The sequence below is a fragment of the Aeromonas sp. Y293-4 genome (assembly GCF_027705905.1).
Taxonomy (GTDB): domain Bacteria; phylum Pseudomonadota; class Gammaproteobacteria; order Enterobacterales; family Aeromonadaceae; genus Aeromonas; species Aeromonas veronii.
Map to the genome: position 1 here is coordinate 63,489 of NZ_JAPDCI010000002.1, position 115,343 is coordinate 178,831.

Consider the following 115,343-nt stretch of genomic DNA (forward strand, 5'->3'; position numbering starts at 1 on the left):
TAGGCCAGCTAGGCCGTTCAGAAGACGCAATCACGGTATATGACGAGCTAATCCAACGCTTTGGCACCAACAATGATCCCGCTCTGCAAAAGCTAGTTACTAAAGTAAAGGCACTACGCGACAAAGAGCCCAACTAATTAAAAACAATTAAGGCTGTAATCACGCATTACATGAGGTGCTCTAACACCTCATGTAAAAAATTTTGAGGGCAAATTGTAATAATCAACTATGTCAGGCAAACACTCACTGCCCCCCGCCAGCCCATCAACACCAGCATCAATACAGCCCCCGGCAGCCAGACCCAGTAGAGCTCGGAGAGGATCACCGCCTCACCTCGGGCGGTGAGATAGGCCTCCAGCTTGAAGGGGGCAACCCGGATCACCTGCCAGGGGGCGAAGAAACGCTCGTCACGCCACGGCCAGAGCCAGCCAACCCCCTTGCCGCCGGTAGTGAGGGAATCGAGCAGGCTGTGGGAGAGTAGCGAGGCCAGCAAAAACGACCAGACGGTGGCGGCACTGGCCCGAAATTGGCGGTGAAACAGCATGGCCAGTGTGGGCAACAGCAGTGAGTGGGTAAAGCCGCGGTGGCCAAAGACATGGCCGTAAGCGACCCCCAGTTTAAAGGCGAGCACATCGGCATCGGGCAGCATGGCGATGGCAACCCCTGCCAGCAGCAGGCGTGGCGGGATAATCCGGCTGCCAAGCCCCAGTCCAAGGCAGAGAGGTACGGCGGCGTGAGTGACTATGGTCGGCATAGAATAAAGCTCCAACTGAAAACGTGAGCCTACCCTACCCCCGCTCGGTGAAGTGAAGGTGAAGTGCGCCCTCTTATGTTGCTTGATTCCTCCCTCGAATCCTTATCCATCAGCCAGAAGAGGCGTCACACAGGAAGAAGTGAGACGGCTGTTGCACGCGCTCTGAAGCGGGGGCCGAAATCCTGTGGTTTGTCCCTCTGTATTGGCTCGTTCGTTGTGTGTCGAACGCAGGCCCAATCAGCGTTAGCGCATTAACTTGAAATGTTCATTTAACTGCGGCTGACATACAGAACGGGATCGTGATAAGTAGTCTCTTCGGTTCACATCACACGGACAGTGGCAGCGATGAATATATCAAAAGGCATCAGGCTGATTGCGAGCGTTATCAGCCTTTGGTTAGTGACTGGATGCATGGCAGAGGCCGCCTCTGCGCAGCCGCAGCAAGAGCCGTACGCGCTGATCTATAACGGGCCTGTTTCTGATGGGGATAGCACCAGAGCGATTGCGGATGTGGTCAGGCAGGTGGGGTTGCCGGTCAGGTATCTCTCCAATATCGAGGCGCTGCCTGCAGAGCTCGATAATGCCAGGGTGTTTATCGTTGGCGGCACTGAGGACGATGTTGAGCCGCTCCTCAACGCCTTCACCGCGGACGCTCGTTCGGCGTTAAAAACCTATTTGCAGAATGGTGGCCGCTACCTCGGGGTCTGTGGGGGGGCCTTTGTGGCATCCGCCGGCTGGTCTGAGGAGGAGGGCTTTGTGCCGGCGCTGGGCCTTGTCCCTGCCACATCCGATGATTATGACGGCGACTTTAGCGCCAGGATCTTCCCAATCACCTGGCTTGGCGAAGATCGCCAGATGTATTACCAGGCCGGCCCGCAATTTACGCCGGTGCCAAGCCCCGAGCAGGTCAAGGTCATCGCCCAGTTTCAAAACCATCAGATTGCCGCGCTGATCAGCTCATATGGCAAAGGCAAGGTGGCCGTTTCCGGGCCACACCCCGAAGCCCCCGAATCGTGGAAAGCGAACGCGGTGGACGGCGACAAGATGGAGTCGAATATTCATTTAGCAGTTGGATTCGTCAACGAGTTGCTCTCCGAAGAGCCCGTCACCCATTCGAAATAGTCGCGCCCCTACGCCCCTGGATGTGACCCCATTGCTCGGCCCGGAAGTCAGGCCATCCAATCGGCAGCAATCCATAAAAAAACCACCGACCTGCAAAAGGTCGGTGGTTTTTTTATCGGTGGTAGATAACGGGTAGCCGATACGAAATGTGCGCTACCTCAACTTTCGCCCGGGAGCGAGCACTACTCTTCCTGCTCCTCCGGTTGTCTCTCCTCACCCCGTATCTGTAGCAGCTCTTCGACCCTGGCTTGCCACTTGTCGTGGGCCTGTTTGCGCTCCTGCTGCATAAATGCTTCTCGCATGGTGTCGATTTTCTGGTCAAGTGTTTCCATCAGAGTGTCTCCTTGTGTGACCGCGTAAAGACTGGCTGACGGCGCGTTGGCCAACCTGCTCCCCTAATCTGACACCGCTAATGCCGTTACTGCCCAATCAAATAATCGATTGGAAGTACCAAAACCAATCTAAAAATTCTTTTTCATGCGAGCGCCACCACGCCAGCGCAAGGAAAACAGGCCGCTCAGAGCGGGATAATCCGGCACGCGGCCAACACGTTGTTGAGTGTGGTCGCCCCCTTTTCAGGGGAATGGGGCGCCATCACCCAATCAGCCCGGTAAGGGGTACCGGCAGATTTCCGGGGTGTTGCTGTGCCCATGATCACACAGTCACAACTCTCGCCCTCCTCTCACCGCGCCCCCGCTTTTTATCATCTAGAGTTAGCGGGCAGTCCAAAGCTGCTGATTTATATACATTCGCCGCCAAGAGGGATCTTTTTTCATGACCGAGCATATCGATCTGCTACCTATCAGCACGGATGATGAGCAGGACGCAGGCAACCGTTACCTCTACTACACCGAAGGGGATCTGGCCCGCATTCTCGCCAATCTGGAGCAGCTGCGCCACGCGGTGTTTCCGGCCGCCATCGGAGAGAGTGAAACGGGCGCCGCCGTGCCCCACAACTTTCCGTCCGTCTGTCTGGTGGGGCTGGGACGCTGCGGCTCCAACATCGCGCAGGATGTGGCCTCGCTGGTCTACAACGCCCGCAGCTTTTATCTCAATGAGTTCAACAGTGAAGAGCAACGCAAGCGGGAGAAGGAGTTTGGTCCGGTGAGCTGGATCCGGCGCAACCTGCGGCTGCCAAACAACGGGGCCCGGCCGGTCTTTCTGATCGAGCCCATGGTGATGCTGGGGGATCTGGACAAGGACATTGATGGCCGCATCCGTCACTCCAATCGCAGCGGCGAAGGTGGCTCCTTGCGTGATTACGCCAAGATGCGGGTGATGGACTTGTCGGAGATCCACGCGGGTGGCGCGGGTAACGCCCCCATCCTTGGCCAGTATCTGGCCAAGATCATCCTCAACAAGAGCCCCCACTACTTCGCCAACTCCGAGTGGCAGGCCATTCATACCTATCTGGTGGACTCCTGCGGTATCAAGGCCAACCAGTCCCGCCTCTATTTCTACATCTTCAGCGCCGGGGGCGGCACCGGCTCCGGCATGGCCTCCGAGTTCGGACTGGCCCAGCAGTACTCCTACATGAGCAAGACCTTTTCACCCCCGTCAGAAGAGGAGGAGCACCTCTCCCTCGGGGAGCACTTTATGTTCGATCCCATCTTCACCAGCGGCATCTGCATCCTGCCCAATATCTGTGATCGGGGTATCGAGATCTCGGAAGCGCTGCACATCAACGCGGGGCGCCTGCTGTGCAAGTATCTGGCCGAGGAGTGGGACTTCTCCTATCACTTCGACAACGAGCAGGCGTGCGATGCCAGCATGCTCAAGCGGATCAGACCCTGGAATGCCATGATGCTGATCTCCAACGACATCATGCGCTACGCCGAAGAGAGCGACGATGGCGAGATCCAGCATGTTGACGTCAACACCATGGAGAAGTACGCCAACCAGTACATCTCCCAGCAGATCTTCAACATTCTTACCGCCCAGGCCGTCACCACCGACTACGACGAGAACTACTTTCGCCGGGCGGGCATCGATATCAGCGAGACCATTCGACTCGATGCCAACGACCTCTTTATGAGTCTGGCGGGGCCGGTGGCGGTGGCGTATGCCGAGTCCATATCTCCCCCCGGCGGCCTGTTTGACAAGGAGGACGGGCTCAATGTGGATGATCTCTTCACCCGTTCCATCGAGCTGCCCCACTTCAACAAGATGACCCAGGCCATCGAGGGGATCAGTCTGCTGCCCATCGAGGCGGGCAACTATCGGGAGTATCTGGACGACTATGTGAAAAGTGGCCATGACCCGGCCCACCTCAACGAGCTGCACTTCTTCAAGAACTGCTCCTCTGTGGTGTCGATCATCTCCCTACCCAAGGAGTACAAGCTCTCCTATATGGATCTCAACCGGCTCAAGTCTCACCTCAACGGGCTCTTCCCCAATACCACCCTCAAGCGCTATGCGCTGGTCATAGGGGCGTCGGCCAACATCTCCCTCACCACCCTGATCGTCAAGAGCCCCTGCTTGAGCGATGACTTCCTGACCCTGATCGTGGCCTTTATCAAGCGCTGCTTTGCCAAGGATCACTATCGCTTCGATGAGCATCTGGACAAAGCGGTGATCGAGATGATCTGCAATGAGGAGTGGAACGATGCGCTGCTCGACAGCATGCTCAACGAGTTCGAGAACCCGGCCAAGATCCTCGATACCAACTGGTACGCCATCAAGCCCATGTATGAGAAGAAATATCGGGAGCTTATCCGCGAGAAAGAGAAGTTCGTCTCCATCAACGATATTCGCCTCAGCCGTGAATCGGTGAAAAAGGCGCTGCTCTATCTGCGAGAGATCTATCGCCACCGGGTCAGCAAGACCCGTATCCTCTCCCTCAACCCACGGCTGGGGGAAGCGAACGCTCGCTAGCCCCCTGCCCATAAAGCAAAGCGCCCGCCCCAGATGGGGCGGGCGCTTTTTTACTGGCGCAGCCTGGCTTTATCTCATCAGAGGGAGACAAAGATCCCGGCCAGGGTGGCGCTCATCAGGTTGGCCAGGGTCGCCGCCAGCACCGCCTTGAAGCCCATATTGGCCACATCGTGACGACGCTCCGGTGCCATGGTACCGATGGAGCCGAGCTGCACCGCAATGGAGCCCAGATTGGCGAAACCACAGAGGGCGAAGGTGATGATGATCTGGGTGTGGGCACTCAGGTCAGCCTTGATATTGGCAAAGTCCAGATAGGCGACAAACTCGTTCATGATCACCTTCTGACCGATCAGGGAGCCTGCCGCCATCATCTCGCTGGCGGGCACACCAATTAGCCAGGCCACCGGGGCAAACAGATAACCCAGCAGCTGCTGCAGGGAGAGATCGGCCCAGCCAAACCACTCGCCGACGGTGGTGAGACCGGCGTTGATCATGGTGATGACGCTGACAAAGGCGAGCAGGATGGTGCCGATGGCCACGGCGATCTTCATGCCGCCCATGGCGCCGCCCGCCAGCGCATCGATGGCATTGCTGTAGTCACTCTTGTCGAGGGTGATCTCGGTCTGATCGCTCACCTGCTGCTGCTCCGGCACCAGCAGTTTGGCCATCAGCAGGCCACCCGGCGCCGCCATAAAGGAGGCGGCAATGAGGTATTTCAGATCCACCCCCAGACCGGCGTAACCGCCCAGCACCGAGCCCGCCACCGAAGCCATGCCACAGGTCATCACCGCAAAGAGTTCGGAGCGGGTCATACCGGCGAGGAAGGGACGAATAAGCAGCGGCGACTCCCCTTGCGACAGGAAGATATTGCCGGTGGCCACCAGTGATTCGGCGCGGCTGGTGCCAAGCAGACGGTGAATGGCACCGCCCAGCACCCGGATCACCCACTGCATGATGCCGAAGTGGTAGAGCACGGCGATCAGCGCGCTGATAAAGATCACCAGCGGCAGCACCCGCACGGCGAAGATAAAGCCATTGCTGGCCAGATCGCCAAACACGAAACGGATGCCGCTGTCGGCGAAGCCGAGCAGGGCGGAGACGCCATTGCTCATGGCACCGAGCATGATTTGTCCGGGGGGGAAATAGAGCACCAGGGCAGCAAAACCGGTTTGCAGGGCGAGCGCACCCAGCACGGTTCGCCAGCGGATGGCTCGGCGGTTTTCACTCGCCAACCAGGCGATAAACATCAGGGCCAGCATACCGACCAGACTCAATAACAGTGTCATCTTGCACCTATGAAGAGAGGAGTTTCATATGGCAAGTCTGCAGACAGGTGTCGCGGGCGATCCGGCGGGAGAGGTGCCGACCCACGCGACACGCAGACCACAAACCTACAGGTTAGTGGCGGGTCCCATCCTGGGGTCATTCACGTTCCGGGTGACAGCATGTATCGGGTGACGCCAGCGCCGTCGCAGGGGGAGATGCGGCCGGGTGGCAGGTCGGGCGGCGATGGTACAGTGATCATCGTCACAGAAAAAGCGGTAAAACGATTGGCCGGAATAACTTTTTCAACTTGTTCACAGAACGAAACAGGACCAGCGTGAAGCTGGCCCTGTTTCAATCCGTACTTGAGCACTCAGATGATTACTTGAGGCGCTTGCCGCTCGCGTCCACCACCTGCTCGCCATCTTCCTTGGCGAAGGCCCCTTTTTGCTGATCGGGCAGAATATCGAGCACCACTTCCGACGGACGGCACAGTTTGGTACCGAGGGGGGTGACTACGATAGGCCGGTTGATGAGGATAGGGTGGGCCAGCATGGCATCGATCAGTTCATCATCGCTGAAACGATCTTCCGCCAGACCGAGCGCCTCGTAGGGGGGGACGTTCTTGCGCAGCAGATCGCGCACCGGCATGTCCATGGCGGCGATCAGCGCCACCAGCTGGTCGCGTGAGGGGGGCGTCTCCAGATAGTGGATGACAGTGGGCTCCACGCCGCTGTTGCGGATCAGCTCCAGGGTGTTGCGGGAGGTACCACATTCCGGGTTGTGATAGATGGTGATTGCACTCATTTGCGTGTCTCTCATTAATCAAGTGAATAGAAAATCGATAGCATCAGTTCGCGGCCAGCTGTTAGCGGCCATCAGTTAACGGCTCAGCCCCGCTTCGTACCAGGGTTTGCTGGCGTTAACCACCCGCACCACCAGCAGCATGACCGGCACCTCGATCAGCACCCCGACCACGGTGGCGAGCGCCGCGCCGGAGTGAAAGCCGAACAGGCTGATGGCGGCGGCCACCGCCAGTTCGAAGAAGTTGGAGGCGCCGATCAGGGCGGAAGGACAGGCAACCGAGTGCTTCTCCCCCACCTTGCGATTAAGCCAGTAAGCCAATCCCGAGTTGAACAGCACCTGGATCAGGATCGGCACCGCCAACAGGGCGATAACCAGCGGCTGCTCAATGATGGCGTTGCCTTGAAAGGCGAACAGCAGCACCAGAGTGAGCAGCAAGGCCGCCACCGACCAGGGCTGGATGCGGGCCATGACGCCGTCAAAATGGGCCTCTCCCTTTTTCAGCAAAGCCTTGCGCAACAGCTGGGCGATGATGACCGGGATGACGATATAGAGCACCACAGAGGTGAGCAGGGTATCCCACGGCACTATGATGCTGGAGACTCCGAGCAGCAGCGCCACCAGCGGGGCGAAGGCAAACACCATGATGAGGTCGTTCACCGCCACCTGCGACAGGGTGAAGTAGGGATCGCCGTTGGTGAGGCGGCTCCAGACAAACACCATGGCGGTGCAGGGGGCCGCAGCCAGCAGGATCAGCCCCGCTACGTAACTGTCGAGTTGATCCGCCGGCAGCCAGTCGGCAAACAGCACGCGGATAAAGAGCCAACCGAGGAAGGCCATGGAGAAGGGCTTGACCAGCCAGTTGATAAAGAGGGTGACCCCAATCCCCTTGAGATGCCCCTTCACCTGATGCAGGGCGCCAAAATCGATCTTGAGCAGCATGGGGATGATCATCACCCAGATCAGCAGCCCCACAGGCAGGTTGACCTTGGCTACCTCCATGGCACCGATCGCCTTGAAGAGATCCGGCAAACCCTGCCCGAGCCCAATCCCCACCAGAATGCAGAGGGCGACCCAGGCGGTCAGATAACGTTCAAAAAAGCCGATGGCAGGCACGGCCTTGGCATCACATGTTGCAGACATCACAGCTCCCGATGCGGCGCAATCCCGCATCTTCTATTGGTTCAACACACGGGTTTATAACAAGTAACGGCATATTCAAGCCGCCCCGGCAGCCGGCCGGGGTGGCGACTCAATGGTGCTGGCAGAGGCGGCGCAGGGCATCGGGCCCTACCGGCTCCTCGGCAAGCAGCGGCACCACGGCGTAGCGGCTGGCGTGTTGCTGCTCGACCGCTTCGATATGGGGCAACTGGCGCTCGGCCCGCAGTTGCAGCAGCGGCGAGCTGACCGCAGCTTGCTGCAAGCTGTGGTTGATGAGCCAGCCCCAAGGCTCGATGCCAGCCCGGCGCAGATCGGATTGCAGATTGGCAGCCTCCTGCACTGGCGTCGGCTCGGGCAGCGTCACAATCAGCACCTTGGTCTGCTTGGGGTCCTGCAACTGCATCATGGGGGTGGTGAAGTGCAGCCCCTTGTTTCCCATCTGGCGAGCGATCTCCCTGTGGTAGGCGCCGGTGGCGTCGAGCAGCAGCAGGGTGTGGCCGGTGGGGGCAGTATCCATCACCACAAAGTGCTTGCCCGCCTCGCGAATAATGCGCGAGAAGGCCTGAAACACGGCGATCTCCTCGGTACAGGGGGAGCGCAAGTCCTCCTCCAGCAGTGCCCGCCCCTGCTCGTCCAGGGCCGCCCCCTTGGTGGCCAGCACCTGGGCGCGGTAACGCTCGGTCTCGGCGTGGGGGTCGATGCGGCTCACCTCCAGATGGGGCAGACTAGCTGCCAGCGTCTCGCTCAGGTGCGCGGCGGGATCCGAGGTGGTGAGGTGCACCGGCAGGCCGCGGCTCGCCAGCTCCACCGCCACGGCGGCCGCCAGCGTGGTTTTGCCTACCCCGCCCTTGCCCATCAGCATGATGAGGCCGTGACCGTCGGCGGCCAGCTCGTCCACCAGCGAACTCAACTCGGGCTGGGCTGGCAGATGAGCTGACGTTGCCAGTGATACCTGCCCACCAGCATCCTGTGGTTGCAGCAGCTGGCGCAAACTGTCGAGCCCCACCAGATTGGTGGCCAGCAGCGGGATATGATCCTGCGCCAGCCCCTTTATCCCCTGCGGCATCTGTACAAGAGCCTGTTGCTCACGCTGCCAGAGCGCCATTGCCAGCGGATCTCCGGCAATGGCGCCTTCGGGGAAGAGGCCATTGATCACCAGTTGCTGATTCAACAAGCCGATGGCGGCCAGCTCCTCGTGGGTGCGGGCCACTTCCCGCAGAGTAGATTGCTGGGCGCGCGCCACCAGCACCAAGCGGGTGCGAGTGGCATCTGCCAGGGCGGCGACCGCCTCGCCATACTGGCTGCGTTGCTTCTCCAGCCCCGCCAACGGGCCAAGGCAGGAGGCATCCCCCTTGCCTTGCTCCAGAAATTCGCTCCAGGCGCCCGGCAGTTGCAGCAGCCGGATGGTGTGACCGGTTGGAGCCGTATCAAAGACGATATGGTCATACTCGGCCAGCAGTGTTTGGTCGGTCAGCAGCGCGGTGAATTCGTCAAAGGCGGCAATCTCGGTGGTGCAGGCGCCGGAGAGCTGCTCCTCGATGCTGCGCACCACGCTCTCGGGCAACTTGCCGCGCACCGGCCCGACGATCCGCTCCCGATAGGCTTTGGCCGCCGCGGGGGGATCTATCTCCAGCGCCGACAAACCGGGCACAGCGGCGATGGTGGTGACGCGATTGCCGATCTCGGTGGCAAACACCTGCCCCACGTTGGAGGCAGGATCTGTGCTCACCAGCAGCACCCGCTTGCCAATATCGCAGAGAGCCACCGCACTGGCGCAGGCCAGCGAGGTCTTGCCCACCCCGCCCTTGCCGGTGAAAAAGAGAAACGGCGGTGGATTGGTCAGAAAATGATACATAGCCTCTCCTGAATGGTGCGTCGCGACTCAGCAGCAACCGCTGCCAGAGCAGCAGCCACCCTTGACGATCCCCTTGATAGCCGCTTGCGGCGCAGGCAGCCCGGCATAACGGGCCAGCTCGCTGCGGTTCGGATAACGGCCGGTCAACACCACCTGCCCTTCCACCAGCACCAGTGGCAATCCCTCCTCCCCGGCGTGGGTCAGAAAAGCGCTGACGGCAGGTGTCTCGGCAAATTGCATCGGCTGCTGGGCCAAATTGAAACGCTCGATGGCAACGCCCTGCTCCTTGGCCCAGGCAAGGTCGGCTGCGAAGGTGACCAGAGCCTGATCAACCTCGGTACCGCAGACCCCGCTGGAGCAGCAGAGGGCGGGATCAAAAATCTGAATGGAGGACATGGCATTACTCCTTGTTGCAGCAGGGCTGCGCAGGCAGAACATGAGGGGAGCAGGCTGACTCGGCACGCATCACGCCGCACGCCTCGGGATGACCGGCACAGCACTCCTCGGTGAGGTAGGCGATCACATCCAGCATCAGGGGAATATTGGCGCGGTAGCGCAGAAAGCGCCCCTCCTGCTCCACCGACAGCAGACCGGTGTTGAGCATCGCCTTGAGGTGAAACGAGAGGGTATTGGGGGCAATATCGAGCTCGCTGGCCAGTTCACCGGCGACTCGCCCCTCCAGCCCGGCCTTCACCAGCAGCCGCCATACATCGAGCCGGATGCCGGATGCCAGCGATTCAAAGACCTTGGTGGCCATCTCTTTGTTCATCTTCACTCCCCTTGGTGTGACCTTTCATTTCAACTATACAAGAATCATTGAAATGATCAAGATACGTACCGAAGCGAAGATACGAGGTTCTGGTATCAAACCGGGCTGACTGGAGAATCGACGAGTGAACAACAGTAGCGGACGACCACGCAGGGTTCGTCGCAGATAAACAGACGCCCTCCAGAGGGAGGGCGTATCAGACAGTCAGAGCTGTCGGGGCAATCAGACGAACGCGTCCCTTATTTGGTAGCAGGCACTGCGTTAAAGGTGAGCAGGGCCGCCTTGTTGGCATCGCTCAGAGTCAGCTGGTTGCCGTTGATGGAGTAGGTTGCCACCTTCTCCAGCTTTTGCAGGAACTCGGTCTCTTTGTTCATGGCGTCGCCGATGCACATCATGCGAGTGGAGCCCATGGCGCCCAGCGTCAAGACACCGTCACCCTGCTTGGTGATACCGCCAAAATAGCGGTTGCAGCCGCCCTTGCCCGCCACCTTGCCGTCGACCACTTGCAGGGTGAAGGTATCGCCGGTGGCGCCTTGCAGCTGCCAGCTGGATGCTTGCAGTTGAGCCATGCTGGAACCTGTTGCCATTGCGCAGCCTCCCAGTGCCAGCGCGGCCAGCAGAGTCAGTTTCTTGTTCATGGATTCACCTCTTAATGATTAGAGCCATCAATACGGCAGCCTGTTTATCATGGCTGGCGCCCATGCCAAAGGATTTTATTGTGATCTCCCTTCACTTTACTACCAGCTGGCATGTGCCATGCTTAGGCTCAGTTCCGGACCCAGGGAGGGGAAACGAATGGTCAAATCTCTCATCATCACACTGCTTGCAACCTGCGCCAGCATGGCCGTACAGGCCGCCGACTGGGCAGTGGTTCAGCCGCAATCCAACCCGTCTCTCTATGTCAAAAGTTACTCGGGTGTGCTGCTCAATGGCCATAGCCATCACAGCGACAGTTTTGATCTCTGGCTGGTCAATAGCGGCTATCAATATCCGGTGGTGGATGATGTGACCCTCTTTATGGAAGCAGGCCCGGCGGTGGCGGATCAAAATCGCACATCCGGTTTCAATATGAGTTCGGGGGTACGCTACCAGCTCTCTCCGGCATTCAATATCGGCAGCCAGATCAAGCATCTTGATCTCAACAAGGCCAGCACCCTGCTGGAGCTCAACTCCAGCCTGCTGCTGACCCCCAGACTCTCCCTCACCGCCAACTACGGCGTCAGCGCCATCACTGCCGATCAGGCACTGAGCCTGGGGGTCGGTTTCAACTTCTGAATCAGATCAGCGGCGTGGCACTCACCACCACGCCGTTGCGATCCGCATAGACGTAATCCCCTTCGTGGATGGTCACACCGGCAAAGCTGACCACGGCCCCCAGCTCTCCCAATCCCCGCTTCTCGGTCTTGACCGGACAGGCCGCCAGCGCCTTGACCCCGAGCGCCAGTGTCGCCAGGGTGCCCACATCCCGCGCCGCGCCGTGGATCAGGATCCCCTCCCACCCCTGCTCCACCGCCTTGACCGCCAGTTGATCGCCAAGCAGCGCACGGCGCAGCGAGCCGCCACCGTCGATCACCATCACCTTGCCGTGACCGGGGCGGGTCACCAGATCCCGCACCAGACTGTTGTCTTCATAACAGGAGAGCGTTACGGCGCGACCATAAAAGAGGGCCTTGCCGCCAAAATCCTGAAACACCGGGTCGGCCACTTGCAGCAAGTCGCCATGTTGATCGCAGAGGTCGGGCAGGAGATCCAGCATGATTTGATTCCTTTCAGATACATGAAGGTGTTCATTCTTTCATCAGGCAAGGTTTCTGGCAATCCAGAAGGATTCAATATTGCCCAGATAAACTGCTGATTTATCCATCAATACTGGTGTCAGCCAAAGCTGGCCATCCTCCACCCAGTAGATGGCGTTCTGGCCAAAACGAACAGCCAGCTGACGGGCTTGTGGCAGGGATAGCGCCACCGCCAGCGATGACTCCTGCCAGCGTTCGTCCGGGTCAGATCCCCAAAACGGCCCCACCACGGGCACCTGCAAATCCACGATCAGATGGCGCCACAGCGCCCGTTCCCGCCGCATATTGCGTCGTTGTGTGACCCACTGGCTGGCCGGATTCCAGGCTGTGATGATGGCAAAGGCAGACCAGTCTGGTGGCTCAAATGGCGCGATAAAGCAGATTTTCTTGTAGTTTTCCCACAAATTCATGTCAATCACATGTTACATTCCATTACATTTTGTAGGGGCGAAAACCCGGTTCAGGCCAAGTATGATGCTGCTGTACCAGGGTTTGACCTATATCAAATCAGAGTTAAAAAGTTGCTATCTGACGGCAAAGAGTGTTGTTATGCTCCTGTTAACTGATAAAATGCGGCCACTTTCGTAATGGACGACCTTTCCAGGCTCTGCTCGACCAGACTTGTCGGGAACCTATAAGTGGCACAGGGATACTTGCCGGTACTGATGCCTAATTCGCGATATTCCGACCTGACTCTCATACCCAGGATGACGTAATAAATTTTCAGGATCAGTCAGGAAATCGGTTTGAAACGCCAAAGAGTGTTAAATTTAAGATAATTAACTGATAAGAATCTGGGAATACTCATGCAAACACCACACATTCTGATCGTCGAAGACGAGCTGGTCACACGCAATACCCTGAAAAGCATTTTTGAAGCCGAAGGCTACATCGTGCTCGAAGCCAACAACGGCGACGAAATGCACCAGGCCCTCACTTCCCACACCATCAATCTGGTGATCATGGACATCAACCTGCCGGGCAAGAACGGCCTGCTGCTGGCCCGTGAGCTGCGTGAGAACGACAACATCGCCCTGATGTTCCTGACCGGTCGTGACAACGAAGTGGACAAGATCCTGGGTCTGGAGATCGGCGCCGATGATTACATCACCAAGCCGTTCAACCCGCGCGAGCTGACTATCCGTGCCCGCAACCTGCTGAGCCGCACCATGAACGTGGCAGCCGGTGGCGAAGAGAAGAAGCTGGTTGAGCGCTACCTGTTCAACGGCTGGGCGCTGGATATCAACAGCCGCGCACTGGTCAGCCCGACTGGCGACATGTTCAAGCTGCCGCGCTCCGAGTTCCGCGCCATGCTGCACTTCTGCGAAAACCCGGGCCAGATCCAGACCCGTGCCGAGCTGCTGAAGAAGATGACCGGCCGTGAGCTCAAGCCCCACGACCGTACCGTCGATGTGACCATCCGTCGCATTCGCAAGCACTTCGAAAGCGTCAACGATACTCCGGAGATCATCGCCACCATCCACGGCGAAGGCTACCGTTTCTGTGGTGAGCTGGAGCAGGAATAAGCTCCCGCTACGCTGTTGATCTGAAAAGGCGCCTCGGGCGCCTTTTCTGTCTCTGCGGTTTGCCTTAAAGCTGAGAAACGGTGAGCGTGACGTCGAACGGCGCACAGGATAGATGAAAAACAAAAAGCCCACTCGCAGGAGTGGGCTTTTTGTTTTGAAGCTGGAGCGGGCAGCGGGAATCGAACCCGCATCATCAGCTTGGAAGGCTGAGGTAATAGCCATTATACGATGCCCGCTTGGCATCTGAAATTTGGAGCGGGTGATGGGAATCGAACCCACGTATGCAGCTTGGGAAGCTACCGTTCTACCATTGAACTACACCCGCGTCAGGGCTCCTACTATATGCATTTTGCCGCCGAGCGCAATGGCGCCTTTGCCACTTTTTTCAATAAATCAATCTGTTCGGACAAGGATTGAACAGACGGTTGCTTTTTCAATCAAACATTTTCAACACAGATAATTTACAAGGTTGCCAAGGCCAAACGGCAAGGATAGTCTTGCGCCACTCGACGCGAGGATGGTGGTAATGGATAAAAAAACGCAAAAACGTCTCTATGGCTGGTTGCGCAAGCAATCGAGTCACGGTCGCCGCTGGATCACGATATCCATCGCTTTTGGCCTTGGCCAGGGCATTCTGATGGTGGCGCAAGCCTGGCTGCTGGCGACCCTGTTGCACGGCTTTATCATCGAAGGCTCAACGCCTGAGCAATCCATCACGCTCTTTATTACCCTGCTGCTGGTGACGCTTGGCAAAGCGGCGCTGGCCTATGGCCGGGAAGTGGCCAGTTTCAAGGCGGGCAGCGCGGTGCGCCAGACCATCCGCCAGCTGGTGCTCACTCGCTTGAGTCGTCTCGGCCCTGCCTATATTCAGCGCCGTCCGGCCGGTAGCTGGGCCAGCCTGCTGCTGGAACAGATTGAAAACATGCAGGATTTCTTCTCCCGCTATCTGCCACAGATGGCCATCGCCGTCTTTATTCCGGTGGTCATTCTGGTGGCCGTGTTCCCGGTCAACTGGGCGGCAGGTCTGATCCTGCTGGGCACTGCCCCCCTCATCCCCATCTTTATGATCCTGGTCGGTGTGGGCGCCGCCGATGCCAACCGCCGCAATTTTCAGGCGCTGGCCCGTCTCTCCGGCCACTTCCTCGATCGCCTGAAGGGGCTGCGTACCCTGCAACTCTTTATGCGTACCCAGGCAGAAGGTGACGCTATTCGCGACGCCTCGGAAGATTTTCGCGAGCGCACCATGGAAGTGCTGCGCCTGGCGTTTTTGAGCACCGCCGTGCTGGAGTTCTTCGCCGCCATTTCAGTCGCGCTGGTCGCCGTCTACTTCGGCTTCTCTTATATCGACCATCTGAACTTTGGTAGCTATGGGGTCAAGGTCACCCTCTTTACCGGTCTGTTCGTGCTGTTTCTCGCCCCCGAGTTCTACGCCCCGCTGCGGGAACTGGGTGCCCACTACCACGCCAAGGCGCAGGCTATCGGCGCTGCCGAGCAGCTGCTTGAATTTCTAGAAGCCGAGGTGAGCGAACCGGCCGCAGGCACGGCGCCGTTCCATGCCGACAGCCCGGTCAAGATAGAAGCAAAAGGCCTTGAAGTGCTGAGCGCCGAGGGCAAGGTGCTGGTCGGCCCCATCGACTTCACCCTGGAAGCCGGTTCACGTACCGCCCTCATCGGCGTCAGCGGCGCAGGCAAGAGCTCGCTGGTCAATGCCCTGCTCGGCTTTGCCCCCTATCGCGGTGAGCTCAAGGTCAACGGGCAGGAGCTTGCCACCCTCGACATGAGCCAGTGGCGCCTGCAACTGGGCTGGCTCTCGCAAAACCCGCAGCTGTTCCACGCCTCCTTGCGCGACAACCTGCTGCTGGCCAAACCAACGGCCAGCGATGCCGAGCTGGAAGATGCCCTGAAACGGGCGCAGGCGTGGGAATTTGCCATGGAGAAGGGGCTCGACTATCCGGTCGGCGATCAGGCCGGCGGCCTCTCGGTCGGTCAGGCCCAGCGTCTCGCCCTGGCGCGCACCCTGCTCAAATCGACCCAGCTGATGGTGCTCGATGAGCCGACCGCCAGTCTGGATCGCCACTCCGAACGCGCCATCATGACCACCCTCGAGCAGGCGATGGCTGGCCAGACCCTGCTGATGATCACCCACCGCCTCGACCAGCTTACCAAGATGGACAAGATAATGGTGCTGGCCCGCGGCCAGCTGGTGGAGCAAGGCAGCTTCCAGCAACTTAGTTCTGGGCAGGGACCTTTTGCCCGCCTGCTCTCCCAACGTTCCGGAGGTTCTCTCGATGAGTGATCTGTTGCCGTTTCTGCGCCTCTATCGCCAACACTGGCTCAGCCTCACCATTGGTTTGCTGCTGGCGCTGGTGACCCTGGCCGCCGGCATGGGGCTGCTCTCCCTCTCCGGCTGGTTCCTCTCCGCCGCCGCCGTGGCGGGAATGACAGTTGCGACGACCCATGCCTTTAACTACATGACCCCCGCGGGCGGGGTGCGCTTCTTCTCCATCGTCCGCACAGCCGGTCGCTGGGGTGAGCGGGTAGTGAGCCACGACGCCACCTTCAGGGTACTGACCCGACTACGGGTCTGGTTCTGGCAGAAACTCTCGCCGCTCTCCACCGGTACTCTGGCCGGTTTCCGTCAGGCGGATCTGCTCAACCGGCTGGTGGCCGACATCGATGCGATGGACCACGTCTATCTGCGGCTGATCACCCCCATAGGCGCGGCCCTGCTCAGCACCGCCGGACTGGTCTTCTTCCTGTCGTTTTTCGACAGTCGCCTCGCCCTCACCCTGGGTGCCATTCTGCTGTTTGGCATGATTGCCCTGCCGCTGGTGTTCTACTTCCTCGGCCGTCGCCCCGGTCAGGCGCTGATTGCCGAAAAATCGACCTTGCGCACCCGGATGGTGGACTATCTGGATGGTCAGGCCGAACTGCAGATGTTTGCCGCCGCCCCCAAGGCGCTGGTTGAGCTGCAACAAGCCGAACAGGCGCTGGTCGTCGCGCAGGCCCGGATGGCCAAGGTGAGCGGGCTGGCCAACTTCTCGGTGCAACTACTGAGCGGCTGGACCCTGACCCTGATGCTCTGGCTGGCCGGTCATGGGGTAGCGGGTGCTGCGCCCGACCCCATCACAGCACTGATGGTCTTTGCCACCCTGGCAAGCTTCGAGGCACTGATGCCGCTGGCGGGGGCTTTCCAGCACCTCTCCACCAGCCTCACCTCGGCACGCCGCCTGAACGAGATCCTGCAAGAGGCAAAAGCCCCCGCGTGGGGCGACGAACAGACCCATGCCACCGTTGGTTCGCTGCAGATCAATGACCTCTATTTTGGCTACCCCGGCAACCCTCAGCCGGTGCTGCGTGGCTGCACCCTGCAGCTGCACGCCGGTGAGAAGCTGGCGCTGCTGGGCCAGACCGGCTGCGGCAAATCGACCCTGATGGGGCTGCTGACCCGGGAGTGGAGCCCGCAAGCAGGCAAGATCCTGCTGGGTGGCAAGCCGCTCACCGACTACAGCGAAGGGGCGCTGCGCGCCTCCATCTCAGTGGTGAGCCAGCGGGTGCATCTGTTTGCCGATACCCTGCGGGGCAACCTCAAACTGGCCGCCCCGACCGCCACTGACGAGCAGTTGATTGCGGTACTGACCCAGGTCGGACTGGCCAATCTGCTGGAAGATGAGGCGGGCCTCGACGCCTGGCTCGGTGACGGCGGCCGCCCCCTCTCCGGTGGTGAGCGTCGCCGTATCGGCATCGCCCGCGCCCTGCTGCACGATGCGCCGCTCTGGCTGCTGGACGAACCGACCGAAGGGCTCGACGGTCAGACCGAGCGGGAGATCATGGATCTGCTGTTCAAGCTTGGGGCAGATCGCACCTTGCTGCTCATCTCCCACCGCCTGCTGGGGATGGAGCAGATGGACCGGATTGCCCTGATGGAAGAGGGACAGATCCGCCTCTGCGCCCCTCACAACGAGCTGCTGGCGGATGATTACTACCGCAGCCTCTATCAGCGACTGGCTCCGGTTTGATATCAGCCTGATGGGGCTCACCCCCTGACAACCGGGCGCAAAACGGGGCTGGTCGCCGCAGGCGGCTGGCCCCTATAATGTCCCCCTCATTATTCAACAAGATGCCGACATGGAGCGCCTGCGCATTTCTACTGTCCTCATCACCGACACAAGATACGAGACGATGAAACGCCTGATCCTGATGATGCCCCTGATTGCCTCCGGCTGTGCCAACTACGCCTTCAACAGCAATCTGGATAAAGAGAACTTCGACGAATACTTCAAACCCGGTAGCGTGCGCATCTATGAACAGGATGAGCTGGCTGACCTCAACTACCTCTACCTCGGCACCATCGAGGGTGAATCCTGCCAGGCCGATGCCAACCAGCCGGTGCCCAACGCCGGTGAAGCGCGCACCCTGGCCCGCCGCCGCGCAGCCGACATGGGCGGCAACGGCGTCACCATCGACAAATGCGCCGAATTCAGCGACACCCCGGGCTGCCTGAAACAGGTGATCTGCTACGGGCAGGCGCTGAAAGTGGCCGAAGAGAAGTAACTCGCTGTCATGGCCCTCGCCATCGTTCGCCTTGGCAGCCCGCGCCTGCCCGATGAGGGGCTGCGGATCGGCACGGTGCGCCGCCCGCCCCGCGGCGTACCCAAGAGCGAATTTGCCAGCCAGAACTGGTATGACGTCTGGTTTCCCAACCTTGCTCCCAGCAGCGATACCATGAAGCTGGGGCAGGCAGCCGAGACACCCGCCCAGTGGGCGGCGTTTGGCAAACAGTACAAGGCCGAGATGGCGCAACCTGCCGCCAGGCACGATCTGGCGCTGCTGGCCGCCCTCTTCCACACCACCAATCTGTCGGTCGGTTGCTACTGCGAGCAGGAGTCCCGCTGCCATCGCACCATCTTGAAAGAGCTGCTGATAGCCGCGGGGGCCGCCATTCGCTAACTCGGTGAGCGACAGCGATGTGATGGGGAATCGCGTCAGCCTGTATTCGGCAACCATCAGACATGGATAGACAGATAGGGCATCCCGCGGGATGCCCTCTCTCGTTGTGTTCGCGCTATCGCAGCAATTTTCGGCAGCAGCGGCTCGATGCCCCCTCTCCTATTGCAGACTGGGCTCCAGCAACTGCTGCCGCAGCGAGGTCTCCTCGGCCTGAGTCATGGCATTCGCCGCTACCCCGGCGGCAGGCTCGATGGCCAGCCAATTGGCAAGGTCGGCGGCGGTCTCCTCCAGCGGCCGGAAGTTCAACCCGTGGACGATGGCCGCCTCGGCGCTTATAGAGCCGTAACCGGCAAACTCCGCCTGCGCGCAGGGCAGCAGGGTGGGATAGCTCTGCCAGGGCTCGATTCCGGCTGCCATCAGGGTGGACCAGGGCAACCACTCGGGCTGGATGGGGCGGGCGGGCTGCAACCGGGCGCTCAACCGCTCCAGCCAGTCGCAGAGGGTAATGCCGGGTTTGAGCAGGTTGAAGATGCCCGATAGCTGCTGCTCGGCCGCACGCAACACAAACTCGGCACAGTCGCGCACATCGAGATACTGCAAGCGATCCTCGCCACTGCCCGGCAGCAACCAGGGCCCGCCCTGCTGCACCCGCTTAATCCACCAGGCCATGCGCCCGGTAGGATCATGGGGGCCGCACAACACGCCCGGGCGCAGGATGCAAAGCCGCTCACCCCAGCGGGCGCGATACTCCTGCTCGCACAACACCTTGAGCGGGCCATAGTCAGTGGGCATTTCACCTTCGGGGATAGCATGCAGCGGCGCCGACTCATCCATCCCGGGCATTGAGAAATCGCGATAGACGCTGATGGTGGAGATAAAGATCAGCCGCGCGCAGCACCCGAGCAAAGCTGCCGAGAGGCTCGCAGCCTGCTCGGGGCGATAGCAGCAGGTATCGATGACGAGATCCCACTGCAACCCGGCCCCTTGCAGGGCGCTCAGGCTCTTGTCCCTGTCGCCGGTGAGCTGCACCAGATCGCGCCAGTCTGGATGCTGGTGCAGGCCGCGATTGAACAGAGTCACTTCATGGCCCCAATCCAGCGCCAGCGCGGTGAGGTGACGCCCCAAAAAGCCGGTGCCACCGATAATCAGCAGTTTCATCCCTCTCCCTCCCCCTTCGGCGCGAGTGCGCACATTTCATCCTGACACGCCTGTTGCCTCCACCCTACGCAACTTGGTGCGCGGGCACAGCCCCCGACTGGCCGGGATGGGACAGGGATCACGGCAGCGCCGCAGAAAAGGGCGTATCGAGGCCAAGCCTGCGTTTTGGGGCTGTCTGTGCTAAATTGCCGGGGTTTTCAGTCAGGATCCGCCATGAAGTTCGAAATCGACACCCTCGGGATCATCCGCTCTCCCTACAAGGAGAAGTTCGCCATCCCCCGCCAGCCCGGACTGGTCAAATCGGCCCGCGCCCGCCTCGAGCTGCTCCCCCCTTACGATCAGCCGGATGTGCTGCGCGGCATCGAGCAGTTCTCCCATCTGTGGCTCAGCTTCGTCTTTCACCAGACCATGGCGCAGGGCTGGCATCCGACGGTGCGTCCGCCGCGCCTTGGCGGCAACGAGCGGGTCGGCGTCTTTGCCACTCGCTCCACCTTCCGCCCCAATCCGCTAGGTCTCTCGGTGGTCGAGCTGTACGGGATCGGCCGTGAGCGTGGCAAGCTGTGGCTGGAGCTGGGGGCGGTGGATCTGCTCGATGGCACCCCCATCGTCGATATCAAACCCTATATTCCCTATGCCGACAGCCTGCCGGATGCCCGTGGTGGTTTTGCCCCCGACGCCCCCACCCCGCCGCTGGCGGTGAGCTTCACTGCCGAGGCCGAGCAGCAGTTGCAACCCTGGCTCAAGGCTCACCCCGAGCTGCGCCAGCTGGTGAGCGAAGTGCTGGCGCAAGATCCGCGCCCGGCCTACAAGAAGGGCAAGCCCGATGAGAAGGAGTACGGGGTGCGGCTGTTTGACTGCAACGTCCGTTTTCGCATCAGCGAGCCGGATTGCGTGGTGCTGGCCATCGAGCCCGCCTGAACCTTGGCAGGCCGACATCACGGATGCTATTTCACGCCTTCTTCACGTCACAAGGGGCTTAATGAGCCTGTAAATTGTGTGGCATTGATCAGACTATCCACCCGGTTGCCAGTGATACCATGCACACAGCAGAGGGCATCTCCTCTCTGACTGAGGTCAGCCGCAGGCTGCCGGTTGATGGCAAGCATGGCAGCCAGCCTGTTGCCGCCAAAGGATCTGGCCTCGCCCCGACACGCTTGAGTGCGGGGATGCCACACGGATGTGACAGCACTTCGAAGGAACAAACCTATGCTGATGAACAGTGAACAACGTTATGGCACCCTGAATATCGGGCTGCACTGGCTGACCCTGTGGGCCATGATCGCCGTCTACGCCCTGATCGAATTTCGCGATATTTTCCCCAAAGGGGACCCTGGCCGGGATCTGATGAAGGAGTGGCACTTTATGCTGGGGCTGCTTATCTTCGCCCTGGTCTTTGTCAGACTGGCCCTGCGCTGGATGAGCCCGACGCCGCGTATCGTGCCCGAGCTCTCCCCGCTCATGCACAAGCTGGCAAAACTGGCCCACCTCGCCCTCTACGGTTTTCTGATTCTCACCCCGCTGTTTGGCTGGCTGCTGCTGAGCGCCGCGGGCAAGCCCATCCCCTTCTTCGGGCTTGAGCTGCCTGCCCTGCTCTCCCCAAGTCCAGACCTCAAGGGGCTGATCAAGGAGGTACACGAGACGCTGGGTAATATCGGTTACGCCCTGATCGGCCTGCACACGGTGGCGGCCCTCTATCACCACCATATTCTCAAAGACAACACCCTCACCAATATGCTGCCGCCACGCCGCAGCTAACGGGTAACGGGGAAATGCAGAGGGGGCCATCGTGGCCCCCTCTCTGTTTTCCTGAACAACCGTCATCTGCACTACTGGCAAACGGCATCACGCCTGCTTGGCCAGCTCCTCGGTCGGCTTGCCTTTCGGCTCGTGCGGCAGCTTTTTCACATTGTTCTTGCTCTCCGGCTGCTTGCTCCCAGACGAACTGTTTTCAGACAAGGCTTGCAACACGGGATCGGCCTTGCCGGCCACGGTGGGCTGGGACTGGCCAACAAAGTTGCCGCCCTTGCAGATGGAGAGACTGCCCCCCTTGAAGATCCCCTGCATCTTGCCGCTCTCCAGGATCTCCACCTCGGCGGAGGTACAGGTGCCTTCCAGCAGACCATTGATGATCACGTGGGGAGCACTCACCTCCCCCTCAACGCTACCACCCTGCATGATGCGCAGCACACCACCGATGAGCTGGATGGTGCCATTGATCTGACCGCGCACCTCCAGATCCCCCTCAACCTGCAACTCGCCCTTGAAGCGGGCACCGGCTGCAATCACGGTGGCGCCGGCCGACCCAGTAGCCGCACCACCTTTGTTTCTTCCAAACATCCGTACTCTCTCCACCAACCACACAAGCAGAACCAGCGGCATCGGCGCCACTGGCCACAGAAAACAGGGCAACCCCAGCACGTAGAGCAGCAAGGCTGCCCCCCAGCAGAGCCAGACAATATAGAGGAGGTCGCTGCGCTCACGCTGTTGCAGTCGCGCCAGCAGCCTCCCGGCCATCTCTCTCATCACATCAAACCTTTCGCAGCATGGCTGCCGACCAGCATGCCATCGACAACCCGGACCATGGTTAAACGACCAGTTGACGCGAACTCTGAAGTCCCGCTGATTCAGTCCCGATACAGCCGGGATGCATTAGGATTCGAATTGACTCGAAGCGACATACACTTTCTAATTGACAGCCTGGATCCCTATGACCGCTCACATCATGAAAATTCTGTTGGTCGAAGACGACAAGCTGCTCAATCACCACCTCTCCTCTCTGCTGACCGAAGCCGACAATCAGGTCTACAGCACCGACCAGGCCGGGATTGCACTGCACTACGCCGCCGACTATCCCATTGATGTGGCCATCATCGACCTCGGTCTGCCCGATATGGACGGCCTGCAACTGATCCGGCAACTGCGCGAACGGCAGATCCCCTTCCCCATCATTGTGCTGACCGCCCGTGGCAACTGGCAGGACAAGGTCGAAGGACTGGAAGCAGGTGCTGATGACTATCTGGTCAAACCGTTCCAGAAAGATGAGCTGCTGGCCCGACTCAATGCGCTGGTGCGCCGCAGCGCCGGTTTTATCTCGCCCAAAGTGAAGGCCGGTGATTACGAGCTGGATCTCTCCCGCAAGGAGCTGACCATCGCCGGAGAAGTGGCGGTGCTCACCAGCTTTGAATACCTCATTCTGGAGTACCTGATGCGCAACGCCCGTCAGGTGGTCTCCAAGCAGCAACTGCTCGACCAGCTCTACGGCGATGGCGAAGGGGACCCCAACACCATCGAGGTAATGGTGAGCCGCCTGCGCAAGAAGCTGGATCCGGAAGGGAAGATTCAACCCATCTCCACCATCCGGCGTCAGGGTTACATCTTCAACCTCTCCTGTAACTGATGCAGTTTCATCTGCCGCGCCCCATCAAGATGATCCGCAGCTCACTGCACATCAAACTGCTGCTCAGCTCGCTGCTGGTCATCGCGCTGATCATGGGGTTTGCCGTCTACGCCCTCTATCTTGGCCATGTCGAGGAGCAGACCCAGAAGGCCAGCGCCCGGATGCAGGAGAACCTGGCCAAGTTGTTTTCCTCCACCGAACCGGATGACAAGGGATCGAACGTCGAGCTGGGGCGGATATCCCGTGGTGCGGGGGATCGCAACCTCGATACCCTGATCTGCCGCGCCGATGGCGATCTGGTCTGGTCGAGCCTCCATATGCCGGAGGTGATCAAGGCCAAACAGACCATTTGCGGCGACCTGATGAAGTATCTGGGGGGGATGGATCTCGACTACTTCTTCAAGAAGCACACCATCAAGAACGGCGAGAGCTACTTCGTCTACAGCCTGCGGTTTATCCGCAATCCCGGCAGCGGCACCACCGCCTACTACGTGGTGATGATCGACTCGGCCAAACGCTACCACGAAGAGTCCCGCACCTACCTCTACCAGACCGCCAAACAGGCGCTGCTCGCCTATATGCTGCTGGCCGGGCTGCTGCTGCTCACCACCTTCTGGAGCCTCAGCTCCCTGCGCACCATCGCCCGTCAGATCGACGATATTCGGGCCGGCAAGCGCGATGACCTCTCGAGCGATTTTGAGCGGGAGCTGGCCCCGCTGACCGACTCCATCAACCAGCTGCTGGAAAACGAACGCCAGCAGACACAGCGCTACCAGCACGCCCTCAACGATCTCGCCCACAGCCTTAAAACCCGGCTGGCGCTGATCCAGATCACCACCCGCGAAGTGAAGCTGGGGCGGGAGATCCACGACAACATCAACGAGCAGATCCTCACCATGGATCAGATGATCCAGTATCAGCTCAGACGGGCCGTGACCGGCCGCCAGCGCCTTGCCAGCAAGGGCACCGAGCCGGTGCCGCTGATTGAAAAACTGCTGGCCAGCCTGACCAAGGTCTATCGCCACAAGAAGCTGCAAACCCACTTCAAGTTCGATGATGACGCCCTCTTCCACGGCGAACAGGGCGACCTGATGGAGCTGATGGGCAACCTGCTCGACAACGCCTGCAAGTTTGCCATCAGCGAAGTGAAGGTGACGGTGCGCCGCCATCTCGAGCGGCTGCGCATCGAAGTGGAAGATGATGGCCCGGGAATCGATCCGGCCAAATCGGAGCAGATCTTCCAGCGCGGCGTGCGGGCAGACAGTTCACCCGGTCAGGGCATAGGTCTGGCGGTGGTGACCGAAATCGTCCACAGCTACGGCGGCCAGATCCGGGTCGATGAATCCCCCCTCGGCGGCGCCCGCTTTACCCTGGATCTGCCCTAATCGGCATTACCCTGCCCAGCCTCACCAGTGATGGCCCTACCACAAGGCCTCCGACCTCGGGTGCCTTGTCGTTTCTACCACCCAAGTTGTTTTAATTTATTGATCCGGCACTGATTATCGCCCCTCTGCCCTTCCACCACCGGCTTCAATCGGTATCATGGAAGCGCGGCACAAAGCCTCTTACGGATCTACGCCATGAGCATTCGCTGTCAGAAGGGAGTTATCCGCAGAACATGGGTTAAAAGCAGCAAGCCAGGGGCGGCGGCATTTTTTACAAAATATATTCATAACAGTATTTTTATTAATGGAGGTGGTTTTGGGAGATTATATTTTCATCGTCCCACTTATCGGTTTATGTGGAGTAATAATCGGTGCAATAATTCAAGCAGCTCTTGGCAGAAGAAATCAAAGATCAATGCATCTTTCTGAACTACAGAACAAATCTTATGCAGATTTTTTGAATTCAATTTCAAGAATCGCTGTTGCACAGAGAAAAAATGACTCAAAAGAAATCAGAGATGCACTATCTCAACTAGCAGATGCAAAATCTCGCATTTGTATTTATGGTGAGCCAACCGTAATTCATAATCTTGCTAAATTCTTACGCTTAGGTGGCACCCTGCAAACAGAACAAGAAATTTTAGCATTCACCAATCTGTGCTTAGAAATTAGACGTTCAAATGGGATATTAGATAAATCCATTTCGCCTCAAGACATATCACAGCTATTGTTTAACGTTGATATTAAAGATTGACAGCGATAAATCAATAACATGCGAAATCAGGAATAATTAATGAGCCACGCAATATTAAAAGGATTTATTATCGTTCCCCCCAACGATTTGGCTGCGGTCAAGGATGAGCTTGATAACCATATCCAGCTCACTCGTGCTGAAACAGGCTGCCTAATCTTTAAGGTGACTCAAGACCCTCTCAATCCCTGCCGATTCGATGTATACGAAGAGTTTGTTGATGAGGCTGTTTTTCAAGCCCATCAGGCCAGAGTCAAATCCTCCCGCTGGGGTGAAATTACCGTCAATGTCGAGCGACACTATACGGTAACAGGGATTGCATAAATCACAGCCTTGCCATTTTGGCCAAGGTGGCGAACCGGGAGTGGAGCAGAACTCTCCCCCCTCTCGCTACCGCGAATGCCCGATTACGCTGCGCTTATCGAGCCTGCGTTACTTCCACCCTTTGTTATTAAGGCAACTATGATCCGCCCATTATTAACAACCGATCTGGATGCCGCCGTCGAGCTCTGGTATCAGGCATCGGTACAAGCCCACGACTTTATTCCCGCCACCTTTTGGCGTGAGCAACAGGCAGCGATGCGCGATAGTTATCTGCCCGCCAGCCAGAGCTGGGTCTATGAGGAGGATGGCCAGCTGCTGGGCTTTATCTCCTGGTATCAGGGGTCTGTTGCCGCCCTGTTTATCTCCCCAGATCACCAAGCACACGGGTTGGGTCGCCAATTGCTCGAACACCTCAAAGCCCAATATGACCGGCTCGAGTTGACGGTCTATGCCGAAAATGAGCAGGCGCGGCGCTTCTATTCCCGCAACGGTTTCAAAGAGGGTGAGCAGCAGTTGTGCGAGCATAGCGGTCGCCCCGAGCTGGTGATGCATTGGCAACGAGGATAAGCGGGTCGCCCATAGCGATGGCGAGCACGCTTTGCCTGTTTTGTGGCCGCCTTGAATGCCATGGCGGCATTCTCTACAATGACCCACTTTTTATTCATTTCGGGTTATATCGATGAGCGATACCAGCACCAAACCGGCTCTGCCGGATCACCTCTCCTGCAATCCCCGCAGCCCTCACTATGTGGCCGCCTGCTTCGAGCACCCGATCGGTATTCGCCTGAACGGCAAAGAGCGCACCGATGTCGAGGAGTACTGCATCAGCGAAGGTTGGGTGAAGATCCCCTCCCCCAAGGCGCTGGATCGCCGTGGTCAGCCCATCCTGATCAAGCTCAAGGGCACCGTTGAAGCCTTCTACAGCTAATCAGCGCGCTGCTGCGTGATAAACAAGGCCACCCTCGCGGTGGCCTTGTTGTTTCCGGTATTGGTGCTGGCGTCAGCGTTATCTAAGCGGCAGCCACCAGCCCACATTTCTCGCAGAGCGGCTCTTATACCCCCAACCGATCGCGCAGGGTGTACCAGGCAGCGCCCGCGGCGGTAAAGGGGATGCGGAACAGGCGGCCACCCGGGAAGGGGTAGTGCGGCAGTTTGGCGAATGCATCGAAGCGCTCCGCCTGACCGCTCAGCACCTCGGAGAGCAGCTTGCCCGCCAGATGGGTACAGGTGACGCCGTGGCCGCTGTAGCCCTGCATGTAGTAGATGTTGGGGCCGATGCGACCAAACTGTGGCAGCCGCGACAGGGTGAGCAGGAAGTTGCCGGTCCAGGTGTACTCCACCTTGACGTCGGCCAGTTGCGGGAAGGTTTTCAGCATCTTGGGGATGATCAGCCGCTCGATATCCGCCGGATCCCGCGCGCCATAGACAACGCCGCCGCCATAGAGCAGCCGGTGATCGCCGGAGGTACGGTAGTAGTCGAGCAGGTAGTTGCAATCCTCCAGACAGTAGTTCTGCGGCAGCAGTGAACGGGCCCGCTCCTCTCCCAGCACCTCGGTGGCGATCACCTGGGTACCGCAGGGCATGCTCTTGCTGGCCAGTTCCGGCACCAGATTGCCGAGGTAGGCATTGCCCGCCACCACCACAAAGCGCGCCTTCACCGCCCCCTTGGCGGTCTTGACCAAGGCTGGCTGCCCCGGGGTGATGCTGGTGACGGCGGATTGTTCGAAGATCTGCCCGCCCTGGATGCGGATCGCCTCCGCCTCCCCCAACGCCAGATTGAGGGGGTGAATATGGCCGCCGCTCTTGTCGAGCAGGGCGCCGACGTAGCGATCGCTCGCGACCACCTCGCGCACCCCCTTGGCATCGAGCAGCTCCAGCTGCTCGTTGCCCCACTTCTGCCAGCGGGCGTATTGGGATTTGAGCTCGTGCAGCTGCTTCTCGGTCTCGGCGGCAAAGACCCCCCCCTCCTGCAGATCGCACTGGATGTTGTAGCGCTTGATCCGCTCGCGGATGATCTGTCCCCCCTCAAACAACATGGAACCGAGCAGCCTGGCCTGATCCGGCGGGCAGTTCGCTTCTATGGTGTCGATGTCGCGGCTGTAGGAGTTGACGATCTGGCCGCCGTTGCGGCCGCTGGCGCCAAAGCCGACTCGTGCTGCTTCCAGCACCACCACCTTGTAGCCCTTCTCTACCAGATGCAGGGCGCTGGAGAGGCCGGTATAGCCCGCCCCGATGACGCAGACATCGCACTCCAGCTGCTCGGTCAATGTCGGATAGGGCGCGTGTTTATTGGCGCTGGCTGCGTAGTAACTGTTTACATGTTCGGTCATGATCCCTGTTTCCTTACCGGTTCGGTTGCCAAACTACTGTCAGGATTAAAAGCTAGCCGGGGTGTGGGCGCTGACGATGCGACAGGTCTCCCCCGACGGATTGCTGAAGCTGTGGGGCTCGCCGGTGTCGATCACATAGCTGTCGCCCGCCTCCAGCTGATAACTCTGGCCCGCCACCGTCAGGATCACCGACCCCTCCAGCACGGTGCCGACCTCTTCCCCCTGATGGGTCACCTGACCGCCGGTGTCGGTGCCGGGGGGATAGGTCTCCAGCATAAAGCCAAGCTGGCGGCGGTTGTTGCCGTTGTGCACCAGCTTGAGGGAGACCCCCTGGCTGCCCAGCTCGATCAGCTGATCAGCCTTGATCACCACCTCCGGAGTGCGGCTCTCCTCCTCGGCGAAGAAGCGCGACAGCGGCAGGCCGTAGATGGTGAGCAGCTTTTGCAGGGAAGCGACCGAGGGGCTCACCTTGTCCTGCTCGATCATGCAGATGGCGCCGTGGGTCAGGCCGCTCAACTCGGCCGCCCGCCGCTGGGAGAGCCCCAGCTGATGGCGTACCGCCGCCAGCCGTTCCCCCATGGTGCTCGCCCCGGCGTCAGCCGCACTCAACGGTCGAGCCACGCCCTCCCGACTCTGTGGCCCGCTCATGAAAGGCCCCCTGCTGCGCTATGTCTGCATCCTTGCATCATCAGCCTCTCCTGCTTGCGCGTGATCGCATCGGATCAGGCGCAGCCTGTTTACCCTGCTGGCTAAAATAGCCGACCAGCGTTCCCTTGCCGTTCACTATGTTACACAGCACAGCCGTTCATTATTTTGCACACCTGATTTACCATCTGCCGGTCGTTTGCCCACTTACAGCCTGCAAGCGAACCGGAGAAAGCGCGCTACACAGCCCATTTTCTAGCATGGCGCCCCCCAGCAATTCAAATATATTTAACACTTGAAAAACATTTCAGCTCAAATTATGGTCTTCCTGTGCTTATTATTTTATACGGCAGCGGCGCAGGAAGGGTCGGCTCACTCCGGCAACCAGCTGCTCTGACCCACACTCGAGGCTTCTCATGTCAGGAACAACATCCCACTCCAGCTTGATCACATCCCGCGCCTATATAGATGGACAGTGGTGCGAGGCCGCCAGCGGCCGCACCTTCGAGGTCACCAACCCCGCCAGCGGGGCCGTGATTACCCAGGTACCCGACATGGATGCCGAGGATACCCGCCGCGCCATCGCGGCCGCCCACGCGGCGCAACCCGCCTGGGCGGCGCTGACCGCCAAGGAGCGCAGCAACAAGCTCTACGCCTGGTTTGCCGCCATCACCGCCCACAGCGATGAACTGGCCCGCATCATGACCTGCGAGCAGGGCAAACCGCTGGCGGAAGCAAAAGGCGAGGTGGCTTACGGCGCCAGCTTTATCCAGTGGTTCGCCGAGGAGGGCAAGCGCGCCTATGGCCGCACCATCCCGGGCTTTAGCGGCGATCGCCGGTTGGCCACCATCAAGCAGCCGGTGGGTGTGGTCGCCGCCATCACGCCGTGGAACTTCCCCATTGCCATGATCACCCGCAAAGCGGGCCCGGCGCTGGCAGCGGGTTGCACCATCGTCATCAAGCCCGCCGCCGAGACCCCGCTCTGCGCGCTGGCACTGGCGCTGCTTGCCGAGCAGGCGGGCATTCCCGCCGGTGTCATCAATATCGTCACCAGCCATCAGGCGAGCGCGGTGGGCAACGAGCTGTGCAGCAATCCGGTGGTGCGCAAGCTCTCCTTCACCGGCTCCACCCGCATCGGCAAACTGCTGATGCGCCAGTGCGCCGACACCATGAAGAAGCTGTCGCTGGAGCTGGGTGGCAACGCCCCCTTTATCGTCTTTGACGACGCCGACCTCGACGCCGCGGTGGCAGGGGCGCTCGCCTCCAAATACCGCAACGCCGGGCAGACCTGCGTCTGCGCCAACCGCATTCTGGTGCAGGCCAGCGTCTATGACGCCTTCGCCGAGAAGCTGACTGCCGCCGTTGCCGCCTTCAAGGTGGGGGATGGCATGAGTGAGGGCACCCAGATCGGCCCGCTCATCAACCCGGCCGCCGCCAGCAAGGTCGCCGAACTGGTGCAGCAATCGGTCGCCGCCGGTGCCGAAGCGCTACTGGGGGGCGAAGCTCACCCCGCTGGTCCCCTCTTCTACCGCCCCACCATTCTGGGCAAGGTGGATAAAACCAACCCCATCCTGCAGGAGGAGATCTTCGGCCCAGTCGCCCCGCTGGTGCGCTTCGAGACGGAAGCCGAGGCCATCGCCATTGCCAACGACACCCCTTATGGCCTGGCTGCCTACTTCTATGGCCGCGATATCGCCCGGGTGTGGCGCGTCGCCGAACAGCTGGAGTACGGCATGGTCGGCATCAACGAGGGGATCATCTCAACCGAGCTGGCCCCCTTTGGCGGCATCAAGGAGTCGGGGCTGGGCCGGGAAGGGGCAGCCGAGGGACTGGAGGAGTATCTGGAGACCAAATACCTCTGCTTTGGCGCCATTCGCTAGGGCAGCAACAGAGAAACAAGGCGCCGCCGATCTGGCCCGATGGGCTGATCGGCGGTGATGGGCGCCACAACGCCTGCCACATTTTCAGGGAATATCGGGGGCTGCGGCCCCTCAGGGAGGAAAGATGAGTCAGTCAGAATCAAACAAGGCGTGGCAAGCGCGCCGCGAAGCGGCCGTGGTCAACGGCGTTGGCACCCTGCTGCCGGTCTTCATCGACCGTGCGCAAAATGCCGAGTTGTGGGATGTGGAGGGCAACCGCTACATCGACTTTGCCTCCGGCATCGCCGTGCTCAACACCGGTCACAACCACCCCAAAGTGGTGATGGCGGTGCGCGATCAGCTGGAAAAATTCAGCCACACCTGCTTTCAGGTCACCCCCTACCCCGGCTATATCGAGCTTGCCGAGAAGCTCAACGCCCTGGTGCCCGGCCCGACGCCGAAACGCACCCTGTTTCTCTCCACCGGCGCCGAGGCGGTCGAGAACGCCATCAAGATTGCCCGCGCCCACACCGGTCGCAGCGGCACCATCGCCTTCAAGGGGGGCTTTCACGGTCGCACCATGATGGGAATGGCGCTCACCGGCAAGGTAGTGCCCTACAAGACCGGCTTTGGCCCCTTCCCGGGCGAGGTCTACCACATCCCCTTCCCCGCCGATTATCTCGGGGTAAGTGAAGAGGATGCCCTGCACGCCCTCGAGCTCTGTTTCAGTGCCGATATCGAGCCAAGCAGAGTGGCCGCCATCATTATCGAGCCGGTACAGGGGGAAGGTGGCTTCTATCCCGCCTCCCCAAGCTTTATGCAGAAGCTGCGCAGCGTCTGCGATCAGCACGGTATTTTGCTCATCTGCGACGAGATCCAGAGCGGTTTCTGCCGCACCGGCAAGACCTTCGCCACCGAGTATGCCGGCATCGAGCCGGACATCATGACCCTGGCCAAGAGTCTGGCGGGTGGCTTCCCCCTATCAGCCGTGGTGGGCAAGGCGGAGATCATGAACGCGGCCAAACCGGGTGGACTGGGTGGCACCTATGCGGGATCCCCCATTGCCTGCGCCGCCGCGCTGGCGGTATTGCAGGTGATCGACGAGGAGAAACTCAACCAGAAAGCGCTGGATCAGGGGGAGCAGATCAAGGCGGGGCTGGAACGCATAGCCGAGCGTTTTGACTGCATAGGTCAAATTCGCGGCCCCGGTGCCATGGTGGCCATGGAGCTGGTGAAACGCCGTGATGCCAGCCAGCCCGATCCCGACCTCACCAAACGTCTGGTGGCCGAGGCGGGCAAACGCGGTCTGGTCCTGCTCTCATGCGGGGTGCGTGCAAATGTCATCCGTTTTCTCGCCCCCCTGACAGCCCCTGCGGCAGTGATTGACGAGGGGCTGCAACTCCTTGAAAAATCACTGGAGGCCGTGCTGGCCTGACCAGCAGGAAAGTGACCACTTACCTGTGCAAATAAATGCAATTTTGCCCCCTTTTTTTCTTGTCAAGGGGGCCCTGCAAATGCACAATGCGCCGCCACTGAAAGAACCGATGTAAAACAATGGCATCGGTTCTTTTTTAGACAGTGAACAAACCCATAAACGAGGCCGGATCACCCCCGGAAAAGATAGCGAGATTGGCAGCAGTCTCCCGACACCAAGTCTAGTGAGGAACAACATGGGGCATCTCAATGCTTTCCAACCGGCCATGGCCGGTGTGCGCCGCCCTGGCGCCCTTGATTCCCGGGCCTCTCTCCCGGTTTCGTTGATGGACCGTGCCACTCTGGCACTGCATGAGGAACATGCATAATGGCGGCCCAGCAGGTTGGTCTGAAAAAGACCCTCAAACTGTGGCAGGTCGTGGTTATGGGACTGGCGTACCTCACCCCCATGGCAGTGTTCGACACCTTCGGCATCGTTACCGAGATCACCGAAGGCCATGTGCCGACCGCCTACCTGTTTGCCCTCATCGGCATGCTGTTCACTGCCCTGAGCTACGGCCATCTGGTGCGCAAGTTCCCGTCAGCCGGCTCTGCCTATACCTATGCCCAGAAGGTGTTTCACCCCTATGTCGGCTTTATGGTGGGCTGGACCTCCCTGCTCGACTACATGTTCATGCCGATGATCAACATGCTGCTGGCAAAGATCTATCTGGAAGCCCTCTTCCCGAACGTAGAGCCCTGGACCTATATCTTCGGTCTGGCGACGGTGATGACCGCCCTCAACCTGCGCGGCATCAAGCTAGTGGCCAACTTCAACAGCCTGATCGTGGTAATGCAGTTCAGCATCATCGCCATCTTCATCGGACTGATCGCCTGGGGCGTTCACAACGGTGAAGGGCTGGGTACCGTGGCCAGCAGCCGTCCATTCTTCTCCGAGCAGATCCAGGTGTCACCGCTGCTGATGGGGGCCTCCATCCTCTGTCTGTCGTTCCTCGGTTTTGACGCCATCAGTACCCTGTCGGAAGAGACCCCGGACGCGGATCGGGTGATCCCCCGCGCCATCGTGCTGACGGCATTGATCGGCGGCGTGCTGTTTGTCACCACCTCCTACTTCCTGCAACTCTACTTCCCGGACATCTCCCGCTTCCAGCATCCAGATGCGGTATTGCCGGAGATCGCCCTCTATGTCGGCGGCAAGCTGTTCCAGGCGGTGGTGCTGGTCTGCACTACTGTGGCGGTGCTGGCCTCCGGGCTCGCCTCCCACGCCGGTGTATCGCGCCTGCTCTACGTGATGGGTCGTGATCGCGCCCTGCCCGCCCGCTTCTTCGGCTACATCCATCCGAAGTGGCAGACCCCGGCGTTCAACGTGCTGCTGGTCGGCCTGCTGGCCCTCTCTGCGGTGTCGCTGGATCTGGAGATGGCGCTGGCGCTGATCAACTTCGGCGCCCTGGTGGCCTTCACCTTCGTCAACCTGGCGGTAATTGCCCACTTCTATGTGAAGCTGGGTCGCAACAAGTGTCTCAAGGACCACCTGATGTACCTGCTGCTGCCGCTCTGTGGCGCCGCCTGCATCGGGGTACTGTGGCTCAACCTCGAGCCCTCCTCCTTCGAGCTGGGGCTGATCTGGGCGGCGCTGGGGGCCATCTACCTGTTCCTGCGCCTCACCGTGTTCCGCATCCCGCTGCATACTGCCGACAAGGTGGAGATCGCCCAGTAACTACTGGCGCCCCTCTCCCCGATAGAGAACAAGGAGCCTGCGGGCTCCTTGTTGTTTTTGCGATGCTCTGGTTGCCAGCTGCACGGGTTGCCAGAAATGCGGTTTCTGCAGGAAGTGTGACTGATTTCAAATAACTACCCAGCCGGGCTGCTCGCCGGGCCATGGCTCAAGCCGCGTTGCCTTCTATCCTCAGTCATTAATGTGAATGGATATGCAACCTCTCTTTTTCCACTTCACCCCCTCCCATCCCCCGCCAGCCGATAAGCTCGCTGGACTTGATCCCAGGGGAACGCCGCCAAATATGATCAGGATCAATGTTGAGGCGCTATGCACCCTGCAGACCCGATTTGCCGATTTTTCATACGCCATGACAGTGTTCTCTTCCCCCCCGAAAAAGGGGGAGCGGCTCGGGGACGGCTGCAGGGGGCGAGTGACCACTTACCTGCCCCGTGCGTATGCAAAAAAAATGCGTTAATCCGCCCTTTTTTGCTTGTCAAGGGGGCTGACCGAATGCACAATACGCCGCCAATAAAGGACCGATGTTCACTGCGACATCGGTTTTTGTATTTTTGAAGTGCAGTACAAACCCACCACAAGAGGCCGGAACGTTTCCGGAAGTGATATTCGAGATTGCCAAACAATCTCCCGACGTTGAGAGGATAACAATGGGGCGTTTTAATGCTTTCCTGCCGGTACAGCCCGGTATGCGCCTCCCCGGCGCCCTTGATGTACAGGCTTGCGAATCCATCGTATCCCTGCGCTCGTTGCAAGCACGTGCTGCGGCACTGATTGAGGAGAAAGCGTAATGGCATCGCAAAACGCCAAGCTGCTCAAGACCCTTACCCTGACACAAGTGATTGTGATGGGTCTGGCCTATCTGACCCCCATGGCTGTCTTCGACACCTTCGCCATCGTCGGTGACATCACCGACGGCAGGGTCGCCACCGCCTATCTGCTGGCTCTGGGTGGCATCCTGCTCACCGCTCTCAGCTACGGACATCTGGTACGCAAGTTCCCCTCTGCGGGCTCTGCCTATACCTATGCCCAGAAGGTGTTCAACCCCTACGTCGGTTTCATGGTCGGCTGGTCATCCCTGCTCGACTACATGTTCATGCCGATGATCAACATCCTGCTGGCCAAGATCTACCTGACCGCCATGTTCCCGGGCGTCGAGCCCTGGGTGTTCATCTTCGGTCTGGTGACAGTGATGACCTTCCTGAACCTGCGTGGCATCAATCTGGTGGCCAACTTCAACGGTCTGATCGTGGTGATCCAGCTGGCCATCATCACCCTCTTTATCGGCCTGATGGCGTGGGGCATCTACCACGGTGAAGGGGCTGGCACCCTGATGAGCAGCCGTCCGTTCCACTTCGAGTCAGCACAGCTGGTACCGCTCTTTACCGGTGCGACCATTCTCTGCTTCTCGTTCCTGGGCTTTGACGGTCTGAGCTCCCTCTCCGAAGAGACTCCGAACGCTGGCAAGGTGATCCCCAAGGCGATCGTGCTGACTGCCCTTATCGGCGGCATCATCTTCGTGGTGGTCTCCTACTGCCTGCAGCTCTATTTCCCGAGCCTCGCCCGCTTCCAGCATCCGGATGCGGTACTGCCGGAGATCGCCCTCTACGTTGGCGGCACCTTCTTCCAGTCCGTGGTGCTGGTCTGCACCACGGTCGCGGTACTGGCCTCCGGCATGGCGGCTCACGCCGGTGTGTCGCGCATCCTCTACGTGATGGGGCGTGACCGCATGATCCCGGAGCGGGTGTTTGGCTACATCCACCCGAAATATCGTACTCCGGCTATCAACGTGCTGATGGTGGGCGGTCTGGCCCTCTCCGCCGTGTCGTTTGATCTGGATACCGCACTGGCGCTGGTCAACTTCGGCGCACTGGTGGCGTTCAGCTTCGTCAACCTGTCGGTGATCGGTCAGTTCTGGGTGCGCGAGAAGCGCAACAAGACCCTCAAGGATCACGTCATCTACCTGTTGATGCCGCTGCTCGGCGCCGCCACCATAGGTGCTCTCTGGATCAACCTGGAGCAGAGCTCGCTGGAGCTGGGCCTGATCTGGGCTGGCCTCGGCGCAACCTATCTGTTCCTGCGTCTGGCGGTGTTCCGCATCCCGTTCCGTCAGTACGAGGAAGCAGCTGACGCCTGATCCTTTGCGGATAACGGATAGACAGAAGGGGAGCCATGGCTCCCCTTTTTGCTGCCGGTCTGTGGCCGGTCACACGGGCTTGGGCCCGGTCTGCTTACTACTTATCCAGTACGGCGGTCGCCGCAGCCTTGAGCGGATCGCGAGCGATGGTCTTGGCATCCTGCTCCGCCTTGTGCAGCTGCTGGTTTGCCTTGTCCATCTTCTGCTGCATACCGTTGCCGCTCTCCTTGAGGTCGGCACGCTTCTCGCCCAGCAGGTCGTTGCGGCCTTTTTGCACCTCAGCTTTCACCTTCTCTTTCTCCTGCTTCACCAGCTTGCTGGTATCACAGTTGCCCTTGACCCCCAGAGTGGCATTCACCGCTTCGTTTTTGAGGGCCTTGTCGAGGTTGCAGTCGGTTTTCAACAGGCTGGCCTGTGCCCCTGCCGAGAGCAGCCCCAGCGACAGAGAGAGGATCCATGCACGCATCATCTTGTTTACTCCTGCTTGCCAATAAAGGGGCGCAGTGTAGCGATCACATTCCGGCTGACAAGGCGGCAGAGCTTTCGTCCCCCCTTTTGCCACCCCAGAGCCAACCGGCTCGGTCAGCGCCTGTCGCCGCAGTTCGTCGTCATAAAAACATCATCGAAATGTCACGTTGTCATATTTCTGTCATTAACCATTGATTAAATGCGCGGGTCATCAACAACCCAAGACGGAACGACCGTCTCAAGAGGCTTTATGCAACACCATCACTCCTTGTCACAGCCGCCCGCGACCCGCGCCCTGTTCAACTGGATGAGTGTCATCGTACTGGTCTACCTGATCCTGGTTGCCGTGGGCGCCATCTCCCACGGCTTCAAAGATTTCTCCGGCGGCGCCGAGGGCGCAGCCCAGATCTTCGCCTTTGCCAACAACCCCTTTGTCGCCCTGCTGCTGGGTATTCTCGCTACCGCGCTGGTGCAATCCTCCAGCACCGTCACCTCGGTGATCGTCGGTCTGGTGGCTGGCGGCCTGCCCATCAGCATGGCCATCCCCATGGTCATGGGTGCCAACCTCGGTACCACCATCACTAACACCATCGTCTCCATGGGCCATGTGCGGGATCGCGCCGAGTTCCGTCGCGCCTTCGCCGCCGCCACCGTGCACGACTTTTTCAACCTGCTGGCGGTGTTCATCTTCCTGCCGCTGGAACTGATGTTCGGTCTGCTGCAACACAGCGCCGAGTGGCTGGCCAACCTGCTGGTAGGCTCCGCCAACATGTCGATGAAGGGCATGGACTTCATGAAGCCGCTGACCGCACCGGCCCAGCAGCTGATTGACAGCGCCGTTGCCTTCCTGCCGGGCAAGGGTGCCGCCATCGCGACCATCATCATCGGTATCCTGCTGATCCTCGCCTGCGTCACTTATCTCGGCAAAGTGCTGCAACAGGTACTGGTTGGCCGCGCCAAAGAGGTGCTGCACAAGGCGCTGGGCCGTGGCCCGCTGACCGGCATTACCTCCGGTGCGCTGGTGACCATCATGGTGCAATCCTCCTCCTCCACCACCAGCCTGATGATCCCGCTGGCCGGCGGCGGCGTGTTCAGCACCCGTCAGCTCTACCCCTTCACCCTGGGGGCCAATATCGGTACCACCATTACCGCCCTGCTGGCTGCCACCGCCATCAGCGGAGCCGGTGCCCAGCTGGCCCTGACCATCGCGCTGGTCCACGTGCTGTTCAACCTCTTTGCCGTGGTCATCATCTATGGCATCCCCTTCCTGCGCGACCTGCCGGTACGCGCCGCCGAGGGGCTGGCCCGGGTAGGCAGCGAGAACAAGCTGCTGGCTCTGGGTTATGTGACAGGTCTCTTCTTCGCCCTGCCCGCCCTGATGATGGTGGCCGCCAAGTAAGCGCCGCCGCCATGACAAGGGGCGAGTCACCGACTCGCCCCTTTTTGCGTCCAGCTCGCCGGGCTTTGCCTGCCCGCTCACATCCTCCCGCCCTGTGGCTCGCCATCAGGGGCGGTGCGCGATAAGATGGCGTCCTCATTGCACTTTTTACATTTCATGGAACAGGAAAAACCGATGAAATTCATACTGATCGCGCTGCTCATCGCCGGTGTGGCCTACTACTTCTACTCCAGCAGCAACAACAAGAAGCTGGCGGCCGACAACGTGCGGATTGGCGCCGAGTTCCTCGCCAGCAACAAGGAGAAGCCGCTGGTGACCACCACCGCCTCCGGCCTGCAGTACGAAGTGCTGACCCCGGGCACCGGCACCGTTCACCCCACTGCCACCAGCAAGGTGAAGGTGCATTACGAGGGCAAGCTGCTGGACGGTACCGTCTTTGACAGCTCGGTCGCCCGTGGCGAGCCCATCGAATTTGGCCTCAATCAGGTGATCGCTGGCTGGACCGAAGGGGTACAGCTGATGGTGGAAGGTGAGAAGACCCGTTTCTACATCCCCGCCAACCTCGCCTACGGCGACCGTGCCGCTGGCAAAATCCCGCCGGGATCAGTCCTGATCTTCGACGTGGAGCTGTTGGGTATCCAGTAAGCGCTCCGTCACGCTCCATCAACAACAAGGCCAGCATCATGCTGGCCTTGTTGCTATGGGAACCTCACTCCCCCTTGGCGATCCCTTCCCGGCGCGGATCCGCGGCGCCAAACCAGCCACCGCCATTGCGCTCAACCCCCTGCAGGCCGGAGGTCTGCTCGTTCAGCACCACCTCATGTCCCCTCGCCTTCAGCCCCTCGACCACCGACATGGGGGTGCGTCCCACTTCCAGCTCGGTGGGACCGTTGCGGCTGCCAAAGTTGGGCAGATTGATGGCCTGTTGCAGGTTCAGGCCCCAATCCTGGGTGCCGAGCAGGGTCTTGCCCACGTAGTTGATGATGGCGGAGCCCCCCGGAGAGCCCAGCGTCATGGTCAGCTCGCCGCTTGGCTTGTCAAACACCAGCAGGGGTGACATGGAGGAGCGGGGCCGCTTGCCCGGCTCCACCCGGTTTGCCACCGGCAGACCGGCAGCATCTACCGAGGTGAAGGAGAAATCGGTGAGCTGGTTGTTGAGCAGGTAGCCGTTGACCATCTGACGCGATCCGAAACCATCCTCGATGGAGCTGGTCATGGAGATAGCCATCCCCGCCTTGTCGACGATCGAGACATGGCTGGTCGAGGGGAGTTCCGGGGTCGCATCCTTGCCGCGCGCCAGCGCCAGTGGCGGCGTACCGGGCTTGGCAATCCCCATGGAGTGCTGACCGACAAGCTTGCCGCGCTCGGCCAGATAGCCCTTGTCCAGCAGCCCCTTCACCGGCACGCTGACAAAATCGCTGTCGGCGACGTACTGGTTGCGATCGGCGAAGGCCAGACGCGCCGCTTCACTGTAGAGGTGGATGGCCTCGCTGGAGGCAGCCAGTCCCCCCTCCTTCGTAGTGATCGGCTTGAGGGATGCCATATCGCGGCTCTCCAGCATGCCGAAGATCTGGCCGAGCGCCAAGGTGCCGGACGAGGGAGTGGGGAAGCCACAGATCTTGCTCTGGCGATAGTCAAAGCAGAGGCCATCCCGCAGTTTGGCCTGATAGCTGGCCAGATCGGTGGCCGCCAGTACCCCGGGATTGGTGGGATGCTGGCGAACCTTGGCCACCATGGCATCCGCCAGCGGCCCCTGATAGAAGGCATCCACCCCCTCTGTGGCCAGAGTGCGCAACACCTTGGCCAGCGCCGGGTTGGTCAGCCGGGTGCCTGCCGTTTTAGGGCTGCCATCCGTCTGATAGAAATAGGCTCGCGCCTGCGGATCCCTTGCCAGATAGGGATCCTTGGCCAGTAATGTGGCCAGCCGTGGACTTATCACAAATCCTTGCTCTGCCAGCGTGATGGCGGGCTCGAACAGCGCAGCCCAGGGCAGCTTGCCATAACGCTGATGGGCCAGTGCCAGAGCGCGCAGGGTGCCGGGAACGCCGACCGAGCGGCCCCCGACCACCCCGTCATAAAACGCCAGCGGCTTGCCATCTTGCATAAACAGCTGGTCGGTGGCAGCGGCCGGCGCCGTCTCGCGGCCATCCACCGCACTCACCTTGCGGCCATCCCACACCAGCAGCAGCGTCCCGCCGCCAATCCCGGAGGATTGCGGCTCCACCAGCGTCAACACCAGCTGCACCGCAATGGCTGCATCGACGGCACTGCCACCGGCCTTGATGATTTGGTAGCCCGCATCCACCGCCAGCGGGTTGGCGGCCGCCACCATGAAGTCATGGCCCTGCCAACCCTGCTTGTCGGTCCAGCCACTGGCTGCTTCGGGTGCGATCAGGGTCTGGGCTGGCGGGGTGTAGTGAAAGCCGTTGTCACTGGCACAACCGGCCAGCAGGGCAAGGGCGACAACCAGCCCCAGAGGTTTGCGCAACATGACACTCTCCTTGTCTGTTTTATGACCATGAAGAGGGACTATGTCACGATTGGCGCTGACAGCTCAAGTTATTGAACAAGATCAATATCTTACTCATCTATCAATAATGGCTATCCGTAACAGATATAAAAAAACCGCCCGAAGGCGGTTTTTTTCGATCAGGTAGAGCCAGTTCGCTTAGATGGACTGCTCTTCGCCACCCAGGGCGGCAAACAGCGCCGGGATAAACTGGGCCAGCTCAGCGGTGACCAGCGCGAAGTCCGCATCCAGACGGGCAGCCGGATCTTCGCTGGTGACATCGTCGTTCTGCTCGCGCAGCTCTTCGCTGAATTTCAGACGCTTGATGGAGAGATCATCCCCCAGCACGAAGCTGACGGTCTCGCCCCAGTTGAGGGCCAGCTTGGTCACCAGCTTGTCATTGGCCAGGTGGTTCTTGATTTCATCCGTCATCAGATCCTGCTGCTTGCAGCGGATGATGCCGCCGTGCTCCATGGCGCTGCGCAGCTCGGCTTCATCTTCCAGAGTGAAGGAGGCGGGCAGGTTGCCCTCGTTCAACCACTCGGTCATGGTGATCTCCGGCGGGTTCTTGAGAGCCACCGGCACCACCGGCAGGGAGCCGATGGATTTGCGCAGCAGTGCCAGCAGATCATCCGCCTTCTTGGCAGAACCTGCATCCACCACCATCAAATTGTCGGCCGGATTGATCCAGGCGAAGGTCTGGCTGGTACGACTGAAGGCACGGGGCAGCAGGGTGTGGAGGATCTCCTCTTTCAGCGCTTCCTTCTCTTTCTTCTTGAGGGCGCGACCCTGTTCGAACTCGATCGCCTCTACCTTCTCGGCCAGCATCTCCTTGACCACGGTACCGGGCAGCATCTTCTCCTCTTTGCGGGCGCAGATGAGGATGTGGCCGGAAGCAGAGTGGGTCAGGGTTGAGCCGAATTTGCCAAGGGGCTTGACCCACCCGAAACGGGAGATGTCCTGACTGCCGCAAGGGGTGAAGGCACAGGCTTCCAGCTGGGTTTCCAGCTGATCCACGGTCAGGTCAAAGGGGCGGGTAAAGCGATAAATCTGCAGGTTTTTAAACCACATGGCGTCCTCGGTCTCTAGATTGTCCGGCGGGCATTGTACTAGAGAGGCGCTTTGTGATCAGCCAATCATTCTCGCTAAATAAAGGGCGATCGACCTCACAGGGTCTCATTTATATCACCTGAACGGCCGTCAAGTTCCCCTAGACTGCGAGTGTACAAGTTGTTACCAAGGATGGATTTATGTTGCGGCCCAGTCGCCCGGAAGATATGGAAGAGATCGTCGAAATCTGGTTGCTGGCCTCCCTGCAGGCCCACGATTTCGTCGATGCCTCCTGCTGGTGGCAGGCCCAGGAGGATCTGCGTACCCGCTATCTCGATCGCGCCGCCATCTGGGTGTTCGAGGAGCGTGGCGATCTGCTCGGTTTCATGGCGCTGGTGGACAACTATCTCGCCGCCCTCTTCGTACGCCCCGACCGTCAGGGCCGCGGCGTCGGCCACGCCCTGCTGCAGGAGGCCAAGCGTCAGGGGGCGTCACTCCACGCCCGGGTCTTTGTCGAGAATGATCAGGCGGTGCGTTTCTATCGTCGCCACGGCTTCGTCATCGAGGCCGAGGAGTCCGATCCCCTTACCGGCCACCCCCAATACCGGATGTGCTGCGAACCTGCCTGAATCGATGCCAGCCCCCTGTTTTACTTGAAAAAAGCACGGGGCATCCTCATCTTGTCCTCATCGGGTGCCACAGGCACCGTCCCTGCAACCGGGCTGCTTTCCAATGAAAATCCTCCATACCGCCGACTGGCACCTTGGCCATCAACTCCATGGTCATGACCGCCGTTTTGAACACGATGCCTTTCTCGACTGGCTGAGCGACACCCTCAAGGCGCGCGAGATCGACGCCCTGTTGGTAGCGGGCGATCTGTTTGATACCGCCAATCCCCCCGCCAGCGCCTGGCAACAGCTCTACCGTTTTCTGGCGCGGCTGCGCGCCGAGATGCCCCAACTCAACATGGTGCTGATCGGCGGCAACCACGACTCCCCCTCCAAGCTCGATGCCCCCCACGAGCTGCTGCGGGCCTTTGATCTGCATCTGGTGGGCAGCATCAGCCGCGACAGTGAGGGCAAGCTCGAGACCGACCGTCTGCTGGTACCGCTGCAAGACCGGGAGGGCAAGATCGCCGCCTGGTGCGCCGCCGTGCCGTTCCTGCGCAGCAGCGATCTGCGGGTGGAACAGTTGGCAGAGGGGCAGGACCGGCTGATCGAAGGAGTACGGCAAGTCTACGCCGAGGTGCTGGCCGAAGGGCGCGCCCGCTGCGGGGAGGATCTGCCGCTCATCGCCATGGGCCACGCCTATCTGGCGGCGGGCCAGCTCTCCGAGCTGTCGGAGCGGCGGGTGCTTGGCGGCAACCAGCACGCCCTGCCCGCCGAGCTCTTTGCCGGTGCAGACTACACGGCGCTCGGCCACCTCCATCTGGCCCAGAGCCCGGCCGAGGGGGTGCACTACAGCGGTTCGCCACTACCGCTCTCGCTTGCCGAAGCCAACTACAACCATCAGGTGCTGGAAGTGACCTTTGCAGAAGGCAAACTGACCGGATTGGAGCGGATCCCGGTGCCCCGCGCGGTGGAGATGATCCGCCTGCCCCAGAGCACCCTCGACGATGCGCTGAACGCCATCGCATCGCTCGAACTGCCTGATTGTCCACAAGAGGCACAACCTTTCCTCGAAGTGCGGCTGCTGCTGCCCAAGCCCGAGGCCCGCATCCGCGAACGGATTCTGGCGGCCATCGCAGACAAGCCGGTACGCCTGGCCCGCATCAGCACCCAGTATCAGGGCTCGGGAGAAGGACTGGCCGATGGTCGCGAGCGGCGCAGGCTCGATGAGCTCTCTCCCACCGAGGTGTTTCGCCTCTGCTATCAGCGCCAGTTTGAAGGGGAGCCCGAGGCTGGGCTGGTTGCCTCGTTTGAAGAGATCCTGGAGCAGGTGAAGGAGTCAAACCAATGAAAATCTTGTCTCTGTCAGGTGAGAATCTGGCCAGTCTGACCGGCCCCTTCACCATCGACTTTACCAGGGGTGCGCTTGGCGCCGCGGGTCTGTTTGCCATCACCGGCAATACCGGTGCGGGCAAGAGCACATTGCTCGACGCCATTTGTCTGGCCTTATACGACGAGATGCCTCGCTTTATCGCCAATCGCAAGAACGTGGCCGAAGTGGGCCGCATGGATGACGAGGAAAAGCTCAAGGCCAACGACGTGCGCGGCATCCTCAGCCGTGGCCACGCCAGCGGTTTTGCCGAGGTGCAGTTTCGTGGCTGCGATGGTCGCATCTGGCTGGCCCGCTGGGCGGTGCGCCGGGCGCGAAACCGCTCGGAGGGGCGCTTTCAGGCGCAGGAGCGCACCCTGACCGATGTGGAGTCAGGCCAGGTTTTCTCCGGCAGCAAGCGGGAGCTGCAGGATCGCATCGACGAGCTGGTGGGTCTCTCCTGGGAGCAGTTTCGCCGCGCGGTGATCCTGCCGCAGGGGGAGTTTGCCGCCTTTCTCAAATCGGACGCCAACGAGCGCTCCGCCCTGCTCGAACGGATGACCGGCACCGAGCTCTACTCCGCCATCTCCATCCAGACCTATGAACGGGCGCGGGAAGAGCAGCAGAAGCTGGCCACCATCGCCCAGCGCCTCGGCGACGTGGCGCTGATGGATGAAGCGACCCGCGAACAGTGGGTAAGCCAGCAGGTGAGCCTCTCCACCACCCTCAAGCACGAGCAGCAACAGCAGCTGCTGATGCAGGACTTGCGCGACCTCAACAGCCGCATTGCCGCCCAGCTGCAGGGCTGCGCCGAGGGACAGGCGGCGCTCGATGCCGCCCTGCAGGCCCACGGCGCCGCGGCCCCCGAGCGCGAGGAGTTTGCCCGTGCCGAACAGGCCCAGGTGGCCCGAGCCGATCACGACGAGCTGGCCCGCCTCACCCTTGAGGTACAGCAGCAGGAGAAGGTGATCGCCGAGCTGGGGCCGGAGCTTGCCAAACTCGAGGAGCAGACCCAGCAGAGCGCGCTGACCGAACAGCAGTTGCTGGCGGAGAAGATCGCCGCCGAGCGGGAATGGGGCGCCCTGCAACCCGAACTCAAGCGGGCACAAGAGCTCGATACCCGCATCAGGGAGAAAGTGCAGCAGTTGCAGAAGATCCAGCAGGAGGGGGCACAGGAGCGAGAAGTGCAACTCACGCTGGAGCAGGGCTGGCGCGAGCAGAGCCGACAGGTGGAGCTGCTCAAGCAGCAGCACCAGCAGTGGGGCCTTTGGCTCGAAGAGCACAAGGAGCTGGCACCGGTTGCCCGCCAGTGGCAGCCCCTGCTCACCGCCATGCAGGATTGGGCCGAGGATGCCGACAAGCTGCAGCAACTGCTCACCCTGCGCGATCACAAGCTGCGCGCCCTGCAACAGTTGCAGCGCCAACTGGAGCAAGGTCAGCAGGAGCGAGACTACTGGCAACATGAACAAGACCGACTGCAACAGCAACAGAACGAGCTGCAGGAGCAACAGTGGGAGAGCCGCCTCGCCAAGGCGCAAGAGCAGTGGCAACAGCAGACTGAACAACTGGGTCAGCTGCGCCAGCTGCTGGAGCTGGCCGATTATGGCCGCAACCACGGCGAGCAGCATGGCCGCTTGCAGCAGGAGATTGGCCAGCTGGAGCAGGCGCTGGGCAAGCTCGCCACCCTTGGCGAAGAGCTGGCGCCAGCCCGCGAGCGGCTCGCCCTGCAGCGGGATGAGGCGCGCCATGCGCTGGAGCAGTCCCGCGCCATCGCCAGCTTCGAGCAGTATCGCCACATTCTGAGCGATGACGAACCTTGCCCGCTGTGTGGCGCCAAGGAGCACCCCTACAGCCAGAGCCAGCCGCAGGTGGCGGGGATCCTGGGTCAGTTGGCTGAACGGGTCCGCAGTCTGGATCTCGAATGGGAGCGGCTCAACCATCAATACATTCAGTGCGAGAGCGAGCGTCAGGAGCTGGCCCGTCAGCTGGCGGTGCGCCAGCAACATCTGCCGGAGCTGGAGGCACGCGCCGAGCAGCTGACCCAGCGCTGGCAACAGCTGGGAGGCGATACCCTGCTCGGCCATCCGCTGCCGCTGCGCCAAAGCCCCATTGAGTGGAACGAGCTGATGAGCACACTGCTTGGCCGTGGCCAGGCGCTGGAGCAGGGGTTGGCCCAGAGCCAGCAGCAGCTGCGTCAGGCCCAGCTTGGCCAACAACAGCTGCAAGGGGTGCGTCAACAACTGAGCCAACTGGCTGCCCAGCACCAGCAGTTTGACCAGCAGTGGCAAGAGGCCGACCGCCAGCGCATCGCACTGGAAGGGGAAGTGAAGGGGATGGGCGAGCAGGAGGCGACCCTGCGCCAGCGCCTCGAACAGGGCGCCCACCGCCTCGACGAGCAGATGGGCGGCCAACCGTGGCGCCAGTGGCTCGGCAGCCAGCAGTGGCACGAGTGGCAGCGAGCCTGCGAAGCCTGGCTGCACGGCCAGAGCGAGTGGGAGCGGCTGGCCAGCGAGATCGCCAGCCTCACCCCGGCCCTGAGTGCGCAGGAGGCACGCCTGCAGACCCAGCGCGAGCTGCTGCACAAACTCGAGCGGGACTACAAGGAGCACGAGCAGCAACGGCAGGGGCTGCTCACCAGCCGCAGCGATTGTCTCGGTGGCGAGGAGATCCCGCTGGTCGAGAGCCGCTGGCAACAGCGTCTGCAACAGCTCGCCAGCGAACTGGAGCTGATGCAAAGCAGCGCCCGCGTTCTGCGGGAGCGGCAGACCGAACTCAAGACCCGTCTCACCCATGTGGAGCAGGAAAAGCAGACCAGCAGCCGCCGCAAGCGGGAGGTGCTAGGCCGCTGGGCCGCCCACGCCAGCACCCTTGGCATTGCCGAGTACGACCTGCGCCGCCTGCTGGCCATCAGCCCCGATGAGCTCAAGGCACGCCGCGCCGCCCTGCAAGGGCTGGAGGATGCTGTTGGCGAGGCGCGCACCCGCCTTGCCGAGCGGCAACGGGCGCTGGCACTGGAGGAGAGCAAGCGGGATCGCTATCGCGAGCACCACCCCGAGCTGGCCGCCCTGCCGGATGCAAAGCTGAGCGAGCAGCTGGCGGCACTCGATGCCCGCTGTCGCGCCCTTGAAGAGCAGCTGTTCGAGTGCAAGAGCAAGCTGGCACAGGCCGAAGCAGCCGCTCTCAAGGCAGGCAGCCTGCAACAGGAGCTGGCCGCCCAGCAGGCGGTGGCCGACCACTGGCAGCAGCTGTGCGATCTGATTGGGCAGGCCAACGGCGCCAAGTTCCGCACCTTCGCCCAGAGCCTCACCCTTGAGCGCCTGTTGCTGGAGGCCAACGCCCAGCTCGCCGAACTATCACCGCGCTACCGGCTGGAGCGAGTACCCGGCACCGATCTGGCGCTGCAAGTGGTGGATCTCGACATGGGGGACGAGGTGCGTTCGGTGGACTCCCTCTCCGGTGGCGAGAGTTTTCTGGTGTCGCTGGCGCTGGCGCTGGCCCTCTCCAGCCTCTCGTCACGGCAGACCCAGGTCGAGTCGCTGTTTATCGACGAAGGGTTTGGCACCCTGGATCCGGACAGTCTGGATCTGGCGCTCGCCAGCCTCGACTCCCTGCAGGCCGCCGGCCGCCAGATCGGGGTCATCTCCCACGTCCAGACGCTGGTGGAGCGGATTGGCGTGCAGATACGGGTCGAAGCCCTCGGCGGCGGCGAGAGCCGAGTGATCGTCCCGTAAGCGAGAGCCCAGACCATGACATGAAAAAGGCCCCATCATCAGATGGGGCCTTTTGCCAAGTTTTGTCCCGTCCTGAATATGGTTTACACCTTTCCTCCCAATAAATGGAGAACCCGATGGGACAAGGTGTGAAACGGACACAGCGCGATTACTCGCTGGCTTTTAAATTGGCACTGGTCGAGCAGATTGAAAAAGGCGAGCTCACCTACAAACAGGCTCAGGTGCGTTATGGCATTCAGGGCCGCTCCACCGTTCTGGTATGGTTGCGTAAACATGGTCGGCAAGATTGGAGCCAAGGGGCTTCTGTACGCGCCGGCAGGAGCATCACCATGCCTGACCCCGACAACCAGACGCCCGAACAGCGCATCAAGGAACTCGAGCAACAGCTGGCGCTGATGAGCCAGAAGGCCCAGTTCTTTGAGGCCGTCGTCGATGTACTGAAGAATGACTACGGCGTCTCCATCGTAAAAAAGCGACCCGGCAAGTCCTCTCGCAGCGGCAAGTCGAGAGGCTGACCATTGTCAGGGCTTGCCTGTTTCTGGGGATAAGCCGGCAGGCCTACTACAAGCGCAATCGGGTCGCCGACGAGCGCCATGCACAAGGGCTACAGGTGGTGCGCTTTGTGCGTCAGGTTCGACTGCGACAACCGCGGGTGGGCACTCGCAAGCTGCATTATCTGCTGCAGGGTCAGGGTGATGGCGGGCTCAAGGTCGGGCGTGACAGGCTGTTTCAGATATTGGCCGAGCACCGCCTGCTGGTGCTGCCCAGGCGGGCGTATCACAAGACCACCCACAGTTTTCACCGTTTCTACCGTCATCCCAACTTGCTCAAGGCGGGGCCAGAGCAGGTCACGCCGGTGGCCCCGGAGCAGGTCTGGGTCGCAGATATCACCTATCTGCCCGCCAGGAGCGGACCGCTGTACCTGAGCCTGGTGACGGATGCCTACTCACGCAAGATAGTAGGCCACCACGTACACGAAGGAATGCACGCGGAGTCGGTGGCGATGGCGATGGCGATGGCGTTCAAGAAAGCACTGAAGCAACGGCGTGGCAGCGGTGAACTCATCCACCACTCGGACCGCGGCGTGCAGTATTGCTCGGTGCTGTATCAGTCATTACATGAACGGTACGGGGTGAAATGCTCGATGACGGATGGGTATGACTGTTACCAGAATGCGTTGGCGGAGCGGGTGAACGGGATTTTGAAAGGAGAGTTATTGTTGCAAAGCCCGCAGGATTTGGCGCAAGCGCGGGAGATGGTGCGTGAAGCGGTGGATATTTACAACGCGGAGCGGCCGCATCATGCGTTGAAATACAGAACCCCCGATGCGGTACATAGGGGGTTCTGAGTGGAGCAACGCTAGCCGAAAATGTGTAAACCTATTTCAGGACTAGACATTTGCTATCAACCACTACGACAGTGATTAAAATGGCCACATATTATCTGGGGAGCGCCTCAAGCGGGCTCAACAGCTCATTTTGCAGACCCTTATTATTGGTTTGGGCCAACACATAGGCAATAACAGCCCTATCACCACGCCAGAAACTCTTCTCCTCTGCAGAAAGTGCCGGGTCTATCCGTCTTGCTGCAATCTTGGCACTCCATTCAGGTAGCCAGCCGGTTACCAGCGCCCAGTACTTCTGATCGATAGTGCTACCTATGCTGTCAAATGTCCGCCACGCAAGCTGCAGCTGACCATCGGTATAGGTTTTAGTGGTCCCATCCAGCTTAAACCCGGCACCACTGATAACCAGCGATTTAAGGGTTGCATGGTAAGGCTGACCCGCCGACCAGGCATCCTTCAAATAAGTCAACATGTCAGCGTTAATGGTATGAGCCACTTTCACCATATTCAGTCTGGTTTCAAGCGGGAAGGCATCACGAGTTTGAGTCGCCAAGATCATATCGCCATACACATCCCGCATACGTAAACCAAACTGGAAGGAATTGACCAGGTTAAAGGACTCCTCAATGCGCTTGGTATCACCAATTGGCGTGTTGTTAAAGTAGTACTTGATGGTATCGCTGGCCAGCACATTGCGTGGTGATACCTGATAACGCGCATCCTTGTACTCTATCTGGCGTCCAACCAATCCATCCGTCGTCACAGCAGGCAAACGGACATAATCAATCAATGTACGCGCCGTGTCGCTGAAGCGAATATCATCTGTCTTGCCCCATTTCTCAATTTGAGTCAGTAACGCCTTATCCAGACGTGTATTGGCGTCGAATGGCAGGCCGAAATAGCGGTTCAACAACATAAGGCTAGGACTGAGGCTCTCAAGTGTGCGCTTGGTCTCCCAGCGGTATGGGGAAAAGGGGTACACCTCTTTACCATCCTTGTCGATAAAAGAGACCCATTGTGGCAACTCCTCACCCAATACCATCGCCCGGATCTGCGCAATCAACCGCTCCTTCACCAACGGCAAATCAACCAAAGCCATTGCTTCGCCATTGTCTGTCCAGCGATCCGTACTTCTTTGTACCAGATACTTCATTGCCAGCAACTTGTCTGGCCAAGACCCCAATACATCCCGGTCATTGCTGTACTTATGATTGGGATCATTCGGGCTTACCGAATCCAGTGGTACACCATCGCGCGTTTCAGAGAGCACCTGATAACCTCTGGAGTCCTGTTCCAGTGCCACCGTGAAATCCACATCAAAACAGCTGGCGGGGAAAGACTTGCCTTTGGGAAGCGATGACTTCACGTCACTGTAAAGCTTGGTCAGTGGCAACTGCTCAATCGCACCATTCCCTGTTTTGACTTCACAGACTTTGTCGGGTCTGGCCACCACACCCAGCAGAAAATCTGCCGCATCAACAGCAGCTCTACTGTAATCACAGAACCAGTAATCACTTTCAGCGGAGCCCTGTGGGTTACAATAAGCAGGGTTGGCAGCCAATTGCTTGATACCGATACCGAATCGCTGGGTAAATACCCGGTCAATATTCTTGTAGTCTTCCAGTAGATCCCGAACTTCAGAGAATGTCCTCATCCGGCCAATGGTGTAATCAACCAGGTTGTCATCACGGAATGTCTGCTTGTCTTCGCGGGTATTGCGGCGCTCATAGCTGTCCAGATAGGACTGCCGTTTGAACTGCATCATCTCGACCAGATTGGTGCCTTCGTCAAATCGCTTACAATCGCTGTTGAGCGAAACATTACCATCGGTACAAAAGGCATAGCTTTTCAACGCCAGCTTCTTATCTTGCAACGCTGTATTGAAAGAGCTGTCTAGATTGCTCCAGGAAGAGAGCGGGATCCCATCTTTAAGATGATCTTTCAGCGCAGTTAACTGACCAAAGCGCACACGGTAGTCATTCTGCAAATAGGCCGTGTCCAACTCACTCAAACTCAGCAATGCGGTTGGCCGACGGCCAGCGTCATCAGGCTGACCATATGGCACTTCTACTTGACGAGCATAGGCAAAACGCAATGCAGCTCTGTCATATGGGCCGAAAATAGGGAGCTCGTCAAACTCGGACGCTGCATAATCCATGATGGAGCTATAAGCAGGAACATGTTGCAGTCCCAGGGATTTCGCTTCATCCACCGAATAGAAGTTCTGTTTGTCCGTCGAACCGGCGAAGTTGTGACGCAGCCCCAGATTGTGCCCGAGCTCATGCACCAAGGTGGAGCGATACATATGTGCTGAAATCGCATCGCTGATCTTGCTACGTTGCTCGCTATTTAGCTCTTTCCATTTTTTAAGGCGAGTCTTCTGATCATCCAGATAGAGGCTGGCATCCTGATAGTCAATGCCCGATACCAATCCCTTGCTGGTCGACGATACCCAGATAGCATCTTCACCAAATGCATTATTTTCAGACCAGCGCTTAATTCTGGCTTCATCAGCCTTGATAAAATCGGCTAGTGACGAATCCACACCAGGCTGTACCAATGTGGCCGATGTCCCTTGTTTTTGATTCTGGCGCGGCATGCTTGCCAGGGAATCCTGCACTTGCTGGAAGTCACTGTCCGCCAAGAACTCGGTGCGACCACCTTCCGCAGTTAACACCGCATTGTTCACCGCCTCAAACGTCACCCCGGCGGTGACTGCTTCACCAACAGACTTCAAATCACCGCGGTTGAAATGACGCACAAGACTGTTCCAGGTACGCGGTACCGCAGTTCGGATTACTCCTGAGTACTGGTTGACATGCGCTTTGACAATTTCACCTGTCAGCGGGTTGGCAACAGATGGACCATAACCGAGCAAACCATTGGCCAACGGTCGGTCAATCAGGTTGATCATATTGACGCGCAGATCACCAACCTGCTTGCCACTCCCTTTGTCCGGATTAACCAGATTGATCGGTGGCACTCCGGTGCCGGCCAATACCTTGTTGATATGCTCGATAGAGCTCAGTGTGACATCCAGAAACAGTTTGTTTTCCGGTTTGAAGAAGGTATCGCTCAGGTAGTAATCAATTGTGCTTTTGCCAGGATTAAAACGGTTAAGATAGGCGCGTTCACTACCATCTGTCGCAGCCCCCTGTTCATCGAGCTTTTCGAAAGTTGAATCAAAAAATCCAAATACACCGTCATCTGCCGAAGCATAACGAATCGGCTGATAATCTTTGGATGCAATCTTGTCGAGCTTGACCAGTGAATAGTAAAAACTCGTTTTAAAAGAGAGGTCGTTGAAACCAGTATTGAGATAGTCACTCATCGCACTGCGGTTGACGGTAAATGTACGCTCCAGCTCAACGTTAATAACACCTTTGGCTGCATCCATCTCCCACCGTACTACCCGAGGAGTAGCCGTTTCCCGCACGTTGTCATTTTTGTACCAGAGATCAATGGTGTTTACTTCATGTCCTTTCAAATCCTTGAACTTGGGATGGAAATAGCGCTTCTGATCCCAAAGTACATTGGCATCGCTATTCACCTCTTCCTTGCGAGTGCATTCTCCATAAGCATCTTCCGCGCAGCGATAATCCAGATAATCGCCAGGAATAGTCAACACGGGGGCAACATCATTCCAACGTGGTGGTTGTCCAGGAGCCGTTGTATCTCTATCGACCTCAACAACCCGCAATCCCTCCTCAACAAATTGCAGTTTGACAATTTTCTCCTCCCCCTGAAAGAAGGGATCCATGTTCACTGCATATCTCGGAGCATCTGCCGTCGAAGGGACATAAAGCCAAAGCTCATCAGTATTAAACTGCTGCCATGCCTGTTGCTCTACTGCCTTGGGAACCTCTTTATAAGGCTCATCGCCAGCACCACATCCAAATAGAAAAAAGCTGACTGTGGCAGCTATGATTGTTTGCTTCATCATATTAAAGGGATCCTTCCTTTTAATTTTATTTTTATTAATTAAAAACTGTAATCAACTAACAGAGACCAAGTGGCATTCTGCTTGTCATATAGCGATACAGAACCTGTAGCTCCTCGTTCAAGGTCATAGACAATGCCGGTATTGGAATACATCAATCCAACAGACCATGACTCGTTAAACTCGTAGAACAGACTCTCCGAGTGAATGTAGTCATCCTTTTTACGGTTGCCTGAGTAGCTCCAATGACTGTTCAACACCAAGCTGGCATTAAAAGACCACTTGTCCCAAGGTGCATAATCAAGGCTCAGCAAATTTTCCAGAGTCCACTCTTTCAGGGTCTGGCCACCCCGAGTTTTGTACTCATGAAAATTTTTCATTACCCTAGGCTGCCAGGTAAATTCAAGTGAAGTTAGAAGCAGACCGAGATCAATCGTTAGAGGTGTCGCAACCCTCAGGGATGTATGAAGATCATCTTTTTTACTCTGCTCAGACATTGGCAAACGAATGCTGCCATCCATGCCCAATGTAGCCCAACTATTCAAGTCGAACAGTTCAGAATGACCATACTTAAGCCAGGCATCACGCCAGTATTGCCCTTTTGGGTTATCCAGTGAATGAAAGCCAGCCAAGTTCAAGCTCAACTTGCTATCATTGATGAATGTGTAATCAACAATACCAGTTAAACCAACGGTCCTCGCCTCATGGTAAGAGCCCCTTTTATAGAAGTTGCTCGTATAGTCTGCTTCCAACAGACCGCCCCATGGTGACTCCTTCTGTGAAGAGCTGTCATCGGCGATCGCAAGCGGTGATAACAGTATGGCGGCCGTGCCAAAAAGTAACATCCGATATGTCATATCCATTTCCATAAATAACTAAAAGAATCTTGTCTCATGAAAAGACAAGATGAATCTTTTACCTGTAATTCACGAAAACAGCAAATAAACAACCCGGCAAAATTTTAAACCACAAAAAGTGCCATTCACAACAACAACCACACAGTTATCCTAGTGCGCACAACACAATAAGTTAAAATCAGGGTCAACAGCTCAATAATTGAACTAAAACAATCTTGTTTGTTATTAGTATTTTTGCTTTAGCGAGGAATTTTATCCTTATGAATACCGCAAGATAAATGTCAATACGCTCAATACACTTGTGCCTATGCCATCTATCTTTATCCATATGACAAACCGATAAGATATTCCTTGCCTTACCAGTATAAAAATCAATTCAGCCGAAGCGGTAGGCGCCCATATAGAGGCTGCCGCCATCCCAGCTCTCGTGCAGCCGGGTCGGCGCCACACCATCGGCCGCCCCCAACGCCACAAAGAGCGGGCGCAGATGATCATCGTGGGGATGAGACTCCACCGCTCCGGGGGCCTGCTGGCGATAGTCGAGCAGCGCCAGACGATCCTCGTCGGCCATCTTCTGCTCCAGCCAGTCGACAAACTGGCTGGCCCACTCCGGCACTGGCGAGCCTTCCGGTGCCAGCGCCCGCAGGTTGTGGGTGATGGCGCCGGAGGCGAGGATGCCAATCCCCTGACTGCGCAGCGCCCCCAATACCTCTCCCAACTGCCACAACTGGGCCGGGGTGAAACTCGCGGGAATGGAGATCTGCACCAGCGGGATCTCGCTGTTTGGGTCGATCAGGGAGAGCGGCGACCAGACTCCGTGATCCAGCTCGCGCCGCACCGGGTTGGCGGTCAGTCCGGCCAGTGCCAGCTGGTCGCTCACCCCTTGTTGCAGCCACTCGGGGCTGCTGGCAGGCCAGCGCATCCGGTAGAGGGGCTCGGGAAAGCCGTAAAAGTCGTACATCAAGGCCGGTTTGGGCTCAACGTTGATCTGCAGCTCGCGGCTGAACCAGTGGGCGGAGATGACCACCAACCCCTTGAGCTCACCCAGACGCAGGGTTCGCAGAAAGCGGGTGGCGGGTTGCTCACGCAGCACCAGATCCGGTGCGCCGTGGGAGATAAACCAGACGGGGGCGAGGGACATAAAGCGGACTCCAACAAAGTATCAGGGGGCGATACCGGAGGGGATATCGCTGTTGGAATCGATTATCCCCCTGCCATGAAAGGTGAACAATCCAGCAGAATAGATAAGCACTATCAACCAATGGTTGATAATTACACGCCTTCACGACAGGGAATCGGCAATAGATATCAAGGCTGCGGCGCATCCGGCAGCGGTCGGGCTACACGAAGCGCCATCCGGGTCGCTGCACTGTGATCCTGCCACTCTCGCCACGCCAATCCCTCGGCGGCCGCCTCCCCTTTCACCGGATGGGAGAAGATCGCCAGCAGACCGGCATTGTCAGGCCAGTAGCGGGCTGGCAGCATCTGAACCAGCAGCAGGGCGGCGCCCAGCAAGAGCAGAGCCCATCCGGTTTCATGGCTGTTTTTCATCCCGACCTCCTTCACCCTTGCGCCAATGAACTAACATTTTTGCGCAAGCCGGTGACAAGACGGTGACAGCGGACGGGTGGTCATTTTACAACATCTGAACCTCAACCCGGCCAAACAACCACAGATGGCAACATTTGTATCCCTTCAGCCCGAACCTGTGGCCGTATGCTCTAAAATGTGACTCACAGGAAAACGTTATCCCTGAAAAGAAAACGTTATCTGGTCAAAACGTTGTTTCTGGATCATAAAAAGATTCCAAAAACTGGTGTATATTGCTCGGCGGAAATTCCTTAACCATGAAGATTGACATGAAAAAGACCAAAATTGTCTGCACCATCGGTCCGAAGACCGAATCCAAAGAAATGCTGGCCAAAATGCTGGACGCCGGCATGAACGTCATGCGCCTGAACTTCTCCCACGGTGACTACGCCGAGCACGGCAGCCGCATCAGCAACCTGCGCGCTGTAATGGCCGAGACCGGCAAGCACGCAGCTATCCTGCTGGACACCAAGGGTCCGGAAATCCGTACCATGAAGCTGGAAGGCGGCAACGACGTCGCGCTGGTCGCTGGCCAGACTTTCACCTTCACCACCGACCAGACCGTGGTTGGCAACAAAGACAAAGTGGCTGTGACCTATGCCGGTTTCGCCAACGATCTGCGCGTCGGCAACCGCATCTTGGTTGATGACGGCCTGATCGGTCTGGACGTTATCGAAATCACCGAGCGCGAAGTTATCTGTAAAGTGCTGAACAACGGTGACCTGGGCGAGAACAAAGGCGTTAACCTGCCGGGCGTCTCCATCAAGCTGCCGGCCCTGGCCGAGAAAGACAAGCGCGACCTGATCTTCGGTTGCGAGCAAGGCGTTGATTTCGTTGCTGCTTCTTTCATCCGTAAGAAAGAAGACGTTCTGGAAATCCGTGAGCACCTGAAAGCCCACGGTGGCGAGAACATCCAGATCATCTCCAAGATCGAAAACCAGGAAGGTCTGGACAACTTCGACGAGATCCTGGCTGTTTCCGACGGCATCATGGTTGCTCGTGGAGACATGGGTGTAGAGATCCCGGTTGAAGAAGTTATCTTCGCCCAGAAGATGATCATCGCCAAGTGCAACAAAGCCCGCAAAGTGGTTATCACTGCCACCCAGATGCTGGACTCCATGATCAAGAACCCGCGTCCGACCCGCGCCGAAGCTGGTGACGTGGCCAACGCCATTCTGGACGGTACCGACGCAGTGATGCTGTCCGGTGAATCCGCCAAGGGTAAGTACCCGCTGGAAGCCGTGACCATCATGGCCACCATCTGCGAGCGTACCGATGCCGTGATGCCGTCCAACCTGTCTGCTGCCAACGACAGCAACAAGCTGCGCATCACCGAAGCCGTATGTAAAGGCGCCGTAGAGACCTCAGAGAAGCTGGACGCCCCGCTGATCGTGGTCGCTACCGAAGGCGGCAAGTCTGCCAAGGCCATTCGCAAGTACTTCCCGAAAGCCTGGATCCTGGCTATCACCACCAACAAGAAAACTGCTGCCCAGCTGGTTCTGACCAAGGGTGTGGTTGCTCACGTGGTTGACAGCATCGCCTCTACCGACGATTTCTATCGCATCGGTAAAGAAGCCGCGCTGGAAATCGGCATGGGTCTGAAAGGTGATGTGGTTGTGATGGTCTCCGGTGCTCTGGTACCGAGCGGCACCACCAACACCGCTTCTGTTCACGTTCTTTAATCAGAGCTGAACGAGTTGAAAACGGCGCCTGCGGGTGCCGTTTTTTTTGTCCCTCCCCCCTGCTTACCTGACAAGCCCGGTGTTAGAATCCACGCGAATTTAATCTATGCGGGAAATCTCCCGAATATCGCGTAATAACCCGGAAGTTATATGCCCTCAATACGTTTTAAAAGAGTCTCGGCCACCCTGTTGCCGCTGCTCTGTCTCCTCGCCAGCCTCTGCGTCCCGCAAGCCATGGCGCAAGATGTCCCCTCTCGCAACGCAGTTCAGCGAGCGCTTGATGGTCTGGGTAAATCAGAGACCCTGACCGTCAGTCAGCAAGCGGATCAGAAGTTGCTGACCGAAACCCTCGGCCTGCTCGACAGCATCGACAAGGAAGAGGCAAAGGCCAAGACTCAGGCCCAGCGGATCCGCAACCTGCCCACCGAACTCAGAGAGATCAGCGCCAAGCTCGATGCCCTGACCAAGGGCAAGAGTGCCGAGCAGATCAAGAGCGAATACGCCAGCATGAGTCTGGCAGAGCTCGACAGCCGTCAGCCGGAAGTGCTGGCCAACATGCAGGCGGCGCAGGAGGCCCTCGGCGCCATCGGCAGCCAGCTCACCAGCTTGCAGACCCTGCCGGAACGGGCCCAGGCCAGCATGAGCCGTGCCTACCAGCGCAGTCAGGAGATCCGTACCCGCCTCAACGCAGGTGAAAGCGTCTCCAGCGCCGAGAAGATGAAGCTCGGTGCCGAACTGGCCCTGCTCGACCTGCAACTGGCCCACCTGCAAAAGGAGCTGGATAACCGTACCAGCATGCAGGATCTGGCGATCAAGCAGCGCGACTACCAGAGTGCCCGTCTCGCCAGCGAAGAGCAGAAACTGCAGCTGTTGCAGGATCAGAGCAGCGCCAAGCGCCTTGGCGACACAGAGAAAACCGCCGAGCAGACCGGTGAACTGGTGGCGACCGAAGACAGCCCGCTGGTGCAAAAAGAGCAGGAGCTCAACCACCAGCTCAGCCAGCAGCTGATCGGTGCCACCACCAGCCTCAACTCGCTGGTACAAAAAAACCTGCAAGCCAAGAGCTGGCTGGAGCGCGGCATCCAGACCGAACGCAACCTCAATGAACAGGTGCAGATGCTCAAGGGCAATCTGCTGCTGTCGCGCATCCTCTATCAGCTCTATCAGCAGCTGGAAGCGGCACCCACCATCGCTGTCAAAAACCTGGAAGAGCAGATCGCCGATCTGCATCTGGCCCAGTTTGAACTGAGCCAGCAGCGTGACCAGCTGTTCCAGAAGAACCTCTATCTGGACAATCTGATCGCCGGCAGCAAGGATCCGGTCAGCGAGGAGGACAAAGAGAGCCTTGCCAAGCTGCTCGACACCCGCATCAATCTGCTCGATCAGCTCAACCGCCAACTCGACAGCCAGCTCACCAACGCCATCAGCCTGCAGCTGACCCAGCAGCAGCTGGCGCGGGTCTATGCCTCTATCGAATTTACCCTGCAGCAACACATCTTCTGGGTGAGCAGCAACAAGCCCATCGACAGCAAGTGGTTTATCAGCTGGCCCGCCCAGGCCTACAAACAGGCCTCCGACTGGGTATTGAAACCGGACTGGAAACGCTGGCGCGAAGAGCTGCTGGGGATCTCCCTGCTAGCCTTCCCGCTGCTGCTGATCGGCGGCCTGCTGGTCTGGAAACGTCCGGCGCTGGTTGAGCGCGAGAAGAAGATCACCAAGGACCTTGGCCGTTTCCGTCAGGACAGCCAGTGGCACACCCCGCGCGCCCTGCTCTATACCGTGCTGCAACGCCTGCCGGGCAGCATGTTCATTCTGGCTGGCGGTCTGCTGCTCACCTACTGCGGTCTGCTCAGTCCCAAGCTGATGTTCCAGATCACCCTGAACCTCGCCCTCGGTTATCTGGTGTTCAGCGTCTATCTGGCTGTGATGCGCCCGGGCGGCATCGCCGAGACCCACTTCCGGATCCCGAAAGCGGAGCTGCAGGCCAAGCGCAACAGCATGCGCTACATCTGGTTGCCACTGCTGCCGCTCATCATGCTCGCGACCAAGGCGGTGGTTGAACCCTCCACCCTGGGCAACGACGTGATCGGCCAGGCCATGACCCTGACCCTGCTGGGGCTGGCCGCCTATCTGGTGTTCCCCATCTCCCGCGCCCGCATCAAGGGCGAGGCGAGCATGCAGAAGTCGCTGATCGCCATCGCCCTGGCGCTGGCACCGGTGGCGCTGATCGTGCTGGCGGTGCTCGGTTACTACTACACCGCGCTGAAGCTGACCGGTCGCCTGATCGAATCCTTCTACCTCATCATCATCTGGAGCCTGGTCTACCGCACCGCCCTGCGTGGTCTGGAGCTGGCAGCCCGTCGTCTGGCCTACCGCCGTGCGGTGGCCAAGCGTGAGCACAAATCTTCGGAAGATGCGGAAGGTGGCGAGTCTATCGAAGAGCAGCCCATGGATCTGGAGGATGTCAGCCAGCAGTCCCTGCGTCTGACCCGTACCGTGCTGATGCTGATCTTCGGCGTCGCCTTCTACTGGCTCTGGTCCGATCTGGTGGCGGTCTTCTCCTACCTCGACAGCATGGTGCTGTGGCACCGCAGTGAAGGCACCGGCGCCAACGCCGTGCTGTTCCCCATCAGCCTGAGTGACGTGCTGATCGGCTTCCTGCTGCTCGGCGGTGCATGGTCACTGGCGCGTAACCTGCCGGGCTTGCTGGAGGTGCTGGTGCTCTCCAAGCTCAACCTGGCTCAGGGGACCGCCTACGCCATCACCACTATGCTTAACTACGTGCTGATCGGTTTCGGTTCCCTCACCGCTCTCTCCATGATGGGCGTGCAGTGGGACAAGCTGCAGTGGGTAGCGGGTGGTCTGTCAGTCGGTATCGGTTTCGGCATGAAAGAGATCCTCTCCAACTTCGTCTCCGGCATCATCATCCTGTTCGAGCGTCCGGTGCGGATCGGTGATACCGTCACCATCGGCTCCTTCTCCGGTACCGTCTCGCGGATCCGCATTCGCGCCACCACCCTGACCGACTTCGACCGCAAAGAGGTGATCATCCCCAACCAGCAGCTGATGACCGAGCGGCTCATCAACTGGTCGCTGAGTGACACCGTCACCCGGGTGATCGTGCGGGTGGGCGTGGCGTATGGCTCGGATCTGGAACTGACCCGCACCCTGCTCAAACAGGCGGCCGACGAAAACAGCCGCGTGCTGAAAGATCCAGCCCCCATCGTCTACTTCCTCACCTTTGGCGCCAGCACGCTGGATCACGAGCTGCGCTTCTTCGTGAGTGAACTGGGGGATCGCAACCCGGCGGTGGACGAGTTGAACCGCAAGATCGACCAGCTGTTCCGCGAGAACGGCATCGAGATCGCCTTCAACCAGATGGATGTCTACATCAAGAACATGCAGGGCGAAGAGCAGAAGGTGGAGTCCAACTCCGCCGCCCTGCCGCCGCCCGCAGAAGATGGCAAACAGCCAGCCTGATAGCGAACTGCATGAATCTGATGGCAACAGCCGCTCACCCTGGTGAGCGGCTTTTTTATGCCCTGTTTATGAAGATAGAGACTGTTATCCATTGCCAACATGGCTGGCCGCCGCACAACAGGCAGCCATCACCCTTGATAAAATATAAAGAGAAATAAAAGCATAAAAACAATAACTTAAGTCACCAAGCCACTGGCTGCGTGGATCAAACCTATGTCCTTCTCCCCTCACCGCGCCCCCCCATACCGCGCTCGCTCCGGCTCCCGGACTTTTATAACTTTTTTTAATTTTATTTGAGTGTCCTCTTCATCCTGACCATTGCAAAGTAGCGCCATTCCAGCGCCGGGCACTGTGACCACCACTCGGCTGACACCGACTTGCTCATTTGATAATTGAAAGGATCCGAGAGATGAAACACTCCTTGATGGTAATGGGGTTGGCCGCCTGTCTGGCATTGAGCGGCTGCCAGAATATGGACACCAAGAAAGTCCTGATAGGTGCAGCTGCGCTGGGTGCCATCGGCGCCGCTGGCTATTACGCCGGGAAAAAGCACAGCGATAACAAACACGAGCATGATGGCCAGCATGACGATAGCGATGACCAGCATATGGCCACCAGCAAGATGCCCCGTTACTGCTCGGGGGAAGCAGCCAGCAAATTCCATGTCTCCCCGCGCGATATCACCACCGAGTCGGCAGAAGAGAGCGGCCACAGATACAAGGTCTATGGCCAGTACGAGACCGATGATGATGCGGTCGACTTTACCTGCACCTTCAATCACGACGGGCGCTTCCTCTCGGTCGTTCGCAGCTGATTGACCATCGGTTACAGCCAATTCACTACTGGCACCCCATACAGGACACACAAGATGAAACAGCAACGCAGCATGATCGCCAGCCTCATTGCGCTGGCCTTGCTTGGCCTCGCCCCATGCGCCGGTGCCGCCAGCGGCCACTCCGGGGTGGATCTGGCCAGCATGGATAACAGCGTGCGCGCGGCGGACGATCTGTTTCGCCACGTCAACGGCAACTGGCTGGCCCAGACCCGGATACCGGATGACCTGCCGGGACAGACCATCGGCAATCTGCTGGCGGACAAGTCGCTGGAGGATCGCAAGGTGTTGCTGGAGGAGCTGCTCAAGCGCCCGCAACAAGCCGGAACCCCTCGCCAGCAGATCGCCGACCTCTACGCCAGCTATCTGGATCAGGCCGGGCGGGATGCCAAAGGGCTGACCCCCATTCAGCCGCTGCGCGACGAGATCATGGCCATCCATGATGGCGCCTCGCTGGCCACCTACTTTGCCCGGGTCAGCAAGCTGGGGGGCGGCGCTCCCTTTGGTATCGGGTTCATGGCCGACAAGAAACAGCCTGACAGCTACGGGATCTACCTGCAGCAATCCGGTCTCGGTCTGCCGGATCGGGACTACTACCTGAAAGCAGATGCCGCCAGCAAGGCACTGCGGGCCAGCTACGAGCAGTTCATTCGCGCCCTGCTCAACCATGCCGGCGTCGAGGGGACAAGCGAACAGGCTCATCACATTCTGGCGCTGGAGACCCGCCTCGCCAGCCTGCAGTGGGACAGAGTCAAGCTGCGGGATGACAACCACACCTACAACAAACTGCCCCTCGCCCGCCTCAGTCAGTTGCTGCCCCCCCTGGATTGGCAACGCTACCTGACAGAGGCCGGTATCGCCGGGGAAACGGAGATCATCGTCAGTGAGCCGGACTATCTGGAGAAGCTGGCCGCCGTGATGCAGGAGACCAGCATCGCGCAGTGGCAATCCTACTGCCTGTTCCATCTGCTACGTACTTATGCGCCCTATCTCGACAGCCAGAGCAATGCCCTGCACTTCGCTTTCTACGGCACGACCCTGAGCGGCATCCCCCGGCAGCGGGAGCCCTGGAAGCAGGCCATGGAGGTGCTGGACGACTATCTGGGTCAGGCGGTGGGCAAACTCTACGTGGAGCGCTACTTTCCGGCCGAGGCCAAGGCACAGATGGCGACCATGGTGCGCAATCTGATCGCCGCCTATCGCCAGGAGATCGGCGAGCTCGACTGGATGTCTGCTCCGACCAAACAGCAGGCGCTGGCGAAACTGGAGAAGGTACGGGTCAAGATCGGCTATCCGGACCAGTGGCAGGATTACAGCGCAATCGAGATCCGTCCCGATGATCTGGTCGGCAATGCCCAGCGAGCGGCCAGGGTGCGTTACAACGAGCACCTTGCCCGCCTCCATCAACCGGTGGATCGGGAAGAGTGGTTCGACAATCCGCAGACGGTGAACGCCTACTACAACCCGGACAACAACGAGATCGTCTTCCCGGCAGCCATACTGCAACCACCCTACTTCGATCTGAAGGCGGATGATGCGGTCAACTATGGCGCCATCGGCGCGGTCATCGGTCACGAGCTGAGCCATGGTTTCGATGATCAGGGGGCCAAATTCGATGGCAACGGTGCCTTGCACAACTGGTGGGCTCCGGCCGATCTCAAGGAGTTCACCGCCAGAGCGCAAAAACTGGCGAAACAGTACGACCGTTTCGAGCCCATCAAGGGGGAGCATGTCAACGGCCAGCTGACCCTTGGCGAGAACATCGGCGATCTCGGCGGCTTGACCATCGCCCACAAGGCGTACCAGCTCGCCCTGGGCAACCACCAACCAGCGATGCTCGATGGCTTTACCGGCGAGCAGCGATTCTTTATCGGCTGGGCACAGGTGTGGAAAGGGAAGTACCGGCCCGAGCTCGCTGCCGTTCTGCTCAAGACAGATCCCCACTCGCCGCTGGAGTACCGGGTCAACGGCATCGTCGTCAATATGCCGGCCTTCTATCGCGCCTTTGCCATCAAGCCGGGAGACAAGCTCTATCTGCCACCTTCCGAGCGCGTGAAGATTTGGTGACCACCAGCAGGGGCCCTGGCCCGAAAAGCTCCAGCAGGTGGACCACCTCCACCTGAGCTGAAGATGACCGACACAGGGAGTGTCTGTTTTACCCTGCCTGGTTTTTCCCGACCCACATGTGCCTGACCATGTGGGTTTTTTTGACCCTTTGCCCCGCAGCTTCTCCTCAGCCTGTCCAGCTTTCACCCGATACGGCCACGGCACACAACCCCGCCATTTTCTCGCCTTTGCCTTTGGCTGAAAAACCGGCGGCGTAACCGCTATAAATCGGTTTACCACCAAACAGGTCTGACCTATGGTAAAGCATGTAAAAGATGCATCGTGGAGCCGCTTTTCCTATGAATGACCGAGAACTGCAACAGATCCTGTTTCGCTCCTTCGATGTGATCCCGCTGCCTATTCTGGTGTCCGAATCCATTGCCCGTCACGATGGCTGCTCACCCGACATGATCCCGCAGCGGCGCCACCGCTTCCTGAATAAAGCCTTTATTGAGCAACTGGGCTACAACCTTGACGATCTGCCGGACATGGCCTCCTGGTTTCAGGTCGCCTACCCGGATGAAGGGTATCGCCGCACCATCATCGACTCCTGGCACTCCCAGGTGGAACAGAGCTTGTCGCAAGGGCTGGAGGTCGCCGAGATGCCTGCGCTGATCCGCTGCAAGAGCGGTCAGTCGCGCTGGTTTATCGTCACTGCCCAGCTGGGTGCCGATGCCATCCCGGATGGCCATATCGTCACCTTTCGCGATATCCACGACCTGCAGTGTATGGTGGAAGAGGTAAGCCGCCTCTCCTGCACCGATCCGCTCACCGAACTGACCAACCGGCGTGGCGCCCAGCAACAGCTGCAGGCCCTTTGGTTGCAGGGTGAGCCCCTCTCGGTGGTGTTGGGAGATATCGACCATTTCAAACAGGTCAATGACCGCTACGGCCACCCTGCGGGCGATGCCGCGCTCTGCGCTGTCGCCCACGCCATGGCTGGCCAGCTGTTGCCGGGGGAGAGTCTGGCCCGTTGGGGCGGAGAGGAGTTTCTGCTGATCCTGCCTGGTTGCGATATTGAACAGGCAGCACGGCGCGCCGAACAGCTGCGCCAGCATGTCAGTATCACCCGCTTGCCATGGCAGGGGAAGCAGCTATCACTCACCATCAGTCTGGGGTGTGCCAGCATGAAGGGGCAGGAGAGCATCGACTATCTGCTGATGATGGCCGACCGGGCCCTTTATCAGGCCAAGGATCAGGGCCGTAACCGGGTTGTCATCTCGACGGAATAGAGTAATAACCAGAAAGAAAAGCCGACTCGCAGCCATAAAAAAACCGAAGCACAAGGCTTCGGTTTTTTACTGCGCAACTGGCGTGAGCCAGCCGGGCATTACTTCTTGATACGGATAACCGGGGTCTCGCCCACAGTCACGGCACCAGTCATTTTGATCAGCTCTTTGATCTCATCCATGTTGGAGATGACAACCGGAGTCAGGGTAGACTTGGCTTTCGCTTCCAGAACGGCCAGATCGAACTCGATGATGGTGTCGCCACGCTTGACCTGTTGACCTTCCTGAGCGATACGCTTGAAGCCTTCGCCTTTCAGTTCAACGGTGTCGATACCGAAGTGAACGAACAGCTCGATACCGGAGTCGGATTCCAGAGAGAACGCGTGGTTGGTCTCGAAAATCTTGCCGATGGTGCCATCGCACGGAGCAACCATCTTGTTGCCAGCCGGCTTGATGGCGATACCGTCACCAACGATCTTCTCGGCGAAGACAACGTCAGGCACATCTTCGATCGGCACGATTTCGCCAGACAGCGGAGCAAAGATTTCGATGCCGCCGGTGTCAGAGCTATCGTCGGAAACCAGTTTCTTCAGTTTATCAAACAGACCCATATAAAGCTCCTAGAGATGATTTGTCGCTGTTTGCAGCCGATCTTAGCAGACTGCTTTCTGCTTAATAAAGTTATCTACGCACGCTTCGATTTCAGCAGCGGTGGCAAAGCTCAGTGCTTGATCAGCCATTGCCTTCACATCTTCGAAGTTGGTGTTGCGGATAAGCTTCTTGATACGCGGTACAGAGATGGCGCTCATGGAGAACTCATCCAGACCCATACCCAGCAGCAGCAGGGTAGCGCGCTCGTCACCAGCCAGTTCACCACACATACCGGTCCACTTGCCTTCGGCGTGGGACGCATCGATAACCATCTTGATCAGGGTCAGGACGGAGGGTGACAGCGGGTTGTACATGGCGGAGATCATCTCGTTACCACGATCGACAGCCAGGGTGTACTGGGTCAGGTCGTTGGTACCGATACTGAAGAAATCCACTTCCTTGGCCAGATGATGAGCCATCACGGCAGCGGCCGGGGTCTCGATCATGATACCCACTTCGATGGATTCATCAAAGGCTTTGCCTTCGGCACGCAGTTCGGCTTTCAGCGTCTCTACGGTAGCTTTCAGGCTACGGAACTCTTCGACAGAGATGATCATTGGGAACATGATGCGCAGTTTGCCGAAGGCAGAGGCGCGCAGAATGGCCCGCAGCTGAGCGTGCATAATGTCTTCGCGGTCGAAGAAAATACGCACGGCACGCCAGCCCAGGAAGGGGTTCATCTCTTTCGGGAAATTCATGTACGGCAGCTCTTTGTCGCCGCCAATGTCCATGGTACGCACGATGATCGGCTGATCCGGCATCGCTTCGGCCACTTCTTTGTAGGCTTTGAACTGCTCTTCTTCGGTCGGCAGCGCGTCACGGTCCATGAACAGGAACTCGGTACGGTACAGACCCACGCCTTCGGCGCCATTGCGGATGGCACCTTCGGTATCCTTGACGGTACCGATGTTGGCGCACACTTCGACCTGGTGACCATCCAGCGTGATGGCAGGCAGATCTTTCAGCTTGGCCAGCTCATCTTTCTCGGCCTGGAACTGAGCCTGGAACTTCTTGGCTTCGGTCAACTGTTCAGCGGTCGGATTGATGATGATCTGGTTGTTGATCGCATCCAGCACCAGCATGTCACCGTTCTTGACGCGCTCGGTGATGTCGTTGGTGCCTACTACGGCCGGCAGCTCCAGGGAGCGAGCCATGATGGAGGTGTGAGAGGTACGGCCACCGATATCGGTGACGAAACCCAGCACATATTTCAGATTGATTTGAGCGGTTTCAGACGGGGTCAGGTCTTTGGCGACCAGGATCACCTCTTCGTCGATGGTGCTCAGGTTGACAACGGCGATGCCCAGTACGTTCTTGACCAGACGGGTGCCGATGTCACGGAAGTCGGTAGCGCGTTCGCGCAGATAAGGGTCATCCAGCTCGGCCATCATCTTGGCGTACTGTTCGATCACCTCATAGATGGCTTTGTCAGCGGAAGCCTTGTTCTCTTTGATGAAGGATTTGATATCCCCTTCCAGCTCCTCATCTTCGAGCAGCATGATGTGGCCTTCGAAGATGGCCTCTTTTTCCTCACCGAAGGTGCGACCGGCCATCTCTTTGATGGCTTCCAGCTGGGCAGCTGACTTGGTACGAGCTTCGAGGAAACGGTTGATCTCGACATCAATCTGGTCAGCAGAGATTTTGCCCTGATTGATAACGATTTCATCTTCTTTAAGAAGAAGCGCCTTACCGAATGCGATACCGGGGGACGCAAGAATGCCAGATATCATAATCCTTCCTATTAAAACGACTGTGGGGGAGGAATCTAAAGCTGGATTACTCCAGCTCGTCCATCAGGGCAACCAGCTTCTCAACAGCTTGCTGAGCATCCGGGCCATCAGCCTGGATAGTTACGTTGGTACCCTTGGTCAGGCCCAGGGTCTGCAGCTTGAACAGGCTCTTGGCGCTGGCGGACTTGCCACCGGAGACCACAGTGATCTCGCTTTGGAATTCTTTGGCTTCTTTCACGAACTGAGCTGCCGGACGGGTGTGCAGGCCGTTTTCAGCAGTAATAACAACAGACTTCTCGTACATGGTTTCACCCCATATTATTGATATTTTTTGGTGGATTGGTCGTTTTTGAAGCAACCTGACCCACCGTGTCAGTATGGATATGTTGTAAAGTAACGAAAGCAGACCCGCAATGGTTTAATCCAGGTCAAGTTTCTGTGCAGTAATCGGCGCGCTGGTTGGCAATTTTCAGTTATTGGGCTACAAGCCGCATCAGGACTGGCCTGAAATTATTTTATAACGAAAAATAACACTTTGTTACTTTGTGATACCCAGCCAGCAAACACCGCGTGACGCCGCACAGGATATGAGATTTAGAGCGGAATGTCTGCTTTTTTTCTCACTCCGGAACTTGTTATTTTACCCCAAAAAATAAGGATCAAGTGACACTAACAGGGGTTGAGTCTAGCCCATAAAGAAGCGGCGCTCCTGGGAGCGCCGCTGTTTTGAAAGATTCCGATCAGTTACTGCTGCAGTTCCTGCTCGCTGAACACCCCGGCAAACAGGGCACTGGAGAGGTAACGCTCCGCCGCACTCGGCAGGATGACCACAATGGTTTTGCCCGCAAATTCCGGCTGCTCGGCCAGACGGCTGGCAGCCACCACCGCAGCACCGGAGCTGATACCGGCCAGGATCCCCTCCTCCTCCATCAGGCGGCGGGCCATCTCGATGGCTTCGTCACTGGTCACCTTCTCCACCCGATCGATAAGGGAGAGGTCCAGGTTGCCCGGGATAAAGCCGGCGCCGATCCCCTGGATCTTGTGGGGGCCCGGTTTGATCTCTTCACCAGCCAGCTTCTGGCTGATGACCGGCGACTCGGCAGGTTCGACCGCGACAGAGACTACCGCCTTGCCCTGGGTCTTCTTCAGGTAGCGGGAGACACCGGTAATGGTGCCACCGGTACCGACCCCGGCCACAAACACATCCACCTCACCGTCAGTGGCATCCCAAATCTCGGGGCCGGTGGTCTTTTCGTGGATCTCCGGGTTGGCCGGGTTTTCAAACTGTTGCAGCAACACATACTTGCCCGGCTCGGACTCGAGGATTTCGTTGGCCTTGGCAATGGCCCCCTTCATGCCGAGGGGCCCTTCGGTCAGCACCAGATTGGCACCGAGCGCCTTAAGCAGCTTGCGGCGCTCCAGGCTCATGGTGGCCGGCATGGTCAGGGTGATGGGATAGCCGCGAGCTGCCGCGACAAAGGCCAGAGCAATACCCGTGTTGCCGCTGGTGGGCTCAATGATCTCCTTACCCTTGGTCAGGATACCGCGCTTCTCGGCGTCCCAGATCAGGTTGGCACCGATACGGCACTTGACGCTGAAGCTGGGGTTACGGCTCTCGATCTTGGCCAGCACGCGGCCTTTGGTAACACGGTTGAGACGAACCAGCGGGGTGTGACCGATAGTCTGGCTGTTGTCCTCAAAAATTTTGCTCATGGTGCTATCCCTGTGTTTGTTACGACGATGAAACAAGATTACCCTGTGGTTTCTGAATGAGAAGTGACTATTCGTTATAACCATATGGTATTACAACATATAGAGCTTATTCTCTCTGGCCCCTGACTACGGGCGCCAATCGTCAAAGGAACCGACGTTATGGGATTTTCAGGAAGCAGCCAGTATCTCGCCTCCGATGCATTGAAGATGGCGGTCAATGCCGCCATCACCCTCGAAAAACCGCTGCTGATCAAAGGGGAGCCGGGCACCGGCAAGACGGTGCTGGCAGAAGCGGTCGCCGACCATCTCGGCACCGATCTCATTGCCTGGCATATCAAGTCCACCACCAAGGCTCAACAGGGTCTCTATGAATATGATGCGGTGGCCCGGCTGCGGGACTCCCAGCTCGGCGACCCCAGAGTGGCCGATATCAGCCACTACATTCGTAAAGGCAAGTTGTGGCAGGCCTTCAGCGCCGAGCAGCGACCTGTGCTGCTGATCGACGAGATCGACAAGGCCGACATCGAATTCCCCAACGATCTGCTGCTGGAGCTGGATCGGATGGAGTTCGACGTCTACGAGACCGGCGAGCGAGTCAAGGCGCGCCAGCGGCCGGTGGTTATCATCACCTCCAACAACGAAAAAGAGCTGCCGGACGCCTTCCTGCGCCGCTGTTTCTTCCACTATATCCGCTTCCCCGACAAGGCCGAGATGCAGGCCATCGTCAAACTCCACTACCCCGACCTCAAGGAGAGCCTGCTTGGCGAAGCGATGGAGCTATTCTTCGAGCTGCGCGAGGTAGAGGGGCTGCGCAAGAAGCCCTCCACCTCGGAGCTGCTGGACTGGATCCGCCTGCTCTTGGCCGACGATATCGCCCCCGAGGCGATGCGTGCCCGCGAGCCCGGCAAGCTGGTGCCCGCGCTATATGGCGCCCTGCTCAAGACCGAGCAAGACCTGCATCTATTCGAGAAGCTCGCCTTTCTGGCCCGGCGCGGCAGCTGACCCATGCTGATCGACTTTTTTACCCACCTGCGCCGCCACAAACTCCCGTGCAGCCTGCGCGAGTTGCTGGACTTGCACGCCGCACTGGCGGCCCGACTGGTCGCTGTCGATATGGACGAGTTCTACCAGCTCTCCCGCTGCCTGTTGGTAAAAGACGAGGCCCACTACGATCGCTTCGATCGCGCCTTCGCCGAATACTATGAGGGGCTGGACGCCATCCCCCTGCTGCCGGAAAGCCTGCCCGAGGAGTGGCTGCGCAAGGAGTTCGAGCGACTGTTGAGCCCAGAGGAGAAGGCGCTGCTCACATCCCTCGGCGGACTCGACAAGCTGCTGGAGACCCTTAACCAGCGATTAAGCGAGCAGAAAGAGCGCCACGCCGGCGGCAACAAATGGGTGGGGACCGGTGGCAGCAGCCCGTTTGGCCACGGCGGTTTTCACCCCGAGGGGGTGCGCATGGGTGGAGAGGGGCAGCACGGTAAGGCGGTCAAGGTGTGGGAGGCCCGACACTATCGCAACTTCAGCGATGACTCGCCGCTCGGCCAGCGCGCCATCCAGCTGGCACTGCGCAAACTCAGGCGCTGGGTGCGCAAGGGCAACCCGGACGAGCTGGATCTCGACGACACCATAAAAAGCTCTGCCCGCCAAGGGTGGCTCGATGTGAAGCTGCGACCCGAGCGCCACAACGGGGTGAAGCTATTGGTCTTTTTCGATGTGGGAGGCTCCATGGATGCCCACGTGGCCGAGGTGCAGCGCCTCTTCTCGGCGCTGCGCCACGAGTTCAAGCATCTGGAGTACTTCTATTTTCACAACTGCCTCTACGACTTCGTCTGGAAGGATAACGCCCGCCGCTTTGAGGAGCGGTTCGATACCCTGCGGCTGCTGCGCACCTATGGCAGCGACTACCGGGTGATCCTGGTGGGGGATGCCACCATGGGCCCCTACGAGATCACTTGGCCGGGCGGCAGTGTCGAGCAGTGGAACGAGGAGTCGGGTCAGGTGTGGCTTACCCGATTGCAGCAGCACTTTCCCAAACTGGTGTGGATCAATCCCACCCCGCGGCGGGAGTGGCTCTGGCATCCCTCCATCAAACTGATGAATGACGTGGTTGGCGGACGGATGCATCCGCTGACCCTGGCGGGTCTTGCTGCGGCGATCGACCAGCTGTAACCCTCTCTACCCTATAAACCGACAAGCCGGGAACGCACCCGGCGAGGAGCAAAGATGACCTCTATCGTGATCAGTGGCTCAGGCCTCTATACCCCACCCTTTGCCGTCAGCAATGAAGAGCTGGTGGCCGCCTTCAACCAGTATGTGGATCTCTACAACGAGGAGAACGCCTCCGCCATCGATGCCGGCCAGCTCCCCGCCAAGCAGCACTCCAGCTGCGAGTTCATCGAGAAGGCCTCCGGCATCAAGAGTCGTTATCTGGTGAGCCGCGAGGGGGTGCTCAACCCAGACATCATGCAACCGCTGCTGGCGGAGCGGCCCGACGAGATGCCCTCCATCATGGTGGAGATGGCTGTGGCTGCCGCCGAGCAGGCACTGATCGCCGCCGGTCGCGAGCCGGGAGAGATCGATCTGGTGATCGTCGCCGCCTCCAACATGCCGCGCCCCTACCCAGCGCTGGCCATCGAGCTGCAACACTATCTGGGGGCGAGCGGCATGGCCTTTGATATGAACGTGGCCTGCTCGTCCGCCACCTTCGGCATCAAGACAGCCGCCGATATGCTGGCGGCAGGCACCGCCAACGTGGCGCTGGTGGTCAATCCGGAGATCTGCTCGGGGCACCTCAATTTTCGCGATCGGGATAGTCACTTTATCTTCGGCGATGCCTGCACCGCGGTGCTGCTGGAGCGGGAGACCGATTGCAAGGCGGCCAATCCGTGGCAACTGGTGGCCAGCAAGCTGGTGACCCAATACTCCAACAACATCCGCAACAACTTCGGCTTTCTGAACCGGCTGAGCCCGCGCACCCGCTACAGCGACGACAAGCTGTTCCGCCAGCAGGGGCGCAAGGTGTTCAAGGAGGTGTTGCCGCTGGTGTGCGAGCAGATAGCCAACCAGCTCGACGAGCAGGGCTGGCCCGCCGAGAGCCTGAACCGGCTCTGGCTCCATCAGGCCAACCTCACCATGAACCAGTTCATCGGTCGCAAGCTGCTGGGCCACGATGCCAGCCAGCAGGAGGCGCCGGTCATTCTTGATAGCTATGGTAATACCAGCTCGGCGGGTTCCATCATCGCGTTTCATCTGTACAATCGCGACCTTCCTGCGGGGGCTCGCGGCGTACTGTGCTCCTTTGGCGCTGGCTACTCCATCGGTAGCCTGCTGCTGCGGCGCCTGTAATGGCGGGCCTCCCGCCGACATAACAATAACCAGCAACATGGGTGGGAATATGCAGAGGATCACGGGGCGCTGCGCCCTGCACTACGGGGTAACCCTGTCACTATTTTGTCTCTATGGCTGGCAGGTTTGCCCGTTTCTCGAGAGTCTCACCCTGCCCCAGTTGCTGGGGCCAACCCTGGTGACCTTCGCCATCATGTTCGCCGTGCGCAATTGGCTGCTTTCAAGAAGGCCCTTGGCGCGCAACGGGCTGGACGGGTTTGGACTGGAGGTGGGCTTTTACCTGCTGGGGGCACTGCTGCTGTCGGGCTACAACGCCCTTACCCACGACTTTCCGCTGGAGAGTCACCTCAAGGTGCTGCTGGGGATGACCACCCTCGGCTTTCTGGTGTCGGCCGATCTGACTCTGGAGCGAGACTTGCATCGTGCCAGAGCACGGCAAGCCGAGCAGAGCCTGGCACTGAGCCACCCGCTGGCCATGCCGCTGCCACGCAAGTTCACCCTATTTACCCTGGCGACCCTCACCCTGCTGGGGGGTGTCTTCTTCTTGCTGTTCAACAAGGATCTGGAGTGGCTGGTGACGGTGGAGCGCAGCCTGCCGAGGGTCGATGCCCAGCACTACATCCTGTGGGAGATCGCCTTCGTAATGACGGTGACCTTCTGTTATCTCGCCCTCATTATTCACGGTTATGGTCGCAATCTCGGCCTATCCCTGCGCCAGCAGACCAGCACAATGGCCAGAGTACAGTGTGGTGACTTCGACGCCCGGGTGCCGGTCACCCGGGATGACGAGTTTGGCCTTATCGCCGCCAGCACCAATCAGATGATCGGTGAGCTGAAATCCCGCAGCGACGAGCTCAACCTGACCCGTGACGTGGCCATCCTTGGCCTCGCCTCGCTGGCGGAGACCCGGGACAACGAGACCGGCGCCCATATCATCCGCACCCAGCATTATGTGAAGGCGCTGGCGCAATACCTCAGTCGCAGCGATTGGGATCGCTATCCGCTCGATGACGCCACCATCGATCTGCTGTTCAAGTCGGCCCCGCTGCACGATGTGGGCAAGGTGGGCATTCCCGATGCCATCCTGCTCAAACCGGGCAAGCTGACCGACGAGGAGTTCGCCATCATGAAGCGCCACCCGCAGATCGGCGCCGATGCGCTGGCGAGTGCCGAGGCGCAGCTAGGCTCCAACTCCTTCTTGCGGCTGGCCCGGGAGATCTCCCTCACCCACCACGAGAAGTGGGATGGCAGCGGCTATCCGGCAGGGCTGGCGGGTGAGGATATTCCCCTCTCCGGGCGCTTGATGGCGGTAGCGGATGTCTACGATGCCCTCATCTCGAAACGAGTCTACAAACCTGCTTTCAGCCATGAGGAAGCAAAGGAGATCATTGTGAAGGGGAGCGGCAGCCATTTTGATCCCGGCATTGTCGCGGCGTTTCTCGCCTGCGAGGCGCAGTTCAGGGAGATTGCCGCGCAGTTTCAGGATCACCACTGAGCAAGTACATGCCGACCAGCTTGCCCTGATGGCTGACAGGGCAACCGGCGTCATAAATTGTACACAAACAGGTCTGACCATGGCCGACTCAGCACCATGCTGACGGCCTTTGCCACGCCGTCCCCATATTGATATTTCCCTTTATTTACAGCTATTTTTTGTCATTTTGTGATCCGGATTCGTGCCGATGACGCAACCGGGATCACAAGATGGCAGGAAAAGGCCGCAATTTGCCCTCCGGCGCCAATGATGGCTTCCAATGAAAGCGAGGTTTGCTATCATCCGGAGACATTTTTCATCTGTCGCCGGCTACAAAAGAATACCCTCATGTACACACAGTTCTTCGGCCTCTCGGAACACCCGTTTTCCATCTCGCCCAATCCCAAGTACCTCTATATGAGCGAGCGCCACGGCGAAGCCCTTGCTCATCTCAACTATGGATTGCAGGATGGCGGCGGCTTTGTGCTGCTGACCGGCGAAGTGGGCACTGGCAAAACCACCGTCTCCCGCTGCCTGCTGCAACAGCTCCCCGCCGAGACCGAGATCGCCTACATCCTCAACCCCTCCCTGACCGAACGGGATCTGCTGGCCGCCATCTGCGACGAGTTTCAACTCCCCTATCCCGATGATGCCGGGATCAAGCGGCTGTTCGACCTTATTCGCGATCACCTGCTGGCCAACCTGGCGGCAGGCAAGCGCAGCGTGGTACTGGTGGATGAGGCGCAGCACCTGCTGCCCGGCGTACTGGAGCAGCTGCGTCTGCTCACCAACCTCGAAACCGACGAACGAAAACTGCTGCAAGTGGTGCTGATCGGTCAGCCCGAGCTGCAACAGATGCTGCGCCAACCCCTGCTGCGTCAGCTGGCCCAGCGCATTACCGCCCGCTATCACCTGCTGCCGCTCTCTCACAGCGATGTGGATGCCTACGTCCGCTTCCGGCTGCAAGTTGCAGGCTGCGTACAACCCATCTTTACCCCGCGCGCCATCAAGACGCTTCATCGCCTGAGTGGCGGCATCCCCCGTTTCATCAACCTCATCTGTGACCGCGCCCTGATCGCCGCTTTCGCCCGTGGCAGCTACAAGATTGTCCACAGCGATATCAGCCAGGCCGCCTTCGAGGTCAATGGCGTTCGGGACGAAGGAAGCTGGGCCTCCGGTCTGATGGTGACGCTGGCGGGCGCCCTGCTGGTGGCAGCAGGCTGGTGGGGCTGGCAATTTTTCGGCGTGTTCCCTACCCGTCCGGTAGTCAAGGTCGAGGTGCCGGTCACCATCGACGAGACCGCCGAGCAGCAGGAGCAGCTGACCGAGGCAATCAATCAGGCCATCGACCCCGACAGCGCCATGCAGAATCTCTATCGGGTCTGGGGTTATGAACCGGAACCGTTCGAAGCAACCTGCGATAACGCCCCCCGTGCCGGTCTGCGCTGTCAGGAGGGAGAGGCAAGCCTCGACGAGCTGCGCGCCCTGCAGTATCCCGCCATGATCACGCTCACTGACCAGACTGGCGGCCTCTACTACGCGACCCTGGTCAATCTGGGGCCGAACAAGGCCAGCCTGATGATCGGCGACCAGAGCTGGCAGGTGGATCGCCAGTGGCTCAGCGACAACTGGGGCGGCAGCTACACCCTGCTCTGGCGCATGCCGAAAGGGGGCGTCAGCCTGATCGCCAGCAATGCCGGTCAGACCCAGATCCAGTGGCTCGACAATGCCCTGAGCCGTGCGCTGCAACAACCCGAACGCAAGGTGCGCCGCTTCGATGGCGAGCTCAAGAACAAGCTGCAGCAGTTCCAGCGGGATCAGGGGCTCACCCCTGATGGCATCGCGGGCAGCAACACCCTGCTGCGTCTCAACGCCCTCTCCGGTGAACCCATGCCCAGACTGGAGGAGGCCTCCTGATGTCTACCCTGCTCAAGGCGCTGCGCCGGGCGCAGCAACCGCAACTATCTGCCCATATACCGGCCATGGGCTTGCCCATGCCCCGGGAAGAGGAGCGCAGCCCACACCGCATCGGCTGGCTGCTGGCTCCCCTTGCCCTGTTGCTGGGGGCGGGTGCCAACTATGGCTGGCATCTGATCCACCTGCGCCCCATCGAGGAGAAGGTGGAGGTGAAAGAGGTGATCACCCCGCCCTTCGTGCGGGTCGAACCCAAGGCAATGGTGACCCGTCCGCTGCCCCCGCCCCTGCCGGAGCCGGTGGTCCAACCCAGAGCAGTGGCCAAAAACGAAGGGCCCAGTCAGGGGAATACCCCCGCGCTGAGTCTGGCCGAGCAGCTGATGAAAGCTCTCAATGAAACCCCATTGCAGGAGACGCCACACACCGCCAGCCAGAACGTGCAACCAGCCCAGTTGATGGCGCTGGGCTCGGCGCCCCAGTCGGTGCGCCAGCAGGTACCGCAATTGAGCTATGGCTCTCATGTGTTCTCCTCCAACCCCGCCAAGCGCGCCGTGGTGCTCAATGGCCGGGAATACCGGGAGGGGAGCGAAATCGCCCCGGGAGTCGTGCTCGCCACCATCGACCAGCAATACATAGTGCTGCAGGTCGCCGGACAGAGCGTGACCCTCAAGGCGCTGCAGGATTGGCGAGGATGAGTACGCACCGTACCCTGATGTTTGCTGGCATGCAGGATGCACCTCACCTGATCGCCACTTTTGTGAGCATTCAAAGGTTTACGGTGTGATGAAATATCCATTTTTACGGTTTGGCGCGCCCCGACCCGTTGTGTCACAGCCACTGGCCGTACACAATACGCAGCCGCCCCAGAGCCTGGAATTTGTTGATTAATATGACGCTACGATTCAGGGATGACATCTTGACCATGCTGCTGGCCCAGTGCCGGCGGCTTCCCATGACCAGAGTCACCCAGGTGGCCTTTCTGGCGCTGCTGATCATGCTGGCCCAGCAGAGCGCCGCCCTCACCTGGCGTCTGCTCACCCTGGCAAGCCCGCAAACCAGCCAACCGTGGCAACCCTCCGCCGTGGCGGTCAACGGCCAGAGCAACCCGCGCCTTGAACTGGGCGAGGTGAGCCGACTGGCACTTTTTGGCAAGGCGATCCCCAAGGCGCAAGCCAAAGCCGCCGTGGCCGCCAATGCGCCGCGTACCCAGCTCAATGCCCAGCTCAACGGGGTGTTGGCAAGCTCAGATCCCGCCAAATCCATCGCCATCATCGCCATGTCCGGTATCCAGAACTCCTACGGGGTCGGTGACATGATTGACGGCACCCAGGCGCGGATCCGGCAGGTCTATCCGGATCGGGTGATCATCGAGCGGGATGGCCGCGACGAGACCCTGATGCTGGATGGCGAGGAGTATGGCAAGCCGCTGCCGCAGACCAACTCCGCCCCCCTTGGCTCCCTGCGCAGCGAGCTGATGGCCGATCCGGGCAAGATCACTGATTACCTCAATATTTCACCGGTTCAGGTGGATGGCCGCATGACCGGTTATCGCCTCAATCCGGGCAGCAATCCTGAGTTTTTCAACCAGAGCGGGCTGCAGGCCAATGACCTGGCCATCAGCATCAACGGGCTGGATTTACGGGACAACATGCAAGCCATGCAGGCGATGCAGCAGATGGCTGGCGCAACGGAAATGACAGTGACCGTCGAGCGACAGGGCGAACAGTTCGACATCTATGTGCGCTTGTCAGAATAATGATTTGGAGTCGTACCAATAATGACCACTAAAGGGAAAAGCTGGCGTCTGGCCACTATCGCAGCGGCACTGATGATGGCGGGCTCAGCCTGGGCCACCGAATACTCTGCCAGTTTCAAGAACGCCGACATTGAAGAGTTCATCAATACGGTGGGCAAGAACCTCAATAAAACCATCATCATAGAGCCATCGGTACGCGGCAAGATCAACGTGCGCAGCTACGACCTGCTCAATGAGGAGCAGTACTACCAGTTCTTCCTGAGCGTGCTCGACGTCTACGGCTTTGCCGTGGTGCCGATGGATAACGGGGTGCTCAAGGTGCTGCGCTCGCGGGATGCCAAGACCTCCGCCATTCCGGTGGTGGATGGCAGCAACCCGGGCATGGGCGACGAGATGGTGACCCGGGTCGTTCCGGTGCGCAACGTCTCGGTCCGTGAACTGGCGCCGCTGCTGCGCCAGCTCAACGACAACGCCGGTGGTGGCAACGTGGTGCACTACGAGCCCTCCAACGTGCTGCTGATCACCGGCCGCGCCGCCGTGGTCAACCGTCTGGTGGAGGTGGTGAACCGGGTCGACCGCGCAGGCGATCAGGATGTGGACATCATCAAGCTCAAGTTCGCCTCGGCGGGTGAAATGGTGCGGCTGGTGACCAATCTCAACAAGGATGGCAACCCACAGGGCGGCACCGCCTCCCTGCTGCTCTCCCCCAAGGTGGTGGCCGACGAGCGCACCAACTCTGTGGTGGTGAGTGGTGAGCCGAAAGCGCGCGCCCGCATCATCCAGATGGTGCGCCAGCTCGACCGCGACCTGCAAAGCCAGGGCAACACCCGGGTCTTTTACCTCAAATATGGCAAGGCCAAAGACATGGTCGAGGTGCTCAAAGGGGTCAGCTCCAGCATCGAGGCCGACAAGAAGGGCGGCGGCGCAACCACAGGTGGCGCCAGCATCGGCGGTGGCAAGCTGGCCATCTCCGCTGACGAGACCACCAATGCGCTGGTCATCACCGCCCAGCCGGACGTGATGTCAGAACTGGAGCAGGTGGTGGCCAAGCTCGATATCCGCCGCGCCCAGGTGCTGGTGGAGGCGATCATCGTCGAGATGCAGGATGGCGACGGCCTCAGCCTTGGCGTCCAGTGGGGCAATGCCAACGGCGGTGGCGCCCAGTTCACCAACTCAGGGCTGCCTCTCGGCAGCGCCATTGCGGCGGGCAAGGATTACCAGAATGGCAAGACCGACACCGCTGCCGGTCTGCTGAAAGAGTTCAACGGCATGGCCGCCGGTTTCTATCACGGCGACTGGGCCATGCTGGCCACGGCGCTGGCCTCCAATACCAAGAACGATATTCTCTCCACCCCGAGTATCGTCACCATGGATAACAAGGAGGCCTCCTTCAACGTCGGTCAGGAGGTCCCGGTCCAGAGCGGTTCGCAAAGCTCCACCACCAGCGATCAGGTGTTCAACACCATCGAGCGCAAGACGGTGGGCACCAAGCTGGTGGTGACCCCGCAGATCAACGAAGGGGATTCGGTGCTGCTCAATATCGAGCAGGAGGTCTCCAGCGTCGCCCAGACCCAGGCAACCGGTACTGCCAACCTTGGCCCCACTTTCGATACCCGTACCGTCAAGAACGCGGTGCTGGTCAAAAGCGGCGAAACCGTGGTGCTGGGCGGTTTGATGGACGAACAGACCAAGGAGCAAGTCTCCAAGGTGCCCTTGCTGGGCGATATCCCGGTGCTGGGCTATCTGTTCCGCTCTACCTCCAACACCACCTCCAAGCGCAACCTGATGGTCTTTATCCGGCCAACCATCTTGCGTGATGCGGACGTCTATACCGGTGTCTCCAGCAACAAATACAGCCTGTTCCGCGCCGAGCAGCTCAATGCCGCCTCGCAGGAGGGGTATCTCACCTCCCCCGCCCGTCAGGTATTACCTGCCTATGGCCAGGATGTGATGGTGTCGCCCGAGCTGCAAAAAGAGATCCAGAAGCAGATCAACGAGATGCGGAGCAGACAGCAAAGCACTGTCGAGACCACCACCCCGTTTGTGCAGAGTAAGCCCTGATGAGTGCCTACCATCTGGATGGAAGCGCCGGGCCTGCGCCACTGCCCGAGCTCCCCTTTGTCTTTGCCCGCAATTTCGGGGTGATCCTGATTGAGCGGGACGGCGCCCCCGTGCTGCAGTGCCGCCCCGGTGTCACCCCGCAAGCCCTGCTGGAAGTACGGCGGGTAGCGGGTTGCAGCTTCGCGGTGGAGCAGCTCGACAACGAGGCCTTCGAAGAGCTGCTGATGGCTCACTACCAGCGAGACTCCTCCGAAGCGCGCCAGCTGATGGAAGATCTCGGCAACGAGATGGACTTCTTCGCCCTGGCCGAAGAGCTGCCCCAGAGCGAAGATCTGCTGGATGCCGATGACGACGCCCCCATCATTCGCCTCATCAACGCCATGTTGAGCGAGGCGATCAAGGAGGAGGCCTCCGATATTCATATCGAGACCTTCGAGCGGGCACTGGTCATTCGTTTTCGCATCGACGGGGTGCTGCGGGAGATCCTGCGCCCCCATCGCAAGCTGGCCTCACTGCTGGTCTCGCGGATCAAGGTGATGTCGCGGATGGATATCGCCGAGAAGCGGGTACCGCAGGATGGCCGTATCTCGTTGCGTATCGGCGGTCGCGCCGTCGACGTGCGGGTGTCCACCATGCCGTCCAGCTACGGCGAGCGGGTGGTATTGCGTCTGCTCGACAAAAACAACGTGCGCCTCGAGCTCAAGCAGCTGGGGATGACCGCGGCCAACCGCACCATCATCAGCGAACTCATTCGCAAGCCCCACGGCATTATTCTGGTCACCGGCCCGACCGGTTCCGGTAAATCCACCACCCTCTATGCGGCGCTGTCTGAAATCAACTCGCGGGATCGCAACATCCTGACGGTGGAAGATCCCATCGAATATGACCTCGAAGGGGTGGGCCAGACCCAGGTCAACACCAAGGTGGACATGACCTTCGCCCGCGGCCTGCGCGCCATCCTGCGTCAGGATCCGGATGTGGTGATGGTGGGGGAAATTCGAGATCTGGAAACCGCCCAGATCGCGGTACAGGCGTCGCTGACCGGTCACCTGGTGATGTCGACCCTGCACACCAACACCGCCATCGGCGCTATCACCCGGATGCGGGACATGGGGATCGAGCCCTTCCTGCTCTCCTCGTCCTTGCTGGCGGTACTGGCCCAGCGGCTGGTGCGCACCCTCTGCCCCGATTGCCGCGCCCCGCGTCCCATCACCGAGCAGGAGCGCCTCGCCATGGGCATCGAGCTGGCTCCCGATCAGCAGGTGTGGCGTCCGGTCGGGTGCGAGCTGTGCAACCACACCGGCTACCGTGGCCGGACCGGTATCCACGAGCTGGTGGTGATCGACGAAGCTGTGCGTGAAGCCATTCACAGTGCCAGCGGCGAGCTCGCCATCGAGCGGCTGATCCGCGGCCACACCCCCAGCATCCGCCGTGACGGCATCGACAAGGTGCTCAAGGGGCAAACCAGCCTCGAAGAGGTGCTGCGCGTGACCCGGGAAGATTGAGATGGCGGCATTCGAATACAAGGCCCTCGACAACAAGGGGCGCAGCAAGAGCGGCGTGATGGAGGGGGATTCCGCCCGTCAGGTACGCCAGTTGCTGCGCGAGCAGGGGCTCACTCCCCTCGAGGTGAACGAGACCACCGAGAAGGCGAAACGGGAAGCGACCCGCTTCGCCCTGTTTCGGCGCGGTGCCAGCACTGCCGAGCTGGCCCTGATCACTCGCCAGCTGGCGACCCTGGTGGGGGCCGGTCTCACCATCGAAGAGGCGCTCAAAGCTGTAGCCGAGCAGTGCGAAAAGGCCCACTTGCGCTCTCTGGTGGCGACCGTGCGCAGCAAGGTGGTGGAAGGCTATTCGCTGGCCGACTCGCTGGGGGCTTTTCCCCATGTGTTCGACCAGCTGTTTCGCTCCATGGTGGCGGCCGGTGAAAAGTCGGGTCATCTGGAGAAAGTGCTCAACCGCCTCGCCGACTACACCGAGCAGCGCCAGCATATGCGTACCAAGCTGCTGCAGGCGATGATCTACCCCATAGTGCTCACCTGCGTCGCCATTGGGGTTATCTCGATCCTGCTTACCGCGGTGGTACCCAAGGTGGTGGCCCAGTTTGAACACATGGGCCAGCAGTTGCCGGGCACCACCCGCTTTCTCATCGGTACCAGCGAACTGATGCAGGCCTACGGCCTCTGGTTCCTGCTGCTGATATTCCTTGGCAGCTTTGTCTGGCGCTGGTGGCTCACCGATGAAAAGCGTCGCCGACGCTGGCATCAGGTGCTGCTCGGCCTGCCGGTGATTGGCCGGGTCAGCCGTGGTCTCAACACCGCCCGCTTCGCTCGCACGTTAAGCATCCTCAATGCCAGTGCGGTGCCGCTGCTGGAGGGGATGAAGATCTCCGGCGAAGTGCTCTCCAACGACTTTGCCAGAATGCGCATTCTCGAGGCCGCCGAACGGGTGCGCGAGGGGACCAGTCTGCGCAAGTCGCTAACCGAGACCAAGATTTTCCCGCCCATGATGCTGCACATGATCGCCTCCGGCGAGCAGAGCGGCGAACTCGACAGCATGCTGGAGCGGGCGGCAGACAACCAGGATCGGGAGTTTGAATCCCAGGTCAATATCGCCCTCGGGGTGTTCGAACCCATGCTGGTGGTCTCCATGGCCGGGGTGGTGCTGTTTATCGTGATGTCGATCCTGCAGCCGATCCTCGAGCTCAACAATATGGTGAATATGTAAGTTTCCGGCGTTCGATAGCCCCGCTGGCGGCCCGTCGAACCCACCCAGTGATCACTCTCTGATGGGCCATCCCATCTCATTCGTTACGGAGCAACTCATGAACAAACGTCGTCAATCCGGTTTTACCCTGCTGGAAGTCATGGTGGTCATCGTGATCCTCGGCATTCTGGCCAGTCTGGTGGTGCCCAACCTGATGGGCAATAAGGAGAAGGCTGACCAGCAGAAAGCGGTCTCCGATATCGTGGCGCTGGAAAACGCCCTCGACATGTACAAGCTGGACAACAACCGCTACCCGACCACAGAACAGGGTCTGGACGCGCTGGTGACCAAGCCTTCTATCGATCCGGCGCCGCGCAGCTACCGCGATGGCGGCTACATTAAACGCCTGCCGCAAGATCCCTGGGGCAACCCGTACCAGCTGCTGAGCCCGGGCCAGTTCGGCAAGATCGACATCTTCTCCATGGGTCTGGATGGTGAAGCCGGTACCGATGATGACATCGGCAACTGGAACTTGAAGGATTTCCAATAAGTGATATGTCGCCACCGCACTCCTTGTGAGCTGACTGCATGAAGCGCTCTCTCTCCTTTCATCGTCAATCCGGCTTTACCCTGCTGGAGGTGCTGCTCGTTGCCATGCTGATGGGGCTGGTGGCCACCGCCGTCACCCTCAGCATGGGAGGAGCCAAAGGAGATCGGGAGCTGGACAAGCAGGCGCGCCGCCTGATGGCGACGCTGCAGCTGGCGCAGGAGTATGCGGTGATGGATGGTCGGCTGGTGGGCATTCGTATCGAGGATAACGGCTGGCAGTTTATGCAGCGTCAGGCCAAGGATCGCAAGTGGCTGGCCCTGACTGGCGACAAGCAACTTGGGCCGGTGCAACTGGCCGAGAACATGACGCTGACACTGGAGCTGGAAGGCTTTGGCTGGCAGCCGGACTCCGACGAGAAAACCGAACAGAAGCGCGACGAGAAGGAGCGCACACCACAGCTGCTGATCTTCCCGGGCGGCGAGCTGAGCCCGTTCGTGCTCACCTTCACCCAGCAGGATGAGGATGCCCGCTACACCCGCATCGTCAAAGGAGACGAGTTCGGCCGCCTCACCCTGCTCACCGGCGATGAAGATGAAGAGGTGAGCGAATGAACGCCCGCGGCATGATGTTGTTTGAGAAAGGTGTGATGGTAGCGCGACTGCTGTGCCAACCACATCCTCAACAGGTGGCACGATGAACTCCCGCGGCATGACCTTACTCGAAGTGATGGTGGCGCTGGCGGTCTTTGCCATCGCGGGTCTCGCGGTAATGAAAACCGCCAGCGAACACCTCTCGGCCCTCAACTATCTGGAGCAGAAGACCCTTGCCACCTGGGTGGTAGAGAACCAGCTGGTGCAACAGAAGCTCGAGAACAAGTGGCCCGGCGACAGCTGGGTGGAAGGGGATGAGCAGATGGCTGGCAGCACCTGGTACTGGCGCTATCGCGGCGTCGCCACCGCCGACAACAACTTCCGGGCGCTCGATATGGAAGTGCGTACCGAGGCCAAGGCCGAGAACCCGGTCGCCATGATGCGGACCTATATCAGCCGATGACCCAGCACGTTGCCCGCACGCCTCGCCCCGTCCATCACGCAGGTTTCACCCTGCTCGAAATGCTGGTGGCGATCGCCATCTTCGCCACTCTCAGCATGGGCGCCTATCAGGTGCTGCAGGGGGTGCTCACCAGCGATGAGGTAGCCAAGCGCAAGGAGGCCCGCCTCAACGAATTGCAGCTCGCCTCCACCCTGCTGGAGCGAGACATCACCCAGATGGTGCCGCGCAGCGGTCGCATCGAGGGGGAGAACAACAAGGTGCTGCTGGCGGCCTCCCGGTTCGGCCAGCAGAGCGATGACTGGGGCATGGCCTTTATGCGCAGCGGCTGGCTCAACCCGGACGGCATGCTGCCCCGCTCCCATCTGCAGCGGGTCGGCTGGCGCCTCAAGGATCAGAAGTTGGAGCGCCTGAGCTATCTCTATCCGGATCCGGTGATCGGCACCGAGCCGCGCATCCAGCCGGTGCTGGCAGGGGTCACGGCGTTTCGCCTCTACTTCTTCGACAAGGGCAACTGGAAAGAGGAGTGGACCCAGCGCAGCGTGCTGCCCCACGGGCTGGCAGTGGAGCTGGATCTGGAAGATTACGGCACCATTCGCCGCCAGTTCCTGATTGGTGCCGGCGGCCAGCGCGCCGAAGAGAACAGCCAGAGCAGCAACCCCGACCAAGGGGGTGGCAGCAACAGCAACAACAACGGGAACAGTGGCGGCAACGGCAATACCAATGGCGGTAATGGTGACAGCCAGAACGGAGGGGGCGCCAATGCGGGCTAATCTCGCCGCCCCCGGTCGCCAGCGCGGCATGGCGCTGCTGGTGGTGCTGCTGATCCTCTCGGTGATGGTGATCATCGCCAGCAATATGAGCGGCCGCCTGCAGCTTGAGCTGCGCCGCACCGCCAACATCACCACAGGCAAACAGGCATGGTGGTATGCCCTCTCGGCGGAAGCGCTGGTGAGCAAGGTGCTGACGCAGGATTTCAAGGACAACCCCGAGGTGGTCAACCTCAGCCAGAACTGGGCCCGCAAGAACACTGTGTTTCCGGTGGACGATGGCCAGCTCAAGGGCGAGGTGACCGACCTGCAATCCTGCTTCAACCTCAACAGCCTGAGCGTGGCCTCCAAGGCGGGGAGCGGCGAGGAGCTGGCGCAGCAGCCCTATCCGGTGCAGGTGTTTCGCGAACTGCTCAAACAGCTGGCGATGGATGATTACGAGGCAGCCCAGCTCACCGATGCCATCCGTGACTGGACTGACAAGGATACGGTGCTGGTCTCCAGCCTTGGCGCAGAGGACGCCTATTACGAGGGGCTCAAGCCACCCTATCTGACCGCCAATCAGTGGATGCTGGGCAAGGATGAGCTGAGGGCGGTGCGCGGGGTGACAGCCAGGGTCTATGCCAAGCTGGCCCCCTATGTCTGCACCCTGCCCAACGACAAGTTGAAGATCAATATCAATACCCTTGCCCCCCAGCGCCCCGAGCTGCTGGTCGCCCTCTATCTGGGCACTATCGGGCTGGATGACGCCAAGCGAGTACTGAACGAGCGGCCACAGAAGGGGTGGAAAGAGAGCAAGCTGATGACAGACATGCTCGCTCCGGTCGATGCGGTGAAAGGGCTGAAAGAGGCGCTGGCGGTCAAAAGCGACTTCTTCGAAGCCCGAGTCGTGGCCGAGGTCGGCGATAACCGGGCCTGGCTCGAAACCCTGTTCCAGCGGGGCAAGGACAACAAACTGGTGATGCTGCGCCGCCTCAGTAGCGGCGCCGAATAAACAGCGCACCTGCAGGCCATCGCCCGCGGGTACGAGAGATGTTGGATGCAGCCTGCGGGCTGCGCACCGGTTGCCTGGGCGCACAACGCCCTTTGCAAACCGGTATCGCAGGAGAGAGATGCGTGAGCGAAAGTCTGGTCATCCGACTGGGGACCAATAAACAACAACCCGTAGCCTGGCTGGTCTGGTCCGGTCAGGAGCAGGAGATCATCGCCTCCGGCACCCTACCTTCGGCCGATGCCCTGGGCGAGCTGCAGGAGCGGGCCGGTGGCCGCCCCGTGGTCACCCTGGTGCCGGGCAGCGATCTGATCTTCCGGCGCGTCATCCTGCCGGGTCGCTACAACCGCCAGTCGGCGGCGGCCCTCCCCTACCTGCTGGAGGAGCAGATCGCCTCCGACGTGGACGAGCTCCATCTGGTGGTGCTGGCCCACGAAGGGCAACAGGTCGACCTGATGGCGGTGGATCGGCAGAAGATGGCCGAGTGGCTTGGCTGGCTCGATGCCGCCGGCCTCAAGAGCCTGCAACTGCTGCCCGATGTGCTGGCGCTGCCACAGGCCGCTGATGGCTGGTCTGCCCTGCAACTCGGCAATGAGTGGCTGGTACGCCAGGGCCCCTGTCAGGGGATCGTCGCCGACGAACCGCTGCTGGCCATCTTGCTGGCAACCGAAGCGGAGCCGGTCACCATCCACAGCCACACACCGGTGCCCGCCATTGCCGCCGCCAACTGGCAGGCGGCGGAGCCTGAACTCCCCATGCTGCTGCTGGCCAAAGGGGCCCTCACCTGCCGGGCCAACCTGCTGACCGGCCCCTACCGGCCGCAGACCGAATATGCCCGCTACTGGTTGCAGTGGCGCAAGGTAGCCATCACCGCCGGTCTGTTGCTGCTGGTGGCCCTCGGCCAGCGCGGGGTGCAACTCTATCAGCTCACCGAGCAGGACAAGGCGCTGAAAGCGGAGATCCGTGCCGTCTATACCCGCATCTTTCCGGGTGAGAGCCGCATCGTGAACGTGCGCAGCCAGATGAACCAGCATCTGCAACAGATGGGACAAGCCCCGCAAAACGGCGTGCTGCTGATGCTCACCGAGCTGGCCCCCACCTTTGCCGAAGTCCCAGGCCTCAAGCCGCAGGTGATGCGCTTTGATGCCAGTCGCCGCGAGCTGAGGCTGCAGGTGACCGCCCCAGGCTTTGCCGAGATCGAGCGGTTCCGTGAGCTGGCCGGCAAGCAATTCGAGGTACAGCAAGGCGAGGTGCGCAGCACCGAGGGCAAGGTAGAGGGCGCACTGGTGCTCAAGGGTAAATCATCATGATGGAAAAATTGCAGAGCTGGTGGCACGGCATCACAGCACGGGAACAGCGGCTGGTGGTCGCAGGCGGCGTTCTGCTGCTGGTTGGTCTCTTCTACTGGAGCGTCTGGCAGCCCATCGCCAACCGCATCGCGGAGCGGGAGCGGCAGGTGCAAAACCAGCAGCAGACCCTCGCCTGGCTCAAGGAGAAGGGTGAAGAGGTGCTGGCCATGCAGGGTGGCTCGGGTCGCCAGATCGATACCAGCGGCACCCTGGAAGGGGTGGTCAACCGCACCGCCTTCAACCACAAGATCAAGATTGCCCGGCTGCAACCCCAGGCGCAGGAGCTGCAAGTGTGGATCGACACGGTCCAGTTCGATGACTTGCTGCTCTGGCTCTCCACTCTGGTGGAGCAGCACGGCATTCAGGTTCAAATCATCGAGATCGCCCGCGAGGATCTGGCCCCGGGTCTGGTCAAGGTCAGACGTTTGCAGTTGAGTCGTCCACAATGAAAAAACGCATCCTGATTGCCAGCCTGTTTCTGGCCGCCTATCTGCTCTTCCTGCTGGCCACCCTGCCCGCGGCACTGGTGGCTCGCCATCTGCCGCTGCCTGCCAACGTCGCCAGTCTGCTGAAACTGGAAGGGGTGAGCGGCACCCTCTGGAGTGGCCAGATTGCCCGACTGCAATATGCCAGCGAATCGGTGAACCAGCTACGCTGGGATCTCAACGGCTGGTCGCTGCTGCGCTTCGCCCCCGAAGTGGCTATTCGCTTTGGCGATCGCAACGGGCTGAACGGTCAGGGCGTTGTCGGCTGGAATGGTACCGCCTTCGGCCGGGATCTGACCCTCAACGCCCCCGCCCCCTGGTTGCTGAGCCGGGTGCCGATGCGCCTGCCGATCCCGCTCACCGTCAGCGGCCAGCTGCAGCTCAAAGTGGAGCAGTTTGCCCAGGGCAACCCCTGGTGTGACAACCTCTACGGCAACCTCGACTGGTACAACGCCAGCGCCGATACCCCGGCGGGCAAGCTGGATCTGGCCGACCCCGAGGTGAAGCTCACCTGCCTCGACTCCAAACTGGTGGCCGAACTCAAGCAGGGCTCGGATGCGGTGCAGACCATGGGTCGCCTCGAGCTGCAACCTAATGGCCAATACCTGTTCCAGGGCACCCTGAAACCGGGCCCGGCACTGCCACCGCAGATGCAGCAAGGGCTCCCCTTCCTCGGCCAGCCCGACAGTCAGGGCCGCTTCCCCCTGCGCTATCAGGGGCGGATCTAAGCCCCTATCCCGCTGACCCCGGAGCCACTCCGGGGTCAGCTTGTTTATCCCTTTGTGCCTTCTCCTCTCACTGCACTGACCCCCTCAGCCCTTACTCATTTAACTCTGACGTACCGCCACATCCCCTGCAAGAGTGTCTGATCCCCCTCTCTTTCAACCCGCTCTGCGCAGCAACAACCAGCCTCACTCGTCAATCCACCTGCCGCAAATGGTCAATGAGCACACACCTTGCTCAAAAAGTGGCAACTCGCCATAGCCAAATTAAATATCAATAAGATTGCATCATTTGATAAATGTGAGCTGTCACCCGTTATTGATCTTTTCCAGCCACATTACAGCCGCCCACAAAAGCATAAAAATAACTAACTGAAAAATAACGATTAAAAAATAAAACCATCCTCTTCACGCCCCATTCAATCTCATTTCCTTTGTGCCAACCCATCAGAAATGTGAGCAACGGCAAAACAACAGGTCAACCAGAGACTATTGATAAAAACATCGAAATACCAGATGGAACCCAGAGGCCGATACAATGAAGTCAATTTGAGATGATTGATGTGTCTAGATAACACAACAGGCAACCATCTCGACCGATCTGTTCATTTGGTTTTCAAGCGTTGAGGGAAGGGTTATGGAAAAGAAGCGTATCTACCTGTTTTGCTCTGCCGGGATGTCCACTTCACTGCTGGTTTCAAAGATGAAGGCGCAGGCAGAAAAATATGATGTGCCGGTGCTGATCGATGCCTATCCGGAGACCCTGGCTGGCGAGAAGGGACAGGATGCCGATTTGGTGCTGCTGGGCCCGCAAATCGCCTACATGCTGCCGGAGATCCAGCAGCAACTGCCGGGCAAGCCGGTCGAGGTGATCGACACCCTGCTCTACGGCAAGGTCGATGGCCTCGGCGTACTGAAGGCGGCGGTAGCCTCCATCAAGAAGAGCCTCGCGCAGTAAGGAGATCCCTGTGAGCAACATCATCGCATCGTTGGAGAAGGTCATACTGCCCATAGCCGTCAAGCTGGGCAAACAACCTCATGTCAACGCCATCAAGAACGGTTTTATCAAGCTGATGCCCCTGACGCTGGTCGGGGCCATGTTCGTTCTCATCAACAACGTCTTTCTGAGCTTTGGCGAAGGCTCCTTCTTCTACTCCATCGGCGTGCGGATCGATCCCGCCACCATCGCCACCCTTGATGGCCTCAAGAGCATCGGCGGCAACGTCTATAACGGCACCCTGGGCATCATGTCCTTGATGGCCCCCTTTTTTATTGGTCTGGCACTGGCAGAAGAGCGCAAGACCGACCCCCTGGCCTCCGGTTTGCTGTCGGTTGCAGCCTTTATGACCGTCACGCCGTTCAGCGTGGGCGAAGCCTATGCGGTCGGCGCCAACTGGCTGGGCGGAGCCAACATCATCTCCGGCATGCTGATCGGTATCGCCGTGGCCGAAATGTTCGCCTTTATCGTCCGTCGCAACTGGGTCATCACCCTGCCAGACAGCGTTCCAGCTTCTGTCTCCCGCTCCTTCTCGGCTTTGATCCCGGGCTTTATCATCCTCTCCATCATGGGGGTGATCTCCTACCTGCTGAACAATGCCGGCACCAACTTCCACCAGCTGATCATGGACAGTATCTCCACCCCGCTGGCCAATATGGGGGGTCTGGTGGGCTGGGTCTATGTGATCTTCTCCTCCTTCCTCTGGTTCTTCGGTGTACACGGCATGCTGGCGCTCACTGCGCTGGAGTCAGGCGTACTTTTCCCCTTCGCCCTGGAAAACGTCGCCCTCTACAACCAGTACGGTTCGGTCGAAGCGGCGCTGGAGGCAGGCAAGCAGTTCCACTTCTGGGCCAAGCCGATCACCGACTCCTTCGTCTTCCTCGGCGGCACCGGTGCCACGCTGGGCCTCATCATCGCCATCTTTATGGTCTCCCGTCGCGATGACTACCGTCAGGTCGCCAAGCTGGGTCTGCCCTCCGGCATGTTCCAGATCAACGAGCCCATTCTGTTCGGCTTGCCGGTCATCATGAACCCCATCCTGCTGGTGCCCTTCATCCTGGTGCACCCGGTACTGATGGGGATCACCATGGCGGCCTACTACGCCGGGATCATCCCGCCCATCACCAACATAGCGCCATGGACCATGCCGACCGGCCTGGGTGCCTTCTTCAACACCAACGGCAGCGTGGCCGCCTTCTGTCTGGCGATATTCAACCTGGGTGTCGCGACCATGATGTATATCCCCTTCGTGCTGATTGCCAACAAAGCGCAGAACGTCATCGATGAAGAAGAGGAGAGCGAAGAGGATATCGCTCTGGCTCTGAAGTTCTGATAACAGCCATTCCAATGACAGCAAGGGAGGAGCAAAACTCCTCCCCTAACAGCCTGGAGAAGTAACCCATGCAGTATCGTTTTCCGGATAACTTCTGGTGGGGCAGCGCCAGCTCGGCCCCGCAGATGGAAGGCGCCGCCAACCGCGGCGGCAAATCCGCCAATATCTTTGACTACTGGTTCTCCATCGAACCGCAGCGTTTCCACAACGGGGTCGGCCCGACCGACACTTCCACCTTCTATGACAACTTCGAGAGCGACATCAAGCTGCTCAAGCAGCTGGGGCACAACAGTTTTCGCACCTCCATCTCCTGGTCACGGCTGATCCCGGACGGGGTGGGCGAAATCAACCAGGAGGCGGTCAGCTTCTACAACGCCGTCTTTGACCGGCTGCTGGCCGAGGGGATCACCCCGCTTATCAACCTCTACCACTTCGACATGCCGATGTGCATGCAGGAGCGTGGCGGCTGGGAGAGCCGGGAAGTGGTGGCCGCCTATGTGCGCTACGCCACCCGCTGCTTCGACCTGTTTGGCGGTCGCATCAAGCACTGGTTCACCTTCAACGAGCCGATTGTGCCGGTCGAGTGCGGCTACCTTGGCCACTACCACTACCCCTGCGTGGTCGATTTTGGTAGGGCGGCCACCGTCGCCTACCACACCGCGCTGGCCCATGCCGGTGCCGTGCAGGCCTATCGCGCCTGCCAGCATGATGGCGAGATCGGCATCATCCTCAACCTGAGCCCGACCTATCCCCGCTCGCAGGATCCGGCAGATCTCGCCGCCTCCCGCATCGCGGATCTGCTGCTCAACAAGAGCTTCCTCGATCCGGCCCTGAAGGGGAGCTACGACCCCGAGCTGGTCGCGCTGCTAGAGCAGTACGACTTGCTGCCGCAGATCGAAGAGGGTGACAAGGCGCTGCTCGCCGCCGGCAAGGTGGATATCCTCGGCATCAACTACTACCAGCCGCGCCGGGTCAAGGCCAAAGAGGTGGCGTGGCAGGGTGTACCGCGCACGCCGGAAGATCTGTTCGACTACTACGAGATGCCGGGCCGCAAGATGAACCCCCACCGCGGCTGGGAGATTTACGAAAAAGGGATCTACGACATCCTCACCGACCTGCGAGTCAACTACGGCAACCTGCCCTGCTACATCTCGGAAAACGGCATGGGGGTCGAAGGGGAAGAGCGCTTTATCGGTCCCGAGGGACGGGTGGAGGATGACTACCGCATCCAGTTCATTCGCGAGCACCTCCAGTGGCTGCATCGCGCACTGGAAGAGGGCAGCGCCTGTCGCGGCTATCACCTGTGGACCTTTATCGACAACTGGTCGTGGCTCAACGCCTACAAGAACCGTTACGGCTTCGTCCGCCTCGATCTGGAGAGCCAGCAGCGCACCATCAAGAAGAGCGGCTACTGGTTTGCCGAGGTAGCGCGCAACCATGGTTTTAATTAACGGTTTCAATTAACGCATTTACGTAAGGAACGACACATGTTCGATCTGGACAACATCACTGAAGAGGCCACCACCAGCAACGATCTGGAAGAGGTGGTAATGGGGCTTATCATCAACTCCGGGCAGGCCCGCAGTCTCGCCTACACCGCGCTGAAAAAGGCCAAGGAGGGGGATCTGGCCGCCGCTCACCAGCTGATGGCCCAATCCCGCGAGGCGCTCAATGCCGCCCATCTGGTGCAGACCCAGCTGATCGAGGACGATCAGGGGGAAGGCAAGATCCCGGTCACTCTGGTGCTGGTCCATGCCCAGGATCACCTGATGACCTCCATGCTGGCCCGTGAGCTGATCAGCGAGTTGATCGAGCTGCACGAAAAGCTGCAGAACCAATAACCTCCGGACGGGGCGAGAGGCCCCGTCATCGGCCCGCAGATCAGGAAGCGACTCATGAGCGTTAAAACAATCCGGGAAACCGAACTGTTTAACAACAAACCATTCCACATGTTCATCTACAACAAACAGGTGAGCGGAACCGGTTTGCACCAGCACGACTACTACGAGTTCACCCTGGTACTGACCGGTCGTTACTATCAGGAGGTCAACGGCAAGCGGGTGCTGCTGGAACGGGGGGACGTGGTGTTTATCCCACTCGGCTCCCGCCATCAAAGCTTCTACGAGTTCGGCACCACCCGCATCTTCAACGTCGGGATCACCCGTACCTATTTTGACGAGCACTTCAAATACCTGCTGCCGGAACACTTCGTCGCCTCACAGGCCTATGCGCTCAAGAGCGAGTTCCTCAGCTACATCGAGTCGGTGCTGGTCTCACCGGGGTTTAGGGAAGAGGCGCTGACCGAATTTCTCGAAGTGGTGACCTACGCGGTGATGAACCGGCTGCGTCACTACAAGGACACCTCCGCCAGCGATGATCTTCCGCTATGGCTCCACGAAACCGTGGAGCGGATGCACGATCGCCCCCTCTTTGCCGAGGATGCGCTGGCCAACATGGTCTCTCTCTGTGGCAAGAGCCAGGAGTATCTGACCAGGGCCACCCGGCGTTACTACAACAAGACGCCGATGCAGATCATCAACGAGATCCGGATCAACTACGCCAAGATGCAGCTGGAGGTGACCAACAACTCGGTGGCCGATATCGCCTTCGAGACCGGCTACAACGACGTCAGCCTCTTTATCAAAAACTTCAAGAAGCTCACCTCGTTTACCCCGGGCAGTTACCGCAAATATCTATATCCGAAATTCGAAAGTTCAGCCTGAGACCAGCGAGTTGCTGACCTAAACAACCCGGTTCAAGAGAACCAATCCATTGTGACCAGCCCCTGCCACAGGCGGCTGCGGCCCCTCTCACCATGAAGACAGAGCGGCCACCATCAAACCTACAAAGATCGATGAAGAGGGATTTATGAGCGAGAAGATCAAGGTAGTGACCATTGGCGGCGGCAGCAGCTACACCCCCGAGCTGGTCGATGGTTTCATCAAGCGCTATGCCGAGCTGCCCATCAGCGAGCTGTGGCTGGTAGATATTCCCGCTGGCGAAGAGAAACTGAACATCATCTTCGACCTCTGCCAACGGATGATCCGCCAGGCAGGCATCCCCATGACCCTGCACAAAACCCTGGATCGCCGCGAGGCACTAGTGGGTGCCAACTTCGTCACCACCCAGCTTCGCGTCGGCCAGCTGCAGGCGCGGGAGAAGGATGAGCGCATCCCGCTCAGTCACGGCATACTGGGGCAGGAGACCAACGGCGCAGGCGGCCTGTTCAAGGGGCTGCGAACCATACCGGTCATCTTCGACATCATCCGCGACGTCGAAGAGCTTTGCCCGGATGCCTGGCTGATTAACTTCACCAATCCGGCTGGCATGGTGACCGAAGCAGTGCGCCGTCATACCAACTTCCGCCGTTTTATCGGGGTGTGCAATATTCCGGTCGGCATGCAGATGTTTGTACGCGATGCCCTCCAGCTGACCGAGCATGATCACCTCTCCATGGATTTGTTCGGCCTCAACCATCTGGTCTTTATCGGCGATGTGCTGGTCAACGGCGAATCCCGCTTTGACGAGCTGCTGGAAGGGGTCGCCGATGGCAGCCTGACCCGCGCCAGCTCGGTCAAGAACATCTTCGACCTGCCGTTCGATCCCGGTTTTATCCGCGGCTTGCGCCTGCTTCCCTGCTCCTACCTGCGTTACTACTTTAAGGAGAAAGAGATGCTGGGGATCGAGATGGGTGAGTTCTACAAGGGCGGTGCCCGAGCTCAGGTGGTACAGCAGGTCGAGAAGAAACTGTTCGAGCTCTACCAGAACCCCGAGCTGTGCGAAAAGCCCAAAGAGCTGGAGCTGCGTGGCGGCGCCTACTACTCCGATGCAGCCTGCGAAGTGATCAGCGCCATCTACAACGACAAGCAGAGCGAGCACTACGTCATCGTGCCCCATCAGGGCCATGTCACCAATATCCCGGCCGACTGGACGGTGGAGATGAGCTGCCTTATCGGGCGTGACGGTGCCATCCCCCACCCGCGCCTCACCCGCTTTGACGACAAAGTGAACGGGCTGGTGCACCTCATCAAGAGCTTCGAGATAGCCGCCGCCAAGGCTGCCATCAGTGGCGACTTCGATGACCTGCTGCTGGCGATGAACCTCAACCCGCTGATCCACTCCGACAACGATGCCCGCATCGTCGCCCGCGAGCTGCTGCTGGCCCACCGCGAACACCTGCCCAACTTCGCCGCCGCCATCGACGCCCTCGCCTGAGGCCAGCACGCCCCGCCCGAACCGGCGGGGCGCTTAACCGCAAGGGAACCCTCATGAGCAAGAGATTGATCATCAACGCCGACGACTTCGGCCTCTGCCGCGCCCAGAACTACGGCATCATAGAGGCGTTCGAGCACGGAGTCGTCAGCTCCACCAGCGCCATCGTCACCTCCCCCGCTATCGCACACGCCGCCTGGCTGGCCGAACGCTTCCCAGAATTGCCAGTCGGGCTGCACTTTATACTCAGCTGGGGGAAGCCGCTCACGCCGCTCACCTCGCTGGTGAACGAACAGGGCGAGCTCAACAAGGGGATCTGGCACAAAAGCGAGGCGGGAGAGCTGGATCTGGCCGAGATATCCGGCGAGCTAGCGAGTCAGTATCAGCGTTTTGTCGCGATCTTCGGCAAGCAGCCGACCCATATCGACAGCCACCACCATGTTCATATTTTGCCGACTATCTACCCGCTGGTGGAGGCTTTCGCCAAGGCGCATGGCCTGCCCCTTCGCATCGACCGGGGCGAAATAGCCCGCCACGGACTGACCGTCAACCATCCGCAGAGCTGCGATCGGTTCGACGACCGCTTCTACGGCGCGCAGCTGACCCAAAACAGCCTGCTGCAACTGCTCGATGAGGCCAGTGAACAGGGGGCCCATTCGCTCGAGATCATGTGCCACCCCTCCTTTATCGATCTGGAGATGCAAGGCAGCTCCTACTGCCAGCCCCGCCTCAACGAACTGGCGATCCTGACCGACCCGTCCCTGCCCGCCCTTATCACCGAGCGCGGCTACCGCCTCGCCAGCTATCGGGAGTGGCAATAGCCAGCACGCCATCAGGTGGACCGATAAAAACCGCAGATACAAAAAAGCCCAAGCGATTGGATCGCTTGGGCTTTCTCTTTGAATATGGCGGAGGAGGTGGGATTTGAACCCACGGATGGTCGCCCATCGCCGGTTTTCAAGACCGGTGCATTCAGCCGCTCTGCCACCCCTCCGAACGGCGTGCATACTACGCTAAGCCCTTGTTCATATGCAATACATATTTCCTGTGGGATAGTGTGCGGGAGCAAAATGGCAGGTGGCTTGAAATTGTTCCTCGTCATCCCTATTTGTTCTACATACAATGCGTAAACATGCAGTAACAAACAGCGATCACGAGGCGGCTGCTCGCCGTCTCACCCGGACATCAAGAGGACACCCAAGATGGATACCCGTTCTATCTACACTGGCACCCAAAGTGCCGTACGCGATACCAACAAGGTGCTGCGTAACACCTATATGCTGCTCTCCCTCACTCTGGGCTTCTCTGCCGTGGTGGCGGGGGTCGCTACCGTGATGAACATGCCGCCGCTGCACTGGGCCGTGTTCCTGATCGGTGTCTACGGTCTGATGTTCCTGACCGAGAAGAATCGCAACAACGGCATGGGGCTGGTCTTCACCTTCGCTCTGACCGGTCTGCTGGGCTATAGCCTGGGCCCCATCATCAACATGTACATGAACAATGGTGGTGGCGAGATCGTGATGACCGCCCTTGGCGGCACCGCGCTCACCTTCTTCGGTCTGTCGGCCTATGCCCTGACTACCAAGCGTGACCTCTCTTTCATCGGCGGCATGCTGTTCGTCGGTTTCTGGGTACTGCTGGTGGCCATGATTGCCAACATCTTCCTGCAGATGAGCGCCCTGAGCCTGGCCCTGTCCGCCATGTTCATGCTCTTCTCCTCCGGTGCCATCCTGCTGACTACCCAGCAGATCGTGCGCGGCGGCGAGACCAACTACATCTCTGCCACCGTCACTCTGTATGTCTCCATCTACAACATCTTCCTGAGCTTGCTGAGCCTGCTTGGCGGCAACCGCAACTAATCAGAAACCCCGCTTCGGCGGGGTTTTTATTGGCTCCTCTTTCTGTCAGGATAAGTTGTAAATCAAGGATATGAAGCGAAGTGGCCCTGATTTGGATCAGGGCCACTTCGCGCTTGGCGGGTTACTATCTCGCTCTCGTTTCGATCAAGGGTTTCACCTGTCTCATGCCGATGGATCTCTCTGGCCTGCTGCGCCGACTGCTGACCGATAGTCACATCTACTTCGCTCTCAAAGTGCTGCTGGCCATTCTCGGTCTGCTCGCCTTCACCCTGGCCACCGGCAATATCCAGCTCACCGTGCTGCTCTCCCTCGGAGTCGTGGCGGGCGCCATCGCCGAAACCGATGACAGCCTGTGGGGACGCATTAAAAACCTCGCCATGACGCTGATTTGCTTCATGTTTGCGTCCCTGTGCGTGCAGTATCTCTACCCCACCCCCTGGCTGTTTGCCATTGGGCTCGCCAGCTCCACCTTTATCTTCGTGATGGTGGGGGCGCTCGGCGCCCGCTATGCCACCATCAGCTTCGGCTCGCTGCTGATCGCCATCTACACCATGCTGGGTGCCGCCAAGGCGCCGGATCTCTTCTACCAGCCGCTGGCCCTCGGCGCTGGCGCCCTCTGGTACGGACTGGTCTCGTTTATCTGGCTCTGGCTGCTGCCCTACAAGACCCTGCACGAACAGCTGGCCCAGAGCTACTTCGCCCTTGGCCGCTACCTGCTGGAAAAATCCCGCTTCTTCCCGGCGGACGAGCACGGCGCCCAGGCCATTCGCCACAATCTGGCCCAGCTCAACATCAATCTGGTGAGCGCGCTGACCCTCACCAAGTCGGCCCTCAACGCCCGCCTGAGCCGCCGCCATCCGGCGAGCCCCGAGCTTGCCAGTCTGCTGCGCCTCTATCTGCTGGCGCTGGAGATTCACGAGCGAGCCACCTCCAGCCACTACCCCTACAGCCGGCTGGAAGCGGAGCTCAAACAGGGCATAGTGCTGGAAGGGTTTCAGGAGGTGTTCCTGCAACTCTCCGAGGCGTGCCAGCGGCTCGGTTACGCCATTCTGGTGCACAAGTCCTACGCCCATAACAAGCGCATCCACTGGACGCTGGAGGCCCTCGGCGATCAGCTGGAGTTCACCAATCTCAAGCAGCACTACCCGAAAACCCTGCTGACGCCGATGAAGTTCCTGCGCCGCAATCTGGCCAGCATCAACCAGCTGCTGGGCAGCGCCGAAGTGTTGCAAAACCCCGAGCAACCGGAGCAGGAGCTGCCCGCGCTGGCGCGCCCGCCCCGCCTGCCGCTGCTGGCCCAGCTCAAGCAGCACCTCACCTTGCACTCCATGGTGTTTCGCCATGCGCTGCGTTTGTCACTCGGGCTGGTGATCGGCTACGGCATACTGCAAGCCTTTGATCTGGAAAAGGGCTACTGGATTTTGCTGACCGTGCTGTTTGTCTGCCAGCCCAGCTACAGCGCCACCCGCCGCCGACTGGTGCAGCGGATGCTCGGCACCTTCGCCGGTATTCTGGTGGGCATTCCGGTGCTCTGGCTGTTCCCCGAGCTGCACGTTCAGCTGGTGGTGATGGGGCTGGCCGCCTTCCTGTTTTTCACCCAGGTGCGCAACAACTACAGCGCCGCGGTCTGCTTTATCACCCTCTACGTGCTGATGGCGTTCAACCTGCTCGATGGGATCGGCTTTGCCATTCTCGGGCCACGGCTGCTCGATACCCTGCTCGGCTGCCTGATCTCCTACGGGCTGGTAGCCTGGCTCTGGCCGGACTGGCAGTACAAGCGGCTGCCGACCCTTATCGCCAATTCGCTCTCGGCCAACGCCCGCTACCTCTCGGCAGTGCTGGCAAGCCTCAAGCAGCAGCGGGACGAGTCCATCGACTATCGGGTGGCGCGCAAGAGCGCCCATCTGGCGGACAGCGAGCTGGCCACCGCCTGGCAGAGCATGCTGGTGGAGCCGCAAAAGCGCCGCCGCTTTCTCGATCTCTGCTTTACCCTCACCTGGCGCAACCACGCCCTGCTCTCCTACATCTCGGCGCTGGGGGCCCATCGCGACAAACTGGAGGCCATCAGCGGGCTGGATGAGGTGCGCCACCACATCTGCCACACCCTGGAGCAGGCCGCTGGCCATCTGGCAGGCAACCCCTCCAGCTCCATCGGCGGTCAGTGTCCGGTGATAAGTCCGGATAGCAGCGAGGAGCAGCTGATGCTGACCCAGCAGCTCAACCTGATCAGCGAGCTGGCGGATCAGCTGCTGCATCTGGCCAACGAGAGCCGGTTGCTCACCGGAGATCAAGGCGCTACCATGCCCGCCCAATCCTGATAGCCCCATTAGCGAGGAGCCCTCATGTCTGCGTCCGAAAAACATCAGCTGGAATTCAACGGCCAACTCATCGAGACCGATGCCAAGGGCTACCTGCTCAACAGCAACGACTGGAACGAGGAGCTGGCGCTGGTACTGGCCGCGCAGGAAGGGATCACGCTTGAGGAGCCGCACTGGGAAGTGGTGCGCTTTGTGCGCGCCTTCTATCTGGAGTTCAACACCTCCCCCGCCATCCGCGCACTGGTCAAGGCGATGGAGAAGCAGTACGGCCCCGAGAAGGGCAATAGCCGCTACCTCTACAAGCTGTTCCCGGAAGGCCCAGCCAAGCAGGCGACCAAGATTGGCGGCCTGCCCAAGCCGGTGAAGTGCATCTGATCCCATGCATCTCATCCCATAACAACGGGGGGCCGCAACTGCGGCCCCCTTTGTTTTTGGTGCGCAACCTTCGCGCACCTCGTATTCATATATCTCAGGCTTCCAGCCAGCCTTAACTCCGCTTGTCAGCCTGCGCCACCAGCTGCTCTGCCAGCCGGTGACCGTGCAGGTAGGAGGCGATCAGCTCGCTATCTGCCTTGCCCAATTCAATCTGCTGATACCAGTGCGCCAGCATGGCGGCAAAGCCGCGCTGGGCCAGCACCGGCTGCCAGTCGTTGGGGGCCAGCATCTGCGCTGCCTTGTCGCGGGCGATGCTGCCGCGGGTGCAGTTCTCAAGGTGCAGGGAGAGATTGTCGCCGTAGGCATCGATGCGCTCCTCGGTGATCCCGGCGCTGCGGTTCATGCTGCCGCTGATGGCACGATCGCCACTTTGCCAGCTGACGCTTACCCCTGCCAGCAAACTCTTGTCCTTCGTATCCGGTCGCAATACCGCATGAAAGTTGCCATCCGGCACGCCGCCATAGAAGCAGAGGCTGTCGAGCACATGGATAAAGTCGTCGAACATAAAATCCCGCGCCTTGCCCGGCAGGGCGAAGCGGTGTTTCTGCCAGTTAAGCTCGGTGAGCGGCTGGGCCCGTGCCTCGGCCATGGCGGGCAGATAGCGGCGGTTAAAGCCGGTAAAGAGGGCGCAATCTTGCGCGATGGCGAGGTTGGCCAACGCCTCGGCTTCGGCCAGATTGTCGCACAGGGGCTTGTCGACAAAGGTGGGGATCCCTGCGCGCAGGCACTGCTCGGCCAGCTCGCGGTGAACGGCGGTCGCGGCGTGGATCATCACGGCGTCGGGACGGCTGGCCAGCAGGGCCGCCACATCGGTAAAGCACTCGGCGACCCGATACTGGCGGGCCAGCTTTTCCAGCACCGCTGGATTGCGGGTGCAGAGCAGCGGGGTGATCCGCTCGTCGCTCGCCAGCAGCGGCAGATAGGCTTTCTGGGCGATATCCCCCAGACCAATCATGGCAATGCGCATCTCAACTCCTTTTCACTCGATAACGGGACAAGCGGATAACTGCCCCGCACCATCGCAGGATTTGTCCCACAGATCCAGCCTGCCGTTAGCGCGCTGGCAGGCGTGTGCAGCTCTGTGCAAACGGCGATGTTATCTCGGCATGGCAAGATCGCAGACCGACTTGATTACCTCGGCCAGCCACTCGATGGCGAGATTGCCCTGACTTTTGCGGTGTCTGCCGACCACCACCTCGAACTGCTGCGGCGCCCCGGCCAGCTCCACGGTGCGAAAATCGCCGAGGGCGGCGATGGCCGACGGAATGCAGGCCGCCACGTCATTGACCGACATAAAGGCTTGCAGCGAGGTGTAACAGGGGAGCGTCGCCACCGCTACGCTGGCAACCTGCTGCGGGCTCATCTGCCCTTCGAAATTGCCGACGCTGTTGGCGAACTGCACAAAGGGGATGGCCGCCAGATCCTGTGGGGAGTTGTCCGGAAGATATCGGGAGTCGCGGCGCAGCACGCAGCAGTAGTGATCCCGGCGCAGGGTGGCGCGCAGCAACCCCGGGTCGAGATAGGCATCAAAGCCAATCACCAGATCGACCTCGCCGCTGGCCAGCGCCTCCAGATGCGCTTCGGCCTGAAAGTCCACCACATCGAGCCGGATGGAGGGCGCCTGAGTGCGCAGGGCGCTCGCCAGCCTTGGGATAATGGCGAGCTGGGCATATTCGTTGGCCATCACCCTGAAGGTGCGCTGGCTGCTGGCGGGATCGAAGGGGGTTGCCACAAAGACCCCGTCGATATCGGCCAGGATCTGCTCAAATCTGGCGGCCAGCTCGCAGGCGTAATCGGTCGGCTGCAACCCGGCGCTCTGGCGGATAAACAGCTCGGCGGGAAAGAGATCGCGCAGCTTTTTCAGATGACTGCTCACCCCCTGCTGGGAGATCTCCAGCAGCTCGGCCACCCGTGACACACTCTTGTATCTCACCAGCAGCACCAGCACCCGCATCTGCCTGATATCGATCCTCTCCACCCTTACCTCACCAATTTCAGTTGTATCACATACAAATCACACATGATTTACATTGTATCAGTGGCTCTCTAACCTTGCAGCTCTTCCAGCAAAGCGAGGTTAACGATGAAGACTGTCATTCTGATTGGTGCTCAGGGGAAAATGGGGCAAGCCGCCCTCAGTGGTCTGGGCAAGCACAAGGTCATTACCGCCAGCCGCTCCGGCGAGGGGTGTGATTTTCAGGTGGATATCACCAGCAGAGAGTCTATCGAGCGGCTCTACCAAAACGTGGGTTCCTTCGATGCGGTGGTCAATACCGCAGGATTTTGCGAATACGCCCCCTTTGGCGAGATGAGCGACGAGCAGTGGCAAACCACCATCCAGAGCAAGCTGATGGGGCAGATAAATCTGGTCAATATCGGCCTCAACTACATCAACCAGGGTGGCTCCTTCACCCTGATCTCCGGCATTCTCAATATCAAGCCGATCCCGCTGGCCATTGCCGATGCCACCACCAGCGGCGCCATAGATACCTTTGTCCAGTGTGTGGCCCACGAGCTGCCCCGCGGCATTCGCATCAATGTGGTCAACCCGACCGTACTGGAAGAGGCGTGGGACGTATATGGCGAGATGATGCCGGGCTTCCAGCCGGTGCCGGGCGCCCTGGTCGGCAAGGCGTTTGAGCGCTCCGTCGATGGTTTTATTAGCGGCCAGGTGCTCTATGTCGATGCCTGATCTTCTTCAGACCTGATCCCAATGCCTTTGTAATTCCTTGTCGATGTTTTTCCTCTTCCCCGAAAGCGCCAGCTCTCGGGGCTTTTTGCATGGAGGAACCGGAGTAGCGACAGAATATGATTTCATTTCGACGACAACCCACAGATTTATGTCATCCGGGTCACTGTCAGAGTGGCCTCGTTTGGCTTACTATGGCGCTCTTCTCCCTGTTGCCGAGCAAAGGGACTATTTCAGGCTATTTGCCGGAATGGATTACCGCTGACCAACGCCCTGTTTGGCAGCAGCTTATTGGCGCGGCCACTATTACCTGTGCGCTATCGGCACTTATAAAACGCGTTATTTATGGATGTATAACGATGAAATCATCAATTGCAGTTAAAGCCTTGTCGCCCTATATATTCGCAATATTGTCAGTTGGACTGATGTCCAGCGGATATCATGCGCTGCCGATCTATTGCGGCCTGGCCATTGTCGTCTATCCGGTGCTGGTTGCCATGCTGGCGGACGAGTGGGAAAAGCAGGGGCTGGTCTATCGCGAATCAACCCAGGTCGAGGTTGATGTCAATGTGCGCGGGATCCTTATCAAAGAGCAGAGACGGCATCTGGAGAATCTCTATTTTGTCTCGCCGGACGTGATGCAAACCAAACTCACCAGCCTCGCCCGCCTCAAACTGCTGCTCTGCGGCGCCATGTTTGCCGTGTCACTCTATGAATTCGCGCAGCAAGCCGAGGCTCAATTTGCCCTGCCCGCCGTCAATCTGATGGATATCAATCAGCTGGATATATGTGGCCTGATGATCGGCCTTGGTGGGGTACTGTTTCTCGGCCACTGCGCGAGAAAAAGCCTCTCTCTCTATGGAACCTGTCGCCATACAAACTATCTGGTGCAGAGTCATAACGAACCCGGCGTCCAGCTCTATAGCGCAGCCATTTCTACCAAAGCGGCAAACCTGCAAGTGACCCATACCCGCATGTTCGATGCCTTATTGGCGTGGTATTGAGCAAGCTTTATCTCGAATAACAACGACTTGGGATAACGACCTTGCGGGTTTTTTCCTCATACCCCAAAGCGCACTGCGCTCGGGGCTTTTTGGATGGCGGGCGCAAACGCATCACATCCACCCTTGCTCGTCTGCCGACTGAGCCAAGCGACAAGGGCAAAGCCGCACAGGAGAGATAAAAAAGAAGGAAGTCGAGACTCCCTTCCTTTTGGCTTGCGCAGCGGCCTGTGACTCAGTTTATCTTGCCCATTTCAACGGCAAAGCTGGTCGCCAGCTGGGCAAACTTGAGAGCATGGCCAGCCGAGGGATCCGAATTTTGCAACGTATCCTGCACCGTGTGGATCCTGGGGTTGTATTCGCTAAAGCGTGACTCGAACGGCATGGCGGCGGGGTAGCCCTGATTGTGCCAAGAGGCGTGATCCGAGCAACCATAGCCACAACTGTCATAGCCATAGCTGACTTGCGGCAGGTAGGCATCGATCAGCTGGGTGAGGTAGCCGGTCAGCCCCTTGTCGGTGTAGTCGGTCATAAAGACGATGTCGTTCGCCGAGCCCTTGTAGTTGGTCATGTCCAGCTGGAGCGCGGCCAATACCCTGGTGTTGGCTGCCTTGTAGCGGCTGGCGATATCCTTGGAGCCCCGCAAACCCACCTCCTCTGCCGCATAGCCGATAAATTGCAGGGTGCGCTCCGGCTGGCGGCCCTGTTCGGCGATGACCCGCAGCACCTCGGTCAGGGTGGCGATGCCGGAGGCGTCATCATCGGCGCCGGGGGCCAGCGTCTTGCTGTTGGGAGCCGAGCCTGCGGTGGAATCGAGATGGCCACCGAGCACCACCACCTCGTCCGGATAGCGGCTTCCCTTGAGGGTCAGCACCACCGATTGTTGCGGGTAGCCGCTATGTTTGACCCGGCTGACGCTGGCCCATGGCAGGGTGCTGCCGAGGCTCTGCCACTGGCTGGCCACCCAGTCGGCGGATTGCGTGCCGGTGGGGGTGGTGTAGTAGCGGTTGCGCCAGCCGGATAGCTTGCTGATGGTGCTGGCGATATTGCCTTGATCCAGATGGGGCAGCAGCCGGTTGACACTGGCCCCCTGGGTCAATGGTGGTGCGCTGAACAGGTTTTGGCTAAGGGGCTGGGCCATGCTCTGCAGCGCATCGGCCAGGGTCGTGTGCACCACATAGCCACCGCAGCGCTGGTGCCCTTCGTGCATCAGGTGCGAGAGGGAGCCAAGCTCGCTTGCCTCAATCTGGGCCAGCTGGATAGGCGCCCCGCTGGCACTGAACAGGGGGGAGAGCTTGGCATTGACCTGCTTGAGTTCAACCCCGCTATCGGCCCCAATCGTGATCCACACGGGTGCCCCCGCCTGAACGGCAAGGGGAATCAGGGGGAGTAAAAGGGCTGCAGTCATCGCTTTCATGTCGGATCCTTCCGGTTATGGTTAACAGTGAACAGCCTTGGCGGGCCTCATAAGAATACCAACCTAGTCTAGGCACCCACTGCTGTCAAAAAGGCGGATGTCCCGAAAAAGGGCGCTTATTAGCGGCCAAGTGCTCTATGTCGATGCCTGATCCCGTTCAGGCCTGGCCCAATGCCTTTGTAATTCCTTGTCGATGTTTTTCCTCTTCCCCGACAGCGCCAGCTTTCGGGATTTTTGTATGGCGGCGGCCAAAGCTGCAACAGAATGGGTTTCGTATTGAGCCCATTTTGGCTAACATGCCGCACTTCACGAAGCGACAAGGGCAAGGACGCGATGAGCAACAAGACACTGCAATCCCTCTTTCACTACAAACGCTGGGCCGATGGCGAACTGCTGGATGCGATCGCCACACTCGATGCGCAGCAATATGACGAGGCCCACCACACCTGCCTCAGGATCTTCAACCATATCCATGTGGTCGATGCCATCTTCAAGGCCAATCTGCTGGGGGAACGGCACGGCTTTACCGCCACCAATACCCCGGAGACACCGACCCTCACCGCCCTGCGCAGCGCAGTCACCAAGCTGGATAACTGGCTGGTGGATTACGTTGGGGCGCTTAGCCCGCAAGAGGGTGCAACCCCGCTCTCGTTTCGCTTTGTCGATGGTGACAAGGGGCAGATGAGCCGCGATGAAATGCTGCTCCATCTGGTGACTCATGGCGGCTATCACAGGGGAGCCATCGGGCGGATTCTGGTGCAGTGCGGCATCACGCCGCCGCGCGATACCCTGACCACCTTCCTGCATCGCAGCGAACCGGAGCGACGTGGCCAAGATAGCGCGTCACTGGCGCAATAACGGAGTCTTGCCCTTATGAATCGTCCTGTATGTATTTCTCATCCGCTGCTGCTCGCGCTGCCATTGCTGCTAGGTGGCTGTGCCGCCGCCATCGATCACTATTCGGGGCGCTTTCGCGAGACCCTGACACAGGGACAACCCCGAGAACATATCCGTGCCGAGTTGGGCGAACCGCAGCCTTGTACACAAGGCCAATATCTGGATACGCCGCAGGTCAAGGGGTGCGATCGCTTTACCGTGCTCGGCAAGATCCACAAGCGCGCTGACGGCAATGGCCAAGCCACGGCGAGCGCCGTGACATTGGGGCTGGGGGAGCTGATCCTAGTGCCGATGACAGTAGCCGGGGTTGCGGCGGACTACACCCAGCGCCACACCATTACCGTCTATTACGATCGGGACGATCACTACCTGTTTCACACCCTGCAGAACGCCAAGGGGCTGGAGGTAAGACAATAAGCCCCCATCCCAACAGCGCTCACTGCCCACTCAGCCGTGACAGGCGCAGTGGTTGGTTGAGCCTCTATTGCCATCCCTATAGCCATCCTCTATCCCTCCACTTGCTTACTGCTTTATCAGAAGTCATCAGCCTGTCATCTGGCTGACATCCCGCGGTCATTTTCAAACCATAGAGTTTTTCACTTATTTTTCATATGGATAGATAAGGAACATCATGACTTTCCCGCGCTCTTCTTATGTGGCTTTGGCCGTCTCGCTGGTCTTGCTTGGCGGCTGCCAGTCAGAGAACGAATCGTCTGCCGACAGCCAGGGCAAAACCGCCTACCAATACAGCACCAAAGCGGTCTACAGCCCGCAGCAGCAGGCGGAGAGCTACGAGCCAGCGCCTCAGGGGTTCAGCCCGGTCTTTACCGAGATGGTGGCGCGCCACGGCTCACGCTCCCTCTCCAGCCCGAAATATGATGTGCTGACCAAGCTGGTATGGGAAGAGGCGCAGCGTCAGGGGGCGCTCACCACTCTCGGGCAGGGGCTGGGAGGCAAGGTCGAGCTGGTGACGGCCGCCAACCAGAAGCTGGGCTATGGCCTGCTCTCGGCGCTGGGCAAGGAGGAGCACGCCAATCTCGCTACCCGACTGGCGGCGCGGCTGCCGACCCTGCTCAACAGCAGCGAGCCCCACTGCATCAAGGTGGTCACCTCGGGCAAGGACAGGGCCAACGAAAGCGCCTTCTACTTTATGGAGAGCCTCAAGCGCGGCGTGAACTATGTCAGCGACTCGGCGCAGTGCTACCTCACGCAGGATGACCCCTCGAAGATCGACAAAAAGCTGGTCAACAAGTTCGAGCTCTACTTCCACAAAACCACACCCGAGGGGGATTACGCCCGCTACCTGCCCGCCTATGAGAGCTACCAGCGCTTTATCGGTGACGAAGATGCCGCAATCGCCCCGGCCCCCGAACTGGCCAGGGCGCTGGATCAGCTTAAAAACCTGAGCAAGACCAAAGAGATGGCCCGCAGCATGCTGGAGCGTATCTACAGCAAGGGCTTTGTCGACTATCTGGCGGGCGGCGTCGAGTTTGTCGCCGTCAACCCGGAAGATGGCGGCATGACCTATGTGCGCGACGAAGTGGATGCCGCCCTGATGCTCTACAACCTCTTTATCATCGGCCCCGGCATGATCCGCGAAGCGCAGGCACAGGGCAGCGAACCCTGGGCGCTGGAGCAGTTCCTCACCCCGGAAGAGTCTGCCTGGTTCTCCTACCTCTCCGATGCGGAAGATTTCTACGAGAAGGGGCCGAGCTTTGCCAACCAGAGCGCCCCCTACGCCATTGCCCAGCCGCTGCTCGACGGCCTGTTTGGCGAGGTGCAGCGTCAGGTCGTGGAGGGTGAGCAGAGCCGACGGGCTACCCTGCGCTTTGCCCACGCCGAGGCCATTATCCCCCTCGCCGCCCTGATGAAGCTGGAAGGGAGCCGTCAGGGGGCCAGCCCGGAGCAGCTGTTCAGCCAGCAGAACAACGAGTGGCGCGGCGGCTGGGTCTCCCCCTATACCGCCAATATTCAGTGGGATATCTACCAGAACGGGCAGCGGCAGGTGCTGGTCAAGATGCTCTACAACGAAAAGGAGATCGCCTTTAAAACCGGCTGCCAGCCCTACCAAAGCGGCAGCCACTACTACGACTTCGAGGAGCTCAAACGCTGCTACGGCTATAACGGCTAACCCTTCGCGAGCCGGATATGGCAATCACAAGGGGCGACCAGCAGGTCGCCCCAATTCACTCCCCTTCCCTGCTTGCCAGAGATCAATATGGCTATAAAGCCGCCTTCCGGCTCCATTTGCTGATCAAGCGCAAAAAACGATTAATTTCTGATAGTTAACTCACTTTAAGGCTCGCCTCGCCAGTTTCGTTTGGCTTACCATGGCCATTCAGAACCTGTTGAACTGCGATAGGTTGCTGCCAGCGCGGGTCAAGGGAGCATATTGGAAGCTGTAATCCACGGGCGGTAGCGTGAGATTCGGTGGCATTGCGCCTCATACAGAAAGGTGGGTGTCCCAGATTTTCTAGATTTCTTTCTTACTATATACACTTAGAACCTTTAACTGTAAAAGCACAGAGATATAAATGAAAAAACAGCTGGTTTTATTCAACAACAACTTGGTTAATAAGTATGATTTCTCATTTAGTATAAAATCATTATCAACTCAGCTACTAGGACATTATGATTGGGAGTTAGGCATCCCAAACTTCATCAATCATGATATGCATCGTCCATTTTCTTGGTCTAGGATACATGGTCTTTCAATCGATAATACAAAAATTGGTCTTTTTGGGGAAATATCGATCCCTGAAACAAAAATTGAAAAAAGACTAGTGCATAACCTCACGCAGATTTATCTAAGAAAAACTGTGTTTAATATTACTCATGAAGATAAAGACAAATTAAAAACTCTCATTGGAGAATCTGTTTACTCAGAAAACATTAAGTTTATTAGGGGAGAATGCATCACAGCATTTGATACAAACATTGCATTGAAAAAATTCCCAGAACTATTTGGGGATTACGAAAATGACAAACGTAGCCTTGTAGATTTATCAACACTTGATTGCATAGCTCCAGGAGTTTTCCTTTATAACGATCTTTTAGTATTTGCTCACCGATATTTTAGGAGATCACTTTCTCCATTAAATAACTTAAACACTCCATTACTTAAACAATTACAAACACTTTCATCTAATAAAGACCTTGATGTCAAAATATTGCTGGACCCGCATAGTTTGGGATTGCCTGGTTCATATTTAGAACCAGTAGAGCTCGATTACTGGTGGGGACCTAAATTCGATGATTCATTAAAAGATATTTCTAATGGAGTCTCAACACATGCCACCTCTAAAGATGAGTCATTTTTTAATGGTATATCAAAAACCGAATTTTGGTGGCACGAACAGAATGGAATTAAATCATTGGAGTGCGAAGAAACTAGAGATATACCTTCAGCCGAAATGCTTGAGTTGGGGAACTACTATGGTTTCAGATATGCTCACTCTATGCTAACTAACCAAGGTATTCCAAATCATTTAGACGGCGCAATTCGTTTATATGATGAAGATGGATTTCTTTCACGCTTAGATACCTCTATAGACAAAGCAGGAAAAAATGCTCAATATTTTAAACTTTGGCGTATCGATGGAGAAATTAGTGTCTCTACGTGGAAAAGAATATTATCCGATTATTACAAAGATAATCGTTTGATTGGAGAGTATTTCGAAGGGGAAGATTTGAAATCTGAATATATCACCTCTAATAAAAAGGAGTTTTTAACTAAAGAGAAAAAATACATATACACCCCTAACAAAGACCAGGGGCCAAGTATATACATCTCGATAAAAAACAAAGATAAAAATATTCAGCATGACGTAATTATCTACGCTGAAGATCTCATTACTGATCGTTTTGAATTACACAACACTATGGACCTTAAATTTATTGGCTTACAAAAAAAATTAATAGAAAAATTCAACAGTAATCTTAAAACTCCAAGTAAATGCATAGTTATCGCATATGAAGATATGAACTTCAGAATTCCAGAGGTAGCGTTTCATGGGAAGGATTCAATAACCAACGCAATTGATTACCTTAGTATCGTGCGGAGTTATATTCGTAAAACTCCTTTAATTAAAGAAAGTACAATAACCTTCACCATATCAATAGAGTATGAATGTTTCATACTAACAATTTCGTGTATAACAAATAAGGATGACTTTTTAGATTTGCTTTCTCACTCTGACCTCTTCCCTAAGAATCATATTGATATACATGACTGGATATTAAGAACACAGCAAAGCATAATTAACATCAATAATAAATGTTGTGAGCCACAAACATTATTCTTAAGAGACAAAAAAATTCATATCCCATTAGTAATGCTAAGCGATTATGAAAACTCCATTAAAGGAAATAAATTATTTGTCGAGTTCCATGAATCTAACATTGATAATGTTACAGGTATGAAATTGAATTACAAGCCAGCAATGCTTAATGAAGTGAAAAATGCGACTTGTGCTAAGTGTAATATAAGCTTTTTCGATTGTAAGTGCATACACAGCAAGTTGATAATGAACAAGTTTAATCATTTAGGGATTTATTGGTCTGAAACCACTACTTTCCCTGATGAAGTACTAGATCTCCCTACTTCCAGTGGCGGTAAAAATGACGAACAATAGGTGGGTATTTACAAAAAATGGCAATCTATGTCAGTGGTAAATTGTACAGATTTAGTTAGCTACTACAGAGACTCGCTAAATTACTGTTCCGAATAGTAGATCACTGGCGAAAGGGAACTCAGTCCACTTTCTACGATCTGATCAGTTGCAAACAAAGTGTGTACAGATCTAGTTATCACCTGACACCGGCCTCAAACCGGTGTCTTGTTTACGCCACTTTAGCAAATGTCACCGAGCCGGTCGCTTGGCACCATTGCCTTTGGCTGCAGCCTTGCCACCCTGAGCTGCGGGTTTGGCTCCCGGCTTGGCGGAGCCTGCGCGGGTCGGTGCTTTGCCCTTATGGGCGGGTTTTCCGGCAGGTTTGCTCTTACCCGCATTCTGGCCAGCATTCTTGCCTTCGCCCTGTGCGGCCGGTTTGCCGTTAGCCGCGCCTTTGTGCAGCTGGGAACCCACCGGCTTGCCGCCCGTCGGCTTATTGCCTGCGCCATTGCCACGCTGATGAGCAATGTTGCTGTGGCGAGTCAGGGCCGGTTTCAACCCCTTGCCGCTGGCGGCGCGCTCGTTGCGGCCTTCTGCTGGCACCAGACAGCCGGGGCCGTTGCCAATCAGGTGGCCCTTACCCATGGCGAGCAGGGCTTCGCGGATCATCGGCCAGCCAGCGGGGTCGTGGTAGCGCAGCAGCGCCTTGTGCAGGCGGCGACGGCGCTCGCCCTTGGCAACAAACACATCGCCACCGGTGCGGCTCACCTTGTTTAACGGGTTTTTCTCCGTGTAGTACATGGTGGTGGCGTTGGCGAGCGGCGACGGGTAGAAGTTCTGCACCTGATCGAGCTTGAAGCGGTTCTCTTTGACCCAGAGCGCCAGATTGATCATGTCTTCATCCGTGGTGCCCGGGTGGGCGGAGATAAAGTAGGGGATCAGGTATTGCTGCTTGCCCGCCTCTTTGGAGTATTTGTCGAACAGCTCCTTGAACTGGTAGTAGCTGCCCATGCCCGGCTTCATCATCTTGGAGAGCGGCCCCTCCTCGGTGTGTTCCGGCGCGATCTTGAGGTAGCCGCCGACGTGGTACTTGGCCAGCTCCTTGATATAGCGGGGATCTTCGACCGCGATGTCGTAACGCACGCCGGAGGCGATGAGGATCTTCTTGATCCCCTTGAGGTCGCGCGCCTTGCGATAGAGGTTGATGGTCGGGCTGTGGTCGGTGTCCATGTGCGGGCAGATGGTGGGCCAGACACAGGAGGCGCGACGGCAGGTCTGCTCGGCCTTGGGGCTCTTGCAGCGCAGCTTGTACATGTTGGCGGTGGGGCCGCCGAGATCCGAGATGACGCCGGTAAAGCCCGGCACCTTGTCGCGGATATCTTCGATTTCCTTGAGGATCGACTCTTCCGAGCGGCTCTGGATGATGCGCCCTTCGTGCTCGGTGATGGAGCAGAAGGAGCAGCCGCCAAAGCAGCCGCGCATGATGTTGACCGAGGTCTTGATCATCTCGAAGGCGGGGATCTTCTCGTTGCCATAGGCCGGGTGCGGCACCCGCTGGTAGGGCAGGCCGAAGACGCCGTCCATCTCCTCGGTTTCCAGCGGGAAGGCGGGCGGGTTGACCCAGACGATGCGATCACCGTGAGCCTGCGACAGGGCGCGGGCGCAGCCGGGGTTGGTTTCGTGGTGCAGAATGCGCGAGGCGTGGGCGTAGAGCACCTTGTCCTCTTTCACCCGCTCGAACGCCGGCAGCTTCACATAGGTTTTTTCCCACGGCTTGGGCTTGGGCGGCTGCACCAGCACGGGTTGGGCTTCCTGCGCGGCAGGGGCCGCGTCGCTGGCATCGTCCGAGCAGGGCGCCCCTTCCATATAGGGGTTCATGATGGGATCGATGCGGCCAATCTGGTCGAGCTTGCTCGAATCCACCCCTTTCCAGCCCGGCAGCGGCTCCTTGCGGATGACGGCAGTGCCGCGAATATCCTGCATGGTGTCGATGGTCTCCCCCGCTGCGATGCGGTGGGCCACTTCCACCAGCGGCCGCTCGGCGTTGCCGTAGATGAGGATATCGGCCTTGGCATCGAGCAGGATGGAGCGGCGGATAGTCTCGGACCAGTAGTCGTAGTGGGCGATACGGCGCAGGGATGCCTCGATGCCGCCGATGACCACCGGCACCTCTTTGAAGGCCTCCTTGCAGCGCTGGGTATAGACCAGGGTGGCGCGATCCGGCCGCTTGCCGCCCACATCCCCCGGGGTGTAGGCGTCGTCGTGGCGCAGCTTTTTATCGGAGGTGTAGCGGTTGATCATGGAGTCCATGTTGCCCGCGGTCACCCCGAAGAAGAGGTTAGGTTTGCCCAGACGCATAAAGTCATCCTTCGATGACCAGTCCGGCTGGGCGATGATGCCGACCCGAAAGCCCTGCGCCTCCAGCATGCGGCCGATGACCGCCATGCCGAAGCTCGGGTGATCCACGTAGGCATCCCCCGTCACCAGAATGACGTCGCAGCTGTCCCAACCGAGCTTGTCCATCTCTTTGCGGGACATGGGCAGGAAGGGCGCCGTGCCGTAGCACTCGGCCCAATAGCGGGGATAGGAGAAAAGGTTGGTAACCGGCTGCATTTTGAACACCTGGAAAAATTCGGGTCGCGCATTATACCGGTTGCGGCCAAGGGGAGCGATGGCTTTTTGTCCCTATAGATCCCGCGGAATAGGTCACCGCCCGCAATAGCAAGGGCGCCCGCAGGCGCCCTTGTGCTGATGGATGCTGATAACTGGCCCCGCTTGAGCGCGCAGGTCAGGGTTCAGGCCAGGATTGAGGCCAAGGCGCTGATCAGGGGGCCGGAGGGTGCGACTCCCCTGCCCCCTTGGCGGCCAGCGCTTCGTCTACCTGCTGATCCCGCGCCCCTGTCATGCCGGCGTGACGGGCGATCAGATGGTAGATGGCGGGCACCACCAGCAGGGTAACCAGGGTTGCCAGCGACAACCCGAAGAAGACCACTGTCCCCACCGCCATCCGGCTCTCGTAACCCGCTCCCATGGAGAGCATCAGCGGCACCGCACCGATAATGGCGGTGAGCGAGGTCATCAGGATCGGGCGCAAGCGGCGCACCGAGCCTGCGATGATCGCCTCCTCAAACCCTTCGCCACGCTGGCGCAGTTGGTTAATGAACTCGACGATGAGGATGCCGTTCTTGGTCACCATGCCGATCAGCATGATCATGCCGATCTGGCTGTAGATGCTCATCTCCTGCCCCGTCAGCCAGAGGCCAAGCAGGCCGCCGAAGATGCCGAGCGGCACCGTCACCATCACCACCGCCGGGGTCAGGGTGCTCTCGAACTGGGCCACCAGCACCAGATAGACCACCAGCAGGGCGAGGCCAAAGACCAGCACCATCTCCCCCTGATTGTCGCGGTAATCCTTGGAATCACCGGCGTAATCCACCGTCATGCCGGTGGGCAGGTTGGCGTTGGCCCAGCCATCGAGGAAATCGAGGGCCTCACCCAGGGTATGGTCGGGGTGCACGTCGGCAGTCAGGGTAATCGCCTTTTGCCGCTGGTAGTGGTTGAGGCGGTTGGCGGTCGCCACCTGCTTGACGGTGGCCAGGGTCGAGAGACTGACCATCTCGCCGTTGGCGGCTTTTAGATAGATACGGCCGAGATCCGAGATGCCGTTGAACTCGGTCTGATTGCCGCGCAGGTAGACGTCATACTCCTCGCCCCTGTCCACATAGGTGGTCTTGCTCGCCCCGCCCAGCAGGGTCTGCAAGCTGTTGGCCACGGTGGAGACCGGAATGCCGAGCTGGCTGGCGCTGTCGCGGTTGATGGTCACCTGCAGCTCCGGGGTCTTCTCGGCGTAGTCGAGATCCGGGCTCAGCATCAGGCCGCTGCCCTGCGCCGCCTGTTGCAGCGCCAACCCTTGCTGGTAGAGCTCGGCATAGTCGTTACCCTGCAGCACGAACTGCACCGGTGCGGTGGAGCCACCCCGGAAGCCGGGCTGGAAGGTGCGGATCATCACATCGGGAATGCCGGAGAGCTTGGCACCCAGCGAGCGGGAGAACTCGGTGGCGGTGATGTCACGCTCGGCCCAGTCGGTGAGCTGGATGATCACCATACCGGTCTGATCGCCGCCACGGCCAAAGGCGGGGGTACTGAAGCTCAGCGCCTGCACTACCCCTTTGCCCAGCATCGGCATGATGGCGGACTCCACCTGCTGCATGTTGCGCTTCATCCGCTCGATGCTGGTCCCCTCAGCCCCCTTGACGAAGACATAGATGACGCCGCGATCCTCGGTCGGGGTAAGGCTGGTCGGCAGTTGGGTAAACAGGGCCCCGATACCACCCAGACAGAGCAGCAGCACCAGTGGCGTCCAGCGGGAGCGACGCAGCACCCACGCCAACAGGTGGCGATAGTGCCCCTCCAACCAGCCGAGCCCGCGATCGAGCCCGGCGGTCAGCCGGTTCGGTTTATCCAGCGGGCGCATCAGCCAGGAGCCCATGGCCGGGGTCAGGGTCAGCGCCACCAGCGAGGAACAGAGCACCGCAAGCGAGAGCAGAATGGCAAACTCGGTAAAGAGCCGCCCCACCATGCCATCCATAAAGGCGATGGGGACAAACACCATCACCAGCACGGCGGTGGTGGCGATGACCGCAAAGCCCACCTCGCGGGTGCCGTGCCAGGCGGCCAGCAGGGGCGGTTCACCCCGCTGCAGATGGTGGTGGATGTTCTCCACCACCACGATGGCGTCATCCACCACCAGGCCGATGGCGAGAATAAGGGCCAGCAAGGTGATGAGGTTGATGGAAAAGCCGAAATACCAGGCGCCGATAAAGGCGGAGATGAGCGATACCGGCACCGTAATGGCCGGAATAAGCGTGGTGCGCCCCTGCCCGAGGAACAGATAGAGCACCGCCACCACCAGCACGGCGCAGATGGCCAGGGTCTCGTACACCTCGTCGATGGCCTGTTTGATAAAGATGGTGGAGTCGTAATCCACCTCGAGCTTGGCCCCCTCCGGCAGGAAGCGCTGCATCTCGCCGAGTTTCTTCTCGATCCCCTGCGCCACTGCCAGCGGGTTGGCGGTGGACTGGGCGACGATGCCGATACCCAGACTCTCTTTGCCGTTGCGCTGATAGGCGCTGTCTTCGTTCTTGGCTCCCACCTCCACGTCGGCGATATCGGCCAGATAGACGCTCTGGCCGTTGGCGGCGGTGGTGACTTGCAGTTGCTGGAAATCTTCCGCTGTGTGGTAAAGACGGGCGATCTGCACCGCCATGGTCATGGAGTTGTTGCGGATCTCCCCCCCCGGCAGTTCGATGTTCTCGCGCTTGAGGGCATCTTCCACATCGCTCACCGTGATGCCTCGGGCCGCCATGTCGGCCGGGCGCAGCCGTACATACATCACCTGGGTGAGATCGCCGGAGAGCGCCACTTCGCTCACCCCGTCCACCAAGCTCAGGGGGTCGACCAGCACGCGATTGGCGTAGTCGGTCATGGCAGTGCGATCCATCTGGCTGCTGCTGAAGTTGAGCCAGATCGCCACATCGCCGTTGCCGCTGTCCTTGGTCACCAGCGGTTCGTCCACATCATCGGGCAGCCGTGGCCGAGCGCGGGAGAGGGCATCGCGCACATCGGAGATCCCCTCCACCATGTTCCAGCCGAGCTTGAACTCGACGGTGATCATCGAGCGCCCCTTGCGGGTCATGGAGTTGATGTTCTTGATGCCGCTGATGCCGGAGAGCTGATCCTCGATGGGCTTGGTGACCTGACTCTCCATCACCGAGGGGGCCGCCCCCTCATAGGTGGTGGTGATGGAGACCGACGGGATCTGCACGTCCGGCATCTCCCGCACCGTCAATTTACTGAAGGCGACCAGACCAAACACGGTCAGCAGGGCGCTGAGCACCACCGCCACCAGCGGGCGGCGAACTGAGATATCGGAGAGCCACATCAGCCGTTCACCTCGGCCAGATCACGCACCTGCACCCCATCACGCAGATTGACCAGCCCCTCGACCACGATGCGATCGCCGACCTTCAGCCCCTCGGTGACCCAGACGGTCTCCCCTTCGGTCTCGCCTAGCACTACAGGCAC

Annotated in this window: 97 protein-coding genes, 3 tRNA genes and 1 pseudogene (1 of these 101 only partly in view); 66 read left to right on the forward strand and 35 right to left on the reverse strand. The window is 59.2% G+C overall.

Going from position 1 to position 115,343, the window contains the following annotated elements; translation table 11 throughout:
• Positions 1 to 226: 226 nt before the first annotated feature.
• Positions 227 to 754: a metal-dependent hydrolase gene (locus OKC31_RS02450; RefSeq protein WP_270656184.1), complete on the reverse strand. Its 528-nt coding sequence runs from the start codon at positions 752 to 754 to the stop codon at positions 227 to 229.
• Between the two features lie 345 nt (positions 755 to 1,099).
• Here OKC31_RS02450 and OKC31_RS02455 point away from each other — a divergent pair, with 345 nt between their 5' ends.
• Entirely contained in the window at positions 1,100 to 1,876 is a 777-nt protein-coding gene (locus OKC31_RS02455; RefSeq protein WP_270656186.1) for a BPL-N domain-containing protein, read from the forward strand.
• Positions 1,877 to 2,058: 182 nt separating this feature from the next.
• On the opposite strand, the gene OKC31_RS02460 is transcribed toward OKC31_RS02455, so the two are convergent.
• The gene (locus OKC31_RS02460) at positions 2,059 to 2,208 is read right to left on the reverse strand and encodes a hypothetical protein (RefSeq protein WP_005338159.1); all 150 of its coding nucleotides are present in this window, start codon (positions 2,206 to 2,208) and stop codon (positions 2,059 to 2,061) included.
• A gap of 442 nt (positions 2,209 to 2,650) precedes the next feature.
• Here OKC31_RS02460 and OKC31_RS02465 point away from each other — a divergent pair, with 442 nt between their 5' ends.
• Complete coding sequence (locus OKC31_RS02465) at positions 2,651 to 4,750, forward strand: hypothetical protein (protein ID WP_075115664.1); 2,100 nt, start codon at positions 2,651 to 2,653, stop codon at positions 4,748 to 4,750.
• Between the two features lie 77 nt (positions 4,751 to 4,827).
• Here the strand turns inward: OKC31_RS02465 and OKC31_RS02470 are convergent, their stop codons facing one another.
• From OKC31_RS02470 to OKC31_RS02500, 7 genes are all read right to left on the reverse strand, one after another.
• On the reverse strand, positions 4,828 to 6,036 hold the full coding sequence (locus OKC31_RS02470; protein ID WP_021230483.1) for a NupC/NupG family nucleoside CNT transporter: 1,209 nt from the start codon (positions 6,034 to 6,036) through the stop codon (positions 4,828 to 4,830).
• 358 nt (positions 6,037 to 6,394) lie between these two features.
• The gene (gene arsC, locus OKC31_RS02475; protein WP_080741219.1) at positions 6,395 to 6,820 is read right to left on the reverse strand and encodes a glutaredoxin-dependent arsenate reductase; all 426 of its coding nucleotides are present in this window, start codon (positions 6,818 to 6,820) and stop codon (positions 6,395 to 6,397) included.
• 75 nt (positions 6,821 to 6,895) lie between these two features.
• Positions 6,896 to 7,960 (reverse strand): ACR3 family arsenite efflux transporter, encoded by a 1,065-nt coding sequence (gene arsB, locus OKC31_RS02480; RefSeq protein WP_115522547.1) that lies wholly within the window; start codon positions 7,958 to 7,960, stop codon positions 6,896 to 6,898.
• Positions 7,961 to 8,069: 109 nt separating this feature from the next.
• On the reverse strand, positions 8,070 to 9,833 hold the full coding sequence (gene arsA, locus OKC31_RS02485) for an arsenical pump-driving ATPase (RefSeq protein WP_270656187.1): 1,764 nt from the start codon (positions 9,831 to 9,833) through the stop codon (positions 8,070 to 8,072).
• 27 nt (positions 9,834 to 9,860) lie between these two features.
• The gene (gene arsD / locus OKC31_RS02490; protein WP_106842498.1) at positions 9,861 to 10,229 is read right to left on the reverse strand and encodes an arsenite efflux transporter metallochaperone ArsD; all 369 of its coding nucleotides are present in this window, start codon (positions 10,227 to 10,229) and stop codon (positions 9,861 to 9,863) included.
• Positions 10,230 to 10,233: 4 nt separating this feature from the next.
• Entirely contained in the window at positions 10,234 to 10,602 is a 369-nt protein-coding gene (locus tag OKC31_RS02495; protein WP_005338181.1) for an ArsR/SmtB family transcription factor, read from the reverse strand.
• A 239-nt stretch (positions 10,603 to 10,841) separates the two neighbouring features.
• Entirely contained in the window at positions 10,842 to 11,240 is a 399-nt protein-coding gene (locus OKC31_RS02500) for an META domain-containing protein (RefSeq protein ID WP_005338183.1), read from the reverse strand.
• 157 nt (positions 11,241 to 11,397) lie between these two features.
• Here OKC31_RS02500 and OKC31_RS02505 point away from each other — a divergent pair, with 157 nt between their 5' ends.
• On the forward strand, positions 11,398 to 11,877 hold the full coding sequence (locus tag OKC31_RS02505; protein ID WP_005350173.1) for a hypothetical protein: 480 nt from the start codon (positions 11,398 to 11,400) through the stop codon (positions 11,875 to 11,877).
• A 1-nt stretch (position 11,878) separates the two neighbouring features.
• Here the strand turns inward: OKC31_RS02505 and OKC31_RS02510 are convergent, their stop codons facing one another.
• Positions 11,879 to 12,358: a putative 4-hydroxy-4-methyl-2-oxoglutarate aldolase gene (locus tag OKC31_RS02510; protein WP_005338188.1), complete on the reverse strand. Its 480-nt coding sequence runs from the start codon at positions 12,356 to 12,358 to the stop codon at positions 11,879 to 11,881.
• Positions 12,359 to 12,400: 42 nt separating this feature from the next.
• On the reverse strand, positions 12,401 to 12,808 hold the full coding sequence (locus OKC31_RS02515; protein ID WP_270656189.1) for a DUF3293 domain-containing protein: 408 nt from the start codon (positions 12,806 to 12,808) through the stop codon (positions 12,401 to 12,403).
• A 396-nt stretch (positions 12,809 to 13,204) separates the two neighbouring features.
• Between OKC31_RS02515 and arcA the strand changes: the two genes are divergently transcribed.
• Complete coding sequence (gene arcA, locus OKC31_RS02520) at positions 13,205 to 13,924, forward strand: two-component system response regulator ArcA (RefSeq protein WP_005338193.1); 720 nt, start codon at positions 13,205 to 13,207, stop codon at positions 13,922 to 13,924.
• 161 nt (positions 13,925 to 14,085) lie between these two features.
• Here arcA and OKC31_RS02525 read toward each other — a convergent pair.
• Positions 14,086 to 14,160: transfer RNA gene (locus OKC31_RS02525), tRNA-Gly, on the reverse strand.
• Between the two features lie 15 nt (positions 14,161 to 14,175).
• Positions 14,176 to 14,249, reverse strand: a tRNA-Gly gene (locus tag OKC31_RS02530).
• A gap of 201 nt (positions 14,250 to 14,450) precedes the next feature.
• Here OKC31_RS02530 and cydD point away from each other — a divergent pair.
• The 4 genes from cydD to OKC31_RS02550 all read left to right on the forward strand — a co-directional run bounded on the left by cydD (position 14,451) and on the right by OKC31_RS02550 (position 18,874).
• On the forward strand, positions 14,451 to 16,220 hold the full coding sequence (gene cydD / locus OKC31_RS02535; RefSeq protein WP_270656190.1) for a heme ABC transporter permease/ATP-binding protein CydD: 1,770 nt from the start codon (positions 14,451 to 14,453) through the stop codon (positions 16,218 to 16,220).
• Positions 16,213 to 17,943: a heme ABC transporter ATP-binding protein/permease CydC gene (gene cydC, locus OKC31_RS02540; RefSeq protein WP_270656191.1), complete on the forward strand. Its 1,731-nt coding sequence runs from the start codon at positions 16,213 to 16,215 to the stop codon at positions 17,941 to 17,943. Before cydD ends, cydC begins: the two co-directional genes overlap by 8 nt.
• A 163-nt stretch (positions 17,944 to 18,106) precedes the next feature.
• Positions 18,107 to 18,478 (forward strand): Rcs stress response system protein RcsF, encoded by a 372-nt coding sequence (gene rcsF / locus OKC31_RS02545; protein WP_013723982.1) that lies wholly within the window; start codon positions 18,107 to 18,109, stop codon positions 18,476 to 18,478.
• Between the two features lie 9 nt (positions 18,479 to 18,487).
• Positions 18,488 to 18,874 (forward strand): DUF488 domain-containing protein, encoded by a 387-nt coding sequence (locus OKC31_RS02550; protein WP_270656192.1) that lies wholly within the window; start codon positions 18,488 to 18,490, stop codon positions 18,872 to 18,874.
• A 159-nt stretch (positions 18,875 to 19,033) separates the two neighbouring features.
• On the opposite strand, the gene OKC31_RS02555 is transcribed toward OKC31_RS02550, so the two are convergent.
• A complete protein-coding gene (locus OKC31_RS02555) occupies positions 19,034 to 20,032 on the reverse strand; it encodes an NAD-dependent epimerase/dehydratase family protein (RefSeq protein ID WP_270656193.1) in 999 nt (332 codons plus the stop codon).
• Between the two features lie 213 nt (positions 20,033 to 20,245).
• Between OKC31_RS02555 and tsaA the strand changes: the two genes are divergently transcribed.
• Both tsaA and OKC31_RS02565 read left to right on the forward strand, forming a co-directional pair.
• A complete protein-coding gene (gene tsaA / locus OKC31_RS02560; protein WP_270656195.1) occupies positions 20,246 to 20,950 on the forward strand; it encodes a tRNA (N6-threonylcarbamoyladenosine(37)-N6)-methyltransferase TrmO in 705 nt (234 codons plus the stop codon).
• A gap of 288 nt (positions 20,951 to 21,238) precedes the next feature.
• Positions 21,239 to 21,787, forward strand: a complete 549-nt coding sequence (locus OKC31_RS02565; protein WP_019445623.1) for a cytochrome b — start codon at positions 21,239 to 21,241, stop codon at positions 21,785 to 21,787.
• 87 nt (positions 21,788 to 21,874) lie between these two features.
• Here OKC31_RS02565 and OKC31_RS02570 read toward each other — a convergent pair whose 3' ends face one another.
• Positions 21,875 to 22,555, reverse strand: a complete 681-nt coding sequence (locus OKC31_RS02570) for a bactofilin family protein (RefSeq protein ID WP_270656197.1) — start codon at positions 22,553 to 22,555, stop codon at positions 21,875 to 21,877.
• Between the two features lie 199 nt (positions 22,556 to 22,754).
• Between OKC31_RS02570 and OKC31_RS02575 the strand changes: the two genes are divergently transcribed.
• The 6 genes from OKC31_RS02575 (at position 22,755) to OKC31_RS02600 (ending at position 26,817) form a co-directional block, all read left to right on the forward strand.
• Entirely contained in the window at positions 22,755 to 23,429 is a 675-nt protein-coding gene (locus tag OKC31_RS02575) for a response regulator transcription factor (RefSeq protein WP_270656198.1), read from the forward strand.
• Positions 23,429 to 24,814 carry an ATP-binding protein gene (locus OKC31_RS02580; RefSeq protein WP_005338217.1) on the forward strand — a complete coding sequence of 462 codons (1,386 nt, stop codon included), beginning with the start codon at positions 23,429 to 23,431 and terminating at the stop codon, positions 24,812 to 24,814. The genes OKC31_RS02575 and OKC31_RS02580 overlap by 1 nt, the downstream gene beginning before the upstream one ends.
• A 316-nt stretch (positions 24,815 to 25,130) precedes the next feature.
• Positions 25,131 to 25,568 (forward strand): hypothetical protein, encoded by a 438-nt coding sequence (locus OKC31_RS02585; RefSeq protein ID WP_218972497.1) that lies wholly within the window; start codon positions 25,131 to 25,133, stop codon positions 25,566 to 25,568.
• A gap of 39 nt (positions 25,569 to 25,607) precedes the next feature.
• Positions 25,608 to 25,889 carry a putative quinol monooxygenase gene (locus OKC31_RS02590; RefSeq protein ID WP_270656200.1) on the forward strand — a complete coding sequence of 94 codons (282 nt, stop codon included), beginning with the start codon at positions 25,608 to 25,610 and terminating at the stop codon, positions 25,887 to 25,889.
• 138 nt (positions 25,890 to 26,027) lie between these two features.
• Positions 26,028 to 26,456: an N-acetyltransferase gene (locus OKC31_RS02595; protein WP_270656202.1), complete on the forward strand. Its 429-nt coding sequence runs from the start codon at positions 26,028 to 26,030 to the stop codon at positions 26,454 to 26,456.
• A gap of 112 nt (positions 26,457 to 26,568) precedes the next feature.
• A complete protein-coding gene (locus tag OKC31_RS02600) occupies positions 26,569 to 26,817 on the forward strand; it encodes a DUF3297 family protein (protein ID WP_005338226.1) in 249 nt (82 codons plus the stop codon).
• 124 nt (positions 26,818 to 26,941) lie between these two features.
• Here OKC31_RS02600 and OKC31_RS02605 read toward each other — a convergent pair whose 3' ends face one another.
• Both OKC31_RS02605 and puuR read right to left on the reverse strand, forming a co-directional pair.
• Positions 26,942 to 28,219 carry an NAD(P)/FAD-dependent oxidoreductase gene (locus OKC31_RS02605; RefSeq protein WP_270656204.1) on the reverse strand — a complete coding sequence of 426 codons (1,278 nt, stop codon included), beginning with the start codon at positions 28,217 to 28,219 and terminating at the stop codon, positions 26,942 to 26,944.
• A 45-nt stretch (positions 28,220 to 28,264) separates the two neighbouring features.
• The gene (gene puuR, locus OKC31_RS02610; protein ID WP_270656205.1) at positions 28,265 to 28,867 is read right to left on the reverse strand and encodes an HTH-type transcriptional regulator PuuR; all 603 of its coding nucleotides are present in this window, start codon (positions 28,865 to 28,867) and stop codon (positions 28,265 to 28,267) included.
• Positions 28,868 to 29,280: 413 nt separating this feature from the next.
• Between puuR and OKC31_RS02615 the strand changes: the two genes are divergently transcribed.
• The 5 genes from OKC31_RS02615 to OKC31_RS02635 all read left to right on the forward strand — a co-directional run bounded on the left by OKC31_RS02615 (position 29,281) and on the right by OKC31_RS02635 (position 36,026).
• On the forward strand, positions 29,281 to 30,744 hold the full coding sequence (locus OKC31_RS02615; RefSeq protein WP_270656207.1) for an NAD-dependent succinate-semialdehyde dehydrogenase: 1,464 nt from the start codon (positions 29,281 to 29,283) through the stop codon (positions 30,742 to 30,744).
• A 124-nt stretch (positions 30,745 to 30,868) separates the two neighbouring features.
• Entirely contained in the window at positions 30,869 to 32,158 is a 1,290-nt protein-coding gene (gabT, locus tag OKC31_RS02620; protein ID WP_194496464.1) for a 4-aminobutyrate--2-oxoglutarate transaminase, read from the forward strand.
• 366 nt (positions 32,159 to 32,524) lie between these two features.
• Positions 32,525 to 33,874: an APC family permease gene (locus OKC31_RS02625; RefSeq protein ID WP_236395563.1), complete on the forward strand. Its 1,350-nt coding sequence runs from the start codon at positions 32,525 to 32,527 to the stop codon at positions 33,872 to 33,874.
• Between the two features lie 539 nt (positions 33,875 to 34,413).
• The gene (locus OKC31_RS02630; protein WP_021230505.1) at positions 34,414 to 34,680 is read left to right on the forward strand and encodes a hypothetical protein; all 267 of its coding nucleotides are present in this window, start codon (positions 34,414 to 34,416) and stop codon (positions 34,678 to 34,680) included.
• The gene (locus tag OKC31_RS02635; RefSeq protein ID WP_058057766.1) at positions 34,680 to 36,026 is read left to right on the forward strand and encodes an APC family permease; all 1,347 of its coding nucleotides are present in this window, start codon (positions 34,680 to 34,682) and stop codon (positions 36,024 to 36,026) included. Before OKC31_RS02630 ends, OKC31_RS02635 begins: the two co-directional genes overlap by 1 nt.
• A gap of 97 nt (positions 36,027 to 36,123) precedes the next feature.
• Here OKC31_RS02635 and OKC31_RS02640 read toward each other — a convergent pair whose 3' ends face one another.
• Positions 36,124 to 36,495 (reverse strand): hypothetical protein, encoded by a 372-nt coding sequence (locus OKC31_RS02640; RefSeq protein WP_139411105.1) that lies wholly within the window; start codon positions 36,493 to 36,495, stop codon positions 36,124 to 36,126.
• 249 nt (positions 36,496 to 36,744) lie between these two features.
• Here OKC31_RS02640 and OKC31_RS02645 point away from each other — a divergent pair, with 249 nt between their 5' ends.
• Together OKC31_RS02645 and OKC31_RS02650 are read left to right on the forward strand one after the other, a co-directional pair.
• Positions 36,745 to 37,893, forward strand: a complete 1,149-nt coding sequence (locus OKC31_RS02645) for a Na/Pi cotransporter family protein (protein WP_270656208.1) — start codon at positions 36,745 to 36,747, stop codon at positions 37,891 to 37,893.
• A 174-nt stretch (positions 37,894 to 38,067) separates the two neighbouring features.
• Complete coding sequence (locus OKC31_RS02650; RefSeq protein WP_005347462.1) at positions 38,068 to 38,538, forward strand: FKBP-type peptidyl-prolyl cis-trans isomerase; 471 nt, start codon at positions 38,068 to 38,070, stop codon at positions 38,536 to 38,538.
• Between the two features lie 64 nt (positions 38,539 to 38,602).
• Here the strand turns inward: OKC31_RS02650 and ggt are convergent, their stop codons facing one another.
• Positions 38,603 to 40,384 (reverse strand): gamma-glutamyltransferase, encoded by a 1,782-nt coding sequence (ggt, locus tag OKC31_RS02655; RefSeq protein WP_270656210.1) that lies wholly within the window; start codon positions 40,382 to 40,384, stop codon positions 38,603 to 38,605.
• 177 nt (positions 40,385 to 40,561) lie between these two features.
• Positions 40,562 to 41,473 carry a recombination-associated protein RdgC gene (rdgC, locus tag OKC31_RS02660; RefSeq protein ID WP_040098586.1) on the reverse strand — a complete coding sequence of 304 codons (912 nt, stop codon included), beginning with the start codon at positions 41,471 to 41,473 and terminating at the stop codon, positions 40,562 to 40,564.
• Between the two features lie 179 nt (positions 41,474 to 41,652).
• On the opposite strand from rdgC, the gene OKC31_RS02665 reads away from it, so the two are divergent.
• The 4 genes from OKC31_RS02665 (at position 41,653) to OKC31_RS02680 (ending at position 48,508) form a co-directional block, all read left to right on the forward strand.
• Complete coding sequence (locus OKC31_RS02665) at positions 41,653 to 42,081, forward strand: GNAT family N-acetyltransferase (RefSeq protein WP_005338252.1); 429 nt, start codon at positions 41,653 to 41,655, stop codon at positions 42,079 to 42,081.
• Between the two features lie 103 nt (positions 42,082 to 42,184).
• Positions 42,185 to 43,411, forward strand: a complete 1,227-nt coding sequence (locus OKC31_RS02670; protein ID WP_201938343.1) for an exonuclease SbcCD subunit D C-terminal domain-containing protein — start codon at positions 42,185 to 42,187, stop codon at positions 43,409 to 43,411.
• Entirely contained in the window at positions 43,408 to 47,160 is a 3,753-nt protein-coding gene (locus OKC31_RS02675) for an AAA family ATPase (RefSeq protein ID WP_270656211.1), read from the forward strand. The genes OKC31_RS02670 and OKC31_RS02675 overlap by 4 nt, the downstream gene beginning before the upstream one ends.
• Positions 47,161 to 47,276: 116 nt before the next feature.
• A protein-coding gene (locus tag OKC31_RS02680) for an IS3 family transposase (protein ID WP_270656212.1) occupies positions 47,277 to 48,508 on the forward strand; the annotation gives its coding sequence in 2 pieces (ribosomal slippage) (positions 47,277 to 47,625 and positions 47,625 to 48,508; 1,233 coding nt in all).
• A gap of 91 nt (positions 48,509 to 48,599) precedes the next feature.
• On the opposite strand, the gene OKC31_RS02685 is transcribed toward OKC31_RS02680, so the two are convergent.
• From OKC31_RS02685 to OKC31_RS02700, 4 genes are all read right to left on the reverse strand, one after another.
• Positions 48,600 to 52,448 carry a zinc-dependent metalloprotease gene (locus OKC31_RS02685; protein WP_201938346.1) on the reverse strand — a complete coding sequence of 1,283 codons (3,849 nt, stop codon included), beginning with the start codon at positions 52,446 to 52,448 and terminating at the stop codon, positions 48,600 to 48,602.
• 38 nt (positions 52,449 to 52,486) lie between these two features.
• Positions 52,487 to 53,302: a hypothetical protein gene (locus tag OKC31_RS02690; RefSeq protein WP_201938348.1), complete on the reverse strand. Its 816-nt coding sequence runs from the start codon at positions 53,300 to 53,302 to the stop codon at positions 52,487 to 52,489.
• 376 nt (positions 53,303 to 53,678) lie between these two features.
• Entirely contained in the window at positions 53,679 to 54,443 is a 765-nt protein-coding gene (locus OKC31_RS02695; RefSeq protein WP_149153329.1) for a DODA-type extradiol aromatic ring-opening family dioxygenase, read from the reverse strand.
• Positions 54,444 to 54,610: 167 nt separating this feature from the next.
• A complete protein-coding gene (locus OKC31_RS02700; RefSeq protein ID WP_270656213.1) occupies positions 54,611 to 54,853 on the reverse strand; it encodes a hypothetical protein in 243 nt (80 codons plus the stop codon).
• Between the two features lie 308 nt (positions 54,854 to 55,161).
• Between OKC31_RS02700 and pykF the strand changes: the two genes are divergently transcribed.
• The 5 genes from pykF to OKC31_RS02725 all read left to right on the forward strand — a co-directional run bounded on the left by pykF (position 55,162) and on the right by OKC31_RS02725 (position 64,224).
• Positions 55,162 to 56,574, forward strand: a complete 1,413-nt coding sequence (gene pykF / locus OKC31_RS02705; protein ID WP_031227651.1) for a pyruvate kinase PykF — start codon at positions 55,162 to 55,164, stop codon at positions 56,572 to 56,574.
• 150 nt (positions 56,575 to 56,724) lie between these two features.
• Entirely contained in the window at positions 56,725 to 60,054 is a 3,330-nt protein-coding gene (gene mscK, locus OKC31_RS02710) for a mechanosensitive channel MscK (RefSeq protein ID WP_005359039.1), read from the forward strand.
• Between the two features lie 409 nt (positions 60,055 to 60,463).
• Positions 60,464 to 60,868, forward strand: a complete 405-nt coding sequence (locus OKC31_RS02715; RefSeq protein ID WP_042052664.1) for a hypothetical protein — start codon at positions 60,464 to 60,466, stop codon at positions 60,866 to 60,868.
• Between the two features lie 54 nt (positions 60,869 to 60,922).
• A complete protein-coding gene (locus OKC31_RS02720) occupies positions 60,923 to 62,953 on the forward strand; it encodes a M13 family metallopeptidase (protein ID WP_270656214.1) in 2,031 nt (676 codons plus the stop codon).
• 338 nt (positions 62,954 to 63,291) lie between these two features.
• The gene (locus OKC31_RS02725) at positions 63,292 to 64,224 is read left to right on the forward strand and encodes a GGDEF domain-containing protein (protein ID WP_247824139.1); all 933 of its coding nucleotides are present in this window, start codon (positions 63,292 to 63,294) and stop codon (positions 64,222 to 64,224) included.
• Positions 64,225 to 64,322: 98 nt separating this feature from the next.
• Here the strand turns inward: OKC31_RS02725 and crr are convergent, their stop codons facing one another.
• From crr to cysK, 4 genes are all read right to left on the reverse strand, one after another.
• On the reverse strand, positions 64,323 to 64,832 hold the full coding sequence (gene crr, locus OKC31_RS02730; protein ID WP_005338264.1) for a PTS glucose transporter subunit IIA: 510 nt from the start codon (positions 64,830 to 64,832) through the stop codon (positions 64,323 to 64,325).
• Positions 64,833 to 64,874: 42 nt separating this feature from the next.
• Entirely contained in the window at positions 64,875 to 66,602 is a 1,728-nt protein-coding gene (ptsI, locus tag OKC31_RS02735; protein ID WP_101529807.1) for a phosphoenolpyruvate-protein phosphotransferase PtsI, read from the reverse strand.
• A gap of 46 nt (positions 66,603 to 66,648) precedes the next feature.
• The gene (locus OKC31_RS02740; protein ID WP_005338266.1) at positions 66,649 to 66,906 is read right to left on the reverse strand and encodes an HPr family phosphocarrier protein; all 258 of its coding nucleotides are present in this window, start codon (positions 66,904 to 66,906) and stop codon (positions 66,649 to 66,651) included.
• A 440-nt stretch (positions 66,907 to 67,346) separates the two neighbouring features.
• On the reverse strand, positions 67,347 to 68,315 hold the full coding sequence (gene cysK / locus OKC31_RS02745; RefSeq protein ID WP_270656216.1) for a cysteine synthase A: 969 nt from the start codon (positions 68,313 to 68,315) through the stop codon (positions 67,347 to 67,349).
• Between the two features lie 159 nt (positions 68,316 to 68,474).
• On the opposite strand from cysK, the gene OKC31_RS02750 reads away from it, so the two are divergent.
• From OKC31_RS02750 to chbG, 25 genes and pseudogenes are all read left to right on the forward strand, one after another.
• On the forward strand, positions 68,475 to 69,317 hold the full coding sequence (locus tag OKC31_RS02750) for an AAA family ATPase (RefSeq protein WP_005350058.1): 843 nt from the start codon (positions 68,475 to 68,477) through the stop codon (positions 69,315 to 69,317).
• A gap of 3 nt (positions 69,318 to 69,320) precedes the next feature.
• Positions 69,321 to 70,484 carry a vWA domain-containing protein gene (locus OKC31_RS02755; protein WP_270656217.1) on the forward strand — a complete coding sequence of 388 codons (1,164 nt, stop codon included), beginning with the start codon at positions 69,321 to 69,323 and terminating at the stop codon, positions 70,482 to 70,484.
• 54 nt (positions 70,485 to 70,538) lie between these two features.
• Positions 70,539 to 71,660: a beta-ketoacyl-ACP synthase III gene (locus OKC31_RS02760; RefSeq protein WP_201955306.1), complete on the forward strand. Its 1,122-nt coding sequence runs from the start codon at positions 70,539 to 70,541 to the stop codon at positions 71,658 to 71,660.
• Between the two features lie 49 nt (positions 71,661 to 71,709).
• The gene (locus OKC31_RS02765; protein ID WP_236272627.1) at positions 71,710 to 73,155 is read left to right on the forward strand and encodes an HD domain-containing phosphohydrolase; all 1,446 of its coding nucleotides are present in this window, start codon (positions 71,710 to 71,712) and stop codon (positions 73,153 to 73,155) included.
• A 327-nt stretch (positions 73,156 to 73,482) separates the two neighbouring features.
• The gene (locus OKC31_RS02770; RefSeq protein WP_106842468.1) at positions 73,483 to 75,051 is read left to right on the forward strand and encodes an ExeA family protein; all 1,569 of its coding nucleotides are present in this window, start codon (positions 73,483 to 73,485) and stop codon (positions 75,049 to 75,051) included.
• Positions 75,051 to 75,743 (forward strand): GspB family T2SS assembly factor variant ExeB, encoded by a 693-nt coding sequence (gene exeB / locus OKC31_RS02775; RefSeq protein ID WP_231720406.1) that lies wholly within the window; start codon positions 75,051 to 75,053, stop codon positions 75,741 to 75,743. The genes OKC31_RS02770 and exeB overlap by 1 nt, the downstream gene beginning before the upstream one ends.
• A 227-nt stretch (positions 75,744 to 75,970) precedes the next feature.
• Entirely contained in the window at positions 75,971 to 76,804 is an 834-nt protein-coding gene (gene exeC, locus OKC31_RS02780) for a GspC family type II secretion system variant ExeC (protein ID WP_333563514.1), read from the forward strand.
• A 21-nt stretch (positions 76,805 to 76,825) separates the two neighbouring features.
• Positions 76,826 to 78,865 carry a GspD family T2SS secretin variant ExeD gene (gene exeD, locus OKC31_RS02785; protein WP_270656219.1) on the forward strand — a complete coding sequence of 680 codons (2,040 nt, stop codon included), beginning with the start codon at positions 76,826 to 76,828 and terminating at the stop codon, positions 78,863 to 78,865.
• A complete protein-coding gene (gene exeE, locus OKC31_RS02790) occupies positions 78,865 to 80,370 on the forward strand; it encodes a GspE family T2SS ATPase variant ExeE (protein ID WP_040065841.1) in 1,506 nt (501 codons plus the stop codon). The genes exeD and exeE overlap by 1 nt, the downstream gene beginning before the upstream one ends.
• A gap of 1 nt (position 80,371) precedes the next feature.
• Entirely contained in the window at positions 80,372 to 81,592 is a 1,221-nt protein-coding gene (gene exeF / locus OKC31_RS02795; protein ID WP_005338296.1) for a GspF family T2SS innner membrane protein variant ExeF, read from the forward strand.
• 97 nt (positions 81,593 to 81,689) lie between these two features.
• Positions 81,690 to 82,121: a GspG family T2SS major pseudopilin variant ExeG gene (gene exeG / locus OKC31_RS02800; RefSeq protein ID WP_005338297.1), complete on the forward strand. Its 432-nt coding sequence runs from the start codon at positions 81,690 to 81,692 to the stop codon at positions 82,119 to 82,121.
• 38 nt (positions 82,122 to 82,159) lie between these two features.
• On the forward strand, positions 82,160 to 82,732 hold the full coding sequence (gene exeH, locus OKC31_RS02805; protein ID WP_021229088.1) for a GspH family T2SS minor pseudopilin variant ExeH: 573 nt from the start codon (positions 82,160 to 82,162) through the stop codon (positions 82,730 to 82,732).
• A gap of 82 nt (positions 82,733 to 82,814) precedes the next feature.
• Positions 82,815 to 83,174: a GspI family T2SS minor pseudopilin variant ExeI gene (exeI, locus tag OKC31_RS02810; RefSeq protein WP_058054319.1), complete on the forward strand. Its 360-nt coding sequence runs from the start codon at positions 82,815 to 82,817 to the stop codon at positions 83,172 to 83,174.
• A pseudogene (gspJ, locus tag OKC31_RS02815) lies at positions 83,171 to 83,818 on the forward strand (type II secretion system minor pseudopilin GspJ); the annotation flags it as partial. The gene exeI and the pseudogene gspJ, both read left to right, overlap by 4 nt.
• Before the next feature lie 115 nt (positions 83,819 to 83,933).
• Positions 83,934 to 84,935 (forward strand): GspK family T2SS minor pseudopilin variant ExeK, encoded by a 1,002-nt coding sequence (exeK, locus tag OKC31_RS02820; protein WP_167557866.1) that lies wholly within the window; start codon positions 83,934 to 83,936, stop codon positions 84,933 to 84,935.
• 122 nt (positions 84,936 to 85,057) lie between these two features.
• Entirely contained in the window at positions 85,058 to 86,242 is a 1,185-nt protein-coding gene (gene exeL / locus OKC31_RS02825; protein ID WP_270656220.1) for a GspL family type II secretion system protein ExeL, read from the forward strand.
• Positions 86,239 to 86,730 (forward strand): GspM family type II secretion system protein ExeM, encoded by a 492-nt coding sequence (gene exeM, locus OKC31_RS02830; RefSeq protein WP_005338305.1) that lies wholly within the window; start codon positions 86,239 to 86,241, stop codon positions 86,728 to 86,730. The genes exeL and exeM overlap by 4 nt, the downstream gene beginning before the upstream one ends.
• Complete coding sequence (gene exeN / locus OKC31_RS02835) at positions 86,727 to 87,494, forward strand: GspN family type II secretion system protein ExeN (RefSeq protein ID WP_270656221.1); 768 nt, start codon at positions 86,727 to 86,729, stop codon at positions 87,492 to 87,494. Before exeM ends, exeN begins: the two co-directional genes overlap by 4 nt.
• 631 nt (positions 87,495 to 88,125) lie before the next feature.
• Positions 88,126 to 88,446, forward strand: coding sequence for a PTS sugar transporter subunit IIB (locus OKC31_RS02840; RefSeq protein ID WP_005350034.1), 321 nt, complete (start codon positions 88,126 to 88,128; stop codon positions 88,444 to 88,446).
• Positions 88,447 to 88,456: 10 nt separating this feature from the next.
• Entirely contained in the window at positions 88,457 to 89,818 is a 1,362-nt protein-coding gene (chbC, locus tag OKC31_RS02845) for a PTS N,N'-diacetylchitobiose transporter subunit IIC (protein WP_108541000.1), read from the forward strand.
• A gap of 68 nt (positions 89,819 to 89,886) precedes the next feature.
• Positions 89,887 to 91,269: a glycoside hydrolase family 1 protein gene (locus OKC31_RS02850; protein WP_005350027.1), complete on the forward strand. Its 1,383-nt coding sequence runs from the start codon at positions 89,887 to 89,889 to the stop codon at positions 91,267 to 91,269.
• A 36-nt stretch (positions 91,270 to 91,305) separates the two neighbouring features.
• Entirely contained in the window at positions 91,306 to 91,659 is a 354-nt protein-coding gene (chbA, locus tag OKC31_RS02855) for a PTS N,N'-diacetylchitobiose transporter subunit IIA (protein WP_005350025.1), read from the forward strand.
• A 54-nt stretch (positions 91,660 to 91,713) separates the two neighbouring features.
• Positions 91,714 to 92,541 carry a transcriptional regulator ChbR gene (gene chbR, locus OKC31_RS02860; protein ID WP_108540997.1) on the forward strand — a complete coding sequence of 276 codons (828 nt, stop codon included), beginning with the start codon at positions 91,714 to 91,716 and terminating at the stop codon, positions 92,539 to 92,541.
• A gap of 145 nt (positions 92,542 to 92,686) precedes the next feature.
• Positions 92,687 to 94,033 carry a 6-phospho-beta-glucosidase gene (locus OKC31_RS02865; RefSeq protein WP_270656223.1) on the forward strand — a complete coding sequence of 449 codons (1,347 nt, stop codon included), beginning with the start codon at positions 92,687 to 92,689 and terminating at the stop codon, positions 94,031 to 94,033.
• A gap of 53 nt (positions 94,034 to 94,086) precedes the next feature.
• Entirely contained in the window at positions 94,087 to 94,851 is a 765-nt protein-coding gene (gene chbG / locus OKC31_RS02870) for a chitin disaccharide deacetylase (protein WP_270656225.1), read from the forward strand.
• An 85-nt stretch (positions 94,852 to 94,936) separates the two neighbouring features.
• On the opposite strand, the gene OKC31_RS02875 is transcribed toward chbG, so the two are convergent.
• A tRNA-Ser gene (locus OKC31_RS02875) sits at positions 94,937 to 95,024 on the reverse strand.
• 208 nt (positions 95,025 to 95,232) lie between these two features.
• On the opposite strand from OKC31_RS02875, the gene OKC31_RS02880 reads away from it, so the two are divergent.
• The 3 genes from OKC31_RS02880 (at position 95,233) to OKC31_RS02890 (ending at position 98,582) form a co-directional block, all read left to right on the forward strand.
• Complete coding sequence (locus OKC31_RS02880; protein WP_005338308.1) at positions 95,233 to 95,889, forward strand: Bax inhibitor-1/YccA family protein; 657 nt, start codon at positions 95,233 to 95,235, stop codon at positions 95,887 to 95,889.
• A gap of 164 nt (positions 95,890 to 96,053) precedes the next feature.
• Positions 96,054 to 98,207 (forward strand): YccS family putative transporter, encoded by a 2,154-nt coding sequence (yccS, locus tag OKC31_RS02885; protein WP_270656226.1) that lies wholly within the window; start codon positions 96,054 to 96,056, stop codon positions 98,205 to 98,207.
• 24 nt (positions 98,208 to 98,231) lie between these two features.
• A complete protein-coding gene (locus tag OKC31_RS02890) occupies positions 98,232 to 98,582 on the forward strand; it encodes a TusE/DsrC/DsvC family sulfur relay protein (RefSeq protein WP_058057790.1) in 351 nt (116 codons plus the stop codon).
• A 112-nt stretch (positions 98,583 to 98,694) separates the two neighbouring features.
• On the opposite strand, the gene OKC31_RS02895 is transcribed toward OKC31_RS02890, so the two are convergent.
• Both OKC31_RS02895 and OKC31_RS02900 read right to left on the reverse strand, forming a co-directional pair.
• Entirely contained in the window at positions 98,695 to 99,609 is a 915-nt protein-coding gene (locus tag OKC31_RS02895) for a Gfo/Idh/MocA family protein (protein ID WP_270656227.1), read from the reverse strand.
• A 129-nt stretch (positions 99,610 to 99,738) separates the two neighbouring features.
• The gene (locus OKC31_RS02900) at positions 99,739 to 100,620 is read right to left on the reverse strand and encodes a LysR family transcriptional regulator (protein WP_270656229.1); all 882 of its coding nucleotides are present in this window, start codon (positions 100,618 to 100,620) and stop codon (positions 99,739 to 99,741) included.
• A gap of 105 nt (positions 100,621 to 100,725) precedes the next feature.
• Here OKC31_RS02900 and OKC31_RS02905 point away from each other — a divergent pair, with 105 nt between their 5' ends.
• Both OKC31_RS02905 and OKC31_RS02910 read left to right on the forward strand, forming a co-directional pair.
• Positions 100,726 to 101,334, forward strand: a complete 609-nt coding sequence (locus OKC31_RS02905) for a short chain dehydrogenase (protein ID WP_005347588.1) — start codon at positions 100,726 to 100,728, stop codon at positions 101,332 to 101,334.
• Between the two features lie 191 nt (positions 101,335 to 101,525).
• On the forward strand, positions 101,526 to 102,335 hold the full coding sequence (locus tag OKC31_RS02910) for a hypothetical protein (protein ID WP_270656231.1): 810 nt from the start codon (positions 101,526 to 101,528) through the stop codon (positions 102,333 to 102,335).
• A gap of 232 nt (positions 102,336 to 102,567) precedes the next feature.
• Here the strand turns inward: OKC31_RS02910 and OKC31_RS02915 are convergent, their stop codons facing one another.
• Positions 102,568 to 103,749: a M28 family metallopeptidase gene (locus OKC31_RS02915; protein WP_270656232.1), complete on the reverse strand. Its 1,182-nt coding sequence runs from the start codon at positions 103,747 to 103,749 to the stop codon at positions 102,568 to 102,570.
• 333 nt (positions 103,750 to 104,082) lie between these two features.
• Here OKC31_RS02915 and OKC31_RS02920 point away from each other — a divergent pair, with 333 nt between their 5' ends.
• The 4 genes from OKC31_RS02920 (at position 104,083) to OKC31_RS02935 (ending at position 109,280) form a co-directional block, all read left to right on the forward strand.
• On the forward strand, positions 104,083 to 104,607 hold the full coding sequence (locus OKC31_RS02920; protein WP_270656233.1) for a DinB family protein: 525 nt from the start codon (positions 104,083 to 104,085) through the stop codon (positions 104,605 to 104,607).
• Between the two features lie 15 nt (positions 104,608 to 104,622).
• Positions 104,623 to 105,063, forward strand: coding sequence for a hypothetical protein (locus OKC31_RS02925; RefSeq protein ID WP_167572362.1), 441 nt, complete (start codon positions 104,623 to 104,625; stop codon positions 105,061 to 105,063).
• A 214-nt stretch (positions 105,064 to 105,277) separates the two neighbouring features.
• Positions 105,278 to 106,777: a histidine-type phosphatase gene (locus OKC31_RS02930; RefSeq protein WP_270656234.1), complete on the forward strand. Its 1,500-nt coding sequence runs from the start codon at positions 105,278 to 105,280 to the stop codon at positions 106,775 to 106,777.
• Between the two features lie 403 nt (positions 106,778 to 107,180).
• Positions 107,181 to 109,280 (forward strand): hypothetical protein, encoded by a 2,100-nt coding sequence (locus OKC31_RS02935; protein WP_270656236.1) that lies wholly within the window; start codon positions 107,181 to 107,183, stop codon positions 109,278 to 109,280.
• A gap of 228 nt (positions 109,281 to 109,508) precedes the next feature.
• Here the strand turns inward: OKC31_RS02935 and OKC31_RS02940 are convergent, their stop codons facing one another.
• From OKC31_RS02940 to OKC31_RS02950, 3 genes are all read right to left on the reverse strand, one after another.
• Positions 109,509 to 111,872, reverse strand: coding sequence for a YgiQ family radical SAM protein (locus OKC31_RS02940; protein WP_270656238.1), 2,364 nt, complete (start codon positions 111,870 to 111,872; stop codon positions 109,509 to 109,511).
• 211 nt (positions 111,873 to 112,083) lie between these two features.
• A complete protein-coding gene (locus OKC31_RS02945) occupies positions 112,084 to 115,200 on the reverse strand; it encodes an efflux RND transporter permease subunit (protein WP_270656240.1) in 3,117 nt (1,038 codons plus the stop codon).
• Positions 115,200 to 115,343: the final stretch of an efflux RND transporter periplasmic adaptor subunit gene (locus OKC31_RS02950; protein WP_040065810.1), read on the reverse strand. Its footprint extends 906 nt past the window's final position; the window shows 144 of its 1,050 coding nt (coding positions 907-1,050); its start codon lies off the right edge, out of view — the gene reads right to left on this strand; it ends in the stop codon at positions 115,200 to 115,202. The genes OKC31_RS02945 and OKC31_RS02950 overlap by 1 nt, the downstream gene beginning before the upstream one ends.

Coding starts and splice junctions, on each gene's coding strand:
- OKC31_RS02450 (WP_270656184.1), bottom strand. CDS start 754: ATGCCGACCATAGTCACTCACGCCGCCGTACCTCTCTGCCTTGGACTG.
- OKC31_RS02455 (WP_270656186.1), top strand. CDS start 1,100: ATGAATATATCAAAAGGCATCAGGCTGATTGCGAGCGTTATCAGCCTT.
- OKC31_RS02460 (WP_005338159.1), bottom strand. CDS start 2,208: ATGGAAACACTTGACCAGAAAATCGACACCATGCGAGAAGCATTTATG.
- OKC31_RS02465 (WP_075115664.1), top strand. CDS start 2,651: ATGACCGAGCATATCGATCTGCTACCTATCAGCACGGATGATGAGCAG.
- OKC31_RS02470 (WP_021230483.1), bottom strand. CDS start 6,036: ATGACACTGTTATTGAGTCTGGTCGGTATGCTGGCCCTGATGTTTATC.
- arsC (WP_080741219.1), bottom strand. CDS start 6,820: ATGAGTGCAATCACCATCTATCACAACCCGGAATGTGGTACCTCCCGC.
- arsB (WP_115522547.1), bottom strand. CDS start 7,960: ATGTCTGCAACATGTGATGCCAAGGCCGTGCCTGCCATCGGCTTTTTT.
- arsA (WP_270656187.1), bottom strand. CDS start 9,833: ATGTATCATTTTCTGACCAATCCACCGCCGTTTCTCTTTTTCACCGGC.
- arsD (WP_106842498.1), bottom strand. CDS start 10,229: ATGTCCTCCATTCAGATTTTTGATCCCGCCCTCTGCTGCTCCAGCGGG.
- OKC31_RS02495 (WP_005338181.1), bottom strand. CDS start 10,602: ATGAACAAAGAGATGGCCACCAAGGTCTTTGAATCGCTGGCATCCGGC.
- OKC31_RS02500 (WP_005338183.1), bottom strand. CDS start 11,240: ATGAACAAGAAACTGACTCTGCTGGCCGCGCTGGCACTGGGAGGCTGC.
- OKC31_RS02505 (WP_005350173.1), top strand. CDS start 11,398: ATGGTCAAATCTCTCATCATCACACTGCTTGCAACCTGCGCCAGCATG.
- OKC31_RS02510 (WP_005338188.1), bottom strand. CDS start 12,358: ATGCTGGATCTCCTGCCCGACCTCTGCGATCAACATGGCGACTTGCTG.
- OKC31_RS02515 (WP_270656189.1), bottom strand. CDS start 12,808: ATGAATTTGTGGGAAAACTACAAGAAAATCTGCTTTATCGCGCCATTT.
- arcA (WP_005338193.1), top strand. CDS start 13,205: ATGCAAACACCACACATTCTGATCGTCGAAGACGAGCTGGTCACACGC.
- cydD (WP_270656190.1), top strand. CDS start 14,451: ATGGATAAAAAAACGCAAAAACGTCTCTATGGCTGGTTGCGCAAGCAA.
- cydC (WP_270656191.1), top strand. CDS start 16,213: ATGAGTGATCTGTTGCCGTTTCTGCGCCTCTATCGCCAACACTGGCTC.
- rcsF (WP_013723982.1), top strand. CDS start 18,107: ATGAAACGCCTGATCCTGATGATGCCCCTGATTGCCTCCGGCTGTGCC.
- OKC31_RS02550 (WP_270656192.1), top strand. CDS start 18,488: ATGGCCCTCGCCATCGTTCGCCTTGGCAGCCCGCGCCTGCCCGATGAG.
- OKC31_RS02555 (WP_270656193.1), bottom strand. CDS start 20,032: ATGAAACTGCTGATTATCGGTGGCACCGGCTTTTTGGGGCGTCACCTC.
- tsaA (WP_270656195.1), top strand. CDS start 20,246: ATGAAGTTCGAAATCGACACCCTCGGGATCATCCGCTCTCCCTACAAG.
- OKC31_RS02565 (WP_019445623.1), top strand. CDS start 21,239: ATGCTGATGAACAGTGAACAACGTTATGGCACCCTGAATATCGGGCTG.
- OKC31_RS02570 (WP_270656197.1), bottom strand. CDS start 22,555: ATGAGAGAGATGGCCGGGAGGCTGCTGGCGCGACTGCAACAGCGTGAG.
- OKC31_RS02575 (WP_270656198.1), top strand. CDS start 22,755: ATGAAAATTCTGTTGGTCGAAGACGACAAGCTGCTCAATCACCACCTC.
- OKC31_RS02580 (WP_005338217.1), top strand. CDS start 23,429: ATGCAGTTTCATCTGCCGCGCCCCATCAAGATGATCCGCAGCTCACTG.
- OKC31_RS02590 (WP_270656200.1), top strand. CDS start 25,608: ATGAGCCACGCAATATTAAAAGGATTTATTATCGTTCCCCCCAACGAT.
- OKC31_RS02595 (WP_270656202.1), top strand. CDS start 26,028: ATGATCCGCCCATTATTAACAACCGATCTGGATGCCGCCGTCGAGCTC.
- OKC31_RS02600 (WP_005338226.1), top strand. CDS start 26,569: ATGAGCGATACCAGCACCAAACCGGCTCTGCCGGATCACCTCTCCTGC.
- OKC31_RS02605 (WP_270656204.1), bottom strand. CDS start 28,219: ATGACCGAACATGTAAACAGTTACTACGCAGCCAGCGCCAATAAACAC.
- puuR (WP_270656205.1), bottom strand. CDS start 28,867: ATGAGCGGGCCACAGAGTCGGGAGGGCGTGGCTCGACCGTTGAGTGCG.
- OKC31_RS02615 (WP_270656207.1), top strand. CDS start 29,281: ATGTCAGGAACAACATCCCACTCCAGCTTGATCACATCCCGCGCCTAT.
- gabT (WP_194496464.1), top strand. CDS start 30,869: ATGAGTCAGTCAGAATCAAACAAGGCGTGGCAAGCGCGCCGCGAAGCG.
- OKC31_RS02625 (WP_236395563.1), top strand. CDS start 32,525: ATGGCGGCCCAGCAGGTTGGTCTGAAAAAGACCCTCAAACTGTGGCAG.
- OKC31_RS02630 (WP_021230505.1), top strand. CDS start 34,414: ATGTTCACTGCGACATCGGTTTTTGTATTTTTGAAGTGCAGTACAAAC.
- OKC31_RS02635 (WP_058057766.1), top strand. CDS start 34,680: ATGGCATCGCAAAACGCCAAGCTGCTCAAGACCCTTACCCTGACACAA.
- OKC31_RS02640 (WP_139411105.1), bottom strand. CDS start 36,495: ATGATGCGTGCATGGATCCTCTCTCTGTCGCTGGGGCTGCTCTCGGCA.
- OKC31_RS02645 (WP_270656208.1), top strand. CDS start 36,745: ATGCAACACCATCACTCCTTGTCACAGCCGCCCGCGACCCGCGCCCTG.
- OKC31_RS02650 (WP_005347462.1), top strand. CDS start 38,068: ATGAAATTCATACTGATCGCGCTGCTCATCGCCGGTGTGGCCTACTAC.
- ggt (WP_270656210.1), bottom strand. CDS start 40,384: ATGTTGCGCAAACCTCTGGGGCTGGTTGTCGCCCTTGCCCTGCTGGCC.
- rdgC (WP_040098586.1), bottom strand. CDS start 41,473: ATGTGGTTTAAAAACCTGCAGATTTATCGCTTTACCCGCCCCTTTGAC.
- OKC31_RS02665 (WP_005338252.1), top strand. CDS start 41,653: ATGTTGCGGCCCAGTCGCCCGGAAGATATGGAAGAGATCGTCGAAATC.
- OKC31_RS02670 (WP_201938343.1), top strand. CDS start 42,185: ATGAAAATCCTCCATACCGCCGACTGGCACCTTGGCCATCAACTCCAT.
- OKC31_RS02675 (WP_270656211.1), top strand. CDS start 43,408: ATGAAAATCTTGTCTCTGTCAGGTGAGAATCTGGCCAGTCTGACCGGC.
- OKC31_RS02685 (WP_201938346.1), bottom strand. CDS start 52,448: ATGATGAAGCAAACAATCATAGCTGCCACAGTCAGCTTTTTTCTATTT.
- OKC31_RS02690 (WP_201938348.1), bottom strand. CDS start 53,302: ATGACATATCGGATGTTACTTTTTGGCACGGCCGCCATACTGTTATCA.
- OKC31_RS02695 (WP_149153329.1), bottom strand. CDS start 54,443: ATGTCCCTCGCCCCCGTCTGGTTTATCTCCCACGGCGCACCGGATCTG.
- OKC31_RS02700 (WP_270656213.1), bottom strand. CDS start 54,853: ATGAAAAACAGCCATGAAACCGGATGGGCTCTGCTCTTGCTGGGCGCC.
- pykF (WP_031227651.1), top strand. CDS start 55,162: ATGAAAAAGACCAAAATTGTCTGCACCATCGGTCCGAAGACCGAATCC.
- mscK (WP_005359039.1), top strand. CDS start 56,725: ATGCCCTCAATACGTTTTAAAAGAGTCTCGGCCACCCTGTTGCCGCTG.
- OKC31_RS02715 (WP_042052664.1), top strand. CDS start 60,464: ATGAAACACTCCTTGATGGTAATGGGGTTGGCCGCCTGTCTGGCATTG.
- OKC31_RS02720 (WP_270656214.1), top strand. CDS start 60,923: ATGAAACAGCAACGCAGCATGATCGCCAGCCTCATTGCGCTGGCCTTG.
- OKC31_RS02725 (WP_247824139.1), top strand. CDS start 63,292: ATGAATGACCGAGAACTGCAACAGATCCTGTTTCGCTCCTTCGATGTG.
- crr (WP_005338264.1), bottom strand. CDS start 64,832: ATGGGTCTGTTTGATAAACTGAAGAAACTGGTTTCCGACGATAGCTCT.
- ptsI (WP_101529807.1), bottom strand. CDS start 66,602: ATGATATCTGGCATTCTTGCGTCCCCCGGTATCGCATTCGGTAAGGCG.
- OKC31_RS02740 (WP_005338266.1), bottom strand. CDS start 66,906: ATGTACGAGAAGTCTGTTGTTATTACTGCTGAAAACGGCCTGCACACC.
- cysK (WP_270656216.1), bottom strand. CDS start 68,315: ATGAGCAAAATTTTTGAGGACAACAGCCAGACTATCGGTCACACCCCG.
- OKC31_RS02750 (WP_005350058.1), top strand. CDS start 68,475: ATGGGATTTTCAGGAAGCAGCCAGTATCTCGCCTCCGATGCATTGAAG.
- OKC31_RS02755 (WP_270656217.1), top strand. CDS start 69,321: ATGCTGATCGACTTTTTTACCCACCTGCGCCGCCACAAACTCCCGTGC.
- OKC31_RS02760 (WP_201955306.1), top strand. CDS start 70,539: ATGACCTCTATCGTGATCAGTGGCTCAGGCCTCTATACCCCACCCTTT.
- OKC31_RS02765 (WP_236272627.1), top strand. CDS start 71,710: ATGCAGAGGATCACGGGGCGCTGCGCCCTGCACTACGGGGTAACCCTG.
- OKC31_RS02770 (WP_106842468.1), top strand. CDS start 73,483: ATGTACACACAGTTCTTCGGCCTCTCGGAACACCCGTTTTCCATCTCG.
- exeB (WP_231720406.1), top strand. CDS start 75,051: ATGTCTACCCTGCTCAAGGCGCTGCGCCGGGCGCAGCAACCGCAACTA.
- exeC (WP_333563514.1), top strand. CDS start 75,971: ATGCTGCTGGCCCAGTGCCGGCGGCTTCCCATGACCAGAGTCACCCAG.
- exeD (WP_270656219.1), top strand. CDS start 76,826: ATGACCACTAAAGGGAAAAGCTGGCGTCTGGCCACTATCGCAGCGGCA.
- exeE (WP_040065841.1), top strand. CDS start 78,865: ATGAGTGCCTACCATCTGGATGGAAGCGCCGGGCCTGCGCCACTGCCC.
- exeF (WP_005338296.1), top strand. CDS start 80,372: ATGGCGGCATTCGAATACAAGGCCCTCGACAACAAGGGGCGCAGCAAG.
- exeG (WP_005338297.1), top strand. CDS start 81,690: ATGAACAAACGTCGTCAATCCGGTTTTACCCTGCTGGAAGTCATGGTG.
- exeH (WP_021229088.1), top strand. CDS start 82,160: ATGAAGCGCTCTCTCTCCTTTCATCGTCAATCCGGCTTTACCCTGCTG.
- exeI (WP_058054319.1), top strand. CDS start 82,815: ATGAACTCCCGCGGCATGACCTTACTCGAAGTGATGGTGGCGCTGGCG.
- exeK (WP_167557866.1), top strand. CDS start 83,934: ATGCGGGCTAATCTCGCCGCCCCCGGTCGCCAGCGCGGCATGGCGCTG.
- exeM (WP_005338305.1), top strand. CDS start 86,239: ATGATGGAAAAATTGCAGAGCTGGTGGCACGGCATCACAGCACGGGAA.
- exeN (WP_270656221.1), top strand. CDS start 86,727: ATGAAAAAACGCATCCTGATTGCCAGCCTGTTTCTGGCCGCCTATCTG.
- OKC31_RS02840 (WP_005350034.1), top strand. CDS start 88,126: ATGGAAAAGAAGCGTATCTACCTGTTTTGCTCTGCCGGGATGTCCACT.
- OKC31_RS02850 (WP_005350027.1), top strand. CDS start 89,887: ATGCAGTATCGTTTTCCGGATAACTTCTGGTGGGGCAGCGCCAGCTCG.
- chbA (WP_005350025.1), top strand. CDS start 91,306: ATGTTCGATCTGGACAACATCACTGAAGAGGCCACCACCAGCAACGAT.
- chbR (WP_108540997.1), top strand. CDS start 91,714: ATGAGCGTTAAAACAATCCGGGAAACCGAACTGTTTAACAACAAACCA.
- OKC31_RS02865 (WP_270656223.1), top strand. CDS start 92,687: ATGAGCGAGAAGATCAAGGTAGTGACCATTGGCGGCGGCAGCAGCTAC.
- chbG (WP_270656225.1), top strand. CDS start 94,087: ATGAGCAAGAGATTGATCATCAACGCCGACGACTTCGGCCTCTGCCGC.
- OKC31_RS02880 (WP_005338308.1), top strand. CDS start 95,233: ATGGATACCCGTTCTATCTACACTGGCACCCAAAGTGCCGTACGCGAT.
- yccS (WP_270656226.1), top strand. CDS start 96,054: ATGCCGATGGATCTCTCTGGCCTGCTGCGCCGACTGCTGACCGATAGT.
- OKC31_RS02890 (WP_058057790.1), top strand. CDS start 98,232: ATGTCTGCGTCCGAAAAACATCAGCTGGAATTCAACGGCCAACTCATC.
- OKC31_RS02895 (WP_270656227.1), bottom strand. CDS start 99,609: ATGCGCATTGCCATGATTGGTCTGGGGGATATCGCCCAGAAAGCCTAT.
- OKC31_RS02905 (WP_005347588.1), top strand. CDS start 100,726: ATGAAGACTGTCATTCTGATTGGTGCTCAGGGGAAAATGGGGCAAGCC.
- OKC31_RS02910 (WP_270656231.1), top strand. CDS start 101,526: ATGGCGCTCTTCTCCCTGTTGCCGAGCAAAGGGACTATTTCAGGCTAT.
- OKC31_RS02915 (WP_270656232.1), bottom strand. CDS start 103,749: ATGAAAGCGATGACTGCAGCCCTTTTACTCCCCCTGATTCCCCTTGCC.
- OKC31_RS02920 (WP_270656233.1), top strand. CDS start 104,083: ATGAGCAACAAGACACTGCAATCCCTCTTTCACTACAAACGCTGGGCC.
- OKC31_RS02925 (WP_167572362.1), top strand. CDS start 104,623: ATGAATCGTCCTGTATGTATTTCTCATCCGCTGCTGCTCGCGCTGCCA.
- OKC31_RS02930 (WP_270656234.1), top strand. CDS start 105,278: ATGACTTTCCCGCGCTCTTCTTATGTGGCTTTGGCCGTCTCGCTGGTC.
- OKC31_RS02935 (WP_270656236.1), top strand. CDS start 107,181: ATGAAAAAACAGCTGGTTTTATTCAACAACAACTTGGTTAATAAGTAT.
- OKC31_RS02940 (WP_270656238.1), bottom strand. CDS start 111,872: ATGCAGCCGGTTACCAACCTTTTCTCCTATCCCCGCTATTGGGCCGAG.
- OKC31_RS02945 (WP_270656240.1), bottom strand. CDS start 115,200: ATGTGGCTCTCCGATATCTCAGTTCGCCGCCCGCTGGTGGCGGTGGTG.